Source organism: Nonomuraea sp. NPDC048826 (genome assembly GCF_043198225.1).
Lineage (GTDB): Bacteria > Actinomycetota > Actinomycetes > Streptosporangiales > Streptosporangiaceae > Nonomuraea.
The window spans coordinates 220,915-332,844 of the sequence record NZ_JBICUQ010000009.1 but is presented as its reverse complement, the minus strand read 5'-3'; the positions used below and the strand labels follow the sequence as shown (position 1 = coordinate 332,844).

Sequence of the window (111,930 nt, the reverse complement as noted above, 5' to 3'; positions counted from 1 at the left end):
GAAGCGGCGGATGACGTCGAGGTAGGCGAGCGCGGGCTTGACCATGACGGCGTCGGCCCCCTCGGCCAGGTCGAGCCTGACCTCGCGGAGCGCCTCCTCCAGCGGCCCCGCGGGGTCCTGCTGGTGGCTGGCCCGGTCGCCGAACTGCGGCGCGCACTCGGCGGCGTCCCTGAACGGCCCGTAGAAGGCCGAGGCGTACTTGGCGGAGTAGGCCAGGATCGGCACCTGGGCGAACCCCTCGGCGTCGAGCGCCGCCCTGATGGCGCCCACCTGGCCGTCCATCATGCCGCTCGGCGCCACCATCTGGGAGCCGGCCCTGGCCTGCGCGACCGCGATGGACGCGTAGCGCTCCAGGGTGGCGTCGTTGTCGACCTCGCCGCTCTCGGTGAGGATGCCGCAGTGGCCGTTGTCGGTGAACTCGTCGAGGCACGTGTCGGCCATCACCACGATGGCGTCGCCCACCTCGGCGGCCACCTCGCGCAGCGCCACCTGGAGGATGCCGTCGGGGTCGTCGGCGGCCGAGCCGCGGGCGTCCTTGACGGCCGGGACGCCGAACAGGATGAGCCCGCCGACGCCCGCCTCGGCGGCCTCGTGCGCGGCCTTCAGCAGCGAGTCGCGGGTGTGCTGGAGGACCCCCGGCATCGAGCTCACCGGGTGGGGCTCGGTGATGCCCTCCTTGACGAACAGCGGCAGGATCAGGTCTGCGGGGTGCAGCCTGGTGCCGGCCACCATCGCGCGCAGCGCCGGGGAGCGGCGCAGCCGGCGCGGACGGGCCACGGGGAACTGGGCGCTCACTTCGTTCGCCTCCTGGCGCCTCGGCGGGTCTGGGACGGCCGGCGCGGCGAGTCGCCCGCGGCGAGCGCCGCCGACCGCTGCTTGGCACCGTACTCCGCCAGCGCGGCCGCCAGCGCGGAAGCCGAGGGTCTGTCGGCCATGACGTCCACGCGCAGCCCGAACTCCTCGGCGGTGCGCGCCGTCTGCGGCCCGATCACCGCGATGACCGTGACGTTGTGCGGCTTGCCGGCGATGCCGACGAGGTTGCGCACGGTCGAGGACGAGGTGAAGAGCACGGCGTCGAACCCGCCGCCCTTGATCGCCTCGCGGATCGGCGCGGGCGGCGGCGCGGCCCGCACGGTCCGGTAGGCGGTGACGTCGTCGCACTCCCAGCCCAGCTCGGTCAGCCCGGCGACGAGCGTGTCGGTGGAGATGTCGGCCCTGGGCAGCAGCACCCGGTTGATCGGGTCGAGCATCGAGTCGTACGGCGGCCACTCGGCCACCAGCCCCTCGGACGACTGCTCGCCGGAGGGCAGCAGGTCGGGCTTGACGCCGAACTCGACCAGCGCCCGCGCGGTGGCGTCGCCGACCGCGGCGACCTTGAGCCCGGCGAAGGCACGCGCGTCGAGCCCGTACTCCTCGAACTTCTCGCGCACCGCCTTGACGGCGTTGGCGCTGGTGAAGGCGACCCACTCGTAGCGGCCGGTGACCAGGCCCTTGATGGCCCGGTCCATCTGCTGCGGGGTGCGCGGCGGCTCGACCGAGATGGTCGGCACCTCCTCCGGCACCGCGCCGTACGAGACGAGCTGCTCGGACAGGGCCTGGGACTGCTCTTTCGTCCGGGGGACGAGCACCCGCCAGCCGAACAGCGGCTTGGTCTCGAACCACGACAGCGCCTCGCGCCGGCCGACGGCCTCGCCCACGACGATCAGGGCGGGCTCGGCCAGCCCGGCGTGCTTGAGGTCGGCGTGCAGCCTGCCGAGCGAGGACACCACGGTGTGCTGCTCGGTGGTGGTGCCGGACGCGGTGACGGCCACCGGCGTGGTGTCGGGCTTGCCCGCCGCGATCAGGGCCTTGCCGATCGCCACCGCGTCGGCCAGGCCGTGGTAGATGACCAGGGTGCCGGGACAGGCGGCGTGGGACGCCCAGTCTTGCTCCTTGGCCGCGTCGACGACGCGGAACTCGGGCACCGACATCGCGGACGGGATGCCCGCGTAGGCGAGCACGGCGGTCGCGGACGGCACGCCGGGCACGATCTCGAAGTCCACCTCCGCCGCGGCGCAGGCCGCGACCTCCTCGGCCACCGTGGAGAACAGCATCGGGTCGCCGTCGCACAGGCGCACGACGAGCCGGCCGGCGGCGGCGTGGCGGAGGTAGTCGCCCTCGGCCACCTCCACCTGGGGACGGCTGTGGCGCAGCAGCGGGCGGTGTCTCTCGTCGCCCAGCACCACGACGTCGGCCTTGCCGAGCAGCTCGGCGCCACGCAGGGTGAGGAGATTGGGATCACCGGGCCCGGCGCCCACGAACGCGACGAAACCGGAGGTAGGACTATCGGAGCTCAATGGGAATGCTCCCCCATCAATCTGTCGGCCCCTTCGTGAAGCATCTCGGCCGCGAGCCGGCGACCCAGATCTTCCGCCTCCGAAGGAGAGCCGGCGGTGGACTTGCGCACCGCCTGGCGGCCGTCGATGGAGACGACCGCGGCGGTCAGGTGAAGAGTCTGCCCGTCATCGAGCCCGAAAGCACCCACGGGGGCAGAACAGCCGGCTTCGAGCGCGGCCAGGATGGTCCGCTCGGCGGCCACCGCGGAGCGGGTCCGCGGGTCGTCGAGCACGGACAGGAACTCGATCAGGTCGGCCCGCTCGGACAGGCACTCCACGGCCAGCGCACCCTGCCCGGGGGCGGGCAGCAGCCGGTCGACCGAGAAGATGTCGGCGATCTCGGCGGTGCGCCCGATCCGGTTGAGCCCGGCGGCGGCGAGCACGACCGCGTCCACCTCACCGGCGGCGATCTTGCCGATACGGGTCTCGGCGTTGCCGCGGATCGGCACGTACTCCAGATCGGGCCGGAGCGCGCGGAGCATGGCGACGCGGCGCGGCGAGCCGGTGCCGACGCGGGCGCCCTCGGGCATGGCGGCGAACGGGACCGGGCCGACGAGCGCGTCGCGGTGGTCGTGGCGGGCGGGCAGCGCGACCAGCTCGATGCGCGGGTCGGCCTTGGTCGGCAGGTCCTTCAGTGAATGGACGGCGAAGTCGATCTCGCCCTCCAGCAGCTTGTCGCGGAGCGCGCTGACGAACACGCCGGTGCCGCCGAGCTGCGCCAGGTGGGCCTTGCTCACGTCGCCGAACGTGGTGACGCCGACGAGCTCGATGGCGCGTCCGGTGCGCTCGGTGTAGGCGTCGGCGACCATCCCCGACTGCGTGGTGGCCATCAGGCTGCGACGAGTGCCCAGCTTCAGGGGCCGCGAGTTCACAGCTCTACCTCCCTTACGGCTTCGGGCATCTTCGGATCCAGGTCGAACAGCTCGCGCAGCGCTTCGGCATAATGATCGCCCCCAGGCGACGTGGCGAGCCGCTTGACACGCACAGTGGGCTCGTGGAGCAGCTTGTCGACGACGCGCTGCACGGTCAGCGTCACCTCGTCCCTGGTCTTGTCGTCCAGGTCGGGCACCCTCATCATCAGCCTGCCCAGCTCGGACTCGACCACGCTCGCCGCCTTGCTGCGCAGCGCCACCACGGTGGGGGTGACCCGCGAGGCGCGGGCGGCCTCCAGGTAGGCGGTCAGCTCCTCGGCCAGGAGCCAGCGGGACGCGCGCACCGCGTCGCCCTCGTAGGAGCCGATGCCGGACTCGCGGATCGTCTCCAGGTCGACCAGGGTGACGCCGGGGACGGCGCGCACGGCCGGGTCGATGTCGTGCGGCAACGCCAGGTCGAGCAGGAACGCGCCGCGCGTCACCATGCCGGCGGTGATCACGTGGCGGCCGCCGCCGGTGCAGGTGATGACGATGTCGGCGTCGGCCAGCTCGCGGCCGACCGCGGCGAACTCCACCGCCCGGCCGCCGACGGAGGCGGCCAGCCGGGCGCCGCGCTCGAACGTACGGTTGGCGATGACGATGTCGGTCACCCCGGCGCGGGAGAGCGTGGCGGCGGCCAGGGAGCTCATCGAGCCCGCGCCGACCACCAGGGCGCGCTTCCCGGCCAGGTCTCCGGCGAGCGCCAGGCCCGCGGTCACCAGGGAGGCGCCGGCCCGGTCGATGCCGGTCTCGGTCTGGGCCCGCTTGCCGACGCGCAGCGCGTGCTGGGCCAGCTCGTTGAGCGTGGCGCCGACGGTGCCGTGCTTCTGCGCGAGCTTGAGCGCCTGGCGGACCTGGCCGAGGATCTGGGCCTCGCCGACCACCATGGAGTCGAGGCCGCACACGACCGAGAACAGGTGCTCGACAGCCCGCTCCTCGTAGTGCACGTACAGGTGCGGCGTCAGCTCGTCGACGGGCACGCCGGAGTGGCGGCTGAGCAGGTCGGTCACGGCGGTGACGGCGGCGTGGAAGCGGTCGACGGCGGTGTAGACCTCGACCCGGTTGCAGGTCGAGACCACGAAGGTCTCGGCCACGCACGAGTCCTGCCGCACGTCGTGGAGGAGCTTGGAGAGCGCCTCGCCGGTGACCGACACGCGCTCCAGCATGGCCACCGGGGCTGTCCGGTGGCTGAGCCCGATCGCCAGAACACTCATTGCGTGTCCACTGCCATGAGTGGCCCCCCAGCCTTGCGTTGCTCGTGGAACGCGAGAATCTGCAGTTCGATGGAAAGGTCGACCTTCCGCACATCGACGGAGTCGGGAACGGTGAGGACGACCGGGGCGAAGTTGAGGATGCTGGTCACGCCTGCGGCAACCACACGATCGCATACTTCCTGAGCCGCTGCCGCCGGTGTCGCCAGAACCACGATCGAAACTCCACGCCGTTTGATCACGGCTTCCAGTGCGTCAATATGTTCAACATTCAACCCCGCGATGGTGTCGCCCACGACATCGGGGTCGGCGTCGAACATGGCGGCCACCCGGAAGCCCCTGGAGACGAAGCCGCCGTAGTTGGCCAGCGCACGGCCGAGGTTGCCGACGCCGACGATGGCGACGGCCCAGTCTTGGGTCAGACCGAGCTCGCGGGAGATCTGGTAGACGAGATACTCCACGTCGTAGCCTACGCCGCGGGTGCCGTACGAACCCAGGTGCGACAGGTCCTTGCGGAGCTTGGCGGAGTTGACCCCGGCCGCGGCGGCGAGGTCCTCGGAGCTGACCGTCGCGATCCCGCGCTCAGCCATCCCGTGCAGCGCCCGCAGGTAGAGCGGAAGCCTGGCGACCGTAGCCTCGGGGATGCCTCGGTCGCGGGGGTGGGACGGGCTCTTCACGTGCGGGAGCTCCAGGGGAACGGGCGGCCGGGGACCGCGTGACAGAAATCGAACCGCCTTTCAGGTTAATCCCTTTGTGAACCGATGCACAAAGTCGGCACCCTGGCAAGGGGGGCTACGGTGGGTGACATGCATCGCATCACCCTCATCGGCAAGCCTGGCTGTCATCTGTGCGACGACGCCCGGGAGATCATCGCCCGGGTGGCAAGCGAGCTGGGCGTCCCCTGGGCGGAGCTGAGCATCGAGGACTCCGAGGAGCTGCGCGAACGCTACTGGGAGATGATCCCGGTGACGCTCGTCGACGGGGTTCAGCACGACTTCTGGCGGGTCTCCGAGGATCGGCTGCGCGCCGCGCTGACCGGCTAGAACATCGCCGTCGGCAGCGGCACGACCTTGGCCGCGTTGACGTCGAGCTCGATCACGTTGGTGGCGAGCACCAGGGCCTGACGCTCGTTGACGAACCGCTCGACGTGCGGCTGCCGCTGGTGGTCGCGGTAGGCCACCTCGTCGCGGTAGATCTCGTAGACGATGCGCTGCAGCGGCGCCGACTTGACCGCGTGGCAGGCGTACACCAGCGTGTCCGGCTCGCCCCTGCGCACCGCCTCGACGGTCTGCTCGGCCAGCCGGTCGAAGGCGGGGCCGGAGCCGTCCATGAGCGTGAAGACCGTGAGCAGGCCGAAGATGCTGGGCGACAGCTTGCCCGAAGAGCCCTGCGCGGCGGGCTGGACGGCGGGCTGCGGGCCGGTCGCCGGCACGCGCGGCGTGAACACGTCGGCGCCCTGCGGGTAGATCGCGCCGGTGGCGGGCCCGTCGGGCATCGGCGGCGCCTGCTGCGGCATCGCGTGGCCGGTGTGGCGGCCGTTCATCACGTAGCCGGTGGACGGGCCGGCGGCGGGCGGCACGGGGGCCCCGAACCCGGTCTCCCCGGTGGACGGGCCGCGGTCGCCCCGCGCCATGCGGGCCGCGTAGTCGGTCTCGCCCGTGGACGGGCCGCGGTCGCCGCCCGGGGCCATGCGGGCGGCGTAGTCGGGCTGGTCCGTGGCGCGGTACTCGGCCACCAGGTCGCCCAGCCCCGACCGGCGCGGCCGCGGCGGGATCGCGGCGGGCCCCTGCGGGCTCGCGGCGACGCGCTCGGGCTCCGCCCTGCGCCCCGCCGGCCGCCGTTCCTCCCGCGGCTCCTCGTCGAGGTCGTCGAAGTCGTCGTCGTCCTCGTACGGGGCGAGCGGGCGCAGCACGTTGTACCAGATCGCGGCGGCGGCGACGATCAGCAGCACGGTCGTGAACACGCCGGGCACCGAGAACCGCATCGCCCCCATCAGGGCCAGCCCGGACGGCACGATGACGAGCGACGCGTGCAGGTTGTCGGTGTCGTACTCGTCGCCGTCACGCCACCGGAGCGCGGCCACCACCACGCTGACCGCCATGATCACGGCGGTGATCGCGTGCGCGCCGAGCAGCAGGTAGTCGGGGATGATGGCCCAGTGGTCGGCGGCCTCGGGCAGGGTCTTGCCCATGTCTTCCGTCTTGAGCGGGTCGACCACGAGGATCACCGACGCCGTGACCGTGAAGGCGACGCCGAACAACCAGGCCACGAACTTCGGCGGCACCTTCTCCGCCAGCAGCTGGATCAGGCCCACGGCCAGCCAGAGCGGCGCCAGCAGCGACCCGGTCAACTGGAAGATCTTGAAGGTGGCGGCCCCGAACCCGATCAGGTGGCCGATGCCGATCACGCCCAGTGACAGACACAGTGCGGAGACTGCAACGGTCCAGGCGATCAACCAGCCCTCTGACTCCTCTCGCAACCGCCTGACCAGGGCTCCGACGGCGATGGCGGCCAAGAGCGCACCTGCGAAAGCGATGACAGCAACGAGGATCTCCATGGTGTCTCCAATGCTGCCGGACAAAGCCTCCCAGCCGGTAGCCGAAGAGGGAACGGGTTGGACCACACCGTATCTGCCGCTTACTGGATGTCATGCCAAGGGCAAGTGGATTGTGCAATTTCCGGTTGATTTCTAGAGTGTTCGAGCACGCCGCACCCCTTACCCGTAGGGATACCGGATGCCTGACTCGTGGCCGTTCTCCGGGTTGCTCGCGCCGGCAGTCGCCGCGCCCACCCGGACGACCGAGCCTGACGTGCGCGAAGACCGTGACACGACCGCCGACGACGACGACCTGCGCACCCTGGTGCTGCATGCCAAGACAGGAAACTCGGACGCCTTTGGCACGCTCTACGACCGATATGTGGACCTTGTCTACCGCTACATCTACTTCCGGGTCGGCTCCCACCCGCTGGCCGAGGATCTGACCAGCGAGACCTTCCTGCGCGCGCTCCGCCGGATCGCCGACTTCACCTGGCAGGGCCGCGATTTCGGCGCCTGGCTCGTGACGATCGCCAGAAATCTTGTTACCGATCACTACAAATCCAGCCGCTACCGGCTGGAAGTCTCCACCGGCGAGGTGATCGACGTCCCGCTCGACGGAGCCCACATCCCGGAGAACGCCGTCGTCACCGCCATCATCAACGACCGGGTGCTGCGCGCGGTCCGCGATCTCAACCCGGAACAGCAGGAGTGCGTGGTGCTGCGCTTCCTGCACGGCCTGTCCCTCGCGGAGACCGCGCTGATCATGGGGAAGAAGAGTGGAGCGATCAAAGCACTCCAGTTCCGGGCCGTGCGCACGCTGGCCAGGGCGCTCAAACACGACCTTGCGTAACCCGCTGCCACGCACCGTCGTTAGGCAGGTGTCACGGCAACGCCGCCAGGCGTCGAGGGAGCGGACATGAAAAGGGCGCGCGGATCGCGCGAACGGGTGCTCGGCCACCTCACCGAGCTGAGCGGACTTCCGCTCGGCGGTGGTCCCGACCCGGCCTTCCGCGAGCGCCTGCGCGCCGAGCTCGCCTCCGCCGACCGGATGGCCGACAGCGCCGCCGACCTCTCCGCAGAACGCGCCGCGGACCGTACGGACGACCGCGCCGCGCGACCCGCCCCCGGGCCGTCCCCGCGACACGCCCGGCCCGCGCACCGGCGTCCCCGCCGCAGGCGGCCGATGCTGGCGCAGCTGGCCTCCAGCGGCGTCGTCGTCGCCCTGATGCTGTCGATGCTCGCCACCTACCGGGCGGTGCCGGGCGACACGCTCTACCCGCTCAAGCGCGCCACCGAGAGCACGCTGGTCCGCCTCAGCACCGACGACGTCGTACGGGGCGAGCGCGAGCTGGTGTCGGCCAAGACGCGCGCCAGGGAAGTGGCCCAGCTGCTCGGCGAGCCCGGCGAGGGAAGCCTGGTGAGCCGGACGCTCAAGGAGATGGAGCAGTCGACCCGGGCCGGCGTCACCCGGCTGGAACGGGCCGAACCCCGCTCCCCCAAGATCGGCAAGTTCGCCGAGGCGCAGCGGAACGTGGTCGAGCCGATGATCGAGAAACTCGACGGCGACGAGCACGACCAGGCCGTCGGCTACCTCCACTACATCGAAGGCCTGGTGCCCCCGTCTAGGTAAGCTGAAGCGCATGTGGCGGCTTATACGACGACGGGACGATGCCCAGGCCGAGATCGCCGGCGAGGCAGCGGCGGCGGCAGCGGTCGTCGTGCCGCCGAGCGAGCCCGACCTGGAGGCCGCGGCCTTCTTTGACGTCGACAACACCATGATGCGCGGGGCCTCCATCTACCACTTCGCCCGGGGGCTGGCGACCCGCGGCATGTTCAACTCCGGCGACCTGGTCAAGTTCGCGGTGGGCCAGGCCGTCTTCCGGATGCGCGGCAGCGAGAACCCCGAGCACATCGCGGTCGCCCGCGAGACCGCGCTGGCGTTCGTCGCGGGCGCGAAGGTCGACGACGTGGTGCGGCTCGGCGAGGAGATCTACGACGAGGTGATGGCCGACCGCATCTGGGCCGGCACCCGCTCGCTCGCGCAGAGCCACCTCGACCAGGGCCAGCGCGTGTGGCTGGTGACCGCCACCCCCGTCGAGCTGGCCCGCGTGATCGCCCAGCGGCTCGGGCTGACCGGCGCGCTCGGCACCGTCGCCGAGACGAGCGAGGGCGTCTACACCGGCCGGCTGGTCGGCGACCTGCTCCACGGCCCGGCCAAGGCCGAGGCGGTGCGGGCGCTGGCCCGCCGCGAGGGCCTCGACCTGACCCGCTGCACCGCCTACAGCGACTCGGCCAACGACCTGCCGCTGCTGTCGCTGGTCGGCAGCCCGGTGGCCATCAACCCCGACAGCGAGTTGCGCGAGCACGCCAGGAAGCACGACTGGCCGATCAAGGACTTCCGCACCGGCCGCAAGGCCACGCTGACGGCGCTGCCCATCGCGGCCGGGCTGGGCGCGGTGGCCGGCGGGGTCGCCGCCGGCATCGCGCTGCGCAAGCACTACCGCGCCCGCTAGCGCAGCGAGGCGAAGAGCCTCTCGGCCTCGGGCTGCTTCCAGGCGAGCCGGTTCGGGTCGTCCGGGTGCGGGACCCACGGCACGGTGACAAGCTTGATCGGGCTGTCCCGCAGGCTCATGGCGATCCCGGCCATCCGTTCGGTGTCGAGTCCTGGGTCGGTCGTGACCGAGCCGGCCACCACGGACGCCAGCTCCTCCAGTTTGCCGGGATCGTCGAGGGCCTGCCGGGCCTTCTTCGCCATGGCTGCGATGACGGTCTGCTGGCGCCTCATCCGCATGATGTCGGAGCCGTCGCCGTAGTTGCGCAGCCGCATGTAGCCCACGGCCTGCTCGCCGTTCAGCAGGCTCTTGCCCGCCGGGAGCTTCAGCTCGGATTTCGGGTCGTCGATCGGCTGCCGCACCATCACCTCGACGCCGCCGAGCGCGTCCACGAGCCGACCGAACCCGGCGAAGTCCGCTTCCACCATGTGGTCGATCCGCACGTCCGTCAGGCTCTCCACGGCTTTCACGGTGCAGGTCAGCCCTCCGTCCGTGTACGCGGAGTTGATCAACGCGGTGCGGGCGGGCGCCGATCCGCAAGCGGGGAGCCGTACGAGCGAGTCGCGCGGGATGCCGACCGCGGTGATCCGCTTCCTGTCGGCGGGCAGGTGCAGCAGGATGATCGAGTCGGTGCGCCCCCTGTCATCGGTGACGCGCGGCGCCGACCCCTTGTCGACGCCCACCAGCAGCACGTTGAGCGCCTCGGTCACCTTCTCCGGGCGCGCCCCGGCGGGATAGGCCGCCGTCGGGTGCCGGTCCGCGAACAGCAGCGTGGGCACCACCACGGCGGCGACCGTGGCCATCGTGGCGACGGCGACCAGCGCGGCGGCAGCCCAGCCGAACCGCTGCCGCCGCGGCCGGCCGGCCGTCGCGCCCAGCAGCCGATGCCGCTGGCGCGCCAGCGTCGCCGGAGGTTCGTGCTCCAGCGCCCTGCCGAGGTCCCCGAGCAGCTTCAGGTCGTCCATCGTCACTCCTCTCCGAGCATCGGGTTGGCGTCGCCGAGCGCCGCGCGGACCTTCCGCCTGCCCCGGTTGAGGCGGGAGCGCACGGTGCCGATCGGGATGCCGAGCGCCCGCGCGGCTTCCTCGTACGTGAGATCGCCCCAGGCGATGAGCAGCAGCACGTCGCGGTCCTTGGCGGGCAGCGCGGCCAGCGCGCCGGCCAGATCAGGGCCGGCTGCCTGCGCGGTCACCCCGGCGGCCACCCGGTCGGCGGGCGACTCCACGTCGAGCTCGACGGGAGCGCGGCGCAGGGCGCGGTAACGGGCGGCCTCGCGGCGGTGGTGGCGGGAGACGAGCTTGGTGATGATGCCGAACAGCCAGGGCCGGGCGTCGGGCTGGGTCAGGTCGTAGCTTCGCCGGCGGGAGAAGGCCACCAGGAACGTCTCACCGACGAGGTCCTCGGCGGCGGGGCCGGCGCCGAGCCGGCGCGAGACGTACCGGTAGAGCATGCCCGAGTAGCGGTCGAACAACTCGGCGAAGGCTTCCGGCTCGGTCAGCGAGGCGCTGATGAGGTCAGCGTCCGCATCCCGGATGGCGGGTTGAGTGATCATCTCCGCCCTTCTGTGGGGGAACGGTCGGAGATGTCTTGCCACAACCCGTCGTCCGGGTTCACGGCGGTGTTACAGGAAGGGCGGGAAGGCGTGGCCGCGCCGGAGCCTCAGCTGGTCGAGCATCTGCTGGATGACCTCGCGGACGCGGTCGGTGAGGTTGAACACCAGCATCGGGTCGTCGGCCGCCCCGGGATCGTACTCGTCCGTACGGATCGGCTCGCCGAACTCGATCAGCCACTTCGACGGCAGCGGCACCAGCCCGAGCGGGCCCAGCAGCGGGAAGAACGGGGTGATCGGCACGTAGGGCAGCCCGAGCACCCGCGACAGGAACGGCACCTCGCCGATCTTCGGGTAGATCTCCTCCGAGCCCACGATCGCCGTCGGCACGATCGGCACCCCGGCCCTGATGGCGGAGGCGACGAAGCCGCCGCGGCCGAACCGCTGCAGCTTGTAGCGCTCGGAGAACGGCTTGCCCACGCCCTTGAACCCCTCGGGGAACACCCCGACCAGCTCGCCCTTGCGCAGCAGCCGGTCGGCGTCCTCGCGGCAGGCGAGGGTGTGGCCGGTCTTGCGAGACAGGTGGCTGAGCAGCGGCAGCTGGTAGACCAGGTCGGCGCCGAGCAGCCGCAGCGCCCGCCCCGCCTCGTCGTGCAGGGCGACCTGCATCATCAGCGCGTCGACCGGGAGCGTGCCGGCGTGGTTGGCCACGACCAGCGCGCCGCCCTCCTCGGGGACGTTCTTCAGCTCCAGCGCCTCGACCCTGAACCAGTGGTGGTAGATCGGCCGCAGCAGCTCCAGCAGCACCTTGTCGGTCAGCTCGGCGTCGTAGCCGAACTCGTCGACCTCGTAGTCGCCGGTCACCCGCCGCCGCAGGAACGCCAGCAGCTCGGCGACCGGGTCGGGCGCCTCGTGGACGTCGTCCTGGGGATAGGACGGGGCGGCGCTGATCGGGACGACCGTGGCCGGCTCGTCCTCGTGGGGAACGCTCACCGCTGGGCACCTCCGAGTGCGTGCAGCCCGCGCGAGCGCAGGAAGTCGTCGAACGCCGCGCCGGTGGTGAACTTGGGCCGCCAGCCCAGCTCGGCCTCCAGCGCGGACGTGTCGACCGCGCGGCCGTGGCGCATCAGCCGCAGCTGCTCGGGCGAGTACTCGACCAGCCCGGCGCCGCGCACGGCGTTGCCCAGCAGCCGGAACGCCGGCGCCGGCAGCGGCACGGCGGGCCGTCCCGCCCTGCGCACGCACTGCGACAGGAGCAGCACGCCGGCCCCGGCCACGTTGTACGTGCCGGGGTGGTCCTCCGTCGCCGTCCGGCGCAGCACCTCGACCGCGTCGTCCTCATGGACGAACTGCAGCCGGGGGTCGAAGCCGAGCACGGTCGGCAGCAACGGCTGGGTGAAGTAGCGGGTCAGCGGCGAGTCGACGCCCGGACCCATGAAGTTGGCGAACCGCAGCAGCGACACGCAGGCGTCGGGACGCCGGCGCGCGAAACCCCGCACGTAGCCCTCGACCTCCACGGAGTCCTTGGCGTAGCCGTGGCTGGGGCTGTGGTGCGGCTCCAGGTCCTCGGTGAACACCGCCGGATCACGTGGGGAAGACCCGTAGACGGCCGTGGTCGAGCGGACCACCACGCGCCGCACGGTCGCCGACCGCTGGCAGGCGCCGAGCAGCTGCATGGTGCCGATGACGTTGTGCTCTTTCATGGCAGCCCGGCCGCCGCTCCTGGACGGAGCGCTCACCAGGCTCATGTGCACGACGGTGTCGATGTCGGCGGCCGCGATCACCTGGGCGATGTCGGGGCTGCGCAGATCCACCTGGACGAACTCGGTCCGGCCGAGGGAGATGCCGCCGTCCCGGGTGATGGAGGGGGGCGGCACGGTGTCCACTCCGATGACGCGGCTGATGTCCGGATCGGCGGCCAGAACACTCGCCAGCCGGGCGCCGATGTGGCGCGAGACCCCGGTGACGAGCACGGTGTGGGTCATCTGCGCCTCGCAGCTGCGTCGTCTACTTCTTGTTACGCCGCTGGATGCGCGTCTTCTTGAGCAGCTTGCGGTGCTTCTTCTTGGCCATCCGCTTGCGGCGCTTCTTGATCACAGAGCCCACGGGACCCCCAGGTCTTGGTAGCACGTCAAAATCGCGTGCGAGCGCACGCAGGCTCACAGACTACCGGCGATCCGTGGTAGATCGCCCCTCGGGGGGCGAGTGCCCGGCCGCGCGCCGCGGCCGGGCCCCTCCCGCGCCTGCATTCACGGCGTGCCGCGGCACGCCGCTACCCGTGACTCAACCGGCCTCGATGTAGGCCTCGCGAAGATAGTCGTGAACCGCCTGCTCCGGCACTCGGAACGAACGGCCGACACGGATGGCCGGCAGCTCGCCCGAGTGCACCAGTCGGTAGACAGTCATCTTCGACACTCGCATGACCGTGGCCACTTCAGCCACAGTCAGGAACTTCACCTCACTGAGAGGTCTTTCGCCTGCACCCATCGGACGCCTCTTCCGCACGTGTTTCCGGGTTATCCCCACTGGTGCCATTGCTCACGCACGTGTACTGCCGTCAGCGTAAGTCGGGACTCGGAGTGCGCAAACCCCCCAGTTTCCCAGTCCGAGGTTCCGCCTGTCAGGCGAATCCGCGAAAACGCTGGCCAGCCACCCTCTTCAGCCGCACGGACAGCTCTTGGAACTGTCCAAACTGTCATACATAAGAGTCGCCCAGGCCTCATCAAAAGTTGGCAAAGGGGCTGCGAGCCCCTGGGAATGCAGGGGCGAAAAGACGGTATGAGGATGACCGATTTCGACTCATAGGGCTGCTGTGACTCGTGTGACGAGACGCTCGGTGAGCGGCTGGTAGTAGCGCGGTAGCACGTTGTCATCGAGCGGCACCACCACTTCGATCTTGCCCTCGGCCTCTCCGACGAAGAGCCCGGGGTCGTTGCTGTCGGCGAATGCCACAGTGGGCACTCCCGCCTCTCCAGCAGCCCCTGCCCACCCGTGGTCGGCGATAACCAGATCGGGCCGATCGTCTCCCAGCTCGGCCAGCATGTGCTCCATCGGGGCCGCGTCGTGGGTGTGCACGAACGCGCCCTTGTCGTCGAGCATGGCCACCTCGCCGAGATAGCGCAGGCGGCGCGGGCGGCCGAACCCGGAGCCCGAGTAGGTCCAGCCCTCCGCCGGGGCCAGCAGCGTCGCCCCGTGCTCCAGCGCCATCTCGGCCAGCGGCAGGTGGACGGCCAGCAGGCCGGTGGGGTGCCCGGTGGCGAACAGCAGCCGGGGGTTCGGCCGGGAGAGCGCGGCGGCGATCCGGTCGGCCATGGCGTCGAGCGCGTCGATGGTGAGATCGGGGTCGATCGTGTCCTGACCCCAGCGGTGACCCGGGTCGGCGACCACGCCGGCGGCCTTGGCCATGAGCGCGAGCACGTCGCGGAAGCGCCACGGCTGCTCGAAGGTCAGCCCGAGCATGTAGTAGGGGTCGCGGTTGGCGAGCGAGCTGTAGTGGTCCAGGTTGTTCTCGCGGGAGGTCGCGACATCCCCGGCGATGCGGGTCTGGACGAGGTGCTCACGGAGTCGATCGCGGCTCAGCACTGGCCTTCCTTAGGGCATCGGATCGAGGCCGTGCAGCGGGAACACCGCGTTTCTGGTCGCCATGATCGCACGGTCGATGGGGTCCGCTGGGTCATAACCTCCGGAGAGATCCTGGAATTCCGCGCTGCGCCCGTCGGTCATGGTGAGCGGCGGCACCTCGCCCGTGCGCTCCCGTACGAGACGGCGCCAACCCTCGCTGGTCGGCGTGGCCGGGTCGATCGGGTGACCGGCGACCTCGGCGATCAGGTGGGTCCAGATGCGGGGCACGACCTGCACCAGCTCGTAGCCCCCGCCGCCGGTCGCGATCCAGCGGCCGCCCGCGGTCTCGTGGGCCAGCCGGTGGAGGTAGGCGTAGGCGGTGCGCTGGCCGTCGACGCTGAGCATGAGGTTGGCGAGCGGGTCGAGCGCGTGGCTGTCGCAGCCGTGCTGGGTGACCAGGATCTCGGGCCTGAACTCGCGCAGCAGCGGCGGCACGACCGAGTCGAAGGCCCGCAGCCACCCGGCGTCGCCGCAGCCGGCCGGGAGCGCCACGTTGACCGCGGTGCCGTCGACGCCGGTCTCGCCGGGGAACCCGGTGCCGGGGAAGAGCGTGCGCGGGCTCTCGTGCAGGCTGATCGTCAGCACCCGCGGGTCGTCGTAGAACAGCGCCTGCACGCCGTCGCCGTGATGGACGTCCACGTCGACGTAGGCCACGCGGCCCGCGCCCTGCCGCAGCAGCCAGGCGATGGCCAGGGCCGGGTCGTTGTAGACGCAGAACCCGCTGGCGGTGCCGGCCATCGCGTGGTGGAGGCCGCCGGCCACGTTGACCGCGTGCTCGGCCGTACCCTCCCAGACCGTGCGGGCGGCGGCGAGCGAGGCGCCGGCGATCAGCGCGGACGCCTCGTGGACCCCCGCGAAGGCGGGGTTGTCGGTGGTGCCGAGGCCGACCGACAGGTCGGGCTCGCCGGCGACGGAGACGCGCTTGACGGCCTCGACGTAACCGGGGTCATGCACCATCGCCAGCTCGTCGTCGGTGGCGGGCACGCACGGCGCGACCTCGACCTTGTCGAGCACGCCGAGATCGCGGGCCAGCGCCATGGTGAGCTCCACCCGGACGGGCGCGAGCGGATGGTCGGGGCCGAAGTCATAGGAGGTGAGGGCGTCGTCCCAGATGACTCGCGCCGGCTGGCTCATGCATGCTCCCGTTTCCCTCGCCTTGAGCTGACGTTACCGCAGCGTCAACGGCGGGCGTCCAGCCGCCTTCCCGGCAATAGCGCAGAAATTTCCCTTAGTCTCAGATCATGGGGGTTCGTCGGCGAATCCGGGACGCATGGTTATTCTTCCGGCGCCCGCGGGTCTTCGACGTCACCCTGGTGATCTTGTTCGTGGTGCCGGGGGTCATCGGCGGCCTCGCCGTCTGGCTCAGGGGCGGCGGCCTGTCCTTCACCGCGCTCTACCTGAGCACCGCCCTGCTCCTGCTCATGCGGCGTAAGCGCCCTCTGCTCACCGCCGCCCTGTCGCTGGGGATCGAGATCATCGCCTCTTTCCTCGCCATGCCCTCCGGCAGCCCGTTCCTGGTGATCGCCCTCTACAGCCTGGGGCGCTACACCGACGGGCTCAGGGCCGCGATCGCCGGCGGCGTCGGCGGCATCCTGCTCGGGGCCGCGCGCGAGGTCTCGGCCGCGCTGGACCCGGGCCCCGACGCGCAGGGGCTCTGGCTGGCCGGCCTGGTGCTCGTCGTCATCCCGGTGGGGCTGGGACAGTACGTCCGGATCCGCGCCGAGCTGCGGGAGCGGGCGCAGCGGGAGGCGGCCGACGCGGCGGTGCGCGCCGAGCGTCGGCGGATCGCCCGCGAGCTGCACGACGTGGTGGCCCACCACCTCAGTGTGATCAACGCGCTGGTGGGCGGCGCCAGGGCCACGCTGCCGCCGGACCAGGACGTCGCCCGCGAGGCGCTCCATGGCGCCGAGGAGACGGCCCGCCAGGCGCTGTCGGAGATGCGCCAGCTCCTCGACGTGCTGCGGGCCGACGACGGCGGCGGCGCCGACGCGGCGACGGGGGTGGGCACCGCCCGGCTGCCCGCCCTGGTCGAGGAGGCCGGGACCGCCGGTCTGCCCACCCGCCTGACGGTGCTGGGCGAGCCGCTGACGCTGCCCACCGCGGTCGACCACGCCGTGTACCGCATCGTGCAGGAGGCGCTCACCAACACGCGCAAGCACTCGGTGGGCGCCCGGGCGACCGTGCTCCTGTCGTACGAGCCGTCGGCGATCGAGGTCGAGGTGCTCGACGACGGCATGGCGAGGCCCTCGCCCGGCCCGACCGGGTTCGGGCTCGGCGGCATGGCCGAGCGCGTGGCATTGTGCGGAGGACGGCTGTCGACCGGCCCGCGTGAGGAGGGCGGTTTCCGCGTGCACGCCCGCATCCCTCTGGAGAAGACGTGATCTCGGTGTTGCTGGTGGACGACCACGCGCTGGTCCGCAAGGGCTTCCGGCTGATGCTGGAGGCGCAGCCCGACCTGACCGTGGTGGGCGAGGCGGGCGACGGCGCGGAGGCGGTGCGGCTCAGCGAGGAGCTGCGGCCCGACGTGGTGGTGATGGACCTGCACATGCCCGGCCTGGACGGGGTGCGCGCCACCGAGCTGATCACCGAAGGGCTGCCGGACGTGCGGGTGCTCGCGCTGAGCACGTTCGACCTCGACGAGAACGTGGTGGCCGCGCTGCGCGCGGGCGCCTGCGGGTTCCTGCCGAAGGACGTCTCGCCGGAGGAGCTGGTGGAGGGGGTACGGGTCGTCCACGGCGGCGATGCGGCCCTGGCGCCCCGGCTGCTGACCAGGCTGATCGGCACTTTCGTGGGCGCCCCCCGGCCGTCGCGCGCCCCGTCGCGCGGGCACGCCGCGCTGGACGCGCTCACCGACCGCGAACGGGAGATCCTGACGCTGATCGCGCGCGGCCTGTCCAACGCGGAGATCGCCGGGGCGCTGGGCGTCTCACCGTCCACGATCAAGAACCACGTGACGAGCCTGTTCGCCAAGATCGAGGTGCGCGACCGGGCCCAGGCGGTGATCGTCGCGTACGAGGCCGCGCTGGTCAGCCCCGGAGACTAGGACCACGGTCCTACAGGGGGCGGTCGCGAACCGTACCTCGGGCGGACGATAACGATCTTCGCGGCGACCACCCTGGATCCATGACCGCGATTCGGGCGACCAACCTCACCAAACGCTACGGCAAGACCACCGCGGTGGCCGACCTGTCGTTCGACGTGCGGCCCGGCCAGGTGACCGGGTTCCTCGGGCCCAACGGCGCCGGCAAGTCGACGACCATGCGGATGGTCCTCGGCCTCGACCATCCCACGGGCGGGGCCGTCCTCGTCGACGGCACCCCCTACCAGGAGCTGCGCCACCCGCTGCACAAGGTCGGCGCGCTGCTCGACGCCAAGGCCGTGCACGGCGGGCGCAACGCGCGCAACCACCTGCTGGCCATCGCGCTGAGCAACCGCATCCCCGCCCGCCGGGTGGAGGAGGTGCTGGAGCTCGTCGGCCTGTCCGGCGTCGCCGGGCGCCGCATCGGCGGCTTCTCCCTGGGCATGTCCCAGCGGCTCGGCATCGCCGCCGCGCTGCTCGGCGACCCGGAGATCCTGCTCTTCGACGAGCCGGTCAACGGGCTCGACCCCGACGGCATCCTGTGGATCCGCACCCTCATGCGCGACCTCGCCGCCGAGGGCCGCACGGTCTTCGTCTCCAGCCACCTGATGAGCGAGATGTCGCAGACCGCCGATCACCTGATCGTCATCGGCAAGGGGCGGATGATCGCCGACACGAGCGTGCCGGAGTTCATCGGGCGCAGCTCCCAGGGCTACGTGCTGGTCCGCTCCCCCCGGCTGGCCGAGGTGGCCGAGCTGGTCAGGGTGGGCGAGCTGCACGACGACCACCTGCGGGTGACCGGGGTGTCGCCGCTGGAGATCGGCACCATGACCGCCAGGGCGGGGCTGCCGCTGGAGGAGCTGACGTTCGTCAAGCCCTCGCTCGAAGCCGCCTACATGGAGCTCACCAAGGACAGCCTGGAGTACACCTCATGATCGACGTCATCCGGTCCGAATGGATCAAGATCCGGTCCGTACGGTCCACCATGTGGACACTCGTCACCACCGTCGTGCTGATGCTGGGCATCGCCGCCCTCATCAGCGCCTCCGCCGCGAGCATGGCCGAAGGGCCGATCCCCGGCGAGCAGGCGGTCACGACCAGCCTGTCCGGCGCCATGATCGCAGCCCTGGCGATGGCCGCCCTCGGGGTCCTGGTGATCTCCGGCGAGTACCGCACCGGCAGCATCCGCGTCTCCCTCATGGCCGTGCCCCGGCGCATGAGTCTGCTGATCGGCAAGATCGTGGTGTTCACCGCGGTCTCGCTGGCCGTCTGCCTGGTCGCCTCGGCGGGTGCGATCGCCATCGGCCTGGCGATCACCCGGCCGCCGTCCATCGAGTTGGCCGTGATGGCGCGGGCCGCCCTCGGCTGCGCCCTCTACCTGACCGCGTGCGGGCTCTTCGGGCTCGCGCTGGGCACGCTCATCAGGCACACACCCGGCGCCATCGTGTCGGCCGTCGCGCTCATCATGGTGATCCCGCCGATCACGACCCAGCTCCCCGGGGTGTGGGGCGCCACCGTGTCCGACTACTTCACCACCAACGCCGGCCTGCTGGTCGTGTCCGGACAGGACAACGGCTCCCTGGGCCCGTGGAGCGGCCTCACGGTCTACCTCACCTGGATAGCCGCCACCATGCTGACCGGCGCCCTCCTCATGCGCCACCGCGACGCCTAGGGATCGGCGGCAGCAACCGGCCGAGGGCGGCCCCGAGAGCACGAGCAAGGGGGTGTCAGCCGCCGAGGGGGCAGTTCACCGCCCTGGATACGCCAGCGCGTCGAAGCGATCATCTGGACCGATCCCTGACCGCCTACGACCACTGGTTTCACCTTCACCTGGGCCGAGCCTCGGCACGTCGGAGGGCCGACGCGCCGATGCGGTTCTCGCCGGCCGGGCACCGCACACGGACTTGCCCGCCGTGGGGATCACGGCGGGCAGTCGCTCAGCTTGTCCGCTCGGCAGCGCTCAGCTGCACGCAGAACTCGTTGCCTTCCGGATCTCCCAGGACGACGAAGTCGTCGTCGCCGCGATGGTCGGCCACCATCGTGGCGCCCAGCCCCAGGAGCCGGTCGACCTCCTCGTCGCGAGTGCGGCCCACCGGCTGGAAGTCCAGGTGGACCCGGTTCTTCACGACCTTTCCTTCAGGTACGCGGATGAACAGCAGGCGCGGCTGAGCGTGCACGACGGCCGCCGGGTCACCGGGCTTGTCGTCCTCGTCCAGGGGCTTGCCGAACACCGCGCTCCAAAAGCTCGCGAGATCATAGGGATCGCCGCTGGTGTCGAACGTGATGCTGTGAACAACGGGATGCATGCGGTCTCCTCGGAGACAGGGACCGCGCCGCTATCGGGCGACAGCGACGAAGGCGCGGTCAGGAATCGGACCGAACATCTGAACCACACCTCCTTTCGCCGTCGAGCTGCCAGGATCTCACAACGAGGTGGCCGCGACCACCGGCGGCCGAACTTGACCGGCGAATGCCCTGTTCGGCCCCGTCCGCTGGAACACCGGTGCACCCGTGAAACGATCCCCGACCGCCTACGACCACTGATTTCACATCACCGATCTGGGTGAACCAGTCCAAACGGGGCGGCGCAGTCGGGGTCAGGCCCCAGCGCGGGTTCGGGGCCCAGGCGGGGCAGCTCCAGGCGGGACGGGCCAGTTGTTCTGTCCCACACGGTCAGGCCCGGACGCGATCAGGCCGGGACGGGGTCACCCCCCACGCGGGTTCGACCCGGACGGGGTCCGGCCCGGACGCGGGCAGGCCTGGACGCGGGCAGGCCCGGGTGGGGTCAGCCGGAGGCGAGTTGGCGGCCGCGGTCGCGGGCGGCTTCGATGGCGGCCAGGAAGGCGGCGCGGACGCTGTGGCGTTCGAGTTCGGCGATGGCCGCGATCGTGGTGCCGCCGGGCGAGGTGACGGCCTCGCGCAGGATCACCGGGTGTTCGCCCGAGTCGCGGAGCATGACGGCCGCGCCGACGATCGACTGGGTGACCATGTCGAGCGCCGCAGCCCGAGGCATGCCGAGCAGGATGCCGGCGTCGACCATGGCTTCCACCAGGTAGAAGAAGTAGGCGGGCCCGCTGCCCGACAGGGCGGTGGCGGCGTCCTGCTGCGACTCGGGGATGCGCAGGACCTTGCCGACGGGCCGCAGCAGGTCTTCGGTGCGCTTGAGGTGCTCCTCCCCCGCGTAGGCGCCCGCGGAGATCACGCTCATCGCCTCGTCGAACCGGATGGGCGTGTTCGACATGACCCTGACCACCGCCGTCTCGGCCCCCAGCCGCTGCTCGACGAAGGCCGTGGTGATGCCGGCCGCGGCGGAGATCACCAGGCGGCCGGGGGGTAGGTGGGAGGCGATCTCGGCGAGCAGCGCCCCCATGTCCTGCGGCTTGACGGCCAGGATGAGCGTGTCGGCCGACTTGGCGGCCTCGGCGTTGGAGACGGCTCGTACGCCGTAGCTTTCGGTCAGCGCCCGCGCCCGCTCCGGCCGGCGCGTCGTGGCCAGCACGTCGCCCGGCTTGAACCCGGCCCGGAGCAACCCCGACAGCAGGGCCTCGCCCATCTTGCCGGTGCCGAGAATCGCGATCATCTGTTGCCCTTCGTGCAGGAGACGCCGGTCCGCAGCCTACCGGCGCCCGCGGTCAGCCCCGCGACAGCAGGGAGCGGGCGAAGAACGCCAGGTTGGCGGGGCGCTCGGCGAGCCTGCGCATGAGGTAGGCGTACCAGTCGGCGCCGTACGGGACGTACACCCGCATCCGGGCGCCCTGCGCGGCCAGCCGTTCCTGCTCGTCGGGCCGCACCCCGTACAGCATCTGGTACTCGAACCCGTTGTGGTCGCGCCCTTCCAGCACGGCCAGGGTGGCGGCGATGGACAGGAGCCGAGGGTCGTGGGTGGCGACCATCGGGTAGCCGGTGCCGCCCATCAGGAGCCGCAGGCAGCGCGCGTACGAGCGGTCGATGTCGGCCGTGGAGGTGTAGGCGCCGGGCGCGGTGTAGGCCCCCTTGCACAGCCGTACCCTGGCCCCTTCGAGCTTGGCGCAGCGCTCGGCCGCGTCGGGCAGGTAGGCCTGCACCACGATGCCCACGCCGGGGTGTTCCTTGCGCAGGGTGGTGTGGATGGAGTGGAGGCCGGGGACGGTGTCGTGCTCCTCGGCGTCGAGGGTGAGCGTGATGCCGCGCAGCGCGGCGGACTCGCAGATGGTGGCGGCGTTGTCGAGCGCGAGCTGCTCCGACAGCCGCAGCCCGAGCGCGGTGAGCTTGACCGACACGTCGGAGCCTTCCGGCAGCACCCGGAGCAGGTCGAGATAGGCCCGCACGGCGCCCTCCGCCTGCGCCCTGTCGTGGACGTCCTCACCCAGGTGGTCGACGGTGACGAGCAGGCCACGGCGGGTCAGCTCGGCGACCGTGCGGGCGATGTCGTCGGCGACGTAGCGCTTGACCACGTTGCGGGTCAGCGGCGAGGTGGAGATGACGCGCTCGGCGCGCGCACTCCTGGAGACGGCGAGTAGAGCCTGACGCAGCACGGCTCAACCCTACTCACCCGGCATGCGCCTGCCGCCCTTCCCGGTGAGACCGGTGGCCGCGGGATTTCCATGACACCTTCACAACCGGGTCAACCGGCTGAACCGGACGCCAGTCACATCCGTCCTAAGGGTATGCGCACAGTGACAGCGACTCTCATGGCCGGATGTCTCGTCCTCGCCGCCGGGTGCGGCGCGGAGCGGCCCGCCGAGCAGGCCGCGTCCGAGAGGCCCGACACGCCGGTCTCCAGCTCCCCCGTGGCCGACGCGGTGACGACCCCGCCCCCGGCCAAGCCCAAGCCGGTGAAGCCGACGGGCGACGCGGTCAACCCCCGGAAGGTGCGTTTCACCAAGGCGACGCCGGTGGCGAAGGGCCGCCAGGTGCGGCTGACCTGGTGGTCGGGCGTGGCGCCGTGCACGGTGCTCGACCGGGTGAAGGTCAAGGAGACGAAGAAGCGGGTCACGATCACCCTGTACGAGGGCCCGTCCCCGAAGGCGAAGAACGTCTCCTGCATCATGATCGCCATCGAGAAGACCACGACGGTCAAGCTCAAGGCCCCCATCGGCAAGCGGAAGATCGTCGACGGCGCCAAGAGCTGACCGGATCAGCCCTGTTCGGGCAGGCGGAGGACGAATCGCGCGCCATGGGAGGCGTCCTCGATGGTGAGGCTGCCGCCGTGGGCCTCGACGATCTGCCGCGCGATCGGCAGGCCGAGCCCGGTCCCGTGGGCGTCCCTCTTGCGGGAGGCGTCCAGCCGGACGAAGCGCTGGAAGACGACCTCGCGCTTGTCTGGGGCGATGCCCTCACCGTCGTCGTGCACCTCCAGCACCGCCGCGCCGGGTTCGCGCATGACCGTGACGGTGATAGCGCTCTCGGCGTGCCGTTCGGCGTTGTCCAGCAGGTTGTTCAGCACCCGGGTCAGGGCGATCGGCTCCCCGTGGACCGTCACGCCGGGGGTCAGGCGGCGGATCACCTCGACCCTGCGCGGACGCGTGTCCAGCTCGCCGGCCACCAGGTCGGTCAGGTCGACGCGCTCGTGCCGGGTGCGCACGCCCGCGTCCATCCTGGCGATCCGCAGCAGGTCGGTGACCAGCGCCTGCAGCCGTTCCACGCTGCGCAGCAGCGCGTTGGCCGTGCGCGGCCAGTCGGTCTCCCGCGGGCGCATGAGCGACTCCTCCAGCTCGGCCTTCATCGCGGTGAGCGGGCTGCGCAGGTCGTGGGAGGCGTCGGAGGCGAAGCGGAGCTGCTGCTCGACCGCGGTCTGGGTGCGGTCCAGGGTCTGATTGGCGGTCTCGGCGAGGTCGCGCAGTTCGTCCTGGTGCTTCGGCACCGGCACCCGCCGGCCGAGATCACTCGCGGTGATCTTGGCGAGTTCGCCGCCGATGGCGCTCACCGGCTCCAGGGTCTTGCCCACGATCCGGTGGCAGCCCGCCATGGTGACCCCGACGAGCAGGAGCCAGCCGCCGACGATCGCGGCCAGGTGCTGAGGGGAGATGTACCAGGGGACGTTCTCCACGGCCAGGTTGACCCACCACGCGCCGTCGGCCGTGTACAGCGGGCAGGAGACCACGATCATGCACTTGCCGGCGAACTGCCGCAGGCCGCACAGCTGCGCGTCGGCGAAGGCGCCGCTGACCTGGGGGCGGAGGCCGGTGATCTGCGGCTCGCGGGCCGTGAAGCCCGGCGTCGAGGCGATCAGCGTGCCGTCCGAGTCGAAGACCTGGACCATCTCGCCGAAGGAGCTCGCCAGGTAGCGGGGAGGCGGGTTGCCTTGGGCTATCTGCCTGCTCATGATCATGAACTGCGCGACGAGATACTTCTTCCGGCTCTCGACGGCGGTCTCCCGGAGCGCCGTGAGGGCGAACACCGCCACGGCGGTGCAGACCAGCGCCATGACCACGCCCGCCACCATGGTCAGACGGATCCTGATGGAGCGCCGATGCCACCACGCGCTCACCTGACGTCCTTTCACGGCCGATGCAGTGCTGGTTCCGAGACTTGTTGCCGTTCGGGGGGAGATCGATCGCCAAGGACGTTCAAAATCGGCCATCCGTGTCGGGACATCGACCCCTAAGGGACATCTCAGGGGAACAAAACGCCCTCGTCAGAGGTTGAGTCGGGTAGGCTCAAGTCGTTTGACAAAGGCCACTGGCATCCGTAGGTTGAGCGTAACCGACTCAACTTTGACTACAAGGACGTACTCATGGCACGTGCGGTAGGTATCGACCTGGGGACGACCAACTCCGTCGTCTCGATTCTCGAGGGCGGTGAGCCCACCGTCATCGCCAACGCGCAGGGCTCGCGGACCACGCCGTCCGTGGTCGCCTTCGCGAAGAACGGCGAGGTGCTCGTCGGTGAGGTGGCCAAGCGGCAGGCCGTCACCAACGTGGACCGGACGATCCGGTCGGTCAAGCGCGAGATGGGCACCAACTGGTCCCAGGAGATCGACGGCAAGAAGTTCTCGCCGCAGCAGATCAGCGCCTTCGTCCTGCAGAAGCTCAAGCAGGACGCCGAGGCCTACCTGGGCGAGAAGATCACCGACGCGGTGATCACCGTCCCGGCCTACTTCAACGACGCGCAGCGCCAGGCCACCAAGGAGGCCGGCACGATCGCGGGCCTCAACGTCCTGCGCATCATCAACGAGCCGACCGCGGCCGCGCTCGCGTACGGTCTCGACAAGGAGCAGGACCAGACGATCCTGGTCTTCGACCTCGGCGGCGGCACCTTCGACGTGTCCCTGCTCGACGTCGGCCAGGAGGACGGCCACGGCTTCGTCGAGGTGAAGGCCACCAGCGGTGACAACCACCTGGGCGGCGACGACTGGGACCAGCGGGTCGTCGACGAGCTCGTCAAGCGTTTCCAGAACGCTCACGGCGTCGACCTCTCCAAGGACAAGATGGCCCTCCAGCGCCTCCGTGAGGCCGCGGAGAAGGCCAAGATCGAGCTGTCGGCCCAGTCCGAGACCTCGATCAACCTGCCCTACATCACCGCCTCGTCCGAGGGCCCGCTGCACCTCGACGAGAAGCTCACCCGCGCCGAGTTCCAGCGGCTCACCGCCGACCTGCTCGAGCGCTGCAAGGGCCCGTTCCACCAGGTCATCAAGGACGCCGGCATCAAGGTCTCCGACATCGCCCACGTGGTGATGGTCGGCGGCTCGACCCGGATGCCCGCCGTCACCGACCTGGTCAAGGAGCTGACCGGCGGCCAGGAGCCCAACAAGGGCGTCAACCCGGACGAGGTCGTCGCCATCGGCGCCGCCCTGCAGGCCGGTGTGCTCAAGGGCGAGGTCAAGGACGTCCTGCTGCTCGACGTGACCCCGCTGTCGCTGGGCATCGAGACCAAGGGCGGCATCTTCACGAAGATCATCGAGCGCAACACGACGATCCCGACCAAGCGCTCCGAGGTCTTCACCACCGCCGAGGACAACCAGCCGTCGGTGCAGATCCAGGTGTTCCAGGGCGAGCGTGAGATCGCGGCCTACAACAAGAAGCTGGCCACGTTCGAGCTGACCGGCATCGCCCCGGCGCCGCGCGGCATCCCGCAGATCGAGGTCACCTTCGACATCGACGCCAACGGCATCGTCAACGTCTCCGCCAAGGACCTGGGCACGGGCAAGGAGCAGACGATGACGATCACCGGCGGCTCCGCGCTGCCGAAGGACGACATCGAGCGCATGATGCGCGAGGCCGAGTCGTACGCGGAGGAGGACCGCAAGCGCCGCGAGGAGGCCGAGGTCCGCAACAACGCCGACGGGCTCGCCTACCAGACGGAGAAGTTCCTCCGCGAGAACGACGACAAGGTCCCCGGTGACATCAAGACCGAGGTCAACGACGCGCTCGCCGAGCTGAAGAAGGCTCTGGAGGGCACCGACACCGACACGATCCGCAACTCGGCTGAGAAGCTCGCCACCGTCAGCCAGAAGATGGGTTCGGCGATCTACGCGCAGAACCAGGGTCAGTCCGCGGGCGGGCCCGAGGGCGCTCCCCAGGACGCGTCCGCCGGCCAGGAGCAGAAGGCCGACGAGGACGTCGTCGAAGCCGAGATCGTGGACGATGAGCCGAAGAAGGACAAGTGAGGCCGTTGCGTGAGAACGGGCATGAGGAGCCGGTGATCCGCGACAACCGCAAGATCGACCCGGAGACGGGGGAGGTAAGGGTGCGCGCCGAGAACGATTCGCCCGAGCAGGACCAGCAGGAGGTGCCGGCCGAGGTCGACGCCGAGCTGCGGGCCCAGCTGGACGAGCGGACGGCCGACCTGCAACGTGTCCAGGCCGAGTACCAGAACTACCGCCGCCGCGTGGAGCGCGACCGGGTGGCCGTGCGCGAGCAGGCCACCGCGGCCGTGCTGGCGGAGCTGCTGCCCGTGCTCGACGACATCGGCAGGGCCCGCGAGCACGGTGAGCTCACCGGGGGCTTCGCGAAGGTGGCGGAGGCTCTGGAGGCGGCGCTCACCAAGCTGGGGCTCAGTTCCTTCGGCCAGCAGGGCGACCCGTTCGACCCGGTCATCCACGAGGCGCTGATGCACAGCTACTCGCCGGACGTGACCGAGCCGACCGCGGTCGGCGTGCTGCAGCTGGGTTACCGGATGGGCGAGAGGGTGCTGCGCCCGGCCCGTGTGGCCGTGGCCGAGCCCGGGGACGCTCCCGCGTCCGATGACGACGACAACTGACAAGGACGAAGGGCCGTAGATGAGCACCAAGGACTACCTGGAGAAGGACTACTACGCCGTCCTTGGTGTGCCCAAGTCCGCCAGCGCCGAAGAGATCAAGAAGGCGTACCGGAAGCTGGCCAGGCAGTACCACCCCGACACCAACCAGGGCGACACGGCCAAGGAGAAGAAGTTCAAGGAAGTCTCCGAGGCCTACGACGTCCTGTCCGACAGCAAGCGCCGCAAGGAGTACGACGAGGCGCGCACGCTGTTCGGGTCCGGGGTGGGCGGCCAGCGTCCGGGTGGCGGCGGCGGCTTCCCCTTCGACTTCGGCGACCTGTTCGGCGGCACCGGTCAGCAGACCGGCCAGGGGACGGGCGACCGGTTCAGCGACCTGTTCGGCGGGCTGTTCAACCGGGGCGGCGGCTCGACCCGCACCACGTCCGCCACCAGGCCGCGCCGCGGGCAGGACATCGAGTCGGAGGTCACGCTGTCGTTCACGGAGGCGGCCGAGGGCGCCACCGTGTCGCTGCGGCTGACCAGTTCCGCCGCGTGCACCGGGTGCAGCGGGACGGGAGCCAAGGCCGGCACCACCCCGCGGGTCTGCCCGACCTGTGAGGGCACCGGCGCGGCCAGCCGCAACCTGGGCAACTTCGCCTTCTCCGAGCCGTGCCGCGACTGCAAGGGCCGCGGCCTGCTGGTCGACGACCCCTGCCCCGTGTGCGAGGGCAGCGGCAGGGCCAAGAGCACCCGGACCATCCAGGCCCGCATCCCCGCCGGGGTGGCGGACGGCGCCCGGGTCAGGCTCAAGGGCAAGGGCGCCCCTGGCGAGAGCGGCGGTCCCGCCGGTGATCTCTACATCGTGACGCACGTCAAGCCGCACCCCGTGTTCGGCAGGTCGGGTGACAACATGACGGTCACGGTTCCGGTGACGTTCTCGGAGGCGGCGCTCGGTGCCGAGATCAAGGTGCCGACGCTCAAGGGGATGCCGGTGACCCTGCGCATCCCCGCGGGCACGCCCAACGGGCGCACGTTCCGCATCCGCGGCCGGGGCGTCACGCGCAAGGACGGCACGAAGGGCGACCTGCTCGCCAGCGTCGAGGTCGTGGTGCCGAAGACGCTCGACGACAAGTCGCGTGAGCTGCTCACGGAGTTCAACACCGCCACCGCGGCCGAGGACCCACGGGCCGAGCTCATTTTGAGAGCCAGAAGCGAGTGAGCCCATGGACGCCAACTATTTCGACCTGTCCGATGACACTCCTGTTTACGTGATTTCGGTGGCCGCGCAGCTGTCGGGGCTGCATCCGCAGACATTGCGGCAGTATGACCGGCTTGGCCTGGTCTGCCCTGGCCGCACGGCGGGGCGCGGCCGCCTCTACTCGACCAGAGACATCATCCAGCTGCGCGAGGTGCAGCGCCTCTCCCAGGAGGAGGGCATCAACCTCGCCGGCATCAAACGGATCCTGGAGCTGGAGAACGAGTCGTTGCGGCTGCGTGAGGAGGTTCACCGGCTGCGCGCCGAGCTTCAGATGATCAAGGCTCTGATCCGTTACGAGCTGCCACCGGGGGCGTAGATGGACTACAAGCTCACTCAGAAAAGTCAGGAGGCGCTCTCGGGGGCCATGCGGCGGGCCGCCGCCGACGGCAATCCCGAGATCTCTCCGATCCACCTGCTGACCACGCTGCTCTCGCAGACGGGCGGCACCGCCGTGCCGCTGCTGGAGGCGGTCGGCGCCGACTGGCGTGCGCTGCGGGCCAAGGCCGAGGAGAGTCTCGCGGCCCTGCCCAAGGCGCAGGGCGCGACGGTGGGGGCGCCCACGAGCTCCCGCCACCTGCTCACGGTGATGAACACCGCCGCCCAGCACGCCAACCGGCTGGAGGATCTGTACGTCTCGACCGAGCACCTGCTCGTGGGCCTGGCCGCCGACGGCGGCCAGGCGGCCGAGCTGCTCAAGTCGGCCGGGGCGACCCCGCAGGCGCTCCTTGACGCGTTCGAGAAGGTACGCGGCCACGCCCGCGTCACCAGCGAGACCCCCGAGGACACCTACCAGGCGCTGGAGAAGTACGGCGTCGACCTGACCGAGCGGGCCCGCGCGGGCAGGCTCGACCCGGTCATCGGCCGCGACTCTGAGATCCGCCGGGTGGTGCAGGTGCTCAGCCGGCGCACCAAGAACAACCCGGTGCTGATCGGCGAGCCCGGCGTCGGCAAGACGGCCGTGGTCGAGGGCCTGGCCCAGCGCATCGTCGCCGGCGACGTGCCGGAGTCGCTGCGCAACAAGCGGCTGATCTCGCTCGACCTGGGCGCGATGGTCGCCGGCGCGAAGTACCGCGGCGAGTTCGAGGAGCGGCTCAAGGCCGTGCTCTCCGAGATCAAGGAGAGCGACGGCCAGGTCGTGACGTTCATCGACGAGCTCCACACGGTCGTCGGCGCGGGCGCCGCCGAGGGCGCGATGGACGCCGGCAACATGCTCAAGCCGATGCTGGCCCGCGGCGAGCTGCGGATGATCGGCGCGACCACGCTCGACGAGTACCGCGAGCGCATCGAGAAGGACCCCGCGCTGGAGCGCCGCTTCCAGCAGGTGTACGTGGGAGAGCCGACGGTCGAGGACACGATCGCGATCCTGCGCGGGCTGAAGGGCCGCTACGAGGCCCACCACCAGGTGCAGATCGCCGACAGCGCCCTCGTCTCCGCCGCGGCGCTGTCCGACCGCTACATCACCAGCCGCTTCCTGCCGGACAAGGCCATCGACCTGGTCGACGAGGCCGCCTCCCGGCTGCGCATGGAGATCGACTCCCGTCCCGTGGAGATCGACCAGCTCCAGCGCGCCGTCGACCGGATGAAGATGGAGGAGCTGGCGCTGTCCAAGGAGACCGACGAGGCCTCCGTGCAGCGCCTGGAGCGCCTGCGCCAGGAGCTGGCCGACCGCCAGGAGGAGCTCAACGCCCTGGTCGGCCGCTGGGAGCACGAGAAGGCCGGTCTCAACAAGGTCGGTGAGCTGAAGAAGCAGCTCGACGAGGCGCGCGGCACCGCCGAGCGGGCGCAGCGCGACGGCGACTTCGAGACCGCGTCCCGGATCATGTACGCCGAGGTGCCGCGCCTGGAGCAGGCGCTGGCGGCCGCGTCCGAGGCCGCCCCGGCCGAGGACGCCATGGTCAAGGAGGAGGTCGGCCCCGACGACATCGCCGAGGTGATCTCGTCCTGGACCGGCATCCCCGCGGGCCGCCTGCTGGAGGCGGAGACGGCCAAGCTGCTGCGCATGGAGGAGGAGCTGGGCAAGCGCCTCATCGGCCAGAAGGAGGCCGTACGGGCCGCGTCCGACGCGGTGCGGCGCAGCCGGGCCGGCATCGCCGACCCCGACCGGCCGACGGGCTCGTTCCTGTTCCTCGGCCCGACCGGTGTCGGCAAGACCGAGCTGGCCAAGGCGCTGGCGGAGTTCCTGTTCGACGACGAGCGGGCGATGACCCGCATCGACATGAGCGAGTACTCCGAGAAGCACAGCGTCGCCCGCCTCGTCGGCGCGCCTCCCGGCTACGTCGGCTACGAGGAGGGCGGCCAGCTCACCGAGGCCGTCCGGCGTCGACCGTACACCGTGGTGCTGCTGGACGAGGTGGAGAAGGCCCATCCCGAGGTCTTCGACATCCTGCTCCAGGTGCTCGACGACGGCCGGCTGACCGACGGTCAGGGTCGCACGGTCGACTTCCGCAACACGATCCTGATCCTGACGTCCAACCTCGGCTCGCAGTTCCTCGTCGACCCGACGCTGACCAACGGCGCCAAGCGCGAGGCCGTGATGGGCGCGGTGCGCAGCGCGTTCAAGCCGGAGTTCCTCAACCGGCTGGACGACGTGATCCTGTTCGACGCGCTCGGTTCCGAGGAGCTGGCGCAGATCGTCGACCTGCAGGTCGACCGGCTCGCGCGGCGGCTGTCCGACCGCAGGCTCACCCTGGAGGTCACGCCCGCGGCCCGCGAGTGGCTGGCCCTGACGGGCTACGACCCGATGTACGGGGCGCGTCCGCTGCGCCGCCTGGTCCAGTCGGCCATCGGCGACAAGCTGGCCAGGGCGGTGCTCTCCGGCGAGATCGTCGACGGCGACAAGGTCCTGGTCGACCTCGGCGACGACGAGCTGACCGTCGAGCGCGCCTGAACCCCGTCGAACGCCCGAGGCCATCCTCCGGGCGTTCGACGTTCCCGCCCGGGTCATCCGCGCGCCCGTTCCTTAAGGTTCGGGCCAGCCTTCCGGCAAGCCGCCTCCCGGCTCCCGCGTGCCTGGCTAGCTTCGCGTTCGTCAGATCACCGAAAACGATCAGGGGGACGAGAAGTGCCGACTCGGAGCATCCGCAGAATTCTTGCCATGGTCACTCTGACCGCGGGGGTCACCTGGCTGGGGGCGGGCCCCGCGGCCGCCGACGACTGCCGGGACTCCAGGACCCGCATGGGCTCGCCCGCGGCGGCGCTCTGCGACGAGCTCGCCAAGGTGCGGCTGAGCGACAGCACCGCCCCGCTGCTCGGGTCGGAGAGCACCCATCTGGCCCTGGGCGCGGTCAGGCTGGCCGAGCACCTCGGCCTGACCGGGCTGGCCACCGCCCACTCCGCGACGGGCCTGTCGGACCTGGGCGGCGTCGTGGCCACCTCGGCCATGCCCGCGCTGCCGGCGCTGCCCGGCGTGACGTCCCTCGCGGGCGCGGCGAACCTGCTCAAGCTGCCCGCCCTGCCCGCGCTGCCCAAGGTGCCCGGTAAGCCGGGGAACTACCGGCGGCTCGCCAACCCCACGAAGGTGGTGCAGCGCCCGGCCGACATCCCGGTCGACGTGACCGCCCCGGTCGAGCAGGTCAAGAGCACGCTCGTGCGCCGCACGCTGCCGCAGGTGGCCGAGGCGCTCGACACGGCCAAGCTGCCGATCAACTCCTTCGACGGCGTCACCAGCCTGCTGAGCAGCGTCAGCCTGCGCTGATCCCCGGCCCCTCGACGGCGGGGGGATCAGGAGACGAGGGCGTCGATCTCGTCTTCGGGCAGGCCCAGGTCGAGCCTGATGCGGTAGCGGGTGCGCAGCATCGACACCCGCTCCGGATCGTCGCTCTCGCAGGTCAGCAGGGCCTGGGTGACCCACTCGTGACCGGCCTCCAGGTCGCCGTAGGCGACGAGGGTCTCGGCGATGCTGTGGGCGGTCGCCGCCGAGACTCCGCCTTCGGCGCGGATCGTCTCGACGACCTCCCTCGCCTCGTCGTGCCGGTCGAGCTCGAAGAGCGTGTCGGCGATGCCGGCACGCGGGTCGATGCCCGTCTCTCCGCCGTCCTCGACCGCGCGCTGGAAACACTCCAGCGCGCGGGCCGGCTGACCGGCCGCACGCCACTCCTCGGCCGCCTGAACCAGGATGGACGCTCTCGACACGTCGCCGCTGGAGTAATCGAGCGCGACGTCGTACAGCCTGCTGGCCACGGAACCGTGGTCGTCGGCCAGCAGCGCCTGCTCCAGCAGGCGATCAAGGTGCTCACGGGTCACATGCGCCACAACGCGAGACTACCGAGAGCCGTGCGGTTTTGCCCGCTCAATACGCATCGCCGATGCCCTGATGAGACCGCCACGAAACGTCATCACTTCATTACGTCGCGCATATATGCGCAGGTCGTTGGGCATATACCAGTCACTTCACGCCCGCAAGCGGAAGGGGCTGGGATGGGCAGGTCCAGGCAGACGACGTTCGCGCTTGCGGTCGCCGTGGTGTTGTCGGCGGTGGGGCCCGGGGTGGCCGGCTACGTTTCGGCCCGGCTCGAAGGGGCCGAAGCGGCCGAGCTCAGACTGCGGGCCCTGGAGGCCGAGTTGCAGGCGAGACAGGAGCGCGCCGCCCGGCCGGTGGCCAACCCGGACGCGTGCGCGCGGACCGACGAGCCCCACTGGCTCCCGGAGCTGCTCGAAGCCTGGGAGCGGACTCGCTAGTCGGGCTGCGGCGGATAGGCCCTGAGCTGACGTGACAGGAAGCCGCGCACGAGCTGCCTGGCCGCGTCGATGATCTCCTCGGAGCCGTCGGGGTCGTGCCGGAAGGCCAGCTTGAGCACCGCGTCACCGGCCTCGACGGCCACCAGCGCGGCGGTGTCGAGCTCGTGGCTGTCGGCCAGGCCGAACTCCGTCAGCAGCAGCCCCCGCAGCCGGCCCGCGATCACGGTGTTGTTGTCGGAGTCGGAGTCGAGCAGGTTGAGGTCGACCACGTCGCCGAAGTGGAGGCTCTTGAAGCCGGGCACCGTGCGGTGCATGTCGACGTACTCGTCGATGATCGCGTCGACGGCATCCCACCAGCCCCGGTAGTCCTCCTCCATGAAGCGGCGGCCCACCCGGGAGACGAACAGCTCCACGTTGCGCCGGGTCAGCTCCTGGGTGATCGCGCGCTTGTCGGGGAAGAACTGGTAGACCGAGCCGATCGCTACCCCGGCCCGCTCGGCGATGCGGGTCGTGGAGAGCGACTCGTAGCCGATCTCGTCGAGAAGTTGGGCGCAGGCGTCGAGCATCCGCTCGACCCGTCGGGCGCTCCGGCGCTGCGTGGGCTGCCGTCGCAGCGGCTTCGGCGACGCACAGTCATCTTCCAGTTGCGGCATGGACACGACCTCATCTTCCCCCGCCAGAACAGATCGTTACCCGCGATTGACCGGATTTCCCGGGAATCCCGTGAGCCTGGCCAGCCCACGCAGGGCGGATGGGGAGATCCTGGACAACGCGTACCCCATCTTGCCCTCCGCGTTGACCGGCACGACAGCCTGATTCCGGTGCACGGCGCGCAGGACGTGGGCCGCCACCCGCTCGGGCGGGTAGGCGCGCCGCCGCAGCGCCTCCTCGGACAGGTCGCGGGACAGGCCGCTCACGTACGTGGCGTTGCGCGCGATGGTGGTGCTCACGAAGCCCGGGCAGATGGCGCTGACCCCGATGCCCTCCCCCGCCAGTTCGGCCCGCAGGCAGTCGCTCAGCGACTTCACCGCGGCCTTGGAGACCGAGTACGCCGGGAGGAGGCGGGTGGGAACGAACGCGGCCACCGACGCGATGTTGACGATGTGCCCGCCCTCCCCGCGCTCGGCCATCTGGGCGCCGAACAGGCGGCAGCCGTGGATGACGCCCCACAGATTGACGTCGATGGTGCGCCGCCAGTCGTCCGGTGAGTGGTCGAGGATCCCGCCGACGACGACGATGCCGGCGTTGTTGACCACGATGTCCGGCACGCCGTGCTCGGCCCGCACGCGTTCGGCGAACGCGGCCATCCCTTCGGCGTCGGCGACGTCGACCGTCAGCGCGTACGCCGTACCGGCGAGGTCCTTGGCGATGCCGTCGGCGGCCAGCCGGGCGGCGTCGGCGTCGATGTCGGCGCAGACGACCTCGGCCCCGTGCGCCGCGAAGGCCCGAGCGGTGGCGCGCCCGATGCCCGCGCCCGCGCCGGTCACCACGACGAGCCGGCCGGCGAACGCCTTGCGCCCCGGGTCGACGCGGGCCCGGCGCAGGCTCCTGCTCTCCGGCTCGCCCTCGACGTGGCCGGCGAACTCCGCGATCATGCGCGCGATCAGGTCGGGCCTGCCGCGCTGCGCCCAGTGACCGGCGGCGATCCTGCGGTGCCAGAGCCGCGGCGCCCACGGCCGCAGCGACTCCAGCAGCGCGGTGGAGACGAACGGGTCGCGCAGGCATTCGATGAGCTGTACGGGCACGTCCACCCGCGGGTCGCCGGCCGGGCCCCGCCGGGTGAAGGTGTTGGCCCGGTAGAGCTCCAGCCCGTTCCGGGCGTCCTTGGGCAGGGTCTCGGCGGGATGCCCGGGCCGCGGCCCGACGCCGTCGGACCGGCGGAGCGTCCGCTCCATCAGCGGGGGCATGAACGTCTGCCAGGCCAGCTCGGGCAGGAGCGGGAGCTGGAAGGCGCCGATGTGGAAGGACCTGGCGGCCTGCCCGGCCACCGCCCGCAGGTCGCCGCTCCTGAAGAACCGCTCGCTCTGGGCCAGCCCGGGGCCGCCGAAACCGGTGAAGGAGGCGATCCGCTCGCGCAGGCCGGGCCGGGCGACCGCGTCCCAGCCCTGCAGCGAGCCCCAGTCGTGGCCGACCAGGTGGACCCGGGGCTTGCCGATGGCGTCGATGACGGCGGCCAGGTCGGCGGCCAGGTGGTCCAGGCCGTAGCGGTGCCGTCCGGACGGGGCGGTGGAGCGACCGGCGCCGCGCACGTCGTAGCGGACGACGTGGAAGCGGTCGCGCAGCCGCTCGGCGACCTCGTCCCAGACGCGGTGCGTGTCGGGATAGCCGTGCACCAGCAGAAGCGTGGGGGCGGCGGGGTCGCCCTCCTCGAAGACCGCCAGCCGGACGTCACCGGACTCGACCCAGCGCATCACGCACCTCCGGGGGTTCAGGGCCGGGCGGCCAGCCCGGTGCAGGAACGCAGCGCCTTCCAGTCGGCCACGGCCTGTTTCCTCGAGGTGCCGGTCATCGGGACGGGCACGCCGTTCTGGATGGTGGCGGGGGTCCACTGATCCTTGAGGATCTTGCGGCCGTTGATGGTGAGGGTCAGCACGCCAGTGCGGCCGGTGGTGGCGGGGTTGGAGTTGTAGAAGACGAAGTTGCCGAGGCCGTAGCTGATGTAGGCGTTGTCGAGGTACCCGGAGCCCAGCAGGATATGCGCGTGCCCGCCGACCACCACGTCGGCGCCGGCCTTGACGAGCTTGGGGGCCAGGGAGAGCTGCGCCGGGTTCGGGCACTTCTGCATCTCGGTGCCCCAGTGCAGGTGCACGATGACGGTGTCGGAGTTCTTGCGCGCCTGCCGTACCGCCTTGATCAGGCGGGCCTCGTTCTTGGCCGAGGCGAGCCCGCCCTTGTCGGGGGTGGCGGTCCAGGAGGCGATGAACTCGGCGTCCAGCACCTGGGTCGCGCCGATGATCGACACCCGGTTGCCGTTCACCGTCTTCCTGAACGGCTTGTACGCCTCGGCCTCGTTCTTGCCGACGCCCACCATCGGGAACTTCGACTTCTTGATGGCGGCGAGGGAGTCGGCCAGGCCGGTCTCCATGTAGTCCATGCCGTGGTTGTTGGCCATGGAGGCCACGTCCACGCCGGCGGCCTTGAGCGCGGTGATCGCGCTGGCCGGCGCCCGGAACGTGAACTGCTTGCCGGGCGCCGGGGTGCCGCCCGTGGTGATCGCGGTCTCCAGGTTGATCATGGCCAGGTCCGCCTTGCGGAGGACCGGGGAGATCGGGCCCATCGCGGTGCGCGGGTTGTTCAGCCGGGACCGCAGGAAGCCCTCGAAGTGCACGTCCCCGCCGAAGGCGATGGTGTACGGCCTGCGCTTCGGGGTGGCGGGAGCCGTCGGCTCGGCGGATGAGGTGGCAGCGGCCTGTCGCTGCCGCTCAGGCGTCTCGGAGCCGAAGACGGAGCAGGCGGCGAGCGAGGACACGACGGCCAGCGCCGAGAGTGCGCGGGGGAAGTTCACGGGGGCGCCATCCAGCTCGATCGGGACTATCAGGGATCGAGCATGCCATGTCCGGACTATTACCGCGTAGTGCCCCTGGCTTTACCTGGCGAAGCAGTGCGTGAACGACGGGGTGGCTCAACCGGAGACCGGGAGCGAGGCGCAGGGGGGAAGGGGGCGGCGGGCCGGCGGTGCGTCAGGACCGCCGGCGGCCGGAAACATGTGGGGGGTTCAGGCCACCGTGGCGTGTTGATCAACGGGACCGAGGTGCGTCATGATGTGCGGGAATCTTGCGCTCGCCGTGCGAGCGGGGAAACACGGAGGCCGGTGACGAGCCTCCACCTGACGGCCCTGTCCGGTTGCGCTACCAACCTGCCAGGGCCGTTTCTCACGCGCCGGCCGCGAGGGCCTCCAGGTCGAACTCTCCATCCCGGACCCCGGCCGTGAAGGCGGCCCACTCGGACGGGGTGAAGACCAGGACGGGTCCGTCCTGCTCCTTGCTGTCCCTTAGCGCGACATTGCCGTCGGCAAGGGGGGCGACCTCAACGCAGCTGCTAGCGCCGTTGCAGAAGCTGCTCTTCTGCCATGCCGCCGTCTTGTGATGGATAGACATTTTCTCCCCAAATGGGCGAAGGGGCGCCATTGCCCCTTTTTGTGGTCGTTCGTCAATCAGCCTCGCCACATCATGGCCTTGCGTTGGATGAGCACGCGTGATTCGTCCTCGTCCAGCGCCTGGGCCCTGATGTTCTCGAAGGCCACCTCGTAGCCCGCTACCCGCTCGAGGTCTTCGACGAAGTGAGCAGTATAAAGCTGCTCCAGGTACACCACATCGTCGAAATCCGCGAACTTGAGGTGAATGAACGCTCCCGTGCTGACCGGGTGCAGCGCGTCCATGGGCAACACCTGAACGCTGACGTGGGGCAGAAGGGACAGCTCCAGGAGATGCTCCATCTGCGCCCGCATCACCGAGGGCTCGCCGAAGCGGCGCATCAGGGCAGGCTCGTCCAGCACGAAGCGCATCTCACAGGGGTCGGCGCGGTGCAGGACACGCTGCTGTCTGTCGAGGCGGGCCTCGACCCTGCTCCGAACTCCGCTGTGGGTGAGGCGCGAGATGCCTCGGACGGCCAGGATGACCTCTCGGGCGTACTCCTCGGTTTGGAAGAGGCCGGGCACAATCTGGGGTTCCCAGTTGCGCTGGATGACCGCCTCTGCCTCCAGCCCGAGGAATCTTGTGTACTCCTCGGGCAGGGCGTCTTCGTAATCTTCCCACCAGCCGCGCTGATCCGCATCCCGCAACAGGCCAAGGAGCTCGTCAAGTTTCTCTTCGTCGATGCGGTAGAGCTTCCCCATCGCCTTGATGTCGTCGGGGCTGGGCATCGTCTTGGCGGCTTCGATGCGCGAGACCTTGCTGGGGGACCAGCCGAGCTCCTTGGCGGCCCTGGCGCCGGTGATTTTGCGTCGCTCTCGGAGAAGCCGGAGCTCCTGACCGAGTCTGAGCTTGCGGACAGTCGGACTGCCCTGCGTCGGTGGCACCGTCGACTCTCCTTGCCGGGAATGAAGGTGTAGCCGGAAGGAACCGTTTCGAGCCCGCGGTCTTGGGCCGTTCACTCAATCTTACACTGCAACTTGCACGAGCACCTTCATTTGGTCTTGCCAGAAGGCTTTCACGGAGAGACCGTGTGAAGCAAGCAAAGCTCCTGTGGGGGAAGGGGGCACGATGACGATCTCCGGCACTCGCCCGCGTTTCGCCGAAGAGTATCCATCGCGTGCAAGTTGCACGGCAATACGAAGGACGCTTGCGAAGAAAACGGAATCTTTCTTGCTGGAGGCCTTGCAGCAAGAGACTCTCCGGGGGACGATCGGGACCAGAAAGAGCCCAGGGGTGAGGAGGCCGGGATGACCATCACACGGCCCCACCGGAAGGGCCTTTCGCCCACGACCACCCGCGGCCGGTCAGGCCGCAGAACCGGCAACGGCGCCGTCCCGGATATGCGCATCGATCACAGGGAGGCCGTCTGCCGGAAGGATCTCGCACTCAGCTAAGAGTCACCGCCGCGATCTGTCGCTCGCTTCAGAGCACACGAAGCCGGACCGAGGCCAAGCTCTCACCCGCCACACCTGGGCTGCCACCCAGCGGCGGGCCGGTCATCGGCCTGCAGTCCGGCGTAAGAAGCCACCTCTGTTTTGCCGCGAAAGGGGTCTTCTATGTACTCACAAGGTACCAAGGGACTCAGCCGACGCAAGTCCTGGGTACTCACCCGCATCCAGGAACTGATCGCCTGGGCCGACCGCGAAATCTGCATGGAGCCGGACGAGTTCGCCCACCGGAGGGGCTGGACCGTCACCAGGACCGGTTTCGCCTCCCGTCGCTACCGCGACCCACGCTTCGACCAACTCAAGATCGTCACCCGGGTGCCCGAGGAGGTGTCCTGAGATGCCGAGGAACCCACGCAACCAGATCTACCCGGGCTACGAGGACCTGCCCGCCCCGGCCGGCTCGGGGATGCTCACCCGGCTCTGGCGGATCCGCACCGAGCTGCTGATCGTCGCCTGCGTCGCGCTGCTCGCGCTGGCCCTCGTGGACGCCACCAGGAAGGGCAGCTGGCTGCCGTTCCTCCTGCTGACCAGCGCCGTGTCGGTGCCGGCCGCGACGCGCTACGGCCGCAGCTGGGTCGTCGCGCACTTCTGGTGCGTGGTGTCCCGCCACCGGTTGCAGCGGGTCTGCCTGGAGACCACCATGCACACCCGCCGGGGCCGCATCCCGCTGGTGCTCTGGATCACCCCGACCACCACCGGCGAGAAGGCCCTGATCCTGACCAGGGCGGGCATCTGCGCCGAGGAGTTCGAGGCCTACGCGGAGGAGATCGCGGCGGCCTGCTGGGCCAGGGCCGTCACGGTCTACCGCCATCGCACCCGCGCCAACCTGGTGATCGTCGAGATCGTCAGGCGGGACGCGATCCCCGGGGCCTCCTCGCCCGGTCTCGACCGGCTCTACGGGCGGCGGGCCTGGATCTCGCTCCGCCACGACCTCGAGGAGCCGCCTGATCTGCCCCGGCAGCTGGTGCTGCAGCCGCTGGGCTGAAGGCCTAGGGACCCGCGCCTCCCTAGGAAAAGCCCCGGAGACCGCGGGGGCTCCGGGGCTTCCCCATGTCCACCGTACGAGTCAAGATGAGTTCAGCTGACGAACTCAGGAGTCGTGATGACCTCGACCGTCCACCGGACCTGTCCTCTGTGCGAAGCCGTCTGCGGTCTGACCTTGACCCTCGACGACGGCGGTCACGTGACCAGCGTGCGCGGCGACCGCGAGGACCCGTTCAGCCGGGGGTTCATCTGCCCGAAGGGCGCCAGCCTCGGCCGGCTGGACGAGGACCCCGACCGGCTGCGCAAGCCGCTGATCCGGGAGGGCGGCCGGTGGCGGGAGGCGGGCTGGGACGAGGCGTTCGCCGCGGTCGAGCGCGGGCTGGCCGAGGTGACCGCCGCGCACGGCCGTCAGTCGGCCGCCGTCTACCTGGGCAACCCGAACGCGCACACGATGGCGGGCGCCCTCTACAACGCGCCGCTGATCAAGGCGCTCGGCACCCGCAACGTCTTCTCCGCCAGCACCGCCGACCAGATGCCCAAGCACGTCGCCAGCGGGCTGATGTTCGGTCACCCGCTGGCCATCCCGGTGCCCGACCTGGACCGCACCGACTATCTGCTGATGCTGGGCGCCAACCCGCTGGAGTCCAACGGCTCGCTCTGCACCGCCCCCGACTTCCCCGGCCGGCTCAAGGCGCTGCGCCGGCGCGGCGGGCGGTTCGTCGTGGTCGACCCGCGCCGCACCCGGACGGCCGAGCTCGCCGACGAGCACGTGTTCGTGCGCCCCGGCACGGACGCCTACCTGCTCTTCGGCCTCGTCCACACGCTGTTCGCCGAGGACCTGGTCGCGCTCGCCCACCAGGTCAACGGGCTCGACGAGGTGCGCGAGGCGGCCAAGCACTTCCCGCCGGACGTGGTGGCCCGCCGCACCGGCGTGCCCGCCGAGGTGATCGTGCGGCTCGCCAGGGAGCTGGCGGCGGCGCCGCGGGCCGCCGTGTACGCGCGGATCGGCACCTGCACGGCCGAGTTCGGCACGCTCGCGCAGTGGCTGGTGGACGTGCTCAACACGCTGACCGGCAACCTGGACCGGCCGGGCGGGGTGATGTTCGCCAAGCCCGCCACCGAGTTCGCCGGCCGGCGCGGCCCGTACCGGGTGGGACGGTGGAAGAGCCGGGTGCGCGGCCTGCCCGAGGCGAACGGCGAGCTGCCGGTGGCGACCCTCGCTGACGAGATCGAGACGCCGGGCGAGGGCCAGGTCAGGTTCCTGGTCACGGTGGCGGGCAACCCGGTGCTGTCGGCCCCGCACGGCCACCGGCTGGACCGGGCGCTGGCCGGGCTCGACTTCATGGTGAGCGTGGACCCGTACCTGAACGAGACCACGAAGCACGCGCACGTCATCCTGCCGCCGCCGCGGGTGCTGCAGTCGGGGCACTACGACTTCGCGCTGCTGGGCTTCGCGGTGCGCAACTACGCGCGCTACTCGCCGCCGTCGCTGCCGCTGGACGGGCAGCCGTCGGAGGCGCAGATCCTGGCCAGGCTCACCATGATCGCCTCAGGGCTGGACGGCGACCTGGACGAGTTCGTGATCGGCCAGATGCTGGCCAAGGCCGTCGAGACGCCCGGGTCCGGGGTCGAGGGCCGGGACGTCGCCGAGCTGCGCGCCCTGCTGGAGGGCCGCACGGGCGTCGAGCAGCGGCTCGACCTCATGCTCAAGCTCGGCCCCTACGGCGAGTGGGCGGGCGGCGGCGACCTGTCGCTGCGCAAGCTGCTCGACAACCCGCACGGGCTCGACCTCGGCCCGCTGCGGCCCCGGCTGCCCGAGGTGCTCAAGACCGCCTCGGGCGTCGTCGAGCTGGCGCCGCCGCTGCTCCTGGAGGACGTCGACCGGCTGCGCGCCGGGCTGGAGACGGAGCCTCCGGAGATGGTGCTGATCGGGCGGCGCCACCTGCGGTCCAACAACAGCTGGCTGCACAACGTGGGCCCGCTGGTGGGCGGCAGCAACACCTGCACGCTGCAGATCAACCCGGTGGACGTGGCCCGGCTCGGGCTCGGCGGCGAGGCCGTGGTCCGCTCGGCGACGGGCGAGCTGACGGTGCCGCTGGAGCCGACCGACACGATCATGCCCGGCGTGGTGAGCCTGCCGCACGGCTGGGGGCATCAGGGCAGCTCGCAGGCAGTGGCGGCGAAGCACGCGGGGGTGAGCGCGAACGCGCTGACCGACGAGTCGGCAGTGGACGTTCCGTCCGGTAACGCAGTGTTCAACGGGGTTCCGGTGAACATTTCACCTACCAGTATGATCAGCGCCCATTAGGGTGTCGCGCGTGACTATCGTGCCAGCAGAGGACCGCCTGAACTCCCAGATCGCCTTCGCCGTCGAGATCGACAAGCTGAAGCGGATCATCCGCCGCAACCTGCTGATGGACGGCTCCAGACGGGAGAACGACGCGGAGCACTCCTGGTACGTGGCCACGCTGGCGATGGTCCTGGGCGAGCACGCGCCACCGGGCACCGACCTGCGGCGCGTCGTCGCCATGCTGCTCGTGCACGACCTGGTCGAGATCGACGCGGGCGACACGTTCATCTACGACCCGGTGGCGGTGGCCGCGCAGGCGGAGGCCGAGCGCGCCGCCGCCGACCGGATCTTCGCGCTGCTGCCCGACGGGCAGGGCGCCGCGCTGCGCGAGCTGTGGGAGGAGTTCGAGGACCGCAAGACGCCCGAGGCGAGGTTCGCCAAGGCGCTCGACCGGTTCGCGCCGATCCTGGCCAACCACCACACCGAGGGCGGCACCTGGCAGCTGTTCAAGGTGACCGCGTCGCAGGTGCGGGAGAAGGTCCGGCTCATCGAGGAAGGCTCGCCGTCGCTGGGCGCGTACGCCCGCGCCGTCGTCGAGGAGTCGGTGGCCAGAGGTCACCTTTCCGAGTGACGTCCGCACCCCTGGGGTAGGGGACTTGTCGTGAAAGAGACAGTACGGGCGAGACGTCGGCACTTTGGACGTTTCGTCGGACCCGTAGACCTCACCGACCGGCTCGAGAAGGCCACGTCGATGGACCGGCCGATCAGAGCGCTGGCGAAGACGATGCGCGAACGGCTGCCCCAGGGCTTCCTGCGCGACCTGTTGCACGGCGTGCCGACGGGCAAGCCCGCGCACCCGCCCCTGGCCTCGGTGAGCCTGGGCTGCTGGTTGTCGGCGACGATGCTCGACATGGCCAAGGCCGACCCGCGCGCGGTCCGGCTCCTGCTGGCCACCGGCGTCGTCACCGCGCTGCCCACGGCCGCCGCCGGCCTGACCGACTGGTCGTCCCTGCACCGGGAGCAGCAGCGGGTGGGCTTCGTGCACATGGTGTCCAACGTGGTGGCGCTCGGGCTGTTCTCCGGGTCGCTGCTGGCCCGGGTGCGCGGTCGCGAGCGGACCGGGCGCGCGCTGTCGTACGCCGGCCTCGCGGCGGGCGGGTTCGGCGGCTACCTGGGCGGCCACCTGGCCTACCGGATGTCGGCCGGGGCCAACCACGCGCCCCAGGTCTCCCATCTGGTGCCGCTGGGCTGGCACGACCTGTGCCTGCTGAAGGACCTGCCCGACGGCCGTCCGGTGTCGCGGCGGCTCGGCTACATCTCGCTGTTCGTGCTGCGCCGCGCCGAGAGCGTGACCGTGATGGTGGACACCTGCCCGCACCTGGCGGGCCCGCTCCACCAGGGCAGGCTCGTCGAGGAGGACGGCGAGGCGTGCGTGGTGTGCCCGTGGCACGGCAGCACGTTCCGGCTGGACGACGGCTCGGTCAGGCACGGGCCGGCCACGGCCCCGGCGCCCACGTTCGAGACCCGCGTCCGCAAGGACGGCACGATCCAGGTGCGGCCGCAATTGACCTGAAGTCTGCTTGAGGTTTTACGGTCGCCTCATGAACAAGATTCTGGTGACCGGCGCGACCGGTAACGTCGGCGGACATGTGGTGACCGAGCTCGCGCGGGCCGGCCTGTCCGTCCGCGCCCTGGTGCGCGACCCCTCACGGGCGCGGCTCCCCGAACAGGTGGACGTGGTGACGGGCGACCTGACCCGGCCCGAGACGGTGGAGCCCGCCCTGGCGGGCGTGGAGAAGGTGTTCCTGGTGTGGCCCGGCTTCGCCGCGCAGACCGCCGAGCCGGTCGTCGAGGCGCTGGCGAAACACGTACGGCACGTGGTCTACCTCTCCGCCAACGTGCCGGAGGAGAGCGACGCGCCGCCGATCTTCCACCAGGAGCTGGAGCGCCTGATCCGCGCCTCCGTGCCGAACTGGACGTTCCTGCGGCCGAGCGGCTTCGCGACCAACACGCTGGGCTGGGCCGACCAGATCAGGACGGGCGTGGTGCACTGGCCGTACGGGCAGGCGGCGCGCGCCCTCATCCACGAGAAGGACATCGCGGCGGTGGGGGTGCACGTGCTGACCTCGGCCGGGCACGGCGGCGCGGCCTATCCGATCACCGGGCCGGACCTGCTCACCCAGGCGGAGCAGGTCCGGATCATCGGCGAGGTGACCGGCCGCGAGGCGCGCTGGGAGGACATGCCGCCGGAGGAGGCCCGCGAGCACCTGCTGGCGGCCTGGGGCGACGCGAACTTCGTGGACAGCGCGCTGGCGGGCTGGCGGAGCTTCGTGGACTCCCCCGAGCAGGTTACGGACATGGTGGAGAAACTGCTGGGCAGGCCGGCGCTGTCGTTCCGGTCATGGGCGCGCGACCACGAGGCGGACTTCCGTTAGGACTTCTCGTCGGCGGGGTGCTCGACCAGGGCGAGGATGCGGCTGGACATGAACCGGGCGGTCCGGATGGCGGTGCCGCTCCGGGTCACCTCGCTCACTTCGACGAGCCCCCGCCGGGTGGCCACTTCGACGCGGCGGCCCGCGCGGGTGGCGACGACTTCGTAGGTGCGCGGGGTGCCGCCCGCGTCGATGACGATCTCCACGCGATCACCCTTCATGTACCGATTTATACCCAGAAAGTCGGAAATTTATCCGTACACCAGTTTGATAATCGCCACGATCCCCACCGCCACGATGACCACCCGCAGCAGCGGCGCCGGGATGCGGCGGCCGACCTTCGCCCCCACGAAACCCCCGACCATCGCGCCCAGCGCCACCATCAGCACCGCCCACCAGTCGACGTCCGCGACCAGCACGAACAGCACGGCGGCGGTGAAGTTGACCACCAGCGAGAGCACGTTCTTGGCCGCGTTCACCCGCTGCAAATGCTCGTCGAGGAAGCTGCCGAGCAGGCCGATGAGCAGCACGCCCTGGGCGGCGCCGAAGTATCCCCCGTAGACGCCCGCCCCGAACACGCCCAGCCACAGGGCCGGCCCGCCGTCCGCGTGCGCGTGCTCGCGCCGGGCGGCCAGCCAGGTGTTGAGCCTCGGCTGGATGATCACCAGCACGCAGGCCAGCCCGATCAGCACCGGGACCACGACCTGGAAGACGTCCGGGTCGAGATAGAGCAGCAGGATGCCGCCGGCCAGCGAGCCCAGCGCGGACCCGGCGGCGAGCCGGACCAGCCGGTCACGCTGCCCGCGCAGCTCGGCACGGTAACCGTAGGCGCCGGTGACGGAACCGGGGACGAGGCCGATGTTGTTGGACACGTTAGCCACGACCGGGTCGACGCCCACGGCCACGAGGGTGGGGAAGGTGATCAGGCTCCCCGAGCCGACCACCGCGTTGATCGCCCCGGCCGCCAGACCGGCGAGCCCCACGGCGAGCGCTTCCCAGACCGTCACCCCTGCCCCTTCCCCTTCAGGCGTTGACGACCGAGCCTAGGGGGCCTGACGGTGTGGCTCCGCGTCCGGGGTGGCGGGACGGACTACGCGTCCGGGGCGGGCGGTTTCTGGGGAGTGAACAGGCCGCCGAGGTTCTCCAGCGCCTTCCCCATTTCCGACGGGACAATCCAGATCTTGTTGGCGTCGCCCTTGGCGATCTCGGGCAGGGTCTGCAGGTACTGATAGGCCAGCAGGTGCTGGTCCGGGTTGCCCTCGTGGATCGCCTTGAACACCATGCCGATCGCGTCCGCCTGGCCCTTGGCCCGCATCGCCTGGGCCTCGGCGTCCGCCTGGGCGCGCAGAACCGCCGCCTCCGCGTCGCCCCTGGCCCGTAAGACCGCCGCCTGCTGCTCGCCCTCCGCCGCCAGGATGGCCGCCTGCCGCTGCCCCTCGGCGGTGAGCACGGCGGCCCGCTTGTCGCGGTCGGCGCGCATCTGCTTCTCCATCGAGTCCTGGATCGAGGCCGGCGGGTCGATGGACTTGAGCTCCACCCGGTTGACCCGGATGCCCCACTTGCCGGTCGCCTCGTCCAGCGAGCCGCGCAGCTCGGTGTTGATCTCCTCGCGGGAGGTCAGCGTGCGCTCCAGGTCCATGCCGCCGACGACGTTGCGCAGCGTGGTGACGGTGAGCTGCTCGACGCCGATGAGGAAGTTCGCGATCTCGTACGTGGCCGCCTTCGGGTTGGTCACCTGGAAGTAGATGACGGTGTCGATGGAGACGACCAGGTTGTCGGAGGTGATCACCGGCTGCGGCGGGAACGACACCACCTGCTCGCGCAGGTCGATCAGGTCCTTGATGCGGTCGATGAACGGCACCACGAGGTTGAGCCCCGGGGCGAGGGTGCGGTGGTAGCGCCCCAGCCGCTCCACGATCGCCGCCGTGGCCTGCGGGATGATCCTGATGGTCCGCGCCACCCCGAAACCCACCGCCGCGACCACGACGAAGGCGACGATGAGCTGCTCCACCGACATGGCTACGCTCCGAAATCGACGGGCCCGACGCGCTGCATGATATTTCGTCCGGGTCGCCCGCGGGTGATCTAGTACGGGCTGATACGGGCCGGGGCGTCGCGGCTAGTACGGGCGGACGTACCAGCGGCCCTCGGCGCTGCGCTCCAGCGACAGGGGCACCCCGAACGTCTGCGACAGGTTGTCGGCCGTCATCACGTGTTCCAGCGGCCCCTGGGCCACGATCGCGCCGTGACGCAGCATCAGGCCGTGGGTGAACCCCGCAGGGATCTCCTCCACGTGGTGGGTCACCAGGACCAGCGCCGGCGACCGGTAGTCGCCCGCCAGCACCGACAGCCGCCGCACCAGGTCCTCGCGGGCGCCCACGTCGAGCCCGGCGGCCGGCTCGTCGAGCAGCAGCATCTCCGGGTCGGGCATGAGCGCGCGGGCCACCTGCACCCGCTTGCGCTCCCCCTCGGACAGCGAGGCGAACCGCCGCCTGATCAGATGGGCCGCGCCCATCATGTCGATCAGCTCCACGGCCCGGGTGACGTCGTTGGAGTCGTACTCCTCCGTCCACCGGCCGAGCAGCGCGTACGAGGCGGTCAGCACCAGGTCGATGACCTTCTCGTCCGGCGGGATGCGCTCGGCCAGCGCGGAGCTGCACAGCCCGATGCGCGGCCGCAGGTCGAACACGTCGGCCACGCCGACCCGCTCCCCCAGCACCTCGAGCGACCCGTCGCTGGGGAACAGCAACGTGGACGCGAGCTGCAGCAACGTCGTCTTGCCCGCGCCGTTGGGCCCCAGCACGACCCACCGCTCGTCTTCCTCGACCGTCCAGTCGATGCCGCGCAGCAGGGTCGCCCCGTCGCGTCTGTAGGCGACGTCCTGAAACCGCAGCACCTGACCGCCCATCCCCGATCCCTCCTTGAGGAGTAACCCTGGGGACAAACCTATTGCAGGGCGAGCGCATATCGTGGATCGGTGCGCCCTGAATCGCCTATCTGTCCCGTGCTGGTCGCCTGGGGTAACGCCTGGCTCACCGGCCACATCGGCCTGGACGAGGCAGCCGACCACGTCGAAGCCGTGGGCGGCCCCGCCGTCGTGGGCGAGGTCCCGCTCCGTAAATACCTGGCCAACCTTCGGTCCGGAGGGCTCAGCGGGTTCCGGCTGGCCCTTCCTGCGCCCGGTGACCCGCTGGGATTGTCGGGGCCGCCGGGATTCAACTCGGCCGCCGTGGACGCCGGACAGGCCGCGATCGCCGTGCTCGACGACACCCGGATCGGGCTGGTGCCCTCGCTCGATCTGCGCGGTTCCTCGTACGTCGGAGTGAAGCTGGACGTGCACGACTCAGGGCCGGTACGGCAGGACCTGCCGTCGGTGGCGGAGGCCGAGCGCGAGCTGTCGGACGCGATGCGGCAGGCGACGGCGGCGCTGGCCGCCGCGGGCGGGCCGGCGCGCGAGCGGCCGCGGGACGTCGACGGCGGCGGCGAACTGGCCCCCGGCTACCCGGCGCGCGCCCACCGCGTGTCGGTCCTGGCCACCCGGCTGGGCGCGGCGCTGCGCCTGGCCGAGGAGCGCGGGCTCACCTCCGGCGAGATCGCCACCCGCGGGGAGGCCCTGCGCGACCTGGACCGGGCCGTACGACGCGCGATCGTCGCCGCCCACCACGCCATCTACGAACCGGTCAGGAACAGCTGAGCCGCCGTCAGGCGAGGTCGTGCCTGACGGCGTAGAGGGCGGCCTGGGTGCGGTCCTGCACGCCGAGCTTCATCAGCACGTTGGACACGTGGGTCTTGACCGTCTTCTCGGCCACCGCGAGGTCGCGGGCGATCTCGCGGTTGGACCGGCCCGCCGCGATCAGCTTGAGCACCTCGCGCTCCCGGTCCGTCAACGGCATGGGCGAGGCCCCCGCGGGCGCCGCGCCCCCGCCCGCGAGCATCGCCTCGGCCGCCTCCGGCGCGAGCAGCACCTGCCCGTCGTGGACGGCGCGGACGGCGCGCACCAGCGCCACCGGATCGATGTCCTTGTAGAGGAACCCGGCCGCGCCCGCCCGCATCGCCGGGCTCACGTCGGACCTGTCGCTCACCGAGGTCAGCACGAGCACCCGGGTCGCGTCACCGGACAGCTCGCCCAGCGCGCCGAGCCCGTCGAGCACCGGCATCTTGAGGTCCAGCAGCAGCACGTCGGGCGCGAGCTCGCGGACCAGCTCGACCGCCCGCAGGCCGTCGCCCGCCTCGCCCACGACCGTGATGTCTTCCTGCAGGTCGAGGAAGGTGCGCAAACCCTGACGCACCACCGGATGATCGTCGGCGATCAGCACCCGGATCACACCCCCACCTCCACGCGCACGGTCGTCCCGGCACCGGACGCCGAGCCGACGGTCATCAGACCGCCCACCGACTCCGCCCTGTCCTTCATCGAGATCAGCCCCAGCCCGCGCGACGCGCCCTGCTCGAACCCCGTGCCGTCGTCCTCGACGCTCAGCACCAGCCTGCCGCGCGCGTACGACAACCGCACGGTCACCAGGTCGGCCTCCGCGTGGCGCAGCGCGTTGTGCAGCGCCTCCTGCGCCACCCTGAGCACGGCCACCTCAACGGCGGACTCCAGCGGCGGCAGCTCGTCCGCCTCGAACACGACCCGCGCCGGATGCAGCCGGTCGAGCATCCGCACGTGCTTGCGCAGCGTCTCGCCCAGCCCGTGCCGGTCGAGCTCGGCGGGCCGCAGCTCGACGATCACCGCCCGCAGCTCGCCCAGCGCCTCCCCCGCCAGCCGCTGCACCCGCTCCAGCTCGGCCGCCGCCTTGTCCGGGGCCGAGTCCAGCATGGCGCCCGCCGCCTGCGCGCTCAGCCGCAGCGAGAACAGCTTCTGGGTGACGGCGTCGTGCAGCTCGCGGGCCACCCGGTTGCGCTCCTCCAGCATGGCCAGCTCGCGGCTCCGCTCGTACAGCCGGGCGTTGGCCAGCGCGATCGCGGCGTGCGCCGCGAACACCTGGAGCAGGTCCTGGTCGGCCTCGGTGAAGCCGCCGCCGGTGTGCTTGTTGGCCAGGAAGATGATGCCGAGCACCTCGCCGCAGTCGGTGATCGGGACGCCGAGGAAATCCTTCATCACCGGGTGCGCCTTCGGCCAGTACTCGAACCTGGGGTCGTCGCGCAGGTCGGGCAGGCGCACCGGGGCGCCCTCGCGGAGCATCGCGCCCAGCATGCCGTGCTGGCGCGGCAGCGGGCCGATCGCCTCCCACTGCTTGTCGGTGATGCCCTCGGCGACGAACTCCCCGAACGAGCCGTCGTCGTCGGGCACCCCCAGCGCGGCGTAGCGGGCGTCCAGCAGCCGCTGCGCGGACCGCACGATGACCTGGAGCACCTCGCGCACCGACAGGTGTCGGGTGACCGCCAGCACCGCGGTGCTCACCGCCTGCAGGATCTCGTCGCGTTCGGCCGTCACGCCCTCACTCTACTGACGACCGGCCGCCCGGCTGGAGACCGCCGTGAGTCCTAGGACGATGGGCCCGGGAGGCACCGGACCGGGGCCCGATGTGCGGGAGCGGCCGGGTTCCTACCGTCGCAAACATGACGAACACCGCACTGATCACCGGCGCCTCCCGCGGACTCGGCCTCGCGCTCGCGCGGTCGCTGGCGGAGGCGGGCTGGGACCTCGTGCTGACCGCGCGGGGCGCGGACGACCTGACCCGGGCCGCGGCCGAACTGGGCGCCACCGCCATCCCCGGCGACGTCACCGACCCCGCGCACGTGCGCCGGCTCGCGGACGCGGTCCCCGAACTGGACCTCCTGGTCAACAATGCCAGCGGCCTCGGCGCCACCCCGCTGCCGCCGCTCGCGGCCTACCCGCTGGAGACGTTCCGCGACCTGCTGGAGACCAACGTCACCGCGCCGCTCGCGCTCGTCCAGGCCACGCTGCCCGCGCTGCGCGCCCGGCGCGGGGCCGTGGTCAACGTCACCTCCGACGCCGCCACCGGCGCGTACGAGGGCTGGGGCGGCTACGGGGCCACCAAGGCGGCGCTGGAGCAGCTGTCCAACGTGCTCGCGGCCGAGGAGCCCGAGCTGGCGGTCTGGTGGGCCGACCCGGGCGAGATGGACACCAGGATGCTGGCCGACGCCGTCGGGGCGGACGAGGCCGCGGCCGCCACCGACCCGGCCAAGGTCGCCGCGGCCCTGCACGACCTCGTCCGCTCCCGTCCCGCCAGCGGCCGGGTGAGCCTGCAATGACCGCCACCCTCGACTTCGCCCTGCCGCCCGCGCTGTCGGCCCAGGAACCGCCCGAGGCGCGCGGGCTGTCCAGGGACGGGGTCCGCCTGCTGGTCTCGGCCGGCGACCGGGAACCCGCCCACCACCGCTTCACCGACCTGCCCGGCCTGCTGGCTCCCGGCGACCTGATCGTGGTCAACAACTCGGCGACGCTGCCCGCCGCCGTCCGGCTGGACCGGCTCGCGGTGCACTTCTCCACCGCGCGGCCCGACGGCACCTGGCTGGTCGAGCTGCGCCGCCGTACCGCCACCGCGAGCGAGCCGTACCCCGGCGGCGCACCGGGCGAGTGGCTGCCGCTGCCGGGACGCGCCACCCTGCGGCTCGTCGCGCGCGAGACGCCCCGCCTGTGGCGGGCCGAGCTCGACCGCGACGTGGAGGCGTACCTGCGCCGGTACGGGGTTCCCATCCGGTACGGGTACGTGCGCGGGGAATGGCCGATCGAGGCGTACCAGACCGTGTTCGCGACCGTGCCGGGCAGCGCCGAGATGCCGAGCGCCGCGCGGCCGTTCACCGCGGAGCTGGTCACGGCGCTGGTGGCGCGCGGCATCGGCGTGGCGCCGATCACCCTGCACACGGGGGTGGCGTCGCCCGAGAAGGACGAGCCGCCGTACGCCGAGCGCTACGCCGTGCCGGAGAGCACGGCCCGGCTGGTCGAGCTGGCCCTCGCCGGGGGCTCCAGGGTGATAGCCGCCGGCACCACCGTGGTGCGGGCGCTGGAGACCGCCGCCGCCGGTGGCCGGGTGACCGCGTCCGAAGGATGGACCAGCCATGTCGTGACGCCCGTCACGGGGGTGCGGGCGATCACGGGGCTCATCACCGGCCTGCACGAACCACGCTCCAGCCACCTGATGATGCTGGCCGCCGTGGCCGGGGAAGGACCGCTCCGCGCGGCGTACGAGGCGGCTCTGCGCGAGGGGTACCTGTGGCACGAGTTCGGGGACGCCCACCTGATCTTGCGGGCCTAATTGCGGACCTGCGGCGCGGGCATCCGAGCGGGCGCAGTACCGTGGCTGAATGTGGACCAGCGCACCCTCCTGATCACATTCACCGGCCCAGACCGGCCAGGCGTGACCTCGCGCCTGTTCACCGTCCTGTCGGGCTTTCCCGTGACCGTCGCCGACATCGAGCAGGTCGTCATCCGCGGCCGGCTCACGCTCGGCGTCCTGGTCGCCTACGCCGGAGGGCCGTCCACCGGCACCGGCAGCACCCTCGGCGCCATGTGGACCGCCGTCGAGCGGACCGCCGAGGACCTGGGCATGGAGGTGGAGCTGTCCACCGGATCCCTGGCCAAGGAGCACCGCCGCCGCGGCCGCCTGTCGGTCAGCGTGCTCGGCGCCACCCTCCAGCCCGCCGCCATCGCGGGCATCGCCGGCCGCATCGCCGCCGCCGGCGCCAACATCGACCGCATCGAGCGGCTCGCCCAGTGGCCGGTCACCTGCATCGAGCTGTCGGTCTCCGGCGCCAACCCCGACGAGCTGCGTGTCCAGCTCGCCGCCGAGGCCGCCGCCCAGCAGGTCGACGTGGCCGTGCAGCGCACCGGCCTGTCCCGGCGGGCCAAGCGGCTGATCGTGATGGACGTCGACTCCACCCTCATCCAGGGTGAGGTCATCGAGCTGCTGGCCAAGCACGCCGGCTGCCTCGAAGAGGTGGCCAGGGTCACCGAGGAGGCCATGCGCGGCGAGCTCGACTTCGCCGAGTCGCTGCGCCGCCGCGTCGCCCTGCTCGAAGGGCTGCCCGCCGAGGTGTTCGAGCAGGTGCGCGAGGAGGTCGTGCTCACCCCCGGCGCCCGCACGCTCGTACGCACGCTCAAACGGCTCGACTACCGCTTCGCCATCGTCAGCGGCGGCTTCACCCAGATCACCGACGGGCTCGTCGACGAACTGGGCATCGACTACTCGGCGGCCAACGTGCTGGAGGTCGTCGACGGCAGACTGACCGGCCGGCTCGTCGGCGAGATCGTCGACCGGCCCGGCAAGGCACGCGCGCTGGAGCGGTTCGCCCGCGAGGCCGGTCTGCCGATCAGCCAGACCGTGGCCATCGGCGACGGGGCCAACGACCTCGACATGATCGCCGCGGCCGGGCTCGGCATCGCGTTCAACGCCAAGCCCGTCGTGCGCCAGGCGGCCGACACGGCGGTCAACACGCCCTACCTCGACTCGATCCTCTATCTCCTCGGGATCTCGCGCGACGAGGTGGAGGCGGCCGACGCCGAGGACGCCCTGCTCGTCAGTCGAGCTTCGGGTCCCAGCGTTTGATCAACTCGCCCTCGCCCGACGACAGCTCGGGCCACGGCACCGCACACCTGATCACCGCGAACGTGCCCGGCCTGAACCCGTGGTCGCCGCCCGTCAGCATCGTCGCCAGCTCGTGCACGGCCGGGTTGTGGCCGCACAGCGCCAGCGTGTGGAGGTCGGGATCCTGCCGGCGCAGCCGCTCCAGCAGCCCCTCAGGGTAGGCCAGGTAGATCTCCGGCTCGTACCGGGTCGGCACGCCGGGAAAGGCCAGCTCGGCGGTGCGGCGGGTGCGCCGGGCCGGCGAACAGAGCACCACCTCGGGCTCCAGCCCCAGGATCCGCAGCTCCTCACCCGCTCGCTCGGCATCCCGCTCACCGCGCTCGGTCAGCGGACGGTCCTCGTCGGACATCGCCAGCGTCGGGGTCGCCGCCTTGGCATGGCGGAGCAGGATCAGCGTGCGCAACTCGGTCATCCTCTCGACGCCCAGACGGCCAGCGCCACGATCACCGCCATGATGGCCAGCATAGCGAGCAGGATGAAGGCAAGGGTCTTCCCGCCGCTGGGCGGCTTGTCGTCCATCCGCTCAGTTTCCCACCGCACCACGACACCCCGCCTACCACCCTCACCGAACACGCCCGCCCTTTCCGCCACGCCCGCAACCACGCCCCGTCACCCTGGCCCGCCTTCCCGGAAACACGCCCCGCACACCGACCCCGCCTTCTTCGCCGCCGCGGAGTCCTGACCACCTCCGGGGGGCACCCCCCGCACGGGACGCCGCGCCCGGAGCACCTCGCGTGACACGCGATCTCCTCCAAGGTGACGTCCGCCCCGTTCCCCCCGCGCGCGAAAACATGCCCGCACAGCGACGCCTGGCCCCTTTGCCCTCGCGTCGCGCCCTACTAACCCCGGAGCGAGCCCCCGCATGGCGACGCCCGCCCCCCTTCGCCGCCGCACCCTGCCACCCCGGAGCGAGCCCCTTTCCGTCGCGCCCTACTAACCCCGGAGCGAGCCCCCGCATGGCGACGCCCGGCCCCCTTCGCCGCCGCACCCTGCCACCCCGGTGCGAGCCCCTTTCCGTCGCGCCCTACTAACCCCGGAGCGAGCCCCCGCATGGCGACGCCCGCCCTCCTTCGCCGCCGCACCCTGCCACCCCGGAGCGAGCCCCTTTCCCTCGCGCCCCACTCACCCGAAGTGAGCCCCCACATGGCGACGCCCGCCCCTCGGTCTTGAGAGGCGGGCGTCGGGGTGGAACGGTGTCAGGACGCGACGGGTTCCTTGTCGCGGTCGTTGTCGTTGGCCGGCTCGGTGGTCACCGAACGGCGCTTGGAGACGATGATCGCCGCGACGACCACGCCCACCGCCACCACCGTGACGATGATCCGCAGCGCGGTGTTGTCGGCCCAGAGCACCACGGCCGGCGCCACCAGCAGCGCGACCAGGTTCATCACCTTGATCAGCGGGTTGATGGCCGGACCCGCGGTGTCCTTGAACGGGTCGCCGACGGTGTCGCCGATGACCGTGGCCGCGTGCGCCTCGGAGCCCTTGCCGCCGTGGTGGCCGTCCTCGACCAGCTTCTTGGCGTTGTCCCAGGCGCCGCCGGAGTTGGACAGGAAGACGGCCATCAGCGTGCCGGCGGCGATGGCGCCCGCCAGGAACGCGCCCAGCGGCGCGTACCCGAGCGCGAAGCCCACCGCGATCGGCGTCATGACCGCCAGCAGACCCGGCGTGGCCAGCTCGCGCAGCGAGTCGCGGGTGCAGATGTCGACCACGCGCCCGTACTCGGGCTGCTCGGTGCCATCCATGATGCCCGGCTTGCTGCGGAACTGCTCGCGTACCTCGAAGACCACCCGCATCGCCGCCCGGCCGACCGCCATGATGGCCAGCCCGGAGAACAGGAACACCACGGCCGCGCCGATGATCAGACCGACCAGCACGTTCGGCGCGTCGATGCCGAGGCTGAACACGCTGCCGGACGGCAGCTCGCTCTCCACCGCGGTGCGGAACGCGCCGAACAGCGCCGTTGCGGCCAGCACGGCCGTCGCGATGGCGATGCCCTTGGTGATGGCCTTGGTGGTGTTGCCGACGGCGTCCAGGCTGGTCAGCACGCGGGCGCCCTCGCCCTCGACGTCGCCGGACATCTCGGCGATGCCCTGGGCGTTGTCGGAGACGGGGCCGAAGGTGTCCATCGAGACGATGACGCCGACGGTGGTCAGCAGGCCGGTGCCGGCCAGGGCGACCGCGAACAGCGCCACGGTCACGTTGCCGAAGCCGAGCAGGAACGCCCCGTACACCGCCGCGCCGATGATCAGCGCCGAGTAGACCGCCGACTCCAGGCCGACGCTGATGCCGGCCAGGATGACGGTCGCGGGGCCGGTACGGGAGCTCTCGCCGATCTCGCGGACCGGGCGCCGGTTCGTCTCGGTGAAGTAGCCGGTGAGCAGCTGGATGGCGCTGGCCAGGACCAGGCCGATGAGCACCGCGCCGATGGCGATGACCCGCGGGTCGGCGTCGGACTGCACGGACGCGCCGGTCAGGCCGTCGAAGCTGCTGGGGAGGTACCACAGGGCGGCCGCCGCGACCAGGACCGCGGAGATCCCGGCCGAGATGAAGAAGCTGCGGTTGATGGCCGCCATGCCGTTGCGGTCCTTGTCACGCAGGCGGGTGACGAAGATGCCGATGATCGCGGTCAGCACGCCGATCATCGGGACGATGAGCGGGAAGATCAGACCCTGCTCACCGAAGGCCACCCGGCCCAGGATGAGGCTCGCGACCAGCATGACCGCGTACGACTCGAACAGGTCGGCCGCCATGCCGGCGCAGTCGCCCACGTTGTCGCCGACGTTGTCGGCGATGGTGGCGGCGTTGCGCGGGTCGTCCTCAGGGATGCCCTGCTCGACCTTGCCGACCAGGTCGGCGCCGACGTCGGCGGCCTTGGTGAAGATGCCGCCGCCGACTCGCATGAACATGGCGAGCAGGGCGGCGCCGAAGCCGAAGCCCTCCAGCACGCCGGGTGCGTTGCCCTGGTAGATGAACACGACCACCGCCGCGCCCAGCAGGCCCAGGCCGACGGTGAACATGCCGGCGACGCCGCCCGTGCGGAAGGCGATGCGCATGGCGTACTTCTCGCCCGTCTCCCGGGCGGCGGCGGCGACGCGGACGTTGCCGCGCACGGCGAGCCACATGCCCATGAATCCGGTCAGCGCGGAGAACACCGCGCCGACGACGAAGAAGATCGAGCGTCCGACCCGTACGTCGGTTTCGCCCGGTAGGAGGAGCAACAGGAAGGGAATGATCACGACGAAGATCGCCAGGGTGCGGAACTGCCGCGTCAGGTACGCCGCGGCCCCTTCCTGAACGGCACGGGCGATGTTCTGCATGCGCTCCGTGCCCTGATCTGCGGCGAGCACCTCACGCACCAGGCCGCCGGCGACGGCCAGCGCGATGAGTGCGACCGCGGCGACCACGATCACGATGGTGAGATTGTTACCGCTTAGGGTCAGATTGGACGCTGGCTCCAGTGCCAGCATGTGCCTAGACATCGTTCTCCTCGGCAAGACCGGTCGTCCTGCCCGGTGGTGCTGCAATGTAGGCGGGCGGTGCGGCACCATCCGGGTTGTGGGTGCCGCTTCCGGTTGAATCCGCGATTTCGCCGGATCACCTTGGCCGGTGCCGGGAGTCTACGCAGGGGATACGCAGATATGAAGGCTCTGGAGGCGGGCAATTGCGCGCCTGGTCAGTAAGTCGCTGACAGCGGGGTGGTTTGCGAATTGACAGATGATATTTCCCCCTGTTTACGGTCATGACTGACAGAAGAAAAGGTCTGACCGAAATACTGTCCCCCAGTTCTCGCGGTGATCTTGTACGGCCCCCGTCCCCGTATGGCGTCGCACCAGGTCGGCGCGGGTACGGAACCCGTGGGGAGGCAAGAGATGAGCGGATCACGGGGATCGGTGGCCCTGGTCACGGGCGCGAGCCGGGGCATCGGCAGAGCGCTGGCCGTACGACTCCACCAGGCGGGCATGCGGGTCGCGGCCACGGCCAGATCGGCGGAGGCGCTCGACGCGCTCGCGGCCGAACTGGGCGGCGACGACGTGCTGGCCCTGCCCGGCGACGTCACCGACCAGCAGGCTGTGACCACCGTCGTCGAGACCGCCGAACGCGTCCTCGGCCCCATCGATCTGCTGGTCAACAACGCGGGCGCGGCCGAGCCCCGCGAGACCACGCTCTGGGAGGCCGACCCCGAAGCATGGTGGGGCACCATCACCACGAACGTCCTCGGCCCCATGCTGTACATCCGCGCCGTGGCGCCCGGCATGCTCGCCCGCGGCAGCGGCCGGATCGTCAACGTCAACAGCCTGCTCGGGGTCTGGACGCTGCCCACCCAGACGGCCTACGGCGTGTCCAAGGCCGCGCTGGGCAAACTCACCGCGTCCCTGTCTGCGGGACTCGCCGGTACGGGAGTGCTCGCGTTCGACTACAGCCCCGGCCGCGTCCGCACCGACCTGACCAGCGACCTCGGCGACCTCCCCGGCGCCAGGGACGACTCGTGGACGTCCATGGAACAGGCCGTCGACGGCGTCCTCGCCATCGCCCACGGGCGCCTCGACGCCCTCGCCGGCCGATTCATCCACGCCCGCGACGACCTCGACACCCTCACCCTGCGAGCCGCCGAGATCACCGCCCGCGGCGGCAGGGTCGTCTCCCTCACCGAGGCCTTCGACGGGGACCCGCTGTCGCGACGATGACACCGTAGGGAGTGTCCTGACCCTTCCGGTCAGGGCGCCCCTTATCCAGCGTTCAAACCCCTGCCCGCGACCCCCGCCTTCGGCCGGTGACGTCCCCCTGGCAGCCCCACCCCGAGCGCCCCCGCCAGAAGGCCGCCCGCGCCCAGTCCAGTCCGACCAACGCCCAGCTCACACCCTGTTCGAGCCCTCATCCGTTCGACCCTCACTGATCAGGCCCCATCGGAACTCCGCCCTGTCGCAAGCCACGCTGGTCGCCCCTCAACCCCTCACCAAGTCAGCCCCGTCCGGACGGCACCATGACCGGCCCCCTCAGCGCCGCATCGAGCCCCGCCTCGTGCGAGCCGCGCTGCCCGGATTCCAAGGTCCTCAGCATGCCCAGCCCATCGAGGCCGCGCCACTGATCGGGACCCGTCAGAGCTCTGCCCTGTCCCGGGCCGCGCCGGTGGCCCTCAGTCCCCTCACCCGAATCAGCCCCGTCCGGGCGGCTGCAGGAGCCGCCCCCTCGACGCCGCGTCGAGCCCAATCTCGTCCGAGCCGCATCGGCCGGGATCCCCAAAATCCTCAGCATGCCCAGCCCATCGAGACCGCGCCACTGATCGGGACCCGTCGGAGCTCCGCCGTGTTCAGGCCACACTGGTTGGCCCTCAGCGCCTCAACCAGATCAGCCGCGTCCGGGGCACTACGACCTGCCCGCTCAGCTCCTGTTCGAGCCGTCCCAATTACCGGCCCCTCAGCTTCGTCCGGGCCGCACTATGACCGGGGCCCTCAGCCCCGTCTGGGCCGCACCAGGGCCTGCCCTCTCAGCTCCGGCCGAGCCGCACCGTGATCGGAGATGCTCGGTCTGCCCAGCCCCGTGCGAGCTTCATCCCGCAGCCCAGCCCAACCCTGCAGCCCACCCCAACCCGAGGACCGGCCCAACCCTGCAGCCCACCCCAACCTGGGGACCGGCCCAACCCCGCAGACCGGCCCAACCCGAGGACCGGCCCAACCCGAGGACCGGCCCAACCCGAGGACCGGCCCACCGCGAAGACCGCCGACGGACATACTGCCTACGGCAGGATCACCAGCCGACAGGATCGCCGATCGGCCGGTTGCCGACGGCGGAGTGTTCAGCCGTCGGGTTTCCGGCGATCAGGTTGTCGGCGAGATCAGGCTTCGGCGATCGGTTGCCGACAGCCGGATCAGGGTCGTCAGCGGAGATGGCCGTTGGTGGCGGCGGGCCAGCTCATGCGGATCCGCATGCCCTTCGGGCTCGGGAACACCTCCACGTCGTCAGCCAGCCCCGCGATCACCGCGATACCGAAGCCGGACATGAACGAGTCGGAGAGCATTCCCAGATCAAGGGGCTGCTCCTGCTTGATCTCATCACTCGGCGCCTGGTCGCTGACCGTGACCTCGAAGCGCCCGGAGTCGTCCTTCAGCTCGATGCGGATGGGCTCGCCCGGACAGTGGGCGCGATGCGCCTCGACCGCCCGGGAACACGCCTCACCCACAGCGAGCCGGACCTCGTCCAGCAAGGACTCCTCCACGCCGGTACGCCGGGCGATAGCCGTGGCCACCAGCCGCGCCGTGCGCACGTGTGCGGGAAGAGCGCTGAACGTCAGCTCGACAGTGGCCATCTACTTGTCTTTGCCGTGAGCTTCCTTGGCCTCGTCGACCGAAGCGTAGATCCCGAAGACCTTGGTCAGACCGGTGATCCGGAAGATCTTGAGGATGCGCTCCTGGGTGCAGACCAGTTCGAGAGAGCCGTCGTGCGCGCGGACCCGCTTGAGCCCGCCCACCAGGACGCCCAGACCCGTCGAGTCCAGGAAGTCGACCTTCTCCATGTTCACGAGAAGGTGGAAGTTGCCCTTGTTCACCAGGTCGATGAGGAGCTCACGCAATCTCGGCGCCGTGTAGACATCGATCTCACCTTCGACCTCCACGATGGTGAGTCGGTCTTCGGTGCGGTGATCCAACTTCAGATCCACAGATCCTCCAGCGCCTCGCCTGCGAAAGTACCCTTGCGGGCCTGGCAGTCTGGAGCGGTGCCCCCGACTGTCGGACCCTGACGCGCGGCATTCAACCACGCGTCTGGCTTGTGTCTATACGAAATCACGATTCCCGGCGACTTTGCCCACGGATGCAGACTGGAAACAGTGACTTCCTCCGCTTCCTCCCCACACCGACCAGGTCCACTCCTCCAGCACCTGCTCGGCGTTCCCGCACGTCATGAGCGTGTCACCCATGTGGAGCATGTTCCAGCACGTCAGGCGGGTCAAGTGGGATGGCCCAAATGGGTTCCCGAACTCCTGGTTACGCGCTTGGCGAACCACGGCATCCCGGGATTGTGGCAGCACCAGTACGAGGCCGCTGACCTGGCCTATCGTGGCCGAAACGTGATCATATCCACGGGTACGGCCTCCGGGAAGTCGCTGGCGTACCTCACCCCGGCGGTCAGCGCCTGCCTCGACAACGGCACCGTGCTGTACCTCACACCGACCAAGGCCCTGGCCGCCGACCAGCTTCGCGGCATCCGCGACCTGCGCATCACCCAGGTCAGAGCCGCCTGCTTCGACGGCGACACCCCGTTCGAGGAACGCACCTGGGTGCGCAAGCACGCCAACTACGTGCTCACCAACCCGGACATGCTGCACCGGAGCATCCTGCCTCGGCACGCCCAGTGGTCGATGTTCTTCCGCCGGCTGCGGCTGGTGGTCGTGGACGAGTGCCACGGCTACCGGGGCGTCTTCGGCTCCCACGTCGCACAGATCCTGCGCCGCCTGCGCCGCGTCTGCGCGCGGTACGGGTCCTCCCCGGCCTTCTTGCTGGCCTCGGCCACGGCGAGCGAGCCCGGCGTCTTCGCCAAGCGGCTGACCGGGCTCGACGTCGACGAGGTGACGGCGGACGCCTCGCCCAAGGGTTCGACCACCATCGCGCTGTGGGAGCCGCCTCTGACGGAGCTCAGAGGCGAGAAGGGTGCTCCGGTGCGCCGCACGGCCACGGCCGAGGCCGCCGACCTGCTGGCGGATCTGGTGCTGGCCGACGTCCGCACCCTCGCCTTCGTCCGCAGCCGCCGCGGCGCCGAAACAGTGGCCCTCCAGGCCCGCGCCAAACTCGCCGACGTCGCCTTCTCCCTGTCCACCCACGGCCCGGCTCACAGCCACACCCTCCTCCCGATAAACGACTCGTCCCATCGCCAGGGCCTTCCGCCTGACTCGTCCTACCGCGAGGGCCCTCCTCCTGACCCGTCCCATCGCCAGGACATCCCATCCGGGCACGACCCCGCACGCGGAAAGACCCCCTCCCCTGTCCACGACCTCCCGCGTGATCAGGATCCCTCGCCCCTCTCCGGACACCCGCGCGACCAAGCCTCCACGCCCGCACACCACCCTTCTCGCGATCAAGAAGCGGGGTCCGGGCATCTCTCGCCCGACCACCGCCCCTTGTCTGAGGGTGAGAGGCGTGTTTCTTCCTCCGGCGAGGTCACTCCGCACGCCGGCTCCGGTCACCACTCGTCTCCAGCGCCTGCCCGTGGGGCGACGGGGTCTCTGTCGTGGGCGTTGCCCGAGGAGGAGGGGTGGGAAGGGCTGCCCGAGAAGGTGGCGGCGTATCGGGCCGGCTATCTGGCCGAGGACCGCAGGCTGCTGGAGAAGGCACTGCGCTCCGGTGCCCTGATGGGCCTGGCCACCACCAACGCCCTGGAGCTCGGGGTGGACGTGTCGGGCCTGGACGCCGTGCTGATCGCCGGTTGGCCGGGCACCCGCGCCTCGCTCTGGCAGCAGGCCGGCCGGGCCGGACGCGAGGGCCAGGACGCGCTGGCCGTGTTCATCGCCCGCGACGACCCGCTGGACACCTACATCGTCCACCATCCCGAAGCCCTGTTCGGCCGGCCGGTCGAGGCCATCGTCCTCGACCCCGACAACCCGTACGTGCTGGGCCCGCACCTGTGTGCCGCAGCGGCGGAGATCCCGCTGACCGAGCAGGACCTGCCGGTGTTCGGCGAGGCCGCGCGCGCCGTGCTCGACGACCTCGTCAGCGACGGCCTGCTGCGCCACCGCCCGGCCGGTTGGTACTGGACCCGGCGGGAGCGCGCCACCGACCTGGCCGACATCCGGGGCGGCGGCGGTGCCCCGATCCACGTCGTCGAGTCCTCGACCGGCCGCCTGCTCGGGAGCGTGGACGAGCCGTCGTCCCACACGACCGTGCACACCGGCGCGGTCTATCTCCACCAGGGCGAGACGTTCCTCGTGGAGGAACTGGACCTGGACGCCGGCGTCGCGCTGGTCACCGAAGCCACCCCGGATTACTCGACGTTCGCCCGGGACATCACGGACATCTCGATCCTCTCCGCTCTGCGCTCCCAGCCGCTCGGGCCCGGCACCCTGACCTTCGGCGAGGTGGAGGTGACCCGGCAGGTCGTCTCGTACCTGAAACGCCGGACGCAGTCGGGCGAGATGCTCGGCGACGAGCCGCTGGACCTGCCGCCGCGCACCCTCCGCACCCGTGCCGTCTGGTGGACGCTGCCCGCCGCGGAGATCGCCCCGCTGGCCGAGGAGGGTTTCGACCTGGGCGGGTCCGCTCACGCCGCCGAACACGCCGCCATCGGCCTGCTCCCTCTCTTCGCCACCTGCGACCGGTGGGACATCGGCGGCGTGTCGACGGAACTGCACGCCGACACCGGCCTGCTCACGGTCTTCGTCTACGACGGTCATCAGGGCGGCGCGGGCATCGCCGAACGTGGGTACGCGCGTGCCAGGGAATGGCTCACGGCCACGCGCCAGGCCATCGACTCCTGCGAGTGCGACCGCGGCTGCCCTTCCTGCATCCAGTCGCCCAAGTGCGGCAACGGCAACGACCCGCTGGACAAACAGGGCGCGCTCCGGCTCCTGGCCACACTCCTGCGCCCCTGACCCGCTGGTCGAGGGGACAGATCCGGCGCCCGGACCAGGACGCGCAGGAACGACGGCGCACGCGCCACGCTTCTCGCCGCCGCGCGCATGATCTGCCGCCGTCCCGCCGAAGGCATGCTTCGGCAAAGGATGCGAAGCGCGCGATTCCGGGCTGACAGGGCGGAAACGAAGGTCACAGCGATGACCACGGAAACCGCCACCACCCGCAAGTTTTCGGTGACCACGCTGACCGCCATGGTGGTCGGCTCGATGGTCGGCGCCGGGGTGTTCTCGCTGCCGAGCAACTTCGCCCGGGCCACCGGGGTGTACGGGGCGGTGCTCGCCTGGCTGATCGCCGGGGCGGGCATGCTGATGCTGGCCTTCGTCTTCCAACGCCTGGCGGTGCGCAAACCGGAGCTCAACGCCGGCGTCTACGCCTACGCCAAGGCGGGGTTCGGTGAGTTTCCCGGGTTCTTCTCCGCTTTCGGCTACTGGGCCAGCGCCTGCGTGGGCAACGTCACGTACTGGGTGCTGATCAAGTCGACGCTGGGCGCGATCGTGCCGGGGCTCGGCGAGGGGAACACCCTTCTCGCTGTGGGCGTGTCCGTGATCTGCGTGTGGGCCTTCCACTATTTGATCGCGAGGGGCGTCGAAGAGGCCGCCGTGATCAACAAGATCGTGACGGTCGCCAAGGTGCTGCCGATCGTGCTGTTCGTGATGATCCTCGCCTTCGCGCTGCGCGCCGACGTGTTCACCGCCAACCTGTGGGGTGGCGACGGCGAGTCGACAGGTGGCCTGTTCGAGCAGGTCAAGGCGACGATGCTGGTGACCGTGTTCGTGTTCTTGGGCGTGGAGGGGGCCAGCGTCTACTCCAGGTACGCCCGCCGGCGCCAGGACGTGGGACGGGCCACCGTGCTCGGCTTCCTCGGGGTGCTGGCGTTGTTCGCGTCGGTGACCCTGCTCTCGTACGGAGTGCTGCCCCGGGGCGAACTGGCCGAGCTGCGCCAGCCGTCGATGGCCGGAGTGCTGGAGTCGGTGGTCGGCCGGTGGGGCATGGTCTTCATCAGCGTCGGGTTGATCATCTCCGTGCTCGGGGCGTATCTGGCCTGGACGCTCATGGCGGCAGAGGTCCTGTACGTGGCCGCCAAGGACGAGGACATGCCCGCCTTCCTCAAGCGGGAGAACGTTCACGGCACGCCGGTGACCGCGCTGGTGATGACCAGCATCCTGATCACGCTGGTGCTGCTCGTGACTCTCTTCTCCGAGGACGCCTTCACGTTCACGCTGAAGTTGTGCAGCGCGCTCTCGCTGATCCCTTATCTGCTCGCCGCCGCGTACGCGTTGATGCTCACGGTGCGCGGCGAGACGTATCAGCTCGATCAGCGGGCCCGCCGCAACGACCTGTGGATCGCGGCGCTCGCGACCGTCTACACGGCCTTCCTGCTCTTCGCCGCCGGGCTCAAGTTTCTCCTGCTCTCGTGCATCATCTACGCGCCCGGCACGGTCCTGTTCGTCATCACCCGGCGCGAACGGGGCAGGCGTCCCTTCTCCAGGCCGGAGCTGGGCCTGCTGGCCGTCACGGTCGCCGGCGCCATCCTCGGCATCATCGCCCTGGCGACCGGCCGGCTCACCATCTGACTCCTCAAGGAGGAAGGAACCATGACCGATCAGGTGCTCGGCGTCCACTCGGAAGTGGGCACGCTGCGCAAGGTCATCGTGCACCGTCCGGAGCTGAGCCTCCGGCGGCTCACCCCGGCCAACCGGGACCGGCTGCTCTTCGACGACATCATCTGGGTGGAGCACGCGCAGCGGGAGCATGACGCGTTCGTCGCCGTCATGCGCGAGCACGGCGTCGAGGTCTTCTATCACCGGGAACTGCTGGCGCAGGCGCTGGACGGGAGCTTCGAGGCCAAGCAGCACGCCGTCGAACAGGCCGTCACCCACCTCACCGTCGGCCCGGCACTCGTGGACGGCGTCCGCGAGACGCTCTCCGGATGGAGCGGCGAGAAGCTGGCCTCCCACCTCATCGGCGGGCTCACCAAGCAGGAGTACGGGATCACCGGGCTGGAAGGCAGCTCCCTGGTGGCGGCCTCGGCCCGGCCGGACGACTTCGTGCTGCCGCCGCTGCCGAACTCGCTCTATCAGCGTGATCCGGCCGCCTGGCTCTACGGCGGGGTGTCGCTCAACCCGATGTACTACCACGCCAGGCGTCTGGAGACGATGAACCAGAGCACGATCTACCACTATCACCCCATGTTCGCCGGAGAGGAGTTCGCGTTCTGGTATCCGGAACGCGGTGATGAAGCACGGTTCGACGAGGAGGACTACGGAGCCGCCGCCATGGAGGGCGGCGACATGATGCCCATCGGCAACCGCACCGTCGTGATCGGCCTGAGCGAGCGGACCAACCCGCGGACCGTGGAGCACATCGCGCTGTCGCTGTTCGGCGGGGGCTCGGTCGATCGGGTGATCGCCGTCGAGATCCCCAAGCGGCGTACCTACATGCATCTGGACACCGTGTTTACCTTCCTGGACGTGAACAAGGCGGCGGTCTACCCGCCGTTCCTGGAGACGGCTGTCACGTACTCGCTGCGTCCGGCGGACAAGCCGGGCACCCTCGACGTCCACATGGACGGCGACTTCGCCCGCGCGGTGGCGGATGCCCTGGGGATCCGCGAACTGGAGCTGATCCCCACGGGCGGCGACGACTATCAGCAGGCCCGCGAACAGTGGGACTCGGGCAACAACTTCTTCGCCCTGTCCCCCGGCGTGGTGATCGGCTATCACAAGAACCAGTTCACCAACCGGCAGTTGCGGGACCGGGGCATCGAGGTGATCGAGATCGAGGGCTTCGAGCTGGGCAAGGGGCGAGGCGGCGCTCGGTGCATGACCTGCCCCATCGAGCGGGCCCCGATCTGACACCGCGCGGCTGGTGCGGGCGATTCATGATCGGCTCGTACCTCATGGCGTTGACTCATGGTGGCGTTCGGAGACCCATTTCGGAGGGGCCGGCACGGGAGCGGCCGGTCAAGGTGCGGGGGCCGAGGCCCGGGAGGGTGATCGTCAGCGTCGTCCGCACGTCGGCCACCGCGCCGGTGATCGTGCAGCCGGACAACTCGACGCCGTTCTCCTTCGCCAGCGAGGCCGCTCTGGCGCAGGCGCCTTCCGGGTCCACCAGGGCCAGCTCGGCCGCGGCCAGCGCGCTGAGATCGGCGGCGTCGTACACGCGGTGGCGTGCGACGCGCGCTGAGCCCACCATGGCGACGGCCAGGGCCGCGGCCATCAGCAGACCCATGAGCGCGACGCCCCAGAGTGTGGCCGAGCCTCGGTCTTTGCGTGACATCGGAGGTCGCCTGTCAGGACTCGGTTGCCGCGGTGGCGGAGGCGGTCACGTGGACGGCGGGCAGGGCCGGGCCCCAGGGTGGGCGGACGGCCAGGGAGACGTGCACGGTCGTGAGTTCGGGGGTGCGGTTCACCGTTACCTTGGCTTCGGGGTGAGTGGCTGAACGGGCGAGGTCTCGTACCTGATCCAGACGCTCGCCTCTGGCCGCGGCACGAGCGGCGGCGCGGGCGGCGTCCACGCATTCGAGGTGGGCTCCGACGGCCTGGACGGCCCACAACGCCGCTGCCAGGACGACCATGAGCGCAGGGAGCACCGCGGCCGTCTCGGCGGTCACGGAGCCTTTCGACGACTGCCGGCGGGTGGTCATCCGTTGGTGTTGAGCGCCCGGTCTATCAGGGACGAGAGCATCTCCTGCACCTGAGGGCTGCTCACCACCTTGAAGAGCAGGGCGGCGAAGGCGCAGGCCGCGATCGTGCCGACCGCGTACTCGGCGGTGGACATGCCCCTGTCGCGGGCGGCTGCCGTCAGGCGGGCCTGCCTGACGGACCACCAACGGCGGGTGCGGGCGCGGAGGGAGAGGGCCTTGACGTTCTGCATCGTGCCTCCAGGAGGGGTGGGCCGGGGTGTCCGGCGTTGCGGGTCCTAGGTTCGCTCGAACGGGCTCGGGGCCAGGGGGCCGAGTGCCGTTCTGGGGATAAGCGGGTGGGGTCGTGCCGGGGTTGTGGACAGAGGGCGTACGAGGGCGCGGCGTGTGTTGGAGGGTGCGTGCCGGGGGCGGGTCGTCGGGCCGACATCGTTGAGGTAGCTCGGATGCTCGGCCCACGGGGATGTCTGCCTTCAGGGGAGGACGATCGTGGTGGCCAGGCCGGCGATCACGGGGATGATGCCGAGGAGGACGAAGGCCGGGAGGAAGCAGAGGCCCAGAGGCGCCACGGCCTTGACGCCCACGCTGCGGGCCGCCGCCACCGACTCCGCTCTCGACGCTTCCCGGGCGTCGTCCGCCAGACGGGTCAGTACGTCGGCCACCGGGGCGCCGCTCTGAGCTGCTCGGATCATCGCTCGGGCGAGCTGGGCGGTCGCCGGGTCCCGGGCCAGGTGGCTCCAGGTGGGCTCCGGGTCGGCGCCGAGCTTGAGTTGGGTGGACACCCAAGTGAGCCGGAGGCCTAGAGGACCGCTGATGGCCGTGGCCGCGATGTGGGCGGCGGCGCTGGTGGGCCGGCCCGCGAGCAGGCAAGCGGACATGAGGTCCGCGGCGAACGGCAGGTCGGCGACGATGCGGGCGCGGTCGCGTTCGAGCTCCGGTGGGTCTCTGCGGTGGAGGACCGTGGCGGTGATCGGGGTGACCAGCGCAGCCGCGAGGAGGCCGGGGAAGCCGCCGACCAGCAGGCCGACGATCACGCCGACTAGGAGGGCTGGGAGGAGGGTGCGTTGGGAAAGCCGACGATCTGTCGGTGCTCCGTCGGTGAGCCACTCGGGTGAGGGTGGATCGGCGGGGTGGGGGGTGTCCTGTCTGGAGGGTGGTTCAGGAAGCAGGCGGGCGAGGCGGTGGGTGGCTGTGGTGGGCGAGGTCCAGAGATAGGCCGACAGAGCGGTGCAGACGATGGATGCGAGCGCGAACAACGGAAGTCCTTCGGGGTGGGTGGGGTTGGGCATTCGCGTGGGTGTTGTCCGTACTGGTCGGTGGGTGGGTCGGGCGGTCGCCGGGTCCCGGGCCAGGTGGCTCCAGGTGGGTCGAGAGGTCAAGAAGGTCGGTCGGGGCGATGGGGGAACGGGGCGGACGTCGGCGTGGGGCTGCGAAGTGGGCGGAGGGTGAGGGCGGTCAGAGATTCGTTGCTCGGGTGGCCATGCGGTGGGTCCACCAGAGGCCGCAGGCGTCCAAGGAGAGGCCGACGGTGAGGCAGAGGAAGCCCGGGATGCCGCCCAGCAGGAAGGAAAGGGGGCGCATGCCTAGGGCTGCGGCCATCAGGAGACCCAGGGCCGGGAGGATGGCCAGCATTCTGGCCGTGGTGCGGGGCCCGGCCAACTGGGCTGCCACGTCCTGACGGTGGGTCTGGGAGGCGCGCAGCGTCGCGGCTACCCGGTCCACCAGGGTGCTCAAGCCCGCGCCGACCGTCAGGCTGACGTCCCAGCAGGCGGCGAGGCGGCGTAGGCCCTCACCGCCCTCCTCGGGGGCGGCCTGAAGCAGAGCGGTGGATACGTCGCCGCCGTCTCTGGCCGCGGCCGACACAGGACGCAGCGCGTCGGGGTCGGGGAAGTCGACTGCGGTGAGTGCTCTGGTCAGGGCTTCTCCGGGGGTTCTGCCTGCTGACAGCTCGGCTGTCATTGCATGGCACAGCTCGATCGACGCTCGGCGCCAGGCGTCGGCTCGGCGTGACCTGCTGGGACGGGTGAGAAGGGTCTTCAGGGGGTGTGGGCGGGGCTTGTCCTCTCGGTGGGTGAGCCGGGTGAGGCGTCGGGTCCCGGCGTCGGGACCGGTCCACAGCCAAACGGCTAGGGCTGTGAAGAGGGCGGCGGCGGCAACGGTCATGACGGTGGCTCGCCTATGCGGCGCTGCGGGAGGGCGTCTGGCTGGTGGGGAGGGTGGTGCCCTGCTGTGGGTGTACGGGGGCCTGCGCGGGAGGAGCCTCCATCGGGGAGAGGGAGTCGCCATGGGTGGGAAGAGTCCTGGGCGTCGAGAGGCTCTGCGCGGGCTTGGGCGTTGAGAGGCTCTGCCCGAAGTGGGCGTGGGACGTGGAGATTCCCTGGGTGGAAGAGAGCTGGGGAGTGGAGAGCTGGGGAGTGGAGAGGGAGAGGCGCGGTGCTGCGGGGTGGCTGGGCGGAGGCGCCGGGATCGAGTTGGTGAACGGAGGTGCTGAGGCGGAGTGAGTCGGCGGAGGCATCGGGGCGGAGGGGGCGGGCGGAGCGGGGGTGGAGTGTCTGGGCGGAGCGGGGGTGGCATGGGCGGGCGGAGGTGCCGGGATGGGATGCGTGGGCGGAGGCGCTGAGGCGGGATGCGTGGGCGGAGGTGCTGAGGCAGGATGCGTGGGCGGAGGTGCCGGGACGGGATGCGTGGGCGGAGGCGCTGAGGCGGGATGGGGAGGCGGAGAGGCTGGGGTGGGGTGGGCTGGAGGAGAGGATCTATGTGGGTTCGGGGGCGGAGTACGGTCTGGGCGTGGGGAGTCGCTGAGGGTGGTGTAGGCGGGGCCTGGGCGGACCTGGCCGTCGGGGGTGAAAGTCACGGCGGGGATGGCTTGGACGAGGCCGTCGTCGGTTCGGGACAGTAGGCAGATCTCGGAGATGCGGCGTTTGCCGTCGGTACGGCTGCGGGTGAGGTGGATGACGACGTCCAGGGCGGCGGCCAGTTGGCTGTGGACGGCTTGCCTGCTGAGACCGGCCGCGCATCCCAGGGCCTCCAGACGGGGTGGGACGTCGGCTGCCGTGTTGGCATGAAGAGTGCCGCAGCCGCCTTCGTGGCCCGTGTTCAAGGCCGCCAGGAGATCGACCACCTCCGCTCCCCTGACCTCACCGACCACCAGCCGGTCGGGGCGCATGCGCAGAGCCTGGCGGACGAGGTCGCGAAGGCCTATGCCACCGGCCCCTTCGACGTTGGCGGGTCTGGATTCGAGGCGGACCACGTGGGGGTGGAGGGGGCGGAGTTCGGCGGAGTCCTCGACCAGGAGGAGGCGTTCGCCCGGGTCGGCCAGGGACAGGAGGGCGGAGAGGAGGGTCGTCTTTCCAGTGCCTGTGCCGCCGGAGATCAGGAAGGCGCGTCTGGTCGTGACCAGGGTGGTGAGGATGGGGACGGCGGCTGGGGTGATGGTGCCGGCGGCCACGAGGTCGGGCAACGTGAACGTACGGCGGGGCGGCAGGCGTAGCGAGACGCAGGTGCCTCCCGAGGCGACCGGCGGCAGGATCGCGTGCAGGCGGACGCCTCCGGCGAGGCGGGCATCGACGTACGGGGAAGCGTCGTCGAGGCGGCGGCCCGCGGCGGCGGCTAGGCGCTGGGCGAGCCTGCGCACCGCCGCGTCGTCGGTGAAGGTGATCGAGGTGAGGCGCAGGCCTTGACCGTCGTCGACCCATACTTCGCGGGGGCCGTTGACCAGGACGTCGGTCACTTCGGGTGCCGCGAGGAGCGGTTCCAGCGGGCCGGCGCCGATGAGGTCGGCGCAGAGGGCGCGGGCGACGGCGAGGATCTCGGCGTCGCCGTAGACCGCGCGTTCGGCGCGTAGTGCTACGGCTACCTGGGCGGCTGTGGGTTCGGCCCCGGCTCTCGCGAGACGTACCCGGACGGCTTCTACAAGTTCGGGGGTGACCTGGTGGGACATGGGACCTCGATTCGGGCTGGGTTGTGCGCCGGTGGTGCCTCGGGGTTGGTGGCCAGGGTGGTCGGGTCAGTGGTGGCGGTGCTGGGGGCGGTGCTGGGGGCGGTGCTGGTGGCGTGCTGGATGGCGGTGCTGGGGGCGGTGGTGGTGGGGGTGCTGGGGGCGGTGGTGGGGGGACGAAGGGGCTGGCGTTTGGGTGATGCGGGTCAGGGTGGGAGGAGGTCGTGGAGGAGGGTGGCGCAGAGGGCGCCGAGGGTGGTGCGGGGGCCCAGTTTGGGGAGTTCGCCGCGGTTGAGGGTGGTTGTCAGGCGGGGCTGGTCGGGGAGGCGGGCGGCGGCGGGGATGGCTAGGGAGACTGCTGCGGTATCCGGGTCGAGGACTCCGGGGCGGATGACGGCGCGGAGGTCGGAGGTGTGCTCGGCGGCTTGGCGCAGGACTTGGGCGGCGGAGAGGATGCCGCGGACGTCGGCCGTGGCGACCAGGAGGGTGGTGGTGGCCCTGGTGAGGGCTTCGGCGGCGGCCGCGTCGAGGTGGCGAGGGAGGTCGACGATCACCAGGTCGAACCCTCGGCGGCCGGCTTCCAGAACCGAGCGCATGGCCTCCGGGGGGATGGGGCGGACTTCGCCGCGATGGAACGACAGGACCGAGAGGTCACCGAAGCCGGGAAGGGCTCCCTGAAGGGCTGTGGAGCTGATTCGGCCCTGCCTGGCCACCAGGTCGGCCCAGCGGGCTCCTTCCGTCTCCTCCTGACCCAGGAGGGCGTCCAGGCCGCCTCCCAGAGGGTCGGCGTCGACGAGGAGGGTGCGGAGGTGGTCCTGGGAGGCGCGCAGGGCCAGGCAGGCGGACAGGACGCTGGCCCCGGCGCCGCCTCGGCCGCCGATGACGCAGAGGATCGTGCCTGACTTGGGGTGTGGCTCCATGGCGTCGGCCAGTTCTTCCACCAGGCGGCGCTCTTCGTCGGGGAGGGGGATGACCGCCTGGGCGCCGACGGTGACGCAGCGGCGCCAGGTGTCGGGGTCGTCGGGGGTACGGGTGACGAGGAGTACGCGGTCTCTGGCGGGCGGGGCGCAGGCGGCGACGGCGTCGGCGAGGTCGGCGCCGACGATCACCAGCGGGGCCAGGGCCCAGAACGGGCGGGCGTGGGCGGGGGCGTGGGCCACGTCGAGCTGGGCGCCCGCCGCGGCGGCGATGCGGACCAGGTCGTCGAGCAGGTCATGGTCCTCGGTGATGACCAGTGGGCGATTCATCGGGCCTCCCTGGGGGTGGGGGTCCGACGATGCCCGGAGTGGGTCGGGCCCTACGGAGGCGAACCGGGTTCTGGGGATGACGGGGGCATTGCGTACACAGGCTGTGGATAACTAACTCGACCTGCTGCGTGCCACGCCTGTTGGGTGCATGCCGGCCGGGGGTGAGCGGACGGAAGACAGGCGGGTGGTCGGCGGGGCTAGCGCGGGCGCGGGGGTACGAGGCGCGGGGGCCCGCAGGGGCATGGGCGGGGGTGCGGGGGCCGGGGGCGCAGGGGCGCGAGGGTACGGGGCGCGGAGGCGCAATGACGGGGGCCGCGGGGGGCACAGGGAACACGGGGCAGGGACGCGGGCCGCGCAGAACCTAGCAGGACCCGGGGAACGCGGATGCGGCACGCGACCCCAGGACGCCGAACTATGTCTGGAAATGGGGCGACCCCCGCCGGGGGGGAGAGCGGGGGTCGCCTGTTCGGTCCGGCTCCGGGGGGGTAGAGCCGGTCCCGTTTCAGAAGAAAGCTTTCATCACTTCACCAGAGCATGGCAAGGGACTGGGAAACCAAACCCCGTGCACAGTCGCTCCAGTTTCGGGCGATACCACCGTATGCTGCCCGATCGACTCGAGTTTCGTCGAGGCGCAATCTGGCATTTGCGCCAAGTTTTTTGCTAATCGCATAACGATCACATAAAGGCCATCACGGAACGTGATGGGCACTACGGACCTGCCACCGCCGAGGCGGCGCGCGTGCGCCCGCGCGCACCGGTCGCCGCGCACCACGGTGCCATCGCCCGCATCGCCGCCCCCGTCGGCGATGCGCCACGCCGGTGTCCCGGGCAACCTCCGGTAAAGGTCTTGTTCTCAGGGGTTCCCATCAGGGCGGATCCGTCGTAGAAAGAAGGCACGGACCAGTTGTCCGGGTGCATCAGCCGGGCACCCACGCGCGACCAGCCGCGGGAGGCGCGTCGTGACGGGCTTGACCCGCTCCGACGAATACAGGTGCACGCTTGGTAACCCGGTGTGATGCACCGGCAGACGGCGTCTCTTGACAGAGGCGCCGTCGGCTATGTCGTCAGCCTCTTTGCATGGCTTCGCAGATGGCGGCCGCTTCCCGCACTCCCAGGCTTACCGCAGAGGCACATTGCTGTATCCACTGGGCGACGCCCTCCGGCGTGCCGCTCAGGTAGGCCCGCAGCCCCTCGGCGTACGGCAGCTCCAGGTGGCCCACTTCGACGGCCACCAGTGACTTGGGGTCGAGCCCGTACTCGACCAGCGTGAGCCGTTCGGCGGCGCGTGCCACCACGCCGTCGGCCGTGCCGAAGGGCCGCAGCACCGCCAGTTCGGCGTGCACGATGGCGGCCAGCACCAGGGCGGGAGCCTTGCCGGGCCCGTCCATCAGCTGGAAGAGGCTCTCCATCCGGGCCGCCGTCTCCTCGGCGGACGGCGCGGGGCCCAGGCCGAGCGGGTCGGGGGCGGTGTCGTCGGTCCGCGGCCTGCCTAGCGCCTCCTGGCCGGTCAGCCCGGCGGCGGCGACGGTGTGCAGGCGGGCCAGCACCTGCCGGGGCGCCTTGCGCCAGGTGGGCCCGAGGCGGCCCAGTTCGGCGGAGGCGCGCAGCGCTCCCTGGACGACCGGGTCGTGCGCCTCGTCCCCGCGCAGCGCGTCGAGCGTGACGTCCACGCCCGCGAGCGCGGCCGAGGCGCGGGCGCCGCGGAGCGACGACTCGGTGGAGACGGCCGGGCTGGCGCGGCGCAGGACTCGGTGGCGGTAGAGCCGGTCGACGGCCTCGCGGGCGGCGTCGACCGCCTCGGGCACGCCGGGAAGCCGCGCGATGACGGCCAATGGGTCACTCACGGATATCGACCATACCGGCGGGTAGAAGATCGCTCTCGCGCGCCTCGCAGATCGCTCTCGCACACCTCCCGGAGGGGGGCCCATAAAGCTTCCGCCTTTGGCGCGTTCCAGGATGGAGATTCAGAAAGACAACGTTTCAATAGCTTTTGTCATTCGAATCGGCAAGCTGTCTGCTTCGTGCGACGAACGGTACAGACCTGTCTAGACCTCTTGTGTGGATGCGGCGTGACCTGGTGAAGTGGGGGTTGACCCAACCGAGTACGGCCCCAGAAGGAGCGCGAACGTGGCCCCGGAGACCCCTGGCAACGAGACCCAGGCACTGTCCAACCTGCTGCAGGAGAACCGCCGGTTCGCGCCGCCGGCTGAGCTGGCAGCGGCCGCGAACGTGACCGCCGCGGCCTATACCGAGGCCGACGCGGATCGCCTCGGGTTCTGGGAGCGTGCCGCCGAACGGCTGACCTGGGCCAAGCGCTGGGACACCACCCTTGAGTGGAACCCTCCCTTCGCCAAGTGGTTCGTCGGCGGCGAGCTGAACGTCGCCTACAACTGCGTCGACCGGCACGTCGAGGCCGGCCACGGCGACAAGGTCGCCTACTACTGGGAGGGCGAGCCCGAGGGCGACTCCCGCGTGATCACCTATGCCGACCTGCAGGCGGAGGTCGGCAAGGCCGCCAACGCGCTGCGGGAGCTGGGCGTCGGCAAGGGCGACCGGGTGGCCATCTACCTGCCGATGATCCCCGAGCTGCCGATCAGCATGCTGGCCTGCGCGCGCATCGGCGCCGTCCACTCCGTGGTGTTCGGCGGCTTCTCCGCGGCCGCGCTGAAGAGCCGCATCGACGACGCCGACGCCAAGCTGGTCATCACCGCCGACGGCGGCTACCGCCGCGGCAACCCGTCGGCGCTCAAGCCGACCGTCGACGAGGCCGTCGCCGAGTGCCCGCAGGTGGAGAAGGTCCTGGTGGTACGGCGCACCGGGCAAGAGACCGCGTTCGGCGAGAAGGACCTGTGGTGGCACGACGTGGTCGACCGCCAGAGCCCCGAGCACACCGCCGAGCCGCACGGCGCCGAGGACCCGCTCTACATCCTCTACACCAGCGGCACCACCGGCCGGCCGAAGGGCATCCTGCACACCACCGGCGGCTACCTGACCCAGACGGCCTGGACGCACGACGCGGTCTTCGACCTGAAGCCCGAGACCGACATCTACTGGTGCACCGCCGACATCGGCTGGGTGACCGGCCACTCCTACATCGTCTACGGCCCGCTGGCCAACGGCGCGACCAGCGTGATCTACGAGGGCACGCCCGACACCCCGCACCGGGGCCGGTTCTGGGAGATCGTGCAGAAGTACAAGATCACGATCCTCTACACCGCGCCGACGGCCATCCGGACGTTCATGAAGTGGGGCGACGACATCCCCGCCAAGTTCGACATGTCGAGCCTGCGGGTCCTCGGCTCGGTGGGCGAGCCGATCAACCCCGAGGCGTACGTCTGGTACCGCGAGAACATCGGCGGCAACCAGTGCCCGGTCGTCGACACCTGGTGGCAGACCGAGACCGGCGCCATCATGATCAGCCCGCTGCCCGGCGTGACCGAGGCCAAGCCCGGCGCTGCCATGCGCCCGCTGCCCGGCATCGTCGCCGACGTGGTCGACGACCAGGGCAACAGCGTGCCCGACGGCGGCGGTGGCTTCCTCGTCGTCCGCGAGCCGTGGCCGGCCATGCTCCGCACCATCTGGGGCGACGACCAGCGCTACATCGACACCTACTGGTCGCGGTTCGACGGGATGTACTTCCCGGGCGACGGCGCCAAGAAGGACGAGGACGGCGACCTGTGGCTGCTGGGCCGCGTCGACGACGTCATGCTCGTCTCCGGCCACAACATCTCCACCACCGAGGTGGAGAGCGCGCTCGTCAGCCACCCGAAGGTGGCCGAAGCCGCGGTGGTGGGCGCCACCGACCCGGTGACCGGCCAGGCCATCGTGTCGTTCGTCATCCTGCGCGGCACGGTCGAGGAGAGCGCCGACATCGCGACCGAGCTGCGCGCGCACGTCTCCAAGACGCTGGGCCCGATCGCCAAGCCGCGCCAGATCCTGGTGGTGCCCGAGCTGCCCAAGACCCGGTCCGGCAAGATCATGCGGCGGCTGCTGCGTGACGTGGCGGAGAACCGGAGCATCGGCGACGTCACCACGCTGGCCGACAGCACGGTGATGGACCTGATCTCGGAGAAGCTCCCCTCGGCGAAGGCCGAAGACTAGGAGCGATCCGCACCCGGCCCCCTGTCCCCGCGCCTGGGACAGGGGGCCGCGCGCGTGCCGGGCCGGCTCGGCACCTCGTCCGCGGATGCGGTAGATCTGGGAGTGATTGCGGGGCGCGTGGTGGGCAGGTTCCTGGGATGTTCCGCGGGGGTTCCACGCGTGGGGCCACGGCGGCGACGCGGTTTCGCGTACGGTACGCGAGCTCGTATCCCGCTGAATGATGATTGACACGGCCATCAGGCCCCGATAGGAGACGTTCATGCCGCAGACTCCCGAGGAAGAATCGCTGGGCTCGCTCGTCGCCCAGGCGACCGATCACATCTCGACCCTGGTCCGGTCGGAGATCGAGCTGGCCAAGTCCGAGTTCAGGTTCGACGCCAAGCGGGTCGGCACGGCCGTCGGCGCGTTCGCCGCCGCCGCCTTCGCCGCTCACCTGTGCCTGATCCTCGCCTCGTTCACGTTCGCGTTCGTGCTCGCCCAGTGGCTGCCGACGTGGGCCGCCTTCCTCATCGTGACCGTCGTCTACCTGGCCGCCGCGGGACTGGCGGTCTTCTTCGGGGTGCGCAAGCTGAAGGGGCTGGCCAAGATGAAGCGGACCGGCCGGTCGTTGAAGGGGCTCAAGGAGATCGCCCACCCCGACGAGCCGGAGCTCCAGGTGGGCGACGGGAGGCCCAGCCCGGTCAAGAGGCCGGTGGCGAGCGATGGCGCCTGACGAGGCCGTCGTCCGCATCGAGGGTCCGTGGACGCACCGCGCGGTGCACGCGGGAGGCACCCGGTTCCACATGGTGGAGGCGGGTGAGGGGCCGCTGGTGCTGCTGCTCCACGGGTTCCCGCAGTTCTGGTGGACGTGGCGTCACCAGCTCGTCTCGCTGCCCGCGGCTGGCTATCGCGCGGTCGCGGTCGACCTGCGCGGCTACGGCGACAGCGACAAGCCGCCGCGCGGCTACGACCTGCCGACGCTGGCCGCCGACGCGACGGGGCTGATCAGGGCGCTGGGCGAGACAGGGGCGATCGTGGTCGGCCACGACTGGGGCGGGCTGCTGGCCTGGACGATGGCGGTGCTCGACCCGAAGTGCGTGCACCGGCTGGTGGCGGTGGCGGCCCCGCACCCGCTGCGGCTGCGCAACGCGCTGCTGACGGACCCGTTCGGCCAGCTCAAGGCGAGCCGCCGGGCGTTCGGCTTCCAGCTCCCGCTGCTGCCGGAGTGGCGGCTGACCCGCCGGGGCGGCGCGCTCGTGGGCAAGCTGCTCGACGAGTGGTCCGGGCCGGAGTGGCCCGACGAGGAGACGTCGCGCACCTACCGCGAGGCGTTCAGGATCCCGACGGTGTCCCACTGCGCGCTGGAGTACCACCGGTGGTTCGGCCGCTCGCAGCTGCGCCCCGACGGCCACCGCTACGCCAGGACGATGCGCACCGAGGTCGAGGCGCCGACCCTCCAACTCCACGGCGCGCTCGACCGTTGCGCGCTGCCGCGCACCGCGCAGGGGTCGGGCCGATACGTCGCCGCCCCGTACCGCTGGCGGCTGTTCGAGGGGGCGGGCCACTACCCGCACGAGGAGATTCCCGACGTGTTCGACACCGAGCTGATCGGCTGGCTCGCGGACCCGGAGCCCGATCGATGAGAGACCGAGACCCGGAGGGCCGCCCGCGCAACGCCCGGCCGCGTGACGCGTTCGGCCGGCCGCTGCCGTACGGTTCGGCGGGGACGCCGAGGGTGCCCGACGACTACGCGCCGACCACCGGGCAGGCGCTCGCCGACGGCCGCCGGTTCCTCGCCGAGGGGCTGCCGTTCAACGCGCACGAGGTGTTCGAGGGCCGCTGGAAGTGCGCCCCCGAGGAGGAGCGCGAGCTGTGGCAGGGCCTGGCGCAGATCTGCGTGGGGCTGACCCATCTGCAGCGCGGCAACGGGCGCGGCGCGCTGACGTTGTTCGCCCGCGGCGCGGCCCGGGTGCAGTCGTACGGCGACCCGTACGACGCGGTGGGCAGGGCGGCGTCCGCCCTGAACGAAGACAGCGACGCCGGCGCGGCGATCACCCTGATCCTGGCCGAGCTGCCGGGCGACCCGGGCTGAGGGTCAGTCGCACTCCTGGGTGTCGGCCGGGCTGGTGTCGTTCCTGCCCTGGTCGGCGTCGGGGCGGACCTCGTCGGCGGTGAGCGCGTAACCCGTCTCCTCCTGGCTGACCGCGGCCGCGAAGATCACCCCGTACACCCGGCCGTCGACGGTGAGCAGCGGGCCGCCGGAGTTGCCCGGCAGCACCACGCCGCGGATGGCGTAGACCGAGCGGGTGACGTTGGTGTCGCGGTAGATGTCGGGGCTCTCGGCGTTGTTGATGCGGCTGCGGATGCGGGCCGGCTCGGCGGTGAAGCCCTGGCCCTTCGGGAAGCCGGCGATGATCGCGTTGTCGCCCTTCTGGGCCTCGCCGTCGAAGGCGAGCGCGGGCAGGCCGAGGCCGGGCACGCGCAGTACGGCGATGTCGCGGCGCGGGTTGTAGCGGACCACCGTGGCGGCGTGCCGCCTGCCGCTGTGGTCGACGATCTGCAGGTCGCGGGTGACCCCGGCGACGACGTGCGCGTTGGTCATGATGCGGTCGCGGGCGTAGACGAAGCCGGTGCCCTCGATGTGCTTGTTGCAGCTCTCGGCGTTGCCCTGCACCTTGACGATGGCGCGGGTGGCCCGCTCCAGCTTGGCGCCCTTGAGGATGCTGCGCGGGGCCGGGTCGACGTCGACGAGCTGGCCCGCGCCGATCGCGTCGAAGACCGGCGGGAACTCGGAGCGGTCGATGAACTTCTTGAACGGCTGCTGCCAGTTGCGCGCGGCCTGCGGGATGGCCTGGTCGACGGTGGTGAGCAGCAACGACCCCTTGACCTGGTCGACCAGCGGGGTGAACGAGGTCGAGACGATCAGCGAACCGATCAGCCAGGCGATCACCAGGACCGACAGCGCACTGGCGAACGTGCCCCCCACCGCGTCGGCGACCTTGGCGGGCTCCCACGTGACGTGCGAGCGCACCACGGCGCCGATCGTCGAGGAGGCGAACTGGCCGATCGTCGCGGCGAGGAAGACGACCACGATGGCGAGCAGCGCCTGAGGCGTGTCGCCGTCGACGATGGCGCGGGCGATCGGCGGCGCGATGAACACCCCGAGGACGGCCCCGCCCACGAATCCGACGAAGCTCATCACACCGATGATGAAGCCCTGCCGGTATCCCGAGATCCCGAAGGCGATCACGAGGCCGATCAATATGAGGTCAAGCAGATCACCGCGCACGCTTCAAAGCTAACCAGGGACTGGGTCAAGTGTGCATGTCTTCGGCCAGGACCGCCCGTACGTGACGGTTAGCGTGATCCGCATGCCGCCGTTCGAGGGAACAGTTCGCGGTCTCATCGAGGCAGCTCTCCAGGACACCGACCCGGACGGGCCGGTGCGGTGGCAGGTGATCAGCCTGCTGCGGGAGCGCGGTGACCTGGAGTCCTTCATCGAGGCCCGGCGGCTGTGCGCGGCCGACGAGGCGTTCGAGCGGCTGCTGGGCGTCGACATCCTGGGCATGCTGGGCGCGTACGTGGACCGTACGCTGCCGATCCTGCGTTATCTGGCGGCCAGCGAGGACGACGCGGTGGTGCTCTACTCGGTGCTGATCGCCTTCGGTCATCTCGGCGACCCGCGCTCGCTGCCGTCGGTGATCGACCTGGCGCACCATGGGGACGCGCGGGTGCGGTACGGGGCGGCCTACGCGTTGCAGCACGTGCTGGGCGACCCGCCGGATCGTTCGGGGCTGGCCGCGCTGCGCTCGCTGACCGAGGACGCCGACGCCGACGTGGCGGGCTGGGCCTCGCTCGGCGTGGCGCTAGCCACGGGCCGCGAGATTTAGCACCTCGACGGGGATCTCCTCCACCCGGTCGCGGTCCCAGGGCAGCTCCAGCCCGCTGTCGCGGAGCATCCCGTCGAGCACCGCCGCGGTGAACCCCCACACGAGCATCCCGCGTACCCGGAAGGCCGGGCCCGCCATGCCCGCCCGCCAGCGGAGCATGACGCGGTTGCCCGGGTCGGTCAGCTCGGCCACCGGCACCCGTTCGACGGAGTCGACCTCGTCGGGCGAGGCGGCGTGCACGGCCGACGGGTCGTGCCACCAGCCGAGCACGGGCGTGACCCGGTTGTCGCTGTGCGAGAGGTAGAGCTCGGGCATGGTGCCGAGCACGGTGACGCCGCGCGGGTCGAGGCCGGTCTCCTCCTCGGCCTCGCGCAGCGCGGCGCCGATCGGGCCGTCGTCGTCGGGGTCGACGCCGCCGCCGGGGAAGGCCGGCTGGCCGGGGTGCCGGCGTCCGCGCGCGCTGCGCTGGATGAGCAGCACGTCGGGGCCGTAGGGGCCGTCGCCGAACAGCGCCAGCACCGCCGCCTTGCGGCCGCCGCGGGCGGGCGGGCGCAGCCCGGGGGGCACGAGGGTCGTGGCGGCGTTGGCGGCGAGCTGGTCGAGCCAGTGGGGCACCTCGGTCACGACTTCTCCAACGCCGGGGGGATCAGGGAGCTTCCCCGGCTACGAGAAGGGCCCGGAACGCACCAGTTTGCGGGCCTCCTCGGCGGCCGTCGGGCCGGTGCCGTAGGAGGGGCAGAGCGCGGCCAGCGGGCAGACGCCGCACGCGGGCCTGCGGGCGTGGCAGATGCGCCGGCCGTGCCAGATGATCCGGTGGGAGAAGACGGTCCACTCACGCTTGGGGATGAGCTCGCCGACCACCTGCTCGATCTTGACCGGGTCGGTCTCCTCGGTCCAGCCGAAGCGGCGCACCAGCCGCTGGAAGTGGGTGTCGACGGTCAGCCCCGGCACCCCGAACGCGTTGCCGAGCACGACGTTGGCGGTCTTGCGGCCGACGCCGGGCAGCGTGACGAGGTCGGCCATCTTGCGCGGCACCTCGCCGCCGAACCGGTCGCGCAGGCCGGTGGCCAGCCCGATGAGCGAGCGGGTCTTCGCCCGGAAGAACCCGGTCGGCTTGATGATCGCCTCCAGGTCCTCGGGGTTGGCGGCGGCCATGTCGTCGGGCGTCGGGTATTTCGCGAACAGCGCGGGCGTGGTCAGGTTGACCCGCACGTCGGTGGTCTGCGCCGACAGCACGGTGGCGACCAGGAGCTCGAACGAGTTGGTGAAGTCGAGCTCGCAGTGGGCGTCGGGGTAGGTCTCCGCGAGGACCCGGTTCATCTTCCTGGCCCGCCGCACCAGCCCCAGCCGGGTCTCCGGCTTGCGTCCGCGGGCGCCCGCCACGTTCGTCGCCATGCCGCAAGAGTATGGCCACGCGCCCGCTTCCCGGGACATGGGGAAATTTTTCGCCTTCCTTTGAACCCTCCCCCGCCGTCTCTGCGTACAAGAGCGCGACAACGAGGCTGGAATGGGGAGACGGCGATGACCATCAACGCCGGTGAGAGCCTCCGCGTACGGGGAGAGCTGCTTGCGGACGCCGTGCGGACGCGTGGCCCGGTCAAGGGCGAGGCGTTGCACAGGCTCGCGTTGGCCTGCGCCACCGCCATGGCCAGGCTGCACCTCGGCGGGGCGTCAGGGTTGGGGCTCCGTCCCGATGCGATCGTGCTCGACACCGCGGGGCCGGTGTATCTCGACTGGCGGGCGCCGCTGTCCGCCGAGGACCTGCGCGCGCAGGACGTGCGCGACTGGGCGGAGGTGGTGGCCTTCGCGGCCGGCGGCGGCGACCTGGACGTGCTGCCGCCCGCGTTGCGGTCCGTGGTGGAGGAGTGCCTGCGCCCGGAAGCGGCCGCGCGGCCGTCCTCGGCGCATCTGGTACGGATCCTGCTCGGACACGCGACGGCGGGGCCGGTCGGCTCGGTGGAGGACCTGCTGCGCGAGGCGGAGGAGCGGGTGCTGGCGCCCGCCTCCCGCCCGCCGGAGCCGCCTCCCGACCACCCTGAGGCGCCGTGGCGACGGCCGGCCTTCTACGCGGGCGTGGCCGGCGGGATCTTCCTGGTCACCATGGCCGCGGTCTCGCTGACCGCCGGTGGCGGCGACCGCGAGGTCACGCCCGTCGGCATCGGCTCCCGTACGGCCACGTTCCAGCAGCGGGCCGAGCTGGCCCGTACCGGGGACAAGCTGACCGCCGAGGGCACGCTCAGCCGCGACCGGGGCGCGCCGACCGCGTACGCGATGCGGGTCGGCTGCGGATCCCGGAGCGGGCAGGTGCGGCTCGCGGCGGGCGGCGGCAGCGTGGACGGCGTCCCGTTCGACCTGGAGCGACCGGCCGCGGGCTCGTGCCTCCAGCAGTACGCGCTGCACGCCCGGCGCAACAGCTCCCCGTACACGATCGAGGCGCTGCTGACCGCGGCCGGCCGGAAGGTGCGGGTGGCGGACGGCGGGCGGACGCTGAGCGGCCGGGTGCCGCTGGAGAGCGTGCGCGGCGAGGAGACCATCGGCGCGTACGCGGGCGTGATCGCCACCGGTGACGTCGCCTTCGAGCTGCGCCTGGACGGCCAAGGGCGGCCCGAGCGGCTGCGCCTGGAGATGACCAGCGTGAACGCGGGACCGCTGACGAGCGAGACCTCGTACCGGGACTGGCGCGAGGGGAGGTGACCCATGGCTGAGGAGTTCTCCGCCGACCGGCGGGAAGCCGCGAACGTCTCGCGCGACCTCAAGGCCATCAGGTCCGCCCTGGACGGCGGCACCCTGGGCGGGCGCGGCGGCGAGACCGGGTCGGCGAAGGTCGACGCGGCGCTGCGCCGGTTCTTCGAGGAGTCGTCCGACAACAGGGAGAAGATGGACCAGCTGCTGGAGCGGGCCGCAGGCCTGCTGGACGCGCTGGTGGAGGGCACCGGCACGCTCGACGGGTCGCTCGCCGAGGCGCTGACCACCTCCTCCCAGGGGAGCGACTCGTGAGGGGCTCGCCGCTCGCGCTCGGCCTGATCACCGGCATCCTGCTGGCGACCGGCGTGGCGTGGGGCGTCTTCGCCCTCGTCGGTACGCCCGCGCCGCGGCCGCCCGAGCCCGTGTCCGCGCGGTCCCCCGAACCCGGGCCCACCCCCGAGGAGAGCCGGGACCCCACGCCGAAGAAGGCCGACCTGGCCGGGCGGGTCAGCCGCGGCGGACTCGTCGCCGTGTCGATCCGGGGAGGCAAGGCGGTCGGCTACTTCTGCGACGGCACGAACGAGGTCTGGATGAAGGGCACCGCCAGGGACAACCGGGTGAAGCTCTCCGGCGCCGAGGACGGGGACTTCACGCTCACCGCCGAGCTGCGCGACGGCAGAGCGACCGGCCGGCTCGGCCCCCGAGGGGACACCTGGCGGTTCACCGCCTCGACGGTGCGCAAGCCGTCCGGGCTCTACCGGGCCACCGCCGACGTGCGCGGCTCGCGGATCATCGGCGGCTGGATCGTGCTGGCCGACGGCACCCAGGTCGGGGCCGTCAGCGTCGACGGCCTGGCGGAGCCCGCGCCCCGGCTGACGCCCGGCCGGGACGTCAGCTCGTACGGGGTGGCGCTGCGCCCGGAGGGCGTGGACGCGTTCTTCGCGGGGGTGGCCGGTGGCTGATCTGCCGTTCGGGTTCACGGTGCGGGTGCCCGAGTCCTGGTACACGTTCGACGTCTGGCGGGCCGGCCGGGGGGCCGACCTGTCCAGGGCGGTGGACGCGCGGATCGCCGCCGCCCCCGCGCTCAAGCCGCACCGGCCGACCCTGGTGAGGCTGCTGCGCGAGGTGGCCGACCTGGCGGGACGGCACGGCGCGGTCTTCGGCGCGGCCATGACCGACATGGAAGAGGGCGCCCCGGCCGTGATCGCCACGCTCATGGCCTTCCACACCTCCGGCGATCCGGACCCGGCGGGCAACACGGTCGAGGCCATCGCCTCGGGCGTGACGGCGATCGCACCGAGCTCGGACTCCCCTGTCTGGCGTGAGGTGCGGATCGTGGAGATCCCCGCCGGGCGGGCCGTACGGGTGCGCGGCGTGCGGGAGGACGCCGTGGCCATGCAGACGCTCGTGCCCGTGCCCGGCGACGAGGGCGTGCTGGACCTGGTGCTCACCAGCCCGCAGCACGACCTGGCCGAACCGATGCTCGACCTGTTCGACGCGATCAGCGCCACCTTGGCCTGGTCGGACCCGAGAAGCTAACCGAGAAGGAAAACAAGGAGAGTGATCTGTCATGGCAGGTGGCACCCACCACTTGAGCTTCCCCCAGGTGGAGAGCAGTGCGAACCGCCTGAACAAGGAGAAGGAGGACATCGAAGGCCGGCTGACCCAGCTCAAGTCGATGATCGACCAGCTCGTCAGCAGCGACTTCGTCACCGAGCGCGCGTCCGGCAAGTTCCAGCAGGACTACGAGCAGTGGAACACCGGCGCCAAGCAGGTCATGCAGGGGCTGGACGGGATGAGCCAGTTCCTCAAGACCGCGATCGCCAAGCACCGCGAGCTCGACGCCTCGCTCAGCTCCGGAGGGTGATCCCATGAGCATGCCGGCCGGATGGGACGTCCTCGGTCTGCCCGGTGATCCCGCACCGGGTGACCCCGGCCAGGTCCGCGCGCTCGCCGGCCGGTTGCTCGGCGAGGCGCGGCTGGCCGACGACAACACCGCCAAGCTGCGCGGGGTGTCCGGGAACGCCGGCACGCTCCGGATGCGCGGCGACTACGCGGCCTCGTACACCGAGGCTCTGGGTGAGCTGCCCGGCGAGCTGGCCAAGCTGGCCAAGGCGTACCGGGGCGCGGGCGACGCGCTCATGACGTACGCGGGCAGCCTGGAGCAGGCCAAGACCCGGGCGGGCAGCGCGCTGCGCCAGGGCACGGCCGCCGTCGAGCAGTACCAGGGCGCGGTCAGGGAGGTGCGGGCGCATCTGCCGAACGCGGGCGGCGCGCTGCCCGAGCTGGAGTCGGCGGTGACCGCCGCCGACCCGGCCGTGCAGGCGTCGGTGCGGCCCGCCGTGCAGCGGGCCCGCGGCGCCGACGCCGAGCGCAACCGGGCCCGCAGGCTCGCCGACGAGGCCGCCCGGCTGCGCGGCGACGCCGAGAACAGGGCCGTCGAGGAGATCGAGCAGGCGCTCGAAGGCAGCGGCATCCAGAACCGGTCGCTGCTGCGCAAGGCGCTCGACACGGTGACCGCGCCGTTCCGGTCGTGGGACGCGTTCGTCGACTTCGCCGGCAAGGTCGCGCTGGTCGCCGGCGTGGCCGTGCTGATCATCGGCACCGGCGGCCTGGCCGGGGCGATCCTGGCCGGGGTCGCGGTCGCCGCGGGGGCGGTGGTGCTGGCCGACAGCCTGAACAAGTACCGCCAGGGCAAGGCGGGCCTGGGACAGGTCGCGCTGGACGCGCTGGGCGTCATCCCCGGCGGCAGGAGCGTCGGGCTGCTGGCCCGCGGCGGCCTCGCGCTGGGCGGGATGGCCGCGGCCGTCCGGGCCGGCGGCGGCAGGCTGGCCGGGCTCGGCGCGCGCGGCGCGTCCATCCGCTCGGCGCTCGGCTCGCTGAAGGGCCGCGCCTCCTCCGCCGCGGCGTCGGCCTGGGGCAGGACGAAGCAGGCGTTCAGCAAGGACCCGGTGCACTTCCCCACCGGTGTGGTGATCCTGCCGCAGGTGGACGTGGAGCTGCCCGGGGTGCTGCCGCTGGTGCTCGAACGCACGCATCTGTCGGACCACGGGACCGGGCGGTTCTTCGGCAGGTCCTGGGCGTCCACCTTCGACCAGCGGCTGGAGATCGACGACGCGGGCGTGTGCCTGGTGACCGCCTCCGGGACGCTGGTGTCCTTCCCGCACCCCGAAAACGACGGTTTCGCCGTGCCGGTCGAAGGGCCCTGGCTGGAGCTGCGCGGGGACGACGGCTCGTACACGGTGACCGATCCGGAAACCGGGCTGACCACGCGCTTCTCCGGGTTCTTCGGCGAGCTGGGCACCGTGCCGCTGGCCGCCGTCACCGACCGCAACGGCAACCGGATCGACTTCCACTACACCGAGGACGGGCTGCCCGCCGAGGTGGCGCACTCGGGCGGCTACCGGCTGGACGTCGAGACGCACGACGGGCTGATCGTCTCCATCCGGCTGCGCGGTGCGGGGCAGACGCTGCTGTCGTACGCGTACGAGGACGGGAACCTGGTGGAGGTGGTCGACTCCTCGGGGCTGCCGCTGCGGTTCGGCTACGACGCGTCGGGGCGGATGACGCGGTGGGACGACCGGATCGGGGCCTGGTACGCCTACGCCTACGACGGTGAGGGGCGGTGCGTGCGCGGCTCGGGGGCGGCCGGGATCTTCGACGTCGAGCTGGTGTACGAGGACGGGGTGACGCGGGCCCGCGACTCTCTAGGACACATCACGACTTATCACTACAACGAGCGGTTCCAGGTCGTACGGGAGATCGACCCGCTCGGCCACGAGACCGTATACGCCTGGGACCGGCACGGCCGCCCGCTCTCCCGTACCGGCCCGCTCGGCGACACCGAGGGGTACGCGTACGACGGCGGCGCGCTGGTCGCGATCACCCGCCCCGACGGCGCCCGGCGGGCCTTCACCGTCGGCGACCACGGGCTGCCCGTCACGATCGAGGACTTCGACGGCGCGGTCTGGCGGCGCGCGTACGACGAACGCGGCAACCTCACGGCCGACTCCCGGACCGGCGAGACGTACGCCTACGACCCGCGCGGCCACCTGACCGCCGTCACCGACGCGCTCGGCCACGCGCACACGGTCGAAACCGACCCGGCCGGCCTTCCCCTCGCCGTCACCGACCCGCTCGGCGCGACCACCCGGTACGAACGCGACGCGTTCGGCCGCGTCACCACGATCGTCGACCCGCTGGGCGCGGCCACCCGCTGCACCTGGACGGTCGAGGGCCGGCTGACCGGCCGCACCCTGCCGAGCGGCGCCCATGAGCGGTGGCGGTACGACGCCGAGGGCAACCTGGTCGAGCACGTGGACGCGCTCGGCCAGTCCACGCACGTCGAGGTCGGCCCGTTCGACCTGCCGGTGTCCAGGACCGGGCCCGACGGGGCGCGGCTGCGCTTCACGTACGACACCGAGCTGCGACTGGTCGAGGTCACCGATCCGCAGGGGCTCACCTGGCGGTACGCGTACGACCCGGCGGGCAACCCCGTCAGCGAAACCGACTTCAACGGCCGAGTCCTGACTTATGCGTACGACGCCGGAGGCCGGCTCGTCGAGAAGGTCAACGGCGCCGGCGAGCGCGTCACCTACACCCGCGACCCCCTCGGCCTCGTGACACGGCAACGCTCCGGCGACCGCGAGACCACCTTCGCCCACGACCTCATGGGCCGCCTCGTCCACGCCGCCGGCCCCGACGCCGACCTCCGCGTCGAACGCGACGCCCACGGCCGCGTGGTCGCGGAGACCTGCAACGGGCGCACCGTCGCCTCCGCCTACGACGCCCTCGGCCGCCGCGTCCTGCGCCGCACCCCGTCAGGCGCCGAGACCACCTGGACCTACGACGCCCGCGACCAGGTCGAATCCCTCCGGACGGCCGGCCACACCCTGCACTTCACCCACGACCCGCTCGGCCGCGAGACCGCCCGCCACCTGGGCACCACCCTCGCCCTCACCCGCGAGTGGGACCCCGACTCCCGGCTGCGCGCCCAGACCCTCCTCTCGGGCCGCGGCCGGGTCCTCCAGCGGCGCGCGTACGAGTACCGCCCCGACGGCCACCTCACCGCCGTCTCCGACCTCCACGACGGCCCCCGCCACTACGAGCTGGACCCGGTGGGCCGCCCCACCTCCGTCACCGGCCCGTCCTGGACCGAGTCGTACGCCTACTCCCCCGCCGGCCGGCTCACCGAGGCCGCCTGGCCCGGCACCGCCCCCGGCGCCCGCTCGTACCAGGGCACGATGATCCGCGCCGCGGGCAAGACCACCTACGCGTACGACGCCCAGGGCCGCGCGGTCCTGCGCCGTCGCGCGTCCCTCTCCACCAAGCCCAGGACCTGGCACTACACCTGGGACGCCGACGACCGCCTCACCTCCGTCACCACCCCCGACGGCACCACTTGGCGCTACCTCTACGACCCCCTCGGCCGCCGCATCGCCAAGACGGACGGCACCACCCGCGTCGACTTCGTCTGGGACGGCCTCCACCTGGCCGAACAGCTCACGGACTCCCGCACCACCACCTGGAACTGGTCACCGGGCACCTTCCACCCCCTCACGCAGCTCGACCAGGACCCCAGCCAGGACGAGGTGGACGCCCGCTTCTACGCCATCACCACCGACCTCGTCGGCACCCCGACGGAACTGGTCACCCCGGAGGGCGAGGTGGCCTGGCGCGAACGGCACTCCCTCTGGGGCGCCCCCGTCGGCCCTCCCCAGGCGACCGCCTGCCCCCTCCGCTTCCCCGGCCAGTACGCCGACGACGAAACGGGCCTCCACTACAACCACTTCCGCTACTACGACCCGGAGACGGCGAGGTACGTCAGCGGCGACCCCATCGGGCTCATCGGCGGCTGGGACCCCCACACATACGTGGACAACGCCGTCCAGGGGCTGGATCCGCTCGGGCTCGCCCCGTACCCGCAGTTCATCGCCGGTCCTCAACTGGGCGTGCTCCGGGTCACCGCCAAGGCGCCGTCACCTTCCGAGGTACGCGCCGCCCAGTACATGGCCGGGCGGGGCCACCGGGTGCTGTTGCGCGATCCGGCGGGGACGCGGGCCGGGGGCGGCACCAGTGACCTGCTGGTCGACGACGTCCGCTGGGACGTCTACACGCCCAGGACCGGGAACGCCAACAGGATCGTCAGCGCCGTCGCGTCCAAAGGCAGCCAGGTGCACGGCGGCGGGGTTATCGTCGATCTGGCGGAGTCCTCGGTCAACGCGGTGGATCTGGCTAACATCGCGAACCGGGTGGCAGGCACGGGTGGACGGGTCGGCGAAATCGTGGTGTTGCCCTGATGGCGAAGTTCTTCTGCAAGTGCGGGACGATCATTCGGACCAGCGGCGAGATACCGAACCCGCTGGAGTGGAAGCTGATGTCCGACACCGAGTTCGACACCTTCCAGGGTCTCGTGGACGTCGAGAAGATCTACCTGGCCGCGAAATCCATGTTCCGCTGTCCGACCTGCGGCAGGCTCTGGGTCTACTGGAACGGCTTCGACAACGACCCGAAGTGTTACGCCCCCGAAGACCTCTGATCGTCGTGCAGGGCCAGTTGGACCAGGTCCAGGCGGCGGGCCGCCGCCAGGTAGGCGCGGCCCGGGGGGCCGGTGAAGTACTGGTCCGGTTCCAGGGTGAGGCCGTGTTCCCTGGCCACCACCCGGTTGGCCGGGGCGAGCAGGAGGCGGGTGCCGCTGCGGAGGGTTTCCGTGAGGACCCCGGCCAGTGAGCGGCGCTGCCCTTCGAGCACCGGAAGCGCGTCCCCGCACAGCACGAGCGCCCGCCGCCCCAGCTGCGACAGGGCGGTGGTCTCCTGCAGGAGCGTGGGCAGGGTCTCGAAGTTCTTCTCCGACGGCGTCACCGTGATCTGGTCGAAGTCGTCCACCACCACGGCGAACCGGTCCCAGCCCGCCACCGCCTCCCGCAGCGCCGTGTCCGGGAAGGCCGTGCCTGACAGCGCGCCGGGCAGCCGGGACAGCGGCGACCGGGGCGGCGCCACGGCCAGGACGGGCACACCCCGGTCGAGCAGCCCCGTGGCCAGCACCAGCGCGGCGTTGCTGCGCCCGGACCCGGGCGGCCCGGACACCAGCACCAGGTGGGGCCCGGCGTCGAAGAGGTCGAGCCCCAGAGGCGCGACGTCGGGCCCGCCGACCCCGAGCGCCACCCCGGGGACGTCCAGGGCCGCGAGAGGCACCGATGCCGGCATCGGCGGGAAGGGGCGGGCGACGAGGCCGGGGCGCGGGTCCGGCTCGCCGGGCAGGGCGACCTGGACGTGCAACCCGGTGGCCGCCTCGATGGCCCGGCCGGGCAGGACCGGCGGCGACACCATGCCGGACGCGAGGTGCGACCGCCGGGTCTCCTCGCGCGGGAACGGCAGGAACAGCCGCTGCGAGAACAGGTCGGGCGTCTTCCCGCGCAGCATGTCGTAGCCGCCGACCGCCACCACGTGCACGCCCACGGGCGGCCCTCCGGCGGCGATGGCGCGTACCGTGACCAGCAGGTTCGACTCGAAGAAGTCCGGGTCGGCGCGGTCCTCGAAGCACTCCCACCCGTCGACGACCAGCAGGATCGGCGGGTCGCCCGCGGCCCGGGCGTGCTTGCGACGCTCGGTCTCGGCGGCCAGCCAGGTGATCAGGCGCCGGACCCGGTCGGGCTCGGCGGCGGAGACCACGGCGCCGCAGTGCGGCAACGCGTCGTACGCGGCCAGCCCGCCAGGCTGGTTCTCGATCACGTACAGCCACGCCCGGCCGGGGTCGAGCCCGCTGATGAGGGTGCGGGCGAACGTGGTGCGCCCCGACTGGGGCCCGCCCGCCACCATAAGCCGTTCCGTCCCGGCGAGGTCCAGCGCCATCGCGGGCTGCGCCTGGTTGACGGGGTCGTCCGCGAGCCCGTACGGGATGCCCGCCGTCGGGGGCAGGGCGGAGGCGGGCAGCGCGGCCGGCAGCGGCGGCAGCAGGGGCCGGAACGGCGGGTCCATCGGCACGCGCGCGGACGCCGCGATCACGGCCTGGATGGCGAGGTCCTGGTCGGTACGGGTGCCGCGCGGCGGGCCCGCAGGCTCGGGCCGCGGCAGGCCGAGGGACGCCCACGGGACGAGGCGGGCGGTGGCGGGCGCGGCGCCGGTGGGCGGCGGGTTGCCCAGGTATCCGGTCTGGAAGGGCTGCGGGGTGCGCTGCTCCGCGCCCACCCGCATGATCATGCCGCGCCCGCGCAGCCGGGACGGGATGGTGGCGGCGTCGGGCACGCCGAGCACCTCGGTACTGTCCGACGGCTCGTTCTGGCGCAGCGTGATGCGGAGCGAGATGTTGTTCTTCAGCTCGGGTGACAGCTTGCCCTGGAGCGACTGGGTGGCCAGCACCAGGTGCATCCCGAGCGAGCGGCCCTTGGCGGCCACGTTGACCAGCTCGCGCAGGAAGTCGGGCGAGGTCTCCAGCACCCGGGCGAACTCGTCGAACACCATGACGAGCCGCGGCAGCCTGCCGCCGGCGGCCCAGTACGCGTCGATCTCGCCCCCGTACCTGGCCAGGATGGCCTCGCGGCGCCGGACCTCGGCCCGTACGGAGGAGAGCACCCGCAGGGCGGCGGCCTCGTCGAAGACGTCGGCGGCGGTGTCGCCGGTGGAGCGGATCAGGCTGACCACGTGCGGGCAGTGTTCGAACGGCAGGAACGCGCTGCCGCCCTTGAAGTCGACGAGCACCAGGTTCAGCTCGTCGGGCCGGTTGGCCAGCAGCAGCGAGGTGACCAGGGTCTGCAACAGGATGCTCTTGCCCGCCCCGGTGGCCCCGCCGAGCATGGTGTGCGGTCCGTCGGCAGCCAGGTCCACGGCGACCGGGCCGGCGCCGTCGCCGCCGACGGGGATCCTGGTGGTGGGGCCGGGTGACGCGGCCCAGCGGCGGAGCACGGCGTCCGCGTCGGGCACGCCGAGGCCGAGCACGTCGAGCAGGCGCAGCGCGTCGGGCAGCACGTTCTCGGCGCGGGCCAGCGTGAGCCGGTCGCGCATGGGGGCCAGCGCGCGGGCGATCCGCTCGGCTGCCTCCTCCCCCAGATACTCGGGCTGCACGGGCGTCGGCAGGCCCTGGCGTCCCCTGGTGAGCATCAGCCGGGTGCCGTCCAGCTCGCACACGCCGCGGCACTCGTTGAGACTGCGCTGGTCGGCGCAGATCACGTACACCCCGACGGAGGGACCCTCGCGCAGCACCTCCTTCATGCCGGGGATGTCGCGCAGCGCCCTGGCGCCGTCCAGCACGACGACGATCTCCTCGCCGAACCGGGTCTCCCTGGACGACTTGACGGCTTTCACCCGCTCGCCGACGAGGTCCTTGAGCTCGTCGATCCGTTCGGTCCTGGTCTGCGGGGTGTTGCCGACCATGCAGGGCACTCCGGCGCCGCCGGCCAGGTGCGGCAGCCAGCGCGTCCACGCCAGGTGGTCGCCGCCGGACGCGGTGATGACGACCAGCCGCAGCTCGTCCGGGTCGCGCAGGGTGCCGAGCTGCACGAGCAGCCAGCGCAGCAGCGCGTCCGTGGACGGGGGCGGCCCGACGACGCCGAGCACCCCGATCTCGCGCAGGTCGACGGTGACCGGCGCGCCGCGCAGCATGGGTTCCTCGAACCCCTCCCAGGGCTCGCCGCTCAGCTCGACGGCGGCCCGCTCGTCCGCCACCCCGACGCGCAGCGCCAGCCCGTCGGGCGAGTCGGCGTTGCGCGGCCACAGCCCCGGCCCCTCGTGGAAGGCGGCGATGGTCAGATCCACCTCGTCGGGCGCGACCAGGGCGCGCAGCCACTGTTCCCGTACGACGTGCCGGCGCATCCGCTCGGCCGTCTCCCGCTTGCGCTCGGCGAACTCGCGCTCCTTGCGCTTGCGCTGGCGGCCCTCGACCCACTGGGTGCCGAAGAACGTGACGGGCGTCAGCAGCCCGAACAGCAGGAAGTACGGGCTCTGCAGGAACACCGCCATGAGCACCGCGATCGGCAGCGGGATGAGCGACGACAGGAGCTGGACGGCGAAGGTGCGCGGGGTGGCCTCGCTTCTCGGCAGGGTGATCCGCTCGGCGGGCACGGCCGGGGACGGGGCGAAGGCACGGTCGAAGTCGACCCGGCCGTCCAGGCTGCGGACGGCCTTGAGCCGCGCGGGCGGCAGCGGCACCCAGCGCAGCCGGTCACCGCCGACCCGCAGCACGGAGTCGGGGCGCAGTGCCGCCTGCCCGTCGGCCGGGAGCTCGTCGACGAGCGCGCCGCCGCCGAGGTCCACCACGGTGACCTCGCCGGTCCAGGACACCTCCAGCTGGGCGTGCGGTTCGGCGACCGTCTGGTCTCTGGGCAGGGTGAGGTCGCCGCGCCGCCGCCCGATGACGTGCCGGCCGGGGCTGAGCCAGAACACGCGTCCTGCGTCGGGCCCGGCGAACACGCGGACCGCGCCGGCCGCGGCCATCGGCCGCCAGGGCCGGGACCGCTCGGGCTCGCCGACGCTGATGACCGACCCGTGCACGAGCGGGCTGTCGGCGACGGTGGCGTCCGGGTCCAGCTTGCCGGTGCCGACGAAGCAGGGCCGCTCGTCGACCGCCACGGGCAGGGCACGCAGCAGGGACGCGATGGGGGTGTCCGGTTCCGCGGTCACCTCGACGTCGTGCTGGGCGGGGATCGCCGGGTCCCGGACCGTCAGACGGATGATCATAAATCCCCTCTCCAGGGGACTAGACCGCGTTTATGGGTGAATCTAGCCGACTGGAGGACCCGGAGCGGGGGATGAGTAAGCATGTTGACGGTTTTGTTCGTACACTTCGGCAGGAGGATCGCACGGCTCGTCTTGGGGGGACCACCTCGGGCCCAGCGCGGTTCGTCCAGCCTGAGCGACACCCGCGGCGAGCCTGCTCACCAGGTGTGCCGCCCGGAGTGGTGTGCGTCACAATGGCAGCAGAGGAGGCAGAGTGAACACCGAAGACGTGCTGGGCAAGGCTCCCCTGTTCGCCGCGCTCGACCGTGAGAGCGCCGCGGCGCTCCGGACGAGCATCACCGAGGTCCAGCTCTCCAAAGGGCAGACGATCTTTCACGAGAACGAGACCGGCGACCGGCTCTACGTGGTGCTCGAAGGCAAGGTGAAGCTCTCCCGCACCTCCCCCGACGGCCGGGAGAACGTCCTCAGCGTGCTCGGCCCGAGCGAGATGTTCGGCGAGCTGTCGCTGTTCGACCCCCGGCCGCGCACCGCCACCGCGACCGCGCTGACCGAGGCGCGCCTGGCCGGGCTGGGCCACGACGACCTGCGCCCCTGGCTGACGGGCCGCCCCGAGGTGGCGCTCCACCTGCTGCGCGCCCTCGCCCAGCGGCTGCGCCGCACCAACGACGTGCTCGCCGACCTGGTGTTCACCGACGTGCCCGGACGCGTGGCCAAGCAGCTGCTCGACCTGGCCGAGCGGTTCGGCACCAAGACCGACGACGGCATGCGCGTCCACCACGACCTCACCCAGGAGGAGCTGGCCCAGCTGGTCGGCGCCTCACGCGAGACGGTCAACAAGGCCCTGGCCGACTTCGCGCAGCGCGGCTGGCTGCGCATCGAGGCCAAGGCCGTGGTGATCCTCGACCACGACCGGCTCTACAACCGGTCCAGATAGTCGAGCTGGGCCCGCACCGACATCTCCGCCGCGGGCCAGAGCGAGCGGTCCACGTCCGCGTACACGATCTTGACGATCTCCCGCGGCGTGCGCGCGCCCTGCCGTCGCGCCTCCCTGATCTGGTCGAGGCGTTCGCGCCGGTGCGCGATGTAGCCGTCGAGCGCCCCGATCGGGTCGGGCAGCACCGGGCCGTGGCCGGGCAGCAGGGCCTGCGCCTCCAGGCTCTCCGCGACCGATCTCAGCCGGTCCAGGCTGCGGAGATAGTCGGCCAGGCCGCCGTCGCCCGCGATGATCGTGGTGCCCCGGCCGAGCACGGTGTCGCCGGTCAGCATGGCCCGGTCGGCGGGCAGCCAGAAGCAGAGCGAGTCGGCCGAGTGGCCGGGCGTGCCGTACACGTGGATCTCCAGCCCGTCCACGGTCACCACGTCGCCGTCGGCGAGCCCCTCGTCGCCCAGCCGGTGGCGCGGGTCCAGGGCCCGCACCGGCGCTGAGGTCAGCTCGGCGAACCGCCGGGCGCCGCCGCTGTGGTCGAAGTGCCCGTGGGTGAGCAGGATCCGGGTGACCCTGCGCTCCCCCAGGTGGTCGCGGATCCGGAGCAGGTGGGCCTCGTCGTCGGGCCCGGGGTCGACCACGACGACCTCCCGGCCGCCGATCACCCACGTGTTGGTGCCGTCGAGCGTCATGATCGACGGGTTGGGCGCGAGGAGGTTCTCCGCGTGCGCGGTGCGCGAGCCGTCGGGCGTGTCCAGCGGGATGTGCAGCCCGCTCATGCCGACTCCAGCCGGAACTCGCCGTCGACCTCCACGACCCTGGGCAGCACGGTGACGATCTCCCGCTCCTCGGCCAGCACCGACGCCACGGTGTCGTGGCGGGCCAGGTCGCTCAGGGTCCGGTACGTGGGCGGCATCAGGAAGATCTCCCCTCGGTCGGCCATGGCCAGAGCCTCGCCCGGGCGGCGCCACTCGACCTGGTCGGCCTCGCCGCCGACGTCGCGGGTGCGCTGGCCCTCGGGCAGCACGGCGACGAAGAAGCGGGTGTCGTAGCGCCGGGTCTCGGCCTCGGGCGTGATCCAGTGGGCCCACGGCTTGAGCAGGTCGGACCGGAGCACCAGGCCGCGCTTGGCGAGGAAGTCGGCGAAGCCGAGGCTCCGGTCGAGCAGCGCCAGCCGGTCGGTCTCCCAGTCGTCGCCCCGCGTGTCGGCGACCACGGAGTCGGGGCCGGGCCCGGCGAGCAGCACCCCCGACTCCTCGAACGTCTCGCGTACGGCCGCGCACACCAGGCCCCTGGCCACCGCCTCGTCGGCGCGGAAGACCCGCCCCCACTCCACGGGCGACGGCCCCGCCCAGGCGACGGCCTGGTCGGTGTCGCGCGGGTCGACCGACCCCCCGGGGAAGACGTACGCGCCGGCGGCGAAGGCCATGGTGGGCTTGCGCCGCAACAGGTAGACCTGGATGCCGCCGGCCCGGCCCGCGCGGAAGAGCACCACGGTGGCGGCGTCCCGCGCGCGGACCGGGGCGACACGCCCGGCCAGCACGTCTCTGATGTGCTCGGCGTGTTCCCGAGAGAACCGAAGACCAGCCACGATGACCTCCAACTAGAACATCACTCGGTCATAGTGACATATCCGACGTTCAGGACACCTCGGCGATGAGCTCCACCTCGACCGGGACGTTCAGCGGCAGCGCCGCCACCCCGACCGCGCTGCGCGCGTGCTTGCCCGCCTCGCCGAACACCTCGCCCAGGAACTCGCTGGCGCCGTTGGCGACCTGCGGCTGCCCGGTGAAGTCGGGGGCGCTGGCCACGAACACCACGGCCTTGACGATCCGCTTGATCTTGGCCAGGTCGCCGACCTCGGCCTTCAGCGCCGCCAGGGCGTTGAGCGCGCAGATCCGCGCCGCCTCCTGCCCCTCCTCGACGCTGACCTCCGCGCCCAGCTTGCCGGTGAACCGCACCTCGCCCTTCACCACGGGCACCTGGCCCGAGGTGTAGACCAGGTTTCCGGTGCGCGCCGTGGGCACGTAGGCGGCCAGCGGCGCGACCACCTCGGGCAGCTCCAGCCCGAGGTCGGCGATCTTCTGCTCAGGCGTCACTGCTTCTCCCGCTTGAAGTAGGCGACCAGCTGCTCGGGCGTCGCGCCCTGCAGGATCTGGACCAGCTCCCAGCCATCGGAGCCGAAGTTGTCGAGGATCATCTTGGTGTTGTGGATCAGCACCGGAGCCGTGAGGTACTCCCATTTCTTCATGGCCATCAGCGTAGTGTGAGCAATCTCCGGGACTCTCGTGGGCTTACGTCAAGTGACCGTTCGGTAGCCTCGAATCGTGGACTCTCGGGACACCGATTGGGACGGCGTGCGCCTGCACGTCGTCACCGGCAAGGGCGGCACCGGCAAGACGACGGTGGCCGCCGCGCTGGCGCTCGCGCTCGCCTCGGGCGGCCGCAAGGTGCTGCTCGTCGAGGTCGAGGGCCGGCAGGGCATCGCCCAGATCTTCGACCTGCCGCCGCTGCCGTACGAGGAGCGCCGCATCGCCGTGGCGCCCGACGGCGGCGACGTGTACGCGCTGGCGGTCGACCCCGAGGAGGCCATGCTCGAATACCTGGAGATGTTCTACGGCATGCGCCGGGCGGGCCGGGCGCTGACCAAGATGGGCGTGCTCGACTTCGCCACCACGATCGCCCCGGGGTTCCGCGACGTGCTCGTCACCGGCAAGACCTCCGAAGCCGTGCGCAGACGCGACAAGAACGGCAAGCGGGTCTACGACGCCGTGGTCCTCGACGCCCCGCCGACCGGCCGCATCACGCGCTTCCTCAACGTCACCGAGGAGGTCGCGGGCCTGGCCAAGGTCGGCCCCATCAAGAACCATTCAGATCTCGTACGAGGCGTCGTCAAAAGTCCGGAAACCGCGGTCCATTTCGTGACCCTGCTTGAGGAGATGCCCGTCCAGGAAACGCTCGACGGCCTCGACGAACTCCGCGCGGCGGGCCTGCCCGCCGGAGGCGTCTTCATCAACATGGTGCGCGAGCCGCTCCTCCCGCGACCCGTACTCGACCAGGCGGCCAAGGGCCGCATCGACACCGCCGACCTCACCGCCGGGCTGGAGGCCGCCGGCCTGGCCGCGGGCGGCGACGCCAAGGCCCTGGCCGAGGCGCTCGCCGAGGAGGTCGTCGAGCACGCCCGCCGCACCGAGCTCGAACGCGACGAGCGCGAGACCCTCGCCGCCGCCGCACGGCCACGCTACGAGCTGCCGCTGCTGGCCGACGGGGTCGACCTCGCGGGCCTGTACGAGCTGGCCGAGAGCATCCGCACCCAGGGAGCAGTGTGAGAAAGCCCGCCACCCTCGACATCGACGCCATCCTCGACGACAGCGGCACCCGCATCATCGTCTGCTGCGGATCCGGCGGCGTCGGCAAGACCACCACCGCCGCCGCCCTCGGCCTGCGCGCAGCGGAACGCGGCAGGTGCGCCGTGGTGCTCACCGTCGACCCCGCACGCAGGCTGGCCCAGTCGATGGGGCTCACCGAGCTCGACAACACCCCGCGGCGCATCGTCGAGTGCGAGAGCGGCGGCCAGCTCTTCGCGATGATGCTCGACATGAAGCGCACGTTCGACGAGATTATCGAGGCGCACGCCGACCCCGAACGGGCCCGCCAGATCCTGTCGAACCCCTTCTACCAGTCGCTGTCGTCGAGCTTCGCCGGCACCCAGGAGTACATGGCCATGGAGAAGCTCGGCCAACTCCGCCGCTCCGACGAGTGGGACCTGATCATCGTCGACACCCCGCCGTCACGCTCCGCGCTCGACTTCCTCGACGCGCCCGAGCGGCTCGGCCGGTTCCTCGACGGACGGTTCATCCGGCTGCTCACCGCACCGGCCAAGGCCGGGGGGCGCAGCGCCTTCCGGCTCTTCAACGCCGGGTTCGGGCTCGTCGCCGGCGCGCTGAACAAGCTGCTCGGCGCTCAGGTGATCAAGGACCTGCAGACGTTCGTGTCAGCGCTCGACGCGGTCTTCGGCGGCTTCAGGCAGCGCGCCGAGCTCACGTACAAGCTGCTCCAGGCGCCCGGCACGGCCTTCCTCGTGGTCGCAACGCCGGAGCGCGACGCCATGCGCGAGGCCTCCTACTTCGTCGAACGGCTGGCCGAGGAGCGGATGCCCCTCGCCGGCCTGGTGGTCAACCGGGTCCACGAGTCACCGGCCGCGACGCTCTCGGGAGTCCGGAGCGCCGCGGCCGCCGAGAACCTGGCGTCCCGGGGCGAGCACGAGTTGACCGCCGCCGTGCTGCGGCTGCACACCGGCAGGATGCAACTCACGGCTCGCGAACACCGGGAGCAGGACCACTTCGTGACCGCGCACCCGACAGTGCCGATCGCCAAGGTCGCGGCGATGTCCGACGACGTGCACGACCTGGCCGGCCTGCGCCGCGTGGGTGAGCTCATGGCGAAGGCCTGACCGGCGCTTCCTTCTCTGGGCACAAGAGCGCGGCCGGCGTCACAGCCGGCCGCACCTCGCCCTGGACCGATCAGCCGGCGATCAGCTCGTTGGTCCGCTCGTACTCTTCCTTCGCGGACTCGAGCAGCTCACGCCATGAGTCCACGTCGGGTCGCCGCCGCAGCAGCGCACGCCGTTCGCGTTCGGTCATACCGCCCCACACCCCGAACTCGATGCGGTTGTCCAGCGCATCGGCGAGGCATTCGGTACGGACCGGGCATCCTCGGCAGATCAGCTTCGCCCTGTTCTGCGCAGCCCCTTGGACGAACAGAGCGTCCGGGTCCGCACCTCGACAGGCGGCACGGGAGGTCCAATCCGTGATCCACATTTTTCGACCCCACTCCCCTTAGGTGGTCAGTCGTCATTTGGGGCCGACGGGCGCGGGCGCCGAGCCTCCGTATTCAGTTGCCGCAGGGAGAACGTACGCAACGAGACGTTCGGGCCGACAGACCCCAGAGGACCAAATTCTCGCTGGACTCTTGACCGGGAATGACTAGTCACCCCGTCCAGTCAAGGCGAAATGGTGTCGTGTTACCGTTAGCGCCACGCTTTCGACGTAGGCTTGGTACTGTGCAAGCTCAGGGCAAAGATCTTTTCTCGCCGATCCTGAACGTCATCAAGTTGACGGTGGCCGGCGCGGCCGCGGGCGTGCTCGCAGCCGCCGTGGCCCTGCCCGCCGTGGGTGGCGCGGGCGTCTCCGCCAAGTCGGCCGTGGGAGCCCTTGATCTCAAGCCCGAAGAGCTCACGGAGCCGCCGCTCTCCGAGCGCACCAAACTGGTCGACGCCAACGGCAAGCAGATCGCGCAGTTCTATTTCGAGAACCGCCAGTCGGTCGAGCTCGACAAGGTCGCGCCGATCATGCAGAAGGCCCTGATCGCGATCGAGGACTTCCGGTTCTACAAGCACGGGCCGATCGACCTCGAGGGCACCGCCCGCGCTCTGATCAAGAACCTTACCACCGGGGGCGTCACTCAGGGCGGTTCTTCCATCACTCAGCAGTACGTCAAGCAGGTGCTGGTCAACGCGGCCGAGACCGACGAGGAGCGGGCCGCCGCGACCGCCACCACGGTCTCCCGGAAGCTCAACGAGCTGCGCCACGCCATGGCGATCGAGATGAAGTACACGAAGAACGAGATCCTCGAGCGCTACCTCAACATCGCCTACTTCGGCGCGGGCGCCCACGGCATCCAGGCCGCCTCCCGGCGCTTCTTCGACAAGCCGGCCTCCGAGCTGACCCTCGCCGAGGCCGCCACCCTCGCCGGCGCGGTGCAGAACCCCGCCAGGACCGACCCCAACGTCGGCCCCAAGTCCAGGGCCCTGCTCCTGGAGCGGCGCAACGTCGTCCTCGACCGCATGGCCGAGGTCGGCGCCATCACCCGCCCGGAGGCCGACGAGGCCAAGAAGAAGAAGCTCGGCTGGAAAGACATCGAGATGCCGGGCGGCTGCGAAGAGAGCCAGTACCCGTACTTCTGCCTCTACGTGCAGAACGAGATCCTGCTCAACGAAGACTTCGGCAAGACCGCCGAGGAGCGGCTCAAGCTCCTCCAGCGCGGCGGCCTGACCATCAAGACCACGCTCGACCCGAAGATGCAGAAGGCCGCCGAGAAGGCCATCAAGAAGTACGTCAGCCCCAAGGACAAGCCCGTCGCCGCCCAGGCGATGGTCGTGCCGGGCACCGGTGAGATCAAGGCCATGGCCGCCTCCCGCAAGTTCGGCAACTCCAAGAAGAAGAACGAGATGTCCTACAACCTCGTCGCCGACGCCGCGCACGGCGGCGGCCGAGGGTTCCAGCAGGGCTCCACCGCCAAGGTCTACACACTGACCACGGCGCTGTCCGAGGGCCTGAAGTTCTCCGACGGCTTCCCGGCGCCCAACGGCTACCGCGCGTCCTCGTACGGCTCGTTCAAGGACTGCAAGGGCAACGGCGTCGGCGACCCCTCCCACACCGTCAACAACTCCAGCGAGGGCGGCGGCGGCTTCAAGACCCTGGAGAGCGGCACCTGGGGCTCGGTCAACACGTTCTTCATGAAGCTGCAGCAGTCCGTCGGCCTCTGCGACACGGTCAAGACCGCCAAGAAGATGGGTCTCAAGCGGGCCGACGGCGGCAAGATCGGCGAGTTCGAGACCTTCACCCTCGGCATCAACGAGGTCGACCCGGTGACGGTCGCCAACACCTACGCGACGCTCGGCGCCCGCGGCAAGTACTGCAAGCCGCTGGCCATCACCGAGGTCAAGGACCGCGACGGCAAGGTCACCCGGTTCAAGCCCAAGTGCGAGCAGGTCCTGGACGAGAAGGTCACCGACGCCGTCAGCGCCATCCTGTCCGGCGTGTTCACCAAGGGCACGATGAGCGGCGTCGGCGGCATCGGCCGCGACGCCGCCGGCAAGACCGGCACCACCGACAACTACACCGCCGCGTGGTTCGCCGGCTACACCCCCAACCTCTCCTCGGCCGTCAGCATCGGCGACCCGCGCGGCGCCTTCAGTCACAACCTGATCGGCGTGACCATCGGCGGCCGCTACTACTCGTACGTCTACGGCGCGTCGATCTCCGGCCCCATCTGGAAGGACTCGATGATCGCCGCGCTCAAGGGCGTCGAACCGGCCAAGTTCCGGCCGGTCGACCGCTCGCGCTTCGGCGGCTGCAGCGACAAGTGCGCGCCCAAGCCGAAGAAGAAGGACCGCGACGACCGCGACTTCGACGACCTGCGCGACCTGTTCGACCCCGACCGCAGCGACCGGGGTGACCGCGGTGACCGGGGCGACCGCGGGCGCGGCGGCGACACCAACAACCGCGACTGGGGCAACTGGAACGAGACGGGCCTGGTGCCGGCCGAATGACGGCCGGCCCCGGCTGAGGGCGACCCGCTCAGGAACTCAACCTGGCACGCACGGCGGCGGCCACCCTGCCGCCTTCGGCCCGCCCGGCCACCTTCGGGTTGACCACCTTCATCACCTGCCCCATCGCCTGCGGGCCGGAGGCGCCCGTCTCGGCGACGGCCTCCTCGACCAGCCGGTTGAGCTCCTCGTCGGAGAGCTGGGCGGGGAGATACTCCTCCAGCACCGCCTGCTCGTCGAGCTCCGCCTGGGCCTGCTCGGCGCGCCCGGCGTTGCCGAACGCCTCCGCCGCCTCCCGGCGCTTCTTGGCCTCCCGCGTCAGCACCTTGATGATCTCGTCATCGGAGAGCTCACGCGCCGCCTTGCCGGCCACCTCCTCGACGTTCACCGCCGCCAGGGCCATCCGGATGGTCCGCAGCCGGACCTCGTCCCGATTCTTCATCGAGGCCGTGAGATCGGCCTTCAGCTTGTCCTTCAATCCGCTCATGCGGTCCATCTTGCCGCCTGCGCGGACGGGCCGTGCCGGGAGTCGGGCATCATGAAGAGGTGAGGAAAGCAGTCGCAGTACCACTGACAGTGCTCGGGCTCGGCGTGGCCGGCGTGGCCTACGCGTCGGTCGTGGAGCGCAACTCCTTCCGGTTGCGCCGGTTCGACGTGCCGGTCCTGGCGCCGGGCCAGCGTCCCGTGCGCATCCTGCACCTGACCGACCTCCACCTGACGCCGCGCCGCACCATGCTGATCAACTGGGTGCGCTCGCTCGGCGCACTGGAGCCCGACCTGGTGGTCAACACCGGCGACTCCATCGCCCACCCCGACGCCGTCCCGTCGCTGCTGCACGCCCTGGAGCCGCTGCTGCGCCGTCCGGGTCTGTTCGTGTACGGGTCCAACGACCTCTACGCCCCGCAGCCGAAGAACCCCCTGCGCTACCTCTGGCGCACCTCGCGCAACGAGCGCCGCCAGCACACCCCGTCGCTCCCCTGGGAGGAGCTCGGCGCCGGCATGGCCGCCGAGGGCTGGCTCGACATGAACAACACCACCGCCCGCGTCAAGGTCGGCGACCTCGACGTCGCCGTGGCCGGCATCCATGACTCCCACATCTCCCGCGACCGCTACGACCTCGTCGCCGGCCCCGCCCCCGCCGACGCCGACCTCCGCCTCGGCGTCATGCACTCCCCCGAGCCGCGCAACCTCACCCACTTCGCCGACGACGGCTACCAACTCCTGCTCGCCGGCCACACCCACGGCGGCCAGCTCTGCATCCCCTTCTACGGCGCCCTGGTCACCAACTGCGGCATCGACAGAAAGCGCGTCAAAGGCCTCAGCCGCCACGACTCCGCCTGGCTCCACGTCTCCGCCGGCCTCGGCACCTCCCCGTACGCCCCGGCCCGCTTCGCCTGTTTCCCGGAGGCGTCCCTGCTCACGCTCGTCCCCCGCCGCTGAGACACCCCAGGTGGTCACAAGCACCCGCGAAGTCGGCTAGACTTTCCACGCACGTGCAGGACGACGTGCACCGGGGTGTAGCGCAGCTTGGCAGCGCGCTTCGTTCGGGACGAAGAGGTCGTGGGTTCAAATCCCGCCACCCCGACACTGTTTGACCAGGTAAGGGCTTGATCCGCATAGCGGGTCGGGCCCTTTTCTGCTTCTGGAAGTCGATAGGAGCCAATCGGGGAGCCACCTCACTCGGACTCAACCCGTCGGCCTGTCGTGTTGAACGCTCAACGTAGGTGCGTCTCGTACAGCAGGGTTCCGACGCTTGTGCAGAACACCAAGTTGTGATCTTGCCATGCCTCGCCCGTCTCAAGCTTGTGGGCGGCCTGGCGCTTATGGTGTTGCCGGAGTGCCTCATCAGGGCTTGGGCCGTTGCGCGTTCGCCGTGAATGGCATTCTTGCTGACACCCCCTACTCGGTCGGCCCGCCCCCGTAGATGGCGACCTGTTGCGCTCGAACCTTGCCTCGGCCACTCGCTGCCACGCCACGAAGCTGGGGGATCCAAGCGCATTACTGGCGCACCTTTCCCCAGAAGTCTTGGCCCGAGTACGGCCCTGAGCCGGAGAAATACGGGTGGAATATGCCCGAACCGAGGTCAACTTGTCGGGAGACGATTGGAGTGCGATGCCCGCCAATGACAACCTGACCCGCGCTGAGGCGCTGACCGTCGCTCTCACGAGTCTGGACACGTTCAACGGCTATGTGCAGCAGGCCGAGGCTAAGGTGACGACAATGGTCACCATTCACCTAGGTGTGTCGGCGCTCGCCGCTACACAGGTAGGCGCGGTGGCACCACACTTGGCCGCCAGTCTGCCGAGTGCGGTTGGGTTCGCCGCCCTCCTGTCCATCTTCTGCGTCGGCTTCCTGATCGCGGGCTGCCATCTGGCCCTAGCGCTCCGTCCGGATCTGAGGGCGCCGTACGGGGTGAACCGCTTCGGGCTGGTACGGCCTACGAAGGCGGGTCGGCCACCCGCCTCCACGACCAAGCAACTGGAGGAGGTACGGCTCCTCATCGAGGTGCTCACGACGGTGGCACTTCAAAAGCACCGTCGTGTCCGACGTGCCCTTCCCTGGATGGGGCTAACGTCCGTCTCGGCCATTCTCTGGGTGGCCGTGGCTGCACTAGTCAAGTGATCACGAGAAGAATTCCGCGTCCGCGAAAATCGAATCCGATTCCAACGGTGGAACATCGACGCCGAGCTGCTTGAGTGCATGCCGCAGCGCCCCTTCGCTCGCGATCACTAGGTCAAAGATGCCTGCCTGCTGGTGCACATCGACCATCTCATTGACGAGCTTTACGAGGCGCTCGGCGCGCTCCTGACGCTCGTCGAGCAGTTGGGCCACAACGTCGGCAGCCGCGTCCGGGTGCTGAGCGAGCCGCACGGCGTAGCGAGCGATCCAGTGGTCTGTCGCCGAGGAGAGGAGTCCCTCGCTGATCCCCTTGAGCTCTTGAATCTTCTGGAGCCGGAGAGCCTTCTCTTCCGCCTCTGAAATGATCTGATGTTTGCGGATCTGGGCCTCGCGCTGGAGATTACCGGCCTCCTCGCTCAGATTGACGTACACCCGCACCGACCAGCGGCCCTGGAGCGTCGAATGCGAGGCGAACACAGACGAGATCCTTTGGTTCGACTCGGCTTCCGCCTCTCCTGGGAGGAACGCTGAGTGGCGGCGACACACGTCACGTACGACTTGCCTGGCCAGTCCTTGCGCCTGGGCCTTTTCTTCGGTGGCATCGCTCCACAAGCCACGATGATGCCTGCTGCCGCCTACGGCCGGCATGCAGCGAATCTCCACGCGAAAAGTGAAGCCATCCCCAAGAGCGGGTGTCTCGAACTCAAGCTCGGTCGCGTCCATGTCGTCCTCCGAGATCGGAATGTCGAACCGCCGCATTAGCCAGATCATGGATGCGCGCCTCGTTTCAACAGTTGATGGAGGATCAGCCGCCGCTCGGCCGTGACAATTCCTTGCGATTGCCATGCACGCAGATGAAAGAGGAGCGGCATGCGAAGGTGAGGGTAACGAGTTCCGACGATTGTGAAGATCTCTTCCATGACCTGCTGACAGGAGACCGCTCCCGCCCACCTTGCGAGCAGGTGCCACACTGGTGGCGTCCGCTGATCAGCCGCCGACGGCGCGGGCCTAGACCAATCGAGCGCATGGCACAGCAGAGCTGCCACGTCGCCACGCGGCGCGTCCTCGGCCAGAGGCAGACGCCCCGGGAACGCTTCTGGCGGCAAGTAGGCAAGGCGTGCGGGGGCTAGGGCCGCCGTCCGGCGCAGGCCATAGACGTCAGACATGGTCCATTGCCGCAGCTCCCTCAGGATCCGCTCTCCGGTCGCCTCGACATACACTTCAGCGATTGCCCCTGCGACCAGGGTATGTAGGTGATTGCTACGGGAGTGCTGGACCACGCGCTTGAAGGACGGCAGGGCCTTGTCGATCGCCTGCACACCGATCTGCGAGCCGTACGCTATCGCCGCAGCCATCCGCCGTCGGTAGTTGCCTCTCGACCAGCTCTCCAACAGCCAGTGCGTACGCTGGGCCAGGTCTGGGTTGAGCGACCATGCCGCCTCGAGTGTCGCCTTCGCAAGCTCGCTGCCGGCGTGACCGGCGTCGGACCAGGGTTCGAGGAACTCGAATCTCACACCGTCGAAATCGCAGGCTGCCAGCTGGGCCACCGCCTGCGCCGCACGGGTCGCCACCCGAGCGTCCTTTTGGTCGGTGAACTCGCGTAACCATTCATGCAGAATGCCGCGCAGCGCTGGCACCCCTTCCCACGCGACTTGAAGTACCTGCTCTCTTACGTCGCGCCGCAGCCGGATGCGATGCCCGTCCCCCTGCACCGAACGTGGCTCCGTCCGTATTCCTTCATGAACGAGCAGTGACTCCAAAGGTTCCCAGACCGGTGGTCCAGGCCGGGTCCTCTCGTTCTCCTGGTTCCGGATGCGCTCCTCGAGCCGGAGAGCAGCTCGGGACACAATCGGCTCCGTGAGATCATGGAAGACGCCACTACTGATCAGGAAGCATCTGCTGAACGACGACTCCTTGGAATTCTTGGCAGCGAACGCTTGATTGAGTCGCTCCCGCACTGGTTTCTCCAGGCTGTCAAGAACCGCTTCCAGCTGAAGACCGCCTCGCAATCCGTAGACGACATCATGGGCCCTCTCTTCGGCCCGGCTCGGCGAGCATCCGTCCAGCATCTCTGTCAGTCGCCGCTCATGTGCGTCGAAATCGTGTGTCTTCCATGCGTCCGGTTCCCCAAGCCGATACTCGATCCACGCTCGGAACACATCTATGGGATGTGCAGGATCGTGCACGACCAGGGACTCCCCGCCCGTTCCCCTAGTGAGGAGCACCACGATCCGGCAGTTCGCTTCGTGAGCGATGGACCGCAGCTGGGTGAGCATCTCGTGAGAGTCCTCCGCCCAGACGTCATCGCTCGGTTCAAGGACGAATCCATGCGCGCCGGCCAGATCCTTGCTCGTGAGCTCACTGAGCACCACGTTTCTATTGATCAGGCCAACAGAGAGCCCTTCCTGATCACCGATCCAGTCGAGCAGGGCAGCATAAGCGGTTGTGCGCCTCCCGGTCTCGGGCGGTCCTTTGAGCAACATCACCAGAGTGTCTGAAAGGCGTTCTGCGAGCTGCGTCCTTGATCCAGTCGTCACTGTGCAGTCACGGATGATTCGCACCTGTTCAGGAGTCAAGGGCGTAACGAGCCGCGTCGGTCTGTCCTTGATATTGAACTGCTGGTAGTTGTACTGAGCGCCTGCGACTGCAACGTTGGCGCCCTGGCCCGACACGTCATAGAGCGCCTCCGACGCCAGCCCACTCAGACGGAACCGGCGCTGTTCCTCCTCATCCTCGGGTGACAGGGAGTCAATATCGTCCTCGGGAGATACTGGAGTCTCTTCCTTGGAGGTATCACCTTCCGGTGACGGCTCGGGTGTGTGCTCCCTCTCGCCAGGAGCCTGTTCCTCGTTCATCGCCCGAACGTCTGGTGATTGGTCTGGTCGCCATACAATGCTACGTTGGCCCCTGCGCCACTGATGTTGAGAGCCTGGGCCGTGCGCTCGATGCCAGGCCTGGGCGGGACGGTCGGAGAGATATCTAAAGCGTGAACATTGTGGCCCGGTACATGGATATAGCCGACGTACCGATTTTTCTTCTCCTCGACATCTACCCGACGGAACCGATCGCGACGCGGACTTCCGGGCCGCTGACCGATGTAGTCCGTGAAGATACGTTCGGAGACGATCACGCCAAGGGATGCCTGAGGGCAGGCGGCGAGCGCGGCTCGGAGAGGCTGCGCGCCGACCAGCCGGTTCGGCTGCACTGCGTGATCGCCGGGATACCCATTGGCCCCGTCGAGCTGGATCGGACCCTCGTGGATAGCTAGTCTGACGCGGATGTGGAACGTCGCTGTCTGCTTGTGTCGCAGATACTTCGACAGCGCCTTGACGAACGGTCTCAACACGGCCACCGGATCGGTCTTCGGCGGGAGGATCACGAACTGACCGTCGCCTTGCTTCTGACGATCCCAGTCGAGGATCTGGAGCCTCGCCGAGCGGCCGGCGTAATCAAGTGCGTCCACGAGGGTGGCTTGCAGTTTCGCCTGGTCATGGCTATTCCTGCTGCTGTAGTCCTCGACGTCGGCAGAAAGCATGATCCTGTGCTCTTCCATCCTGCTCCTCCTCGCGTAGGTGGACACTCACCATGCAGCCCCTCGGCGCATCCCGACCCGGATTAATACGGGCCGAGCTCGGCGAATCGAATCAGACGCCTCACGTCCGCAATGACGATCCGCTGCTGTGAGTAGTGGACTAACCCCTGGTTGCGCAGCCCGCGCATGGCCTTTTGGATCGTTCCTTCTTTCGCGCCGATCAGACCCCCAAGCTCTGCCTGGGTCAGCGTGACGCCGATGTCCAGTCCCTGCCGCACATGAGTGCCATGACGTTGCGCAAGTGCCAAGAGAAGTCTGGCAAGGCAGACGTCGGCGCTGTAACCGACGAACTCCAGCCGCCTCTGGTTTGCCCAGCGGAGCCGGTCCCCGATCAACTGGCTCAGCGCTACGCCGACTGCGGCATGGCGAGCCATGAAGTCAACGAATATCGGGCCCTTGACCACCGAAATGATTGATCTTCCACAGGTGGTAACGGTCGCCGACCGCGGCATCTGATCGAGGGTAGCCATCTCACCGACGATGTCCCCGCTCACCCGGACTGCGAGTAGCGCTTCCGCGCCGTTCTCTGCCCGTGCGGTTACCTTGGCCACCGACTTGAGCAGGATGAAGACGGAGAGGTCGTCGTCCCCCTGGCGGATCAAGGTGTGATCTGCTTCAAACCCGACTACTACTCCGAGAGCCAACAATCTCTCTCGAACAGAATCGGGCAGGCGCCGAAGAAACGTCCTTGCGGCAAACGAGTTCGAGGGCTGCATCCCCGCCACCTGCTCCTCCTCGCACAGAGCCCACATGGGAATATGACACCGGGAAGGGGATCCATCAACGGGAAGGACGTAAGATCGCTTCTGCGTTATGGCGCATCCTTATGGCCATCCCCATGAAGCTCACCGTCCAGGCAATGCTGGGGATGACGTAGCGCTGACGCTTGAGGTGTCGCCAAGCGCCAAAGGCCCACGCACTCCGGCGCCGGAAGAACGTGGCGATCACTGGCATTGGACCATGTCATTCTCGGTAACGATCAGCAGGCGTCAGCGCTCTTACTCCGTGCATCGCGTTGTCATCGGCCGGACAAGCGACACGTTCTGGTCCGCGTTCCTGCGCTCGTTCACCGCCCCGCAGCCTGGCCGGGTAGAGCTGCTCCTCGGCGACGCCCACGCCGGCTGATCCCCGCCACCCGCACAATCTCCACCCGCACCCCTGGCTCATGCCGAGGCGGCCAGGTAGGCCTGACCGCGCGGAGAGAGTCGGTAGCCGGTTTCCAGGCTGATGGTGAGCCCGAGGTTCTTGAGCTTTCGGACGTCCAGTTTGAACTGGGCGGGGTCGCGGTCCAGTTCGGCGGCCAGGTCGGCGGCGCGTACGGCGGGGCGGCGGGCGATGATGTCCAGGGTGGCCGCCGTCCAGGGCCCGGACCGGTCGAGCTTGGCGAGGCGGGCTCTGATGGTCTGCAGGTCCGACTCGGACAGTTCGGTCGTGGCGGCGAGTTCGTCGCGGGGGTCCGGGGCGTCGACGAAGTGGATGCGGAGCAGGTACACGGGGTCGCCGGGGCGGCCTCGGAGGTCGGCTGCCGCGGCGGCGCATGACGGATAGCCGGCCGCCGTGGCGTCCGCGTCCGTGATCTGGTCGGGGGTCACGACGTCGACCGCGTCCACCGCCACCCGTCCGGCCGGGGTGCGGTACACCTGGCCCGCGGTCACCTGGCGTCGCCGCCAGCGGCGGAAGAGGACGGTGATCGCGCCGCTGCGGATGCCGTCGTGCCGTTCCTTCTCGATCAGCATCCCGGCCTCCCAGGGGAACGTCGTACGGTCACATGCCCGGACGGCTGGAAAGGTATCCGCTCGACCGGCGGATCCACCAGGAGTACATGACGCTCATGGGCCGGTCGGGAGGCATCGGCCCGGCCGGCTGGTTGGTGATCTCGGCGCCTGACGCCCTGGCGGGCAGGCGCAGTTGCCTGGCCCGCGTCCTCTCGTAGCCGCGCAGGTCTCCCAGGGAACGGGCCAGCAGCCAGGCGTCCTCGACGGCCTGGTTGGTGCCCGGGGCCATGGCGGGCGGCATCGTGTGGGCCGCGTCGCCCAGCAGCGTGGTCGGGCCTTTCCCCCAGACGCGCGGCACCTTGTGACGCCAGTGCGGGAACGCCGCCATCCCGGTGACCCCCGACAGCACCTCGGGCACCAGGCCTGCCCAGTCGCCGAAGAGCTCCTTGAGCCGGCCCATCGGGTCGGTCTCGTCCAGCCAGAGCGGCCGGCCCGGCGCGGCGCGCACCTCGAACCAGCACAGCACCCGGCCGGGGCCCGCCGGGGAGAGGCCGCACATCCCCTCCTGTCCGGTGATGACGAGGGTCCGTCCGCTGCCGACCAGTTCCCGGGGCACGTCGGCGAAGGTCTGCCAGGTGACCCAGGGGGTGCGTTCGGCCGGGTCCTCGCTCCACAGCGCCCGTCGTACGACCGAGTCGCGGCCGTCCGCGCCGACGAGGACGTCTCCCGCGACCGTGCGGCCGTCGGCCAGCATGACCTCCGCCCGCTCGGGGGCGGCGGCCACGACCTGGCTGCCGTACTCGACGGGCACGCCTTCGGCCAGGCGTTCGGCCAGGGCTCGGCGGGCGATGTGGACGCTGGGCGCGCCGTACCTGCGTTCGGCGCGGGTGAGGTCGATGGTCGTCCGCAGCCTGCCGTCCGAGGTCCACACCTCCAGGCCGGTCAGGCGGCTGCCCAGATCGGAGGGGTCGGCTCCGAGCTGCCGCAGGATGCGGATCGTGCCGGGCCAGAGGGTCACCGAACCGCCGGAGGTCCGTAAGGCGGGCGCCTGCTCCAGGATCCGCACGTCGTGCCCGGCGGCGGTGAGCGAGCGCGCCGCGGCCAGCCCGCCCGGGCCCGCGCCTATGATGACTGTTCTGATACCCATAGTATCTGATACTAGGAGTCTCACTAATGGCTCGCAAGCCGGACCCCGCGGTCGACGCGCGCATCAAGCAGGCGGCCATGACCCTGATCCACGCCAAGGGCCTGGACTTCACCATGGACGACGTCGCGCAGGCGGCGTCCGTGGGCCGGGCGAGCGTGTTCCGCCGCTACGCCACCAAGCGCGACCTCCTGCTCGACGCGCTCGGATCGGCGATGGACGCCCAGGTCACCATGCCCGACACCGGGTCCTTCGCGGGCGACCTGCGCGTGGTCGTGGCCGAGACGCTGGAGGCGTGGCAGGCGACCGCGACCACGGCCAGGCAGGTCTACGGCGAGGCCGGGCGCGACCCCGCCGTGGCCGAGATCATGCGCTCGGCGATGCGATCGCGGATGGAGCGCTCCTGGGGCATCTACGAGCAGGCGCTCGCCCGCGGCGAGGTACGGGCGGACGCGGACCTGTGGCTGCTGAGCGACATGCTCGTCGGGCTCGTCGTCTACCGCGGGCTCCTGGGCAAGCCGCTGCCCTCCGCGGACGACCTCGTGGCGGCGTTGCTGCACGGCTTCGCGCCGCGCTGACCGATGTACGTTTCATCGGATCGGCACCGGCTTCTCCCCTGGTCAGAGGGCTGAAGGGCGGATGGAGGAGGCCGGCGCGCTGGCGTGGACGGCAGGTAAGCGGTTACCGTCCGGACCGGCATCGTGTGCCGGCTCCCACCGGGCGCCCGTGCCTTTCCCGACCGACGAAGCCCCCGTCTCTGGAGCCGACATGCCGGCCAAGCGCTGGGCGGCCCTCGCGTCGCTCGCCCTGTCCCTGCCCCTGTGCCTGTCCCCTCTCGCGCCGCCGGCCACCGCCGCGACGGCTTCCTCCGTACCGCTGGAAGAGATCGACACGGTCACCACCCAGGTCGCCTTCGGCCTGCGGCGCCCCACCGCCATCGCGGCGCCCGACGACGGGACGGGCCGGCTGCTCATCACGGAGAAGCGCGGGACCGTACGCGTCTACCATCCGGACACCGGACTCGAATCGGCTCCGATCATCGACATCACGACGTCGGTGGACGAGTCGGGCAACGAGCGGGGACTGCTCGGCATCGCCCTGTCCCCCGACTTCACGGAGAGCCAGGAGCTCTACCTGGCCTACACCGCGCTGCCGGACGGCGCCGTGACGCTGGCCCGCTACGACCTGGACGAGGCGAGCCTCGAACCGCTGCTGGCGCAGGAGCACGCCGAGTACAACAACCACAACGGCGGACAGATCACCTTCGGCCCCGACGGCTACCTGTACATGAGCATCGGCGACGGCGGCGGCGCCGGTGACCCGTTCGACTCCGGGCAACGCCTCGACACCCTGCTGGGCAAGATCCTGCGCGTCGACGTCAGCCGGGCCTGCGGCGACCTGGCCTACTGCGTACCCGATGACAACCCGTTCGTCGGCGTGGCGGGAGCCCGTGCGGAGATCTGGATGTACGGCGGGCGCAACCCCTGGCGCTTCTCCGTCGACCGCGCGGACGGCTCGATGTGGATCGCCGACGTCGGCCAGGGCCGGTGGGAGGAGATCAACCACGTCAAGCCCGGACGGCAGGCCGGCGCGAACCTCGGCTGGTCCTGCTACGAGGGGCTGCAGGTGTTCGACGAGGCCCAGTGCCGCCCCGGCGCCTCCTACACCGAGCCGGTCTTCACGTACTCCCCGTACACCGGGAGCTGCGCGGTCATCGGCGGCCAGGTCTACCGCGGTGCGGAGTTCGCCGACCTGGTCGGCGACACCTACATCGCCACCGACTACTGCTCCTCCATCGTGTGGGCGCTGCGCGAGGACGGCGCGGGCGGCTACACCGTCGCCGAGATCGGCCGCACCCCCACGCAGGTCACCGCGTTCGGCGCCACGCCGGAAGGCGAGTTGTACGTGGTCAACGACCTGCCCGGCGGCCTGCACCGGGTCTCGTTCGAGCGTACGGAGCCGACCTGCGGGATCACGTACACCACCCGGACGTGGGGCGTCGGCATGACCGTCGACCTCACGATCACCAACACCGGCACGACGCCGATCAACGGCTGGCGGC

At 70.8% G+C, this 111,930-nt stretch carries 108 protein-coding genes, 1 tRNA gene and 2 pseudogenes (2 of these 111 cut by a window edge); 52 read left to right on the top strand and 59 right to left on the bottom strand.

What is annotated here, in order from left to right:
- The 5 genes in view from hemB to ACGFI7_RS32170 are tightly spaced (at most 35 nt apart) and all read right to left on the bottom strand, a layout consistent with a single transcriptional unit that may run on beyond the window.
- Window positions 1–795, bottom strand: partial view of a porphobilinogen synthase gene (hemB, locus tag ACGFI7_RS32190; RefSeq protein ID WP_393411169.1) — the 5' portion only. Its footprint begins 189 nt before the window's first position; 795 of the gene's 984 nt are visible here — the first part of the coding sequence; the start codon lies at window positions 793–795; its stop codon lies off the left edge, out of view.
- Window positions 792–2,297: a uroporphyrinogen-III synthase gene (locus ACGFI7_RS32185; RefSeq protein ID WP_393411167.1), complete on the bottom strand. Its 1,506-nt coding sequence runs from the start codon at window positions 2,295–2,297 to the stop codon at window positions 792–794. Before ACGFI7_RS32185 ends, hemB begins: the two co-directional genes overlap by 4 nt.
- Window positions 2,298–2,332: 35 nt before the next feature.
- Entirely contained in the window at window positions 2,333–3,247 is a 915-nt protein-coding gene (gene hemC / locus ACGFI7_RS32180) for a hydroxymethylbilane synthase (RefSeq protein WP_393411165.1), read from the bottom strand.
- Window positions 3,244–4,500 carry a glutamyl-tRNA reductase gene (locus ACGFI7_RS32175; RefSeq protein WP_393411163.1) on the bottom strand — a complete coding sequence of 419 codons (1,257 nt, stop codon included), beginning with the start codon at window positions 4,498–4,500 and terminating at the stop codon, window positions 3,244–3,246. Before ACGFI7_RS32175 ends, hemC begins: the two co-directional genes overlap by 4 nt.
- On the bottom strand, window positions 4,497–5,174 hold the full coding sequence (locus tag ACGFI7_RS32170) for a redox-sensing transcriptional repressor Rex (RefSeq protein WP_393411161.1): 678 nt from the start codon (window positions 5,172–5,174) through the stop codon (window positions 4,497–4,499). Before ACGFI7_RS32170 ends, ACGFI7_RS32175 begins: the two co-directional genes overlap by 4 nt.
- Before the next feature lie 129 nt (window positions 5,175–5,303).
- Here ACGFI7_RS32170 and ACGFI7_RS32165 point away from each other — a divergent pair, with 129 nt between their 5' ends.
- Window positions 5,304–5,540 (top strand): glutaredoxin family protein, encoded by a 237-nt coding sequence (locus ACGFI7_RS32165; RefSeq protein ID WP_393411159.1) that lies wholly within the window; start codon window positions 5,304–5,306, stop codon window positions 5,538–5,540.
- On the opposite strand, the gene ACGFI7_RS32160 is transcribed toward ACGFI7_RS32165, so the two are convergent.
- Window positions 5,537–7,012 carry an antibiotic biosynthesis monooxygenase gene (locus ACGFI7_RS32160; protein WP_393411157.1) on the bottom strand — a complete coding sequence of 492 codons (1,476 nt, stop codon included), beginning with the start codon at window positions 7,010–7,012 and terminating at the stop codon, window positions 5,537–5,539. The genes ACGFI7_RS32165 and ACGFI7_RS32160 overlap by 4 nt on opposite strands.
- 220 nt (window positions 7,013–7,232) lie before the next feature.
- On the opposite strand from ACGFI7_RS32160, the gene ACGFI7_RS32155 reads away from it, so the two are divergent.
- From ACGFI7_RS32155 to ACGFI7_RS32145, 3 genes are all read left to right on the top strand, one after another.
- Window positions 7,233–7,886, top strand: a complete 654-nt coding sequence (locus ACGFI7_RS32155; protein ID WP_393411155.1) for a sigma-70 family RNA polymerase sigma factor — start codon at window positions 7,233–7,235, stop codon at window positions 7,884–7,886.
- Window positions 7,887–7,952: 66 nt separating this feature from the next.
- Window positions 7,953–8,666, top strand: coding sequence for a DUF5667 domain-containing protein (locus ACGFI7_RS32150; RefSeq protein WP_393411153.1), 714 nt, complete (start codon window positions 7,953–7,955; stop codon window positions 8,664–8,666).
- A 10-nt stretch (window positions 8,667–8,676) separates the two neighbouring features.
- A complete protein-coding gene (locus tag ACGFI7_RS32145) occupies window positions 8,677–9,549 on the top strand; it encodes an HAD family hydrolase (protein WP_393411151.1) in 873 nt (290 codons plus the stop codon).
- Here ACGFI7_RS32145 and ACGFI7_RS32140 read toward each other — a convergent pair.
- The 8 genes from ACGFI7_RS32140 to ACGFI7_RS32105 all read right to left on the bottom strand — a co-directional run bounded on the left by ACGFI7_RS32140 (window position 9,546) and on the right by ACGFI7_RS32105 (window position 15,892).
- Window positions 9,546–10,553 (bottom strand): LCP family protein, encoded by a 1,008-nt coding sequence (locus ACGFI7_RS32140; protein ID WP_393411149.1) that lies wholly within the window; start codon window positions 10,551–10,553, stop codon window positions 9,546–9,548. The genes ACGFI7_RS32145 and ACGFI7_RS32140 overlap by 4 nt on opposite strands.
- A 2-nt stretch (window positions 10,554–10,555) precedes the next feature.
- Window positions 10,556–11,140, bottom strand: a complete 585-nt coding sequence (locus tag ACGFI7_RS32135; RefSeq protein ID WP_393411147.1) for an RNA polymerase sigma factor — start codon at window positions 11,138–11,140, stop codon at window positions 10,556–10,558.
- Between the two features lie 69 nt (window positions 11,141–11,209).
- Complete coding sequence (locus ACGFI7_RS32130; protein ID WP_393411145.1) at window positions 11,210–12,130, bottom strand: lysophospholipid acyltransferase family protein; 921 nt, start codon at window positions 12,128–12,130, stop codon at window positions 11,210–11,212.
- Window positions 12,127–13,122, bottom strand: a complete 996-nt coding sequence (locus ACGFI7_RS32125) for an NAD-dependent epimerase/dehydratase family protein (protein WP_393411143.1) — start codon at window positions 13,120–13,122, stop codon at window positions 12,127–12,129. Before ACGFI7_RS32125 ends, ACGFI7_RS32130 begins: the two co-directional genes overlap by 4 nt.
- 22 nt (window positions 13,123–13,144) lie before the next feature.
- Entirely contained in the window at window positions 13,145–13,243 is a 99-nt protein-coding gene (locus ACGFI7_RS32120) for a 30S ribosomal protein bS22 (protein WP_018654693.1), read from the bottom strand.
- A 177-nt stretch (window positions 13,244–13,420) separates the two neighbouring features.
- Window positions 13,421–13,624: a helix-turn-helix domain-containing protein gene (locus ACGFI7_RS32115; RefSeq protein WP_026214222.1), complete on the bottom strand. Its 204-nt coding sequence runs from the start codon at window positions 13,622–13,624 to the stop codon at window positions 13,421–13,423.
- Window positions 13,625–13,936: 312 nt separating this feature from the next.
- Entirely contained in the window at window positions 13,937–14,719 is a 783-nt protein-coding gene (locus ACGFI7_RS32110) for a phosphatase (RefSeq protein WP_393411141.1), read from the bottom strand.
- Window positions 14,720–14,728: 9 nt separating this feature from the next.
- A complete protein-coding gene (locus ACGFI7_RS32105; RefSeq protein ID WP_393411139.1) occupies window positions 14,729–15,892 on the bottom strand; it encodes an acetoin utilization protein AcuC in 1,164 nt (387 codons plus the stop codon).
- A 179-nt stretch (window positions 15,893–16,071) separates the two neighbouring features.
- Here ACGFI7_RS32105 and ACGFI7_RS32100 point away from each other — a divergent pair, with 179 nt between their 5' ends.
- The 4 genes from ACGFI7_RS32100 to ACGFI7_RS32085 all read left to right on the top strand — a co-directional run bounded on the left by ACGFI7_RS32100 (window position 16,072) and on the right by ACGFI7_RS32085 (window position 19,509).
- The gene (locus tag ACGFI7_RS32100) at window positions 16,072–17,139 is read left to right on the top strand and encodes a sensor histidine kinase (protein WP_393411137.1); all 1,068 of its coding nucleotides are present in this window, start codon (window positions 16,072–16,074) and stop codon (window positions 17,137–17,139) included.
- A complete protein-coding gene (locus ACGFI7_RS32095) occupies window positions 17,136–17,801 on the top strand; it encodes a response regulator (RefSeq protein WP_393411135.1) in 666 nt (221 codons plus the stop codon). The genes ACGFI7_RS32100 and ACGFI7_RS32095 overlap by 4 nt, the downstream gene beginning before the upstream one ends.
- Window positions 17,802–17,881: 80 nt before the next feature.
- Window positions 17,882–18,772 (top strand): ABC transporter ATP-binding protein, encoded by an 891-nt coding sequence (locus ACGFI7_RS32090; RefSeq protein ID WP_393411133.1) that lies wholly within the window; start codon window positions 17,882–17,884, stop codon window positions 18,770–18,772.
- A complete protein-coding gene (locus ACGFI7_RS32085; protein ID WP_393411131.1) occupies window positions 18,769–19,509 on the top strand; it encodes an ABC transporter permease subunit in 741 nt (246 codons plus the stop codon). Before ACGFI7_RS32090 ends, ACGFI7_RS32085 begins: the two co-directional genes overlap by 4 nt.
- Before the next feature lie 265 nt (window positions 19,510–19,774).
- Here ACGFI7_RS32085 and ACGFI7_RS32080 read toward each other — a convergent pair whose 3' ends face one another.
- The 3 genes from ACGFI7_RS32080 to ACGFI7_RS32070 all read right to left on the bottom strand — a co-directional run bounded on the left by ACGFI7_RS32080 (window position 19,775) and on the right by ACGFI7_RS32070 (window position 22,351).
- A complete protein-coding gene (locus ACGFI7_RS32080) occupies window positions 19,775–20,143 on the bottom strand; it encodes a VOC family protein (protein WP_393411129.1) in 369 nt (122 codons plus the stop codon).
- Window positions 20,144–20,622: 479 nt separating this feature from the next.
- Window positions 20,623–21,417: a pyrroline-5-carboxylate reductase gene (gene proC / locus ACGFI7_RS32075; RefSeq protein ID WP_393411127.1), complete on the bottom strand. Its 795-nt coding sequence runs from the start codon at window positions 21,415–21,417 to the stop codon at window positions 20,623–20,625.
- 52 nt (window positions 21,418–21,469) lie between these two features.
- Window positions 21,470–22,351 (bottom strand): proline dehydrogenase family protein, encoded by an 882-nt coding sequence (locus tag ACGFI7_RS32070; RefSeq protein ID WP_393411125.1) that lies wholly within the window; start codon window positions 22,349–22,351, stop codon window positions 21,470–21,472.
- A gap of 141 nt (window positions 22,352–22,492) precedes the next feature.
- On the opposite strand from ACGFI7_RS32070, the gene ACGFI7_RS32065 reads away from it, so the two are divergent.
- Entirely contained in the window at window positions 22,493–22,948 is a 456-nt protein-coding gene (locus tag ACGFI7_RS32065; RefSeq protein ID WP_393411123.1) for a hypothetical protein, read from the top strand.
- A gap of 5 nt (window positions 22,949–22,953) precedes the next feature.
- On the opposite strand, the gene ACGFI7_RS32060 is transcribed toward ACGFI7_RS32065, so the two are convergent.
- Window positions 22,954–24,306 carry a sensor histidine kinase gene (locus ACGFI7_RS32060; RefSeq protein WP_393411121.1) on the bottom strand — a complete coding sequence of 451 codons (1,353 nt, stop codon included), beginning with the start codon at window positions 24,304–24,306 and terminating at the stop codon, window positions 22,954–22,956.
- A 246-nt stretch (window positions 24,307–24,552) separates the two neighbouring features.
- Between ACGFI7_RS32060 and dnaK the strand changes: the two genes are divergently transcribed.
- The 6 genes from dnaK to ACGFI7_RS32030 all read left to right on the top strand — a co-directional run bounded on the left by dnaK (window position 24,553) and on the right by ACGFI7_RS32030 (window position 31,948).
- A complete protein-coding gene (dnaK, locus tag ACGFI7_RS32055) occupies window positions 24,553–26,424 on the top strand; it encodes a molecular chaperone DnaK (protein ID WP_393411119.1) in 1,872 nt (623 codons plus the stop codon).
- Entirely contained in the window at window positions 26,421–27,017 is a 597-nt protein-coding gene (gene grpE / locus ACGFI7_RS32050; protein ID WP_393411117.1) for a nucleotide exchange factor GrpE, read from the top strand. Before dnaK ends, grpE begins: the two co-directional genes overlap by 4 nt.
- Before the next feature lie 19 nt (window positions 27,018–27,036).
- The gene (dnaJ, locus tag ACGFI7_RS32045; protein WP_393411115.1) at window positions 27,037–28,215 is read left to right on the top strand and encodes a molecular chaperone DnaJ; all 1,179 of its coding nucleotides are present in this window, start codon (window positions 27,037–27,039) and stop codon (window positions 28,213–28,215) included.
- 4 nt (window positions 28,216–28,219) lie between these two features.
- Window positions 28,220–28,570, top strand: a complete 351-nt coding sequence (locus ACGFI7_RS32040; RefSeq protein ID WP_148036329.1) for a heat shock protein transcriptional repressor HspR — start codon at window positions 28,220–28,222, stop codon at window positions 28,568–28,570.
- Window positions 28,571–31,141 (top strand): ATP-dependent chaperone ClpB, encoded by a 2,571-nt coding sequence (gene clpB, locus ACGFI7_RS32035; protein ID WP_393411112.1) that lies wholly within the window; start codon window positions 28,571–28,573, stop codon window positions 31,139–31,141.
- 207 nt (window positions 31,142–31,348) lie between these two features.
- Window positions 31,349–31,948 carry a hypothetical protein gene (locus tag ACGFI7_RS32030; protein WP_393411110.1) on the top strand — a complete coding sequence of 200 codons (600 nt, stop codon included), beginning with the start codon at window positions 31,349–31,351 and terminating at the stop codon, window positions 31,946–31,948.
- Window positions 31,949–31,974: 26 nt separating this feature from the next.
- Here ACGFI7_RS32030 and ACGFI7_RS32025 read toward each other — a convergent pair whose 3' ends face one another.
- A complete protein-coding gene (locus ACGFI7_RS32025; protein ID WP_393411108.1) occupies window positions 31,975–32,505 on the bottom strand; it encodes a tetratricopeptide repeat protein in 531 nt (176 codons plus the stop codon).
- Window positions 32,506–32,670: 165 nt separating this feature from the next.
- Here ACGFI7_RS32025 and ACGFI7_RS32020 point away from each other — a divergent pair, with 165 nt between their 5' ends.
- Window positions 32,671–32,931 carry a hypothetical protein gene (locus ACGFI7_RS32020; protein ID WP_393411106.1) on the top strand — a complete coding sequence of 87 codons (261 nt, stop codon included), beginning with the start codon at window positions 32,671–32,673 and terminating at the stop codon, window positions 32,929–32,931.
- Here the strand turns inward: ACGFI7_RS32020 and ACGFI7_RS32015 are convergent.
- From ACGFI7_RS32015 to ACGFI7_RS31995, 5 genes are all read right to left on the bottom strand, one after another.
- Entirely contained in the window at window positions 32,928–33,584 is a 657-nt protein-coding gene (locus ACGFI7_RS32015; RefSeq protein ID WP_393411104.1) for a TetR family transcriptional regulator, read from the bottom strand. The genes ACGFI7_RS32020 and ACGFI7_RS32015 overlap by 4 nt on opposite strands.
- A 36-nt stretch (window positions 33,585–33,620) precedes the next feature.
- Entirely contained in the window at window positions 33,621–35,342 is a 1,722-nt protein-coding gene (locus ACGFI7_RS32010) for an SDR family oxidoreductase (RefSeq protein WP_393411102.1), read from the bottom strand.
- Between the two features lie 17 nt (window positions 35,343–35,359).
- Window positions 35,360–36,436, bottom strand: coding sequence for a CapA family protein (locus ACGFI7_RS32005; protein WP_393411100.1), 1,077 nt, complete (start codon window positions 36,434–36,436; stop codon window positions 35,360–35,362).
- A gap of 367 nt (window positions 36,437–36,803) precedes the next feature.
- Entirely contained in the window at window positions 36,804–37,028 is a 225-nt protein-coding gene (locus tag ACGFI7_RS32000; protein WP_393411098.1) for a DUF397 domain-containing protein, read from the bottom strand.
- A 56-nt stretch (window positions 37,029–37,084) separates the two neighbouring features.
- Entirely contained in the window at window positions 37,085–37,948 is an 864-nt protein-coding gene (locus ACGFI7_RS31995; RefSeq protein ID WP_393411096.1) for a helix-turn-helix domain-containing protein, read from the bottom strand.
- 672 nt (window positions 37,949–38,620) lie between these two features.
- Between ACGFI7_RS31995 and ACGFI7_RS31990 the strand changes: the two genes are divergently transcribed.
- The 6 genes from ACGFI7_RS31990 to ACGFI7_RS31965 all read left to right on the top strand — a co-directional run bounded on the left by ACGFI7_RS31990 (window position 38,621) and on the right by ACGFI7_RS31965 (window position 44,221).
- Complete coding sequence (locus tag ACGFI7_RS31990) at window positions 38,621–38,848, top strand: hypothetical protein (protein ID WP_393411094.1); 228 nt, start codon at window positions 38,621–38,623, stop codon at window positions 38,846–38,848.
- A 1-nt stretch (window position 38,849) separates the two neighbouring features.
- Window positions 38,850–39,497, top strand: a complete 648-nt coding sequence (locus ACGFI7_RS31985; RefSeq protein WP_393411092.1) for a hypothetical protein — start codon at window positions 38,850–38,852, stop codon at window positions 39,495–39,497.
- Between the two features lie 117 nt (window positions 39,498–39,614).
- On the top strand, window positions 39,615–41,804 hold the full coding sequence (locus ACGFI7_RS31980; RefSeq protein WP_393411090.1) for a molybdopterin-dependent oxidoreductase: 2,190 nt from the start codon (window positions 39,615–39,617) through the stop codon (window positions 41,802–41,804).
- A gap of 1 nt (window position 41,805) precedes the next feature.
- Window positions 41,806–42,417, top strand: a complete 612-nt coding sequence (locus ACGFI7_RS31975; protein WP_393411089.1) for an HD family hydrolase — start codon at window positions 41,806–41,808, stop codon at window positions 42,415–42,417.
- Between the two features lie 120 nt (window positions 42,418–42,537).
- Window positions 42,538–43,359 (top strand): Rieske 2Fe-2S domain-containing protein, encoded by an 822-nt coding sequence (locus ACGFI7_RS31970; protein WP_393411087.1) that lies wholly within the window; start codon window positions 42,538–42,540, stop codon window positions 43,357–43,359.
- A 28-nt stretch (window positions 43,360–43,387) separates the two neighbouring features.
- Window positions 43,388–44,221 carry an NAD(P)H-binding protein gene (locus tag ACGFI7_RS31965; RefSeq protein WP_393411086.1) on the top strand — a complete coding sequence of 278 codons (834 nt, stop codon included), beginning with the start codon at window positions 43,388–43,390 and terminating at the stop codon, window positions 44,219–44,221.
- Here the strand turns inward: ACGFI7_RS31965 and ACGFI7_RS31960 are convergent.
- The 4 genes from ACGFI7_RS31960 to ACGFI7_RS31945 form a co-directional block, all read right to left on the bottom strand.
- On the bottom strand, window positions 44,218–44,439 hold the full coding sequence (locus ACGFI7_RS31960; protein ID WP_393411084.1) for a hypothetical protein: 222 nt from the start codon (window positions 44,437–44,439) through the stop codon (window positions 44,218–44,220). The two genes, ACGFI7_RS31965 and ACGFI7_RS31960, sit on opposite strands and share 4 nt — an antisense overlap.
- 30 nt (window positions 44,440–44,469) lie before the next feature.
- Window positions 44,470–45,225 (bottom strand): sulfite exporter TauE/SafE family protein, encoded by a 756-nt coding sequence (locus ACGFI7_RS31955; RefSeq protein WP_393411082.1) that lies wholly within the window; start codon window positions 45,223–45,225, stop codon window positions 44,470–44,472.
- A gap of 83 nt (window positions 45,226–45,308) precedes the next feature.
- On the bottom strand, window positions 45,309–46,235 hold the full coding sequence (locus ACGFI7_RS31950; protein ID WP_393411080.1) for an SPFH domain-containing protein: 927 nt from the start codon (window positions 46,233–46,235) through the stop codon (window positions 45,309–45,311).
- Window positions 46,236–46,337: 102 nt separating this feature from the next.
- A complete protein-coding gene (locus ACGFI7_RS31945; RefSeq protein WP_393411078.1) occupies window positions 46,338–47,126 on the bottom strand; it encodes an ABC transporter ATP-binding protein in 789 nt (262 codons plus the stop codon).
- A gap of 69 nt (window positions 47,127–47,195) precedes the next feature.
- Here ACGFI7_RS31945 and ACGFI7_RS31940 point away from each other — a divergent pair, with 69 nt between their 5' ends.
- Window positions 47,196–47,912, top strand: coding sequence for a hypothetical protein (locus tag ACGFI7_RS31940; RefSeq protein WP_393411076.1), 717 nt, complete (start codon window positions 47,196–47,198; stop codon window positions 47,910–47,912).
- 7 nt (window positions 47,913–47,919) lie between these two features.
- Here ACGFI7_RS31940 and ACGFI7_RS31935 read toward each other — a convergent pair whose 3' ends face one another.
- Window positions 47,920–48,543 (bottom strand): response regulator, encoded by a 624-nt coding sequence (locus tag ACGFI7_RS31935; RefSeq protein WP_393411074.1) that lies wholly within the window; start codon window positions 48,541–48,543, stop codon window positions 47,920–47,922.
- Complete coding sequence (locus ACGFI7_RS31930; protein WP_393411072.1) at window positions 48,540–49,655, bottom strand: GAF domain-containing sensor histidine kinase; 1,116 nt, start codon at window positions 49,653–49,655, stop codon at window positions 48,540–48,542. The genes ACGFI7_RS31935 and ACGFI7_RS31930 overlap by 4 nt, the downstream gene beginning before the upstream one ends.
- 125 nt (window positions 49,656–49,780) lie before the next feature.
- Here ACGFI7_RS31930 and ACGFI7_RS31925 point away from each other — a divergent pair, with 125 nt between their 5' ends.
- From ACGFI7_RS31925 to serB, 3 genes are read left to right on the top strand one after another with little or no spacing between them, the layout of a single operon-like run.
- Window positions 49,781–50,437, top strand: a complete 657-nt coding sequence (locus tag ACGFI7_RS31925) for an SDR family NAD(P)-dependent oxidoreductase (protein ID WP_393411070.1) — start codon at window positions 49,781–49,783, stop codon at window positions 50,435–50,437.
- The gene (locus ACGFI7_RS31920) at window positions 50,434–51,441 is read left to right on the top strand and encodes an S-adenosylmethionine:tRNA ribosyltransferase-isomerase (protein ID WP_393411068.1); all 1,008 of its coding nucleotides are present in this window, start codon (window positions 50,434–50,436) and stop codon (window positions 51,439–51,441) included. The genes ACGFI7_RS31925 and ACGFI7_RS31920 overlap by 4 nt, the downstream gene beginning before the upstream one ends.
- Window positions 51,442–51,492: 51 nt before the next feature.
- Window positions 51,493–52,731, top strand: a complete 1,239-nt coding sequence (serB, locus tag ACGFI7_RS31915; RefSeq protein ID WP_393411066.1) for a phosphoserine phosphatase SerB — start codon at window positions 51,493–51,495, stop codon at window positions 52,729–52,731.
- Here serB and ACGFI7_RS31910 read toward each other — a convergent pair.
- The 3 genes from ACGFI7_RS31910 to ACGFI7_RS31900 all read right to left on the bottom strand — a co-directional run bounded on the left by ACGFI7_RS31910 (window position 52,703) and on the right by ACGFI7_RS31900 (window position 56,249).
- Complete coding sequence (locus tag ACGFI7_RS31910; protein ID WP_393411064.1) at window positions 52,703–53,182, bottom strand: SixA phosphatase family protein; 480 nt, start codon at window positions 53,180–53,182, stop codon at window positions 52,703–52,705. The two genes, serB and ACGFI7_RS31910, sit on opposite strands and share 29 nt — an antisense overlap.
- On the bottom strand, window positions 53,179–53,310 hold the full coding sequence (locus ACGFI7_RS31905; protein ID WP_393411062.1) for a hypothetical protein: 132 nt from the start codon (window positions 53,308–53,310) through the stop codon (window positions 53,179–53,181). The genes ACGFI7_RS31910 and ACGFI7_RS31905 overlap by 4 nt, the downstream gene beginning before the upstream one ends.
- Window positions 53,311–53,966: 656 nt before the next feature.
- Window positions 53,967–56,249, bottom strand: a complete 2,283-nt coding sequence (locus tag ACGFI7_RS31900; protein ID WP_393411060.1) for a sodium-translocating pyrophosphatase — start codon at window positions 56,247–56,249, stop codon at window positions 53,967–53,969.
- A gap of 390 nt (window positions 56,250–56,639) precedes the next feature.
- On the opposite strand from ACGFI7_RS31900, the gene ACGFI7_RS31895 reads away from it, so the two are divergent.
- On the top strand, window positions 56,640–57,455 hold the full coding sequence (locus tag ACGFI7_RS31895; RefSeq protein WP_393411059.1) for an SDR family NAD(P)-dependent oxidoreductase: 816 nt from the start codon (window positions 56,640–56,642) through the stop codon (window positions 57,453–57,455).
- Window positions 57,456–58,645: 1,190 nt separating this feature from the next.
- Here the strand turns inward: ACGFI7_RS31895 and ACGFI7_RS31890 are convergent.
- A complete protein-coding gene (locus ACGFI7_RS31890; RefSeq protein ID WP_148036304.1) occupies window positions 58,646–59,074 on the bottom strand; it encodes an ATP-binding protein in 429 nt (142 codons plus the stop codon).
- Window positions 59,075–59,425 carry an STAS domain-containing protein gene (locus ACGFI7_RS31885; protein ID WP_043629845.1) on the bottom strand — a complete coding sequence of 117 codons (351 nt, stop codon included), beginning with the start codon at window positions 59,423–59,425 and terminating at the stop codon, window positions 59,075–59,077.
- A gap of 408 nt (window positions 59,426–59,833) precedes the next feature.
- Between ACGFI7_RS31885 and ACGFI7_RS31880 the strand changes: the two genes are divergently transcribed.
- The 3 genes from ACGFI7_RS31880 (at window position 59,834) to ACGFI7_RS31870 (ending at window position 65,245) form a co-directional block, all read left to right on the top strand.
- A complete protein-coding gene (locus ACGFI7_RS31880) occupies window positions 59,834–62,347 on the top strand; it encodes a DEAD/DEAH box helicase (RefSeq protein ID WP_393411057.1) in 2,514 nt (837 codons plus the stop codon).
- 180 nt (window positions 62,348–62,527) lie between these two features.
- On the top strand, window positions 62,528–63,964 hold the full coding sequence (locus ACGFI7_RS31875; protein WP_393411055.1) for a basic amino acid/polyamine antiporter: 1,437 nt from the start codon (window positions 62,528–62,530) through the stop codon (window positions 63,962–63,964).
- A gap of 21 nt (window positions 63,965–63,985) precedes the next feature.
- Window positions 63,986–65,245 (top strand): arginine deiminase, encoded by a 1,260-nt coding sequence (locus tag ACGFI7_RS31870; RefSeq protein WP_393411053.1) that lies wholly within the window; start codon window positions 63,986–63,988, stop codon window positions 65,243–65,245.
- Window positions 65,246–65,300: 55 nt separating this feature from the next.
- Here the strand turns inward: ACGFI7_RS31870 and ACGFI7_RS31865 are convergent, their stop codons facing one another.
- From ACGFI7_RS31865 to ACGFI7_RS31845, 5 genes are all read right to left on the bottom strand, one after another.
- Window positions 65,301–65,669 (bottom strand): Rv3654c family TadE-like protein, encoded by a 369-nt coding sequence (locus ACGFI7_RS31865; protein WP_393411051.1) that lies wholly within the window; start codon window positions 65,667–65,669, stop codon window positions 65,301–65,303.
- A 13-nt stretch (window positions 65,670–65,682) separates the two neighbouring features.
- Window positions 65,683–66,036, bottom strand: a complete 354-nt coding sequence (locus ACGFI7_RS31860; RefSeq protein ID WP_393411049.1) for a TadE family type IV pilus minor pilin — start codon at window positions 66,034–66,036, stop codon at window positions 65,683–65,685.
- Window positions 66,033–66,266 (bottom strand): DUF4244 domain-containing protein, encoded by a 234-nt coding sequence (locus tag ACGFI7_RS31855; RefSeq protein WP_393411047.1) that lies wholly within the window; start codon window positions 66,264–66,266, stop codon window positions 66,033–66,035. Before ACGFI7_RS31855 ends, ACGFI7_RS31860 begins: the two co-directional genes overlap by 4 nt.
- A gap of 240 nt (window positions 66,267–66,506) precedes the next feature.
- On the bottom strand, window positions 66,507–67,067 hold the full coding sequence (locus ACGFI7_RS31850; RefSeq protein ID WP_393411045.1) for a type II secretion system F family protein: 561 nt from the start codon (window positions 67,065–67,067) through the stop codon (window positions 66,507–66,509).
- 421 nt (window positions 67,068–67,488) lie between these two features.
- Complete coding sequence (locus tag ACGFI7_RS31845) at window positions 67,489–67,992, bottom strand: type II secretion system F family protein (RefSeq protein WP_393411043.1); 504 nt, start codon at window positions 67,990–67,992, stop codon at window positions 67,489–67,491.
- A gap of 329 nt (window positions 67,993–68,321) precedes the next feature.
- Here ACGFI7_RS31845 and ACGFI7_RS31840 point away from each other — a divergent pair, with 329 nt between their 5' ends.
- Window positions 68,322–68,534 carry a hypothetical protein gene (locus tag ACGFI7_RS31840; RefSeq protein ID WP_393411410.1) on the top strand — a complete coding sequence of 71 codons (213 nt, stop codon included), beginning with the start codon at window positions 68,322–68,324 and terminating at the stop codon, window positions 68,532–68,534.
- A gap of 314 nt (window positions 68,535–68,848) precedes the next feature.
- Here the strand turns inward: ACGFI7_RS31840 and ACGFI7_RS31835 are convergent.
- The 3 genes and pseudogenes from ACGFI7_RS31835 to ACGFI7_RS31825 all read right to left on the bottom strand — a co-directional run.
- Window positions 68,849–69,973, bottom strand: a pseudogene (locus ACGFI7_RS31835) (TadA family conjugal transfer-associated ATPase); the annotation flags it as partial.
- Between the two features lie 203 nt (window positions 69,974–70,176).
- Window positions 70,177–71,217 carry a septum site-determining protein Ssd gene (gene ssd / locus ACGFI7_RS31830; protein ID WP_393411041.1) on the bottom strand — a complete coding sequence of 347 codons (1,041 nt, stop codon included), beginning with the start codon at window positions 71,215–71,217 and terminating at the stop codon, window positions 70,177–70,179.
- A 1,064-nt stretch (window positions 71,218–72,281) separates the two neighbouring features.
- Window positions 72,282–73,061, bottom strand: coding sequence for a Fic family protein (locus ACGFI7_RS31825; protein WP_393411039.1), 780 nt, complete (start codon window positions 73,059–73,061; stop codon window positions 72,282–72,284).
- Between the two features lie 283 nt (window positions 73,062–73,344).
- Here ACGFI7_RS31825 and acs point away from each other — a divergent pair, with 283 nt between their 5' ends.
- The 4 genes from acs (at window position 73,345) to ACGFI7_RS31805 (ending at window position 77,389) form a co-directional block, all read left to right on the top strand.
- Entirely contained in the window at window positions 73,345–75,318 is a 1,974-nt protein-coding gene (gene acs / locus ACGFI7_RS31820) for an acetate--CoA ligase (RefSeq protein WP_393411037.1), read from the top strand.
- A gap of 259 nt (window positions 75,319–75,577) precedes the next feature.
- Window positions 75,578–76,030 carry a phage holin family protein gene (locus ACGFI7_RS31815; RefSeq protein WP_393411035.1) on the top strand — a complete coding sequence of 151 codons (453 nt, stop codon included), beginning with the start codon at window positions 75,578–75,580 and terminating at the stop codon, window positions 76,028–76,030.
- Window positions 76,020–76,940, top strand: coding sequence for an alpha/beta fold hydrolase (locus tag ACGFI7_RS31810; protein WP_393411033.1), 921 nt, complete (start codon window positions 76,020–76,022; stop codon window positions 76,938–76,940). Before ACGFI7_RS31815 ends, ACGFI7_RS31810 begins: the two co-directional genes overlap by 11 nt.
- On the top strand, window positions 76,937–77,389 hold the full coding sequence (locus ACGFI7_RS31805) for a DUF309 domain-containing protein (protein ID WP_393411031.1): 453 nt from the start codon (window positions 76,937–76,939) through the stop codon (window positions 77,387–77,389). Before ACGFI7_RS31810 ends, ACGFI7_RS31805 begins: the two co-directional genes overlap by 4 nt.
- Before the next feature lie 3 nt (window positions 77,390–77,392).
- Here the strand turns inward: ACGFI7_RS31805 and ACGFI7_RS31800 are convergent, their stop codons facing one another.
- Window positions 77,393–78,586 carry a MarP family serine protease gene (locus tag ACGFI7_RS31800; protein ID WP_393411029.1) on the bottom strand — a complete coding sequence of 398 codons (1,194 nt, stop codon included), beginning with the start codon at window positions 78,584–78,586 and terminating at the stop codon, window positions 77,393–77,395.
- A gap of 82 nt (window positions 78,587–78,668) precedes the next feature.
- On the opposite strand from ACGFI7_RS31800, the gene ACGFI7_RS31795 reads away from it, so the two are divergent.
- Window positions 78,669–79,187, top strand: coding sequence for a HEAT repeat domain-containing protein (locus ACGFI7_RS31795; RefSeq protein WP_393411027.1), 519 nt, complete (start codon window positions 78,669–78,671; stop codon window positions 79,185–79,187).
- On the opposite strand, the gene ACGFI7_RS31790 is transcribed toward ACGFI7_RS31795, so the two are convergent.
- Together ACGFI7_RS31790 and nth are read right to left on the bottom strand one after the other, a co-directional pair.
- The gene (locus tag ACGFI7_RS31790) at window positions 79,164–79,811 is read right to left on the bottom strand and encodes an NUDIX hydrolase (RefSeq protein WP_393411025.1); all 648 of its coding nucleotides are present in this window, start codon (window positions 79,809–79,811) and stop codon (window positions 79,164–79,166) included. The genes ACGFI7_RS31795 and ACGFI7_RS31790 overlap by 24 nt on opposite strands.
- Window positions 79,812–79,850: 39 nt before the next feature.
- On the bottom strand, window positions 79,851–80,582 hold the full coding sequence (gene nth / locus ACGFI7_RS31785) for an endonuclease III (RefSeq protein WP_393411023.1): 732 nt from the start codon (window positions 80,580–80,582) through the stop codon (window positions 79,851–79,853).
- 126 nt (window positions 80,583–80,708) lie between these two features.
- Here nth and ACGFI7_RS31780 point away from each other — a divergent pair, with 126 nt between their 5' ends.
- The 7 genes and pseudogenes from ACGFI7_RS31780 (at window position 80,709) to ACGFI7_RS31750 (ending at window position 88,410) form a co-directional block, all read left to right on the top strand.
- Complete coding sequence (locus tag ACGFI7_RS31780) at window positions 80,709–81,881, top strand: hypothetical protein (protein ID WP_393411021.1); 1,173 nt, start codon at window positions 80,709–80,711, stop codon at window positions 81,879–81,881.
- Window positions 81,882–81,884: 3 nt separating this feature from the next.
- Window positions 81,885–82,184 (top strand): hypothetical protein, encoded by a 300-nt coding sequence (locus tag ACGFI7_RS31775; protein ID WP_393411019.1) that lies wholly within the window; start codon window positions 81,885–81,887, stop codon window positions 82,182–82,184.
- Window positions 82,181–82,834 (top strand): hypothetical protein, encoded by a 654-nt coding sequence (locus ACGFI7_RS31770; protein WP_393411017.1) that lies wholly within the window; start codon window positions 82,181–82,183, stop codon window positions 82,832–82,834. The genes ACGFI7_RS31775 and ACGFI7_RS31770 overlap by 4 nt, the downstream gene beginning before the upstream one ends.
- Window positions 82,827–83,411, top strand: a complete 585-nt coding sequence (locus tag ACGFI7_RS31765) for a hypothetical protein (protein ID WP_393411015.1) — start codon at window positions 82,827–82,829, stop codon at window positions 83,409–83,411. The genes ACGFI7_RS31770 and ACGFI7_RS31765 overlap by 8 nt, the downstream gene beginning before the upstream one ends.
- A 31-nt stretch (window positions 83,412–83,442) precedes the next feature.
- Window positions 83,443–83,739: a WXG100 family type VII secretion target gene (locus ACGFI7_RS31760; protein WP_393411013.1), complete on the top strand. Its 297-nt coding sequence runs from the start codon at window positions 83,443–83,445 to the stop codon at window positions 83,737–83,739.
- 4 nt (window positions 83,740–83,743) lie between these two features.
- Window positions 83,744–87,772, top strand: a pseudogene (locus ACGFI7_RS31755) (DUF6531 domain-containing protein); the annotation flags it as partial.
- Between the two features lie 398 nt (window positions 87,773–88,170).
- The gene (locus tag ACGFI7_RS31750) at window positions 88,171–88,410 is read left to right on the top strand and encodes a hypothetical protein (RefSeq protein ID WP_393411011.1); all 240 of its coding nucleotides are present in this window, start codon (window positions 88,171–88,173) and stop codon (window positions 88,408–88,410) included.
- Here ACGFI7_RS31750 and ACGFI7_RS31745 read toward each other — a convergent pair.
- Entirely contained in the window at window positions 88,389–92,543 is a 4,155-nt protein-coding gene (locus ACGFI7_RS31745; RefSeq protein WP_393411009.1) for an FtsK/SpoIIIE domain-containing protein, read from the bottom strand. The two genes, ACGFI7_RS31750 and ACGFI7_RS31745, sit on opposite strands and share 22 nt — an antisense overlap.
- Before the next feature lie 253 nt (window positions 92,544–92,796).
- Here ACGFI7_RS31745 and ACGFI7_RS31740 point away from each other — a divergent pair, with 253 nt between their 5' ends.
- Window positions 92,797–93,477: a Crp/Fnr family transcriptional regulator gene (locus ACGFI7_RS31740; RefSeq protein WP_393411007.1), complete on the top strand. Its 681-nt coding sequence runs from the start codon at window positions 92,797–92,799 to the stop codon at window positions 93,475–93,477.
- On the opposite strand, the gene ACGFI7_RS31735 is transcribed toward ACGFI7_RS31740, so the two are convergent.
- The 4 genes from ACGFI7_RS31735 to ACGFI7_RS31720 are packed head-to-tail and all read right to left on the bottom strand — an operon-like array spanning window position 93,459 to window position 95,719.
- On the bottom strand, window positions 93,459–94,247 hold the full coding sequence (locus ACGFI7_RS31735) for an MBL fold metallo-hydrolase (protein ID WP_393411005.1): 789 nt from the start codon (window positions 94,245–94,247) through the stop codon (window positions 93,459–93,461). The genes ACGFI7_RS31740 and ACGFI7_RS31735 overlap by 19 nt on opposite strands.
- Complete coding sequence (locus tag ACGFI7_RS31730) at window positions 94,244–95,059, bottom strand: NUDIX hydrolase (RefSeq protein WP_393411003.1); 816 nt, start codon at window positions 95,057–95,059, stop codon at window positions 94,244–94,246. Before ACGFI7_RS31730 ends, ACGFI7_RS31735 begins: the two co-directional genes overlap by 4 nt.
- Window positions 95,060–95,108: 49 nt before the next feature.
- Window positions 95,109–95,567, bottom strand: coding sequence for a RidA family protein (locus ACGFI7_RS31725; protein WP_393411001.1), 459 nt, complete (start codon window positions 95,565–95,567; stop codon window positions 95,109–95,111).
- Window positions 95,564–95,719: a hypothetical protein gene (locus tag ACGFI7_RS31720; RefSeq protein ID WP_090945153.1), complete on the bottom strand. Its 156-nt coding sequence runs from the start codon at window positions 95,717–95,719 to the stop codon at window positions 95,564–95,566. Before ACGFI7_RS31720 ends, ACGFI7_RS31725 begins: the two co-directional genes overlap by 4 nt.
- A 76-nt stretch (window positions 95,720–95,795) precedes the next feature.
- On the opposite strand from ACGFI7_RS31720, the gene ACGFI7_RS31715 reads away from it, so the two are divergent.
- Together ACGFI7_RS31715 and ACGFI7_RS31710 are read left to right on the top strand one after the other, a co-directional pair.
- Window positions 95,796–96,797: an ArsA-related P-loop ATPase gene (locus ACGFI7_RS31715; RefSeq protein WP_393410999.1), complete on the top strand. Its 1,002-nt coding sequence runs from the start codon at window positions 95,796–95,798 to the stop codon at window positions 96,795–96,797.
- On the top strand, window positions 96,794–97,921 hold the full coding sequence (locus ACGFI7_RS31710; RefSeq protein WP_393410997.1) for an ArsA family ATPase: 1,128 nt from the start codon (window positions 96,794–96,796) through the stop codon (window positions 97,919–97,921). The genes ACGFI7_RS31715 and ACGFI7_RS31710 overlap by 4 nt, the downstream gene beginning before the upstream one ends.
- Window positions 97,922–97,991: 70 nt before the next feature.
- On the opposite strand, the gene ACGFI7_RS31705 is transcribed toward ACGFI7_RS31710, so the two are convergent.
- On the bottom strand, window positions 97,992–98,288 hold the full coding sequence (locus ACGFI7_RS31705) for a WhiB family transcriptional regulator (RefSeq protein ID WP_148036282.1): 297 nt from the start codon (window positions 98,286–98,288) through the stop codon (window positions 97,992–97,994).
- A gap of 242 nt (window positions 98,289–98,530) precedes the next feature.
- On the opposite strand from ACGFI7_RS31705, the gene ACGFI7_RS31700 reads away from it, so the two are divergent.
- The gene (locus ACGFI7_RS31700) at window positions 98,531–100,801 is read left to right on the top strand and encodes a transglycosylase domain-containing protein (protein ID WP_393410995.1); all 2,271 of its coding nucleotides are present in this window, start codon (window positions 98,531–98,533) and stop codon (window positions 100,799–100,801) included.
- Between the two features lie 28 nt (window positions 100,802–100,829).
- Here ACGFI7_RS31700 and ACGFI7_RS31695 read toward each other — a convergent pair whose 3' ends face one another.
- Window positions 100,830–101,285: a GatB/YqeY domain-containing protein gene (locus ACGFI7_RS31695; protein WP_393410993.1), complete on the bottom strand. Its 456-nt coding sequence runs from the start codon at window positions 101,283–101,285 to the stop codon at window positions 100,830–100,832.
- A gap of 59 nt (window positions 101,286–101,344) precedes the next feature.
- Between ACGFI7_RS31695 and ACGFI7_RS31690 the strand changes: the two genes are divergently transcribed.
- The 3 genes from ACGFI7_RS31690 (at window position 101,345) to ACGFI7_RS31680 (ending at window position 103,420) form a co-directional block, all read left to right on the top strand.
- On the top strand, window positions 101,345–102,238 hold the full coding sequence (locus ACGFI7_RS31690; RefSeq protein ID WP_393410991.1) for a metallophosphoesterase: 894 nt from the start codon (window positions 101,345–101,347) through the stop codon (window positions 102,236–102,238).
- A gap of 71 nt (window positions 102,239–102,309) precedes the next feature.
- A tRNA-Pro gene (locus ACGFI7_RS31685) sits at window positions 102,310–102,383 on the top strand.
- Between the two features lie 527 nt (window positions 102,384–102,910).
- Entirely contained in the window at window positions 102,911–103,420 is a 510-nt protein-coding gene (locus tag ACGFI7_RS31680; protein ID WP_393410989.1) for a hypothetical protein, read from the top strand.
- Here the strand turns inward: ACGFI7_RS31680 and ACGFI7_RS31675 are convergent, their stop codons facing one another.
- The 6 genes from ACGFI7_RS31675 to ACGFI7_RS31650 all read right to left on the bottom strand — a co-directional run bounded on the left by ACGFI7_RS31675 (window position 103,421) and on the right by ACGFI7_RS31650 (window position 109,871).
- Window positions 103,421–104,176 carry a hypothetical protein gene (locus ACGFI7_RS31675; RefSeq protein ID WP_393410987.1) on the bottom strand — a complete coding sequence of 252 codons (756 nt, stop codon included), beginning with the start codon at window positions 104,174–104,176 and terminating at the stop codon, window positions 103,421–103,423. It lies immediately after the preceding gene.
- Between the two features lie 8 nt (window positions 104,177–104,184).
- On the bottom strand, window positions 104,185–106,272 hold the full coding sequence (locus tag ACGFI7_RS31670; RefSeq protein ID WP_393410985.1) for a hypothetical protein: 2,088 nt from the start codon (window positions 106,270–106,272) through the stop codon (window positions 104,185–104,187).
- Window positions 106,269–106,970 carry a hypothetical protein gene (locus ACGFI7_RS31665; protein WP_393410983.1) on the bottom strand — a complete coding sequence of 234 codons (702 nt, stop codon included), beginning with the start codon at window positions 106,968–106,970 and terminating at the stop codon, window positions 106,269–106,271. The genes ACGFI7_RS31670 and ACGFI7_RS31665 overlap by 4 nt, the downstream gene beginning before the upstream one ends.
- Window positions 106,971–107,032: 62 nt before the next feature.
- On the bottom strand, window positions 107,033–107,725 hold the full coding sequence (locus ACGFI7_RS31660; RefSeq protein ID WP_393411403.1) for a Crp/Fnr family transcriptional regulator: 693 nt from the start codon (window positions 107,723–107,725) through the stop codon (window positions 107,033–107,035).
- 447 nt (window positions 107,726–108,172) lie between these two features.
- The gene (locus tag ACGFI7_RS31655; RefSeq protein WP_393410981.1) at window positions 108,173–108,745 is read right to left on the bottom strand and encodes a hypothetical protein; all 573 of its coding nucleotides are present in this window, start codon (window positions 108,743–108,745) and stop codon (window positions 108,173–108,175) included.
- A 28-nt stretch (window positions 108,746–108,773) separates the two neighbouring features.
- Window positions 108,774–109,871, bottom strand: a complete 1,098-nt coding sequence (locus ACGFI7_RS31650) for an FAD-dependent oxidoreductase (protein WP_393410979.1) — start codon at window positions 109,869–109,871, stop codon at window positions 108,774–108,776.
- A 26-nt stretch (window positions 109,872–109,897) separates the two neighbouring features.
- Between ACGFI7_RS31650 and ACGFI7_RS31645 the strand changes: the two genes are divergently transcribed.
- Together ACGFI7_RS31645 and ACGFI7_RS31640 are read left to right on the top strand one after the other, a co-directional pair.
- Complete coding sequence (locus ACGFI7_RS31645; RefSeq protein WP_393410977.1) at window positions 109,898–110,446, top strand: TetR-like C-terminal domain-containing protein; 549 nt, start codon at window positions 109,898–109,900, stop codon at window positions 110,444–110,446.
- 190 nt (window positions 110,447–110,636) lie between these two features.
- Window positions 110,637–111,930: the 5' portion of a PQQ-dependent sugar dehydrogenase gene (locus ACGFI7_RS31640; RefSeq protein ID WP_393410975.1), read on the top strand. 221 nt of this gene lie beyond the right edge of the window; only the first 1,294 of its 1,515 coding nucleotides appear in the window; the start codon lies at window positions 110,637–110,639; its stop codon lies beyond the right edge, outside the window.

Excerpts from the sequence above, each read along its gene's own strand:
- ACGFI7_RS32175 (WP_393411163.1), bottom strand. The coding sequence starts at position 4,500 with ATGAGTGTTCTGGCGATCGGGCTCAGCCACCGGACAGCCCCGGTGGCC.
- ACGFI7_RS32165 (WP_393411159.1), top strand. The coding sequence starts at position 5,304 with ATGCATCGCATCACCCTCATCGGCAAGCCTGGCTGTCATCTGTGCGAC.
- ACGFI7_RS32155 (WP_393411155.1), top strand. The coding sequence starts at position 7,233 with ATGCCTGACTCGTGGCCGTTCTCCGGGTTGCTCGCGCCGGCAGTCGCC.
- ACGFI7_RS32150 (WP_393411153.1), top strand. The coding sequence starts at position 7,953 with ATGAAAAGGGCGCGCGGATCGCGCGAACGGGTGCTCGGCCACCTCACC.
- ACGFI7_RS32145 (WP_393411151.1), top strand. The coding sequence starts at position 8,677 with ATGTGGCGGCTTATACGACGACGGGACGATGCCCAGGCCGAGATCGCC.
- ACGFI7_RS32140 (WP_393411149.1), bottom strand. The coding sequence starts at position 10,553 with ATGGACGACCTGAAGCTGCTCGGGGACCTCGGCAGGGCGCTGGAGCAC.
- ACGFI7_RS32135 (WP_393411147.1), bottom strand. The coding sequence starts at position 11,140 with ATGATCACTCAACCCGCCATCCGGGATGCGGACGCTGACCTCATCAGC.
- ACGFI7_RS32125 (WP_393411143.1), bottom strand. The coding sequence starts at position 13,122 with ATGACCCACACCGTGCTCGTCACCGGGGTCTCGCGCCACATCGGCGCC.
- ACGFI7_RS32115 (WP_026214222.1), bottom strand. The coding sequence starts at position 13,624 with ATGGGTGCAGGCGAAAGACCTCTCAGTGAGGTGAAGTTCCTGACTGTG.
- ACGFI7_RS32105 (WP_393411139.1), bottom strand. The coding sequence starts at position 15,892 with ATGAGCCAGCCGGCGCGAGTCATCTGGGACGACGCCCTCACCTCCTAT.
- ACGFI7_RS32090 (WP_393411133.1), top strand. The coding sequence starts at position 17,882 with ATGACCGCGATTCGGGCGACCAACCTCACCAAACGCTACGGCAAGACC.
- ACGFI7_RS32085 (WP_393411131.1), top strand. The coding sequence starts at position 18,769 with ATGATCGACGTCATCCGGTCCGAATGGATCAAGATCCGGTCCGTACGG.
- ACGFI7_RS32080 (WP_393411129.1), bottom strand. The coding sequence starts at position 20,143 with ATGCATCCCGTTGTTCACAGCATCACGTTCGACACCAGCGGCGATCCC.
- proC (WP_393411127.1), bottom strand. The coding sequence starts at position 21,417 with ATGATCGCGATTCTCGGCACCGGCAAGATGGGCGAGGCCCTGCTGTCG.
- dnaK (WP_393411119.1), top strand. The coding sequence starts at position 24,553 with ATGGCACGTGCGGTAGGTATCGACCTGGGGACGACCAACTCCGTCGTC.
- dnaJ (WP_393411115.1), top strand. The coding sequence starts at position 27,037 with ATGAGCACCAAGGACTACCTGGAGAAGGACTACTACGCCGTCCTTGGT.
- ACGFI7_RS32040 (WP_148036329.1), top strand. The coding sequence starts at position 28,220 with ATGGACGCCAACTATTTCGACCTGTCCGATGACACTCCTGTTTACGTG.
- clpB (WP_393411112.1), top strand. The coding sequence starts at position 28,571 with ATGGACTACAAGCTCACTCAGAAAAGTCAGGAGGCGCTCTCGGGGGCC.
- ACGFI7_RS32030 (WP_393411110.1), top strand. The coding sequence starts at position 31,349 with ATGGTCACTCTGACCGCGGGGGTCACCTGGCTGGGGGCGGGCCCCGCG.
- ACGFI7_RS32020 (WP_393411106.1), top strand. The coding sequence starts at position 32,671 with ATGGGCAGGTCCAGGCAGACGACGTTCGCGCTTGCGGTCGCCGTGGTG.
- ACGFI7_RS32015 (WP_393411104.1), bottom strand. The coding sequence starts at position 33,584 with ATGCCGCAACTGGAAGATGACTGTGCGTCGCCGAAGCCGCTGCGACGG.
- ACGFI7_RS32010 (WP_393411102.1), bottom strand. The coding sequence starts at position 35,342 with ATGCGCTGGGTCGAGTCCGGTGACGTCCGGCTGGCGGTCTTCGAGGAG.
- ACGFI7_RS32000 (WP_393411098.1), bottom strand. The coding sequence starts at position 37,028 with ATGTCTATCCATCACAAGACGGCGGCATGGCAGAAGAGCAGCTTCTGC.
- ACGFI7_RS31990 (WP_393411094.1), top strand. The coding sequence starts at position 38,621 with ATGTACTCACAAGGTACCAAGGGACTCAGCCGACGCAAGTCCTGGGTA.
- ACGFI7_RS31985 (WP_393411092.1), top strand. The coding sequence starts at position 38,850 with ATGCCGAGGAACCCACGCAACCAGATCTACCCGGGCTACGAGGACCTG.
- ACGFI7_RS31980 (WP_393411090.1), top strand. The coding sequence starts at position 39,615 with ATGACCTCGACCGTCCACCGGACCTGTCCTCTGTGCGAAGCCGTCTGC.
- ACGFI7_RS31970 (WP_393411087.1), top strand. The coding sequence starts at position 42,538 with ATGGACCGGCCGATCAGAGCGCTGGCGAAGACGATGCGCGAACGGCTG.
- ACGFI7_RS31965 (WP_393411086.1), top strand. The coding sequence starts at position 43,388 with ATGAACAAGATTCTGGTGACCGGCGCGACCGGTAACGTCGGCGGACAT.
- ACGFI7_RS31960 (WP_393411084.1), bottom strand. The coding sequence starts at position 44,439 with ATGAAGGGTGATCGCGTGGAGATCGTCATCGACGCGGGCGGCACCCCG.
- ACGFI7_RS31950 (WP_393411080.1), bottom strand. The coding sequence starts at position 46,235 with ATGTCGGTGGAGCAGCTCATCGTCGCCTTCGTCGTGGTCGCGGCGGTG.
- ACGFI7_RS31945 (WP_393411078.1), bottom strand. The coding sequence starts at position 47,126 with ATGGGCGGTCAGGTGCTGCGGTTTCAGGACGTCGCCTACAGACGCGAC.
- ACGFI7_RS31925 (WP_393411070.1), top strand. The coding sequence starts at position 49,781 with ATGACGAACACCGCACTGATCACCGGCGCCTCCCGCGGACTCGGCCTC.
- ACGFI7_RS31920 (WP_393411068.1), top strand. The coding sequence starts at position 50,434 with ATGACCGCCACCCTCGACTTCGCCCTGCCGCCCGCGCTGTCGGCCCAG.
- ACGFI7_RS31910 (WP_393411064.1), bottom strand. The coding sequence starts at position 53,182 with ATGACCGAGTTGCGCACGCTGATCCTGCTCCGCCATGCCAAGGCGGCG.
- ACGFI7_RS31900 (WP_393411060.1), bottom strand. The coding sequence starts at position 56,249 with ATGTCTAGGCACATGCTGGCACTGGAGCCAGCGTCCAATCTGACCCTA.
- ACGFI7_RS31895 (WP_393411059.1), top strand. The coding sequence starts at position 56,640 with ATGAGCGGATCACGGGGATCGGTGGCCCTGGTCACGGGCGCGAGCCGG.
- ACGFI7_RS31890 (WP_148036304.1), bottom strand. The coding sequence starts at position 59,074 with ATGGCCACTGTCGAGCTGACGTTCAGCGCTCTTCCCGCACACGTGCGC.
- ACGFI7_RS31875 (WP_393411055.1), top strand. The coding sequence starts at position 62,528 with ATGACCACGGAAACCGCCACCACCCGCAAGTTTTCGGTGACCACGCTG.
- ACGFI7_RS31870 (WP_393411053.1), top strand. The coding sequence starts at position 63,986 with ATGACCGATCAGGTGCTCGGCGTCCACTCGGAAGTGGGCACGCTGCGC.
- ACGFI7_RS31865 (WP_393411051.1), bottom strand. The coding sequence starts at position 65,669 with ATGTCACGCAAAGACCGAGGCTCGGCCACACTCTGGGGCGTCGCGCTC.
- ACGFI7_RS31860 (WP_393411049.1), bottom strand. The coding sequence starts at position 66,036 with ATGACCACCCGCCGGCAGTCGTCGAAAGGCTCCGTGACCGCCGAGACG.
- ACGFI7_RS31855 (WP_393411047.1), bottom strand. The coding sequence starts at position 66,266 with ATGCAGAACGTCAAGGCCCTCTCCCTCCGCGCCCGCACCCGCCGTTGG.
- ACGFI7_RS31845 (WP_393411043.1), bottom strand. The coding sequence starts at position 67,992 with ATGACAGCCGAGCTGTCAGCAGGCAGAACCCCCGGAGAAGCCCTGACC.
- ssd (WP_393411041.1), bottom strand. The coding sequence starts at position 71,217 with ATGAATCGCCCACTGGTCATCACCGAGGACCATGACCTGCTCGACGAC.
- ACGFI7_RS31815 (WP_393411035.1), top strand. The coding sequence starts at position 75,578 with ATGCCGCAGACTCCCGAGGAAGAATCGCTGGGCTCGCTCGTCGCCCAG.
- ACGFI7_RS31810 (WP_393411033.1), top strand. The coding sequence starts at position 76,020 with ATGGCGCCTGACGAGGCCGTCGTCCGCATCGAGGGTCCGTGGACGCAC.
- ACGFI7_RS31805 (WP_393411031.1), top strand. The coding sequence starts at position 76,937 with ATGAGAGACCGAGACCCGGAGGGCCGCCCGCGCAACGCCCGGCCGCGT.
- ACGFI7_RS31795 (WP_393411027.1), top strand. The coding sequence starts at position 78,669 with ATGCCGCCGTTCGAGGGAACAGTTCGCGGTCTCATCGAGGCAGCTCTC.
- nth (WP_393411023.1), bottom strand. The coding sequence starts at position 80,582 with ATGGCGACGAACGTGGCGGGCGCCCGCGGACGCAAGCCGGAGACCCGG.
- ACGFI7_RS31780 (WP_393411021.1), top strand. The coding sequence starts at position 80,709 with ATGACCATCAACGCCGGTGAGAGCCTCCGCGTACGGGGAGAGCTGCTT.
- ACGFI7_RS31775 (WP_393411019.1), top strand. The coding sequence starts at position 81,885 with ATGGCTGAGGAGTTCTCCGCCGACCGGCGGGAAGCCGCGAACGTCTCG.
- ACGFI7_RS31760 (WP_393411013.1), top strand. The coding sequence starts at position 83,443 with ATGGCAGGTGGCACCCACCACTTGAGCTTCCCCCAGGTGGAGAGCAGT.
- ACGFI7_RS31750 (WP_393411011.1), top strand. The coding sequence starts at position 88,171 with ATGGCGAAGTTCTTCTGCAAGTGCGGGACGATCATTCGGACCAGCGGC.
- ACGFI7_RS31745 (WP_393411009.1), bottom strand. The coding sequence starts at position 92,543 with ATGATCATCCGTCTGACGGTCCGGGACCCGGCGATCCCCGCCCAGCAC.
- ACGFI7_RS31735 (WP_393411005.1), bottom strand. The coding sequence starts at position 94,247 with ATGAGCGGGCTGCACATCCCGCTGGACACGCCCGACGGCTCGCGCACC.
- ACGFI7_RS31720 (WP_090945153.1), bottom strand. The coding sequence starts at position 95,719 with ATGAAGAAATGGGAGTACCTCACGGCTCCGGTGCTGATCCACAACACC.
- ACGFI7_RS31705 (WP_148036282.1), bottom strand. The coding sequence starts at position 98,288 with ATGTGGATCACGGATTGGACCTCCCGTGCCGCCTGTCGAGGTGCGGAC.
- ACGFI7_RS31695 (WP_393410993.1), bottom strand. The coding sequence starts at position 101,285 with ATGAGCGGATTGAAGGACAAGCTGAAGGCCGATCTCACGGCCTCGATG.
- ACGFI7_RS31680 (WP_393410989.1), top strand. The coding sequence starts at position 102,911 with ATGCCCGCCAATGACAACCTGACCCGCGCTGAGGCGCTGACCGTCGCT.
- ACGFI7_RS31675 (WP_393410987.1), bottom strand. The coding sequence starts at position 104,176 with ATGCGGCGGTTCGACATTCCGATCTCGGAGGACGACATGGACGCGACC.
- ACGFI7_RS31670 (WP_393410985.1), bottom strand. The coding sequence starts at position 106,272 with ATGAACGAGGAACAGGCTCCTGGCGAGAGGGAGCACACACCCGAGCCG.
- ACGFI7_RS31665 (WP_393410983.1), bottom strand. The coding sequence starts at position 106,970 with ATGGAAGAGCACAGGATCATGCTTTCTGCCGACGTCGAGGACTACAGC.
- ACGFI7_RS31660 (WP_393411403.1), bottom strand. The coding sequence starts at position 107,725 with ATGCAGCCCTCGAACTCGTTTGCCGCAAGGACGTTTCTTCGGCGCCTG.
- ACGFI7_RS31655 (WP_393410981.1), bottom strand. The coding sequence starts at position 108,745 with ATGCTGATCGAGAAGGAACGGCACGACGGCATCCGCAGCGGCGCGATC.
- ACGFI7_RS31650 (WP_393410979.1), bottom strand. The coding sequence starts at position 109,871 with ATGGGTATCAGAACAGTCATCATAGGCGCGGGCCCGGGCGGGCTGGCC.
- ACGFI7_RS31645 (WP_393410977.1), top strand. The coding sequence starts at position 109,898 with ATGGCTCGCAAGCCGGACCCCGCGGTCGACGCGCGCATCAAGCAGGCG.